Consider the following 114648-nt stretch of genomic DNA (forward strand, 5'->3'; position numbering starts at 1 on the left):
CCCAGCCCGGCACGTGCAGCACCACCACTGCCAGCGCCAACGCCAACCCACCCACCGCGGCGACCGCCACGGCCGGGCCGAGCGACGCCGGCAGGCCCCGGTCACCCTGCTCGGCGTAGTGCAGGGCGGCCGCCACCGCGATCGGGCCGACGGCCAGGTTCGGCGCGGACGTCCGCAGGCTCAGCCCTGCGGCCAGGGCGAGCAACCCCAGCCCGACCGCGTCGATCAGCAGCGTGCGCAGGTTGCCGTCGCGCACCGCGGCCGGATCCTCCCGCCAGAGCAGCCAGCTCACGGCGGCCAGCCCGGCCAGCAGCAGCAGCTCCCACCCCAGGTGTACGCCGATCCGGTCCCGGCCGGGCTCACCGTGGGCGGGATCGTCGAAGACGTTGTCCAGGACGGCGGCCGGCACCCCCGACGAGGGTTCGGCCGACCGGTCCCGGCCCGCTTCTTCGTACCCCATGACGCCGCCTCCCCAGTGGCCGACCGTCCCCAGTCCGGCGCACGGACGGACCCTGGGCGGCCCTTGCTCCCCGATCGCAGGCACCGTACCCGCGACCGCAGCCGGGCGTAACCCCCTGCTCAGCGCTGGCCGGGGCGGCTCTCCCGCGGGTCCTGCTCGCGCTCGTCGTCAGGGCGTTCCGGCACCCGGCAGGAGCGCTCCAACCAGAGCGCGGCACCAACAAGTGCCAGCGAGGCGAGCAGGCCTCCGCCGGCGGCCGGTCGATCGTCCAGGGCGGCGCGGGTGGTCTCCACGAAGAGCCAGCCGGTGAGCCCCGCGTAGAAGCCCGCGAAGATCGCGGCGGCCAGTGCCGACGCCTTGGCCAGCACCACGAAACGGGCGACCAACAGCGGATTGACCGGCTCCCGACCCGGCTTGCGCTCGATCCGGCCCCGGGTGTTGATCGCGGCGTACGCCTCCAGCACCGCGAGCCCGGCCAGCGTCACCACCGGCAGCCAGGGCAGCCGGGGAATGCCGCTGTAGTAGAGGGTGCTGATCAGCAGCCAGGCCACCGCCGCCGCAGCCAGGCCTGCCACGACCAGGGTCGAGATCCGGGTGGGGCCCATCCGCGACCCGTCCGGGCCCGACCCGCGGGGTGGGGGCTTCGCCTGCGTCATGCCGGCCGGTTCCGCTCGGTCATGCCGTCGACTCTAACGCCAACTCCGGCCGGGGACGCAGTTCCAACGCCTCGTCAGCGGCGGGGCCGGTGGTCAGCAGGTCGGTCAGCCAGCCGTGACCGGGCAGCCGACCGTACGGCTGGATGTCGATCCACGGACGCAGCACGAAGGCGCGCAGGTGCGCCCGGGGGTGCGGCAGGGTCAGCTCCTCCTCGTCGCTGAGCACCGGCTCGTCGTCGTCGCCCCAGACCGCGATCACGTCCACGTCGAGGGTGCGCGGCCCGAACCGCCGCTGCGGGTCACGGACCCGGCCGGCCGCGCGCTCCGCGTCGCGGGCCCGCTCCAGCCAGTCGCGCGCTGTCGCGCTCTCGTCCTGCACGAGCACCACCGCGTTGAGGTACGCGGGCTGATCGGTGTCACCCCACGGTGGAGTCTCGTACACCCCGGAGAGCACGAGCACCGCGTCGCCGAGGGTGGCGACGGCCGTGCGCAGGTGCTCCAGGCGGTCGCCCAGGTTGCTGCCGAGCGAGAGAACCGCCCGGGTCACCGGGTACGCGCCCGGGTCATGGTGACGGCCACGTCGGCGAAGGTGTGCGGCACCGGAGCCTCCGGCTTGTGCACGGTGATCGTCGCGGCGTCGACCCGAACGTCTGCCAGGCAGACCGCGAGGAGCCGGTCCGCCAGGGTCTCGATCAGGTTGACTGGCTCACCGGTCACCACCGCGACCAGGCGCTCGGCCAACTCGCCGTAGTGCACTGTGGCGGTGACGTCGTCACTGGCGGCGGCCGGGCCGAGGTCCAGCTCCAGGACGGCGTCGACCACGAAGTCCTGCCCCTGTTCGCGTTCGAAGTCGTACACCCCGTGCCGACCATGCGCCCGCAGGCCGGTCAGCTGGATCCGGTCCGTCGTCATCGCCGTACCCCCTGCTCGTGATCGTCTTGCGTCCGCATCCTGTCGTGCGGCGGCACGACCAGGCGGGGGCTGCCGGTCGCCGCCCAGACGGCGAGCGCGTCGGCGGTGGCCCGCACGTCGTGCACGCGTACGCCCCAGGCGCCCGCGGCGACCGCCAGCACACTGGTGGCCACGGTGGCCGCCTCCCGCTGGGCGGTCGGTCGCGGCGTACCGTCCGCGGCGGCGAGCAACCCACCGAGGTACGACTTACGGCTCGCGCCGAAGAGCAGCGGGTAGCCGAGATCCAGCAACTCCGGCAGGCGGGCGCTGAGCTCCCAGTTGTGCGCGGCCGTCTTGGCGAAGCCGAGCCCGGGGTCGACGATGAGGCGGTCGGCGGCAACCCCGGCGGCCAGCGCCGCGTCGATCCGTTGGGCCAACTCGGCCCGGACCTCGGCCACCACGTCCGTGTAGGTGGCCAACTCGCGCATGGCACGGGAGTGCCCACGCCAGTGCATCAGCACCCAGGGGCAGTGCGCGTCGCGGACCACCCGGGCCATGTCCGGGTCGGCCAGGCCACCGGAGACGTCGTTGACCACTGCCGCGCCGGCGGCCAGGGCGGCCTCCGCGACCCGCGCGCGGCTGGTGTCGACGCTGACCGCCACACCGGCGGCGGTCAGCTCGCGAATGACCGGCAACACCCGCTCGGCCTCGGTCGCGGCGTCGATCCGCTCGGCACCCGGACGGGTCGACTCGCCGCCGATGTCGACCAGCTGCGCACCGGCGTCCCGTAGACGGACGCCGTGTCCGACGGCGGCGTCCAGGTCGGCGTACCGTCCGCCGTCGGAGAAGGAGTCCGGTGTGACGTTGAGGACGCCCATCACCACCGGGCCCGAAGCCCGCACCAGATCGGTCACGACTAGACGGTACCGGTCGCGGTGGCGGTGCCCAGCGACCCGGGTAGGCCCCGCACCACTGCCCCTGACGTGCCGATTGGAACAGGTGTACGATCGGTCATCTGGGCAGTATCGGGCAGCCCCTTCGCGGCTTGTCGCAATCCGGGGCGGCCCGTACGCTTTGGAATTGGCCAGCATCGAGATGGCGAAGCTTGGAGGGAGGGCCGAAGCGGGGGAAAACCGCCCAAACCTCGCCACCCTCCGTGGTGAGTAACGAACACAGGGTCAAGAACGCCATGCCCTGTGGAGCACTTTTCCCGCCAGGCTTGCCTATTGCACCGCCGCGGCACCGCCGGCCGCGCTATGGGGAGGTTCCAGTGATCGCCTTCGAGCTCATGGAGACGGCGTCGTCCGGCGTCGCCCACGCGCTCTCCACCCTGGCGTCGGCTCCACTCGCGGAGCCGGCACCGAAGGGGATCGACACGAACAGTGTCGTCACCTTCTTCGCCAGCAAGATCGCGCCGATCCTGCTCGCCGTCCTGGGTGTCATCTTCATCGGCCGCGCCAGCCGAGGCGAGATCTCCAAGGTGCTGACCAGCTCCGCGATCGCCATCGTCGGGCTCGCCTTCATCGCGGGCGCGGCAACACTCTTCTTCGTCGGCGATTACCTGATCGACCTGATCTTCGAATAGGCGCGTTCACCAGATGCGGCTACGCACCGACGACGACATCTACCGGGCCCGCCTGGTCTACCTCGGGCCGCCCGGCTACACCCTTCCGGTTCACCTGCCCTACGCCCAGTACGGGCTCTTCATGCTGCTGGTCCCCCTCTACATGTTCATCCACTGGCTGTTCACGTTGACGGTCGAGCTCTTCCCAGCCTGGGAGATCGCGCTCGCCATCGTGACCACGTCGTTCATCTTCCGGCACGTCGACCCCGATCGGCCGGCGCGGGTGGTCATCCGCACCGCGCTGACCGACTGGCGACGCACCCGGGAGCCGGCGGTCGAGCAGCGCGATCCGCGCCTGGTCGGCAGCCGGATCAGGATTCGGGAGGAGCTGGCATGACCGGACGTACGTCGAACGGTCCGTCGCAGGACGCGGGCATGGGTCTGCCGACAGTCGCCGAGGCGATCGCATGAGCCGCTCCTCCACGCCGGGCTCCCCGGCCGGCCGACCGGGCGCACCAGCCGGTCACCGTGCGCACTCAATCGACTACACCGAGGACGAGGATGAGGTTGCCCTCGACCCCGCGCTGGTGACGTCACCCGGCCACGGTGCCGTCGGCGTGTTCCAGGCACCCCGGCCCGTTCCCCGCCGGACGCCACCGGCCGAGCCCACCGCCGTCTCGGCCGGCGAGAACGCCGACATCGACTCCCCCTTCCTGGACCTCTTCGGCGGCGGAGGGCGACCCGCCTCGCCACGAGCGGTCACCGCCGGCCCGAGCACCCGCGAGCAGCCGGCGATCCCGCACCAGCCGCCGCCCACCGCCAGCCCGGCGCCAGCCCGCGCGGTTCCCGAGGTCGAGCCACCGTGGACGCCGGCCGGCAACGGTGGCCGACCCGTCGAGCCACGGCACGGAGGCGGCCACCCGACCAACGAGTCCCGGGTGCCGCACCAGGCCGGCGATCGACGGCCGATGCTGCGTCCGCCGGACGAGTCCGAGTCACCCACCGACGGCGGGTCGCCGTCGGTGACCACCAGCCCGGTCCGCCGACCCGCCAACACCGCGCCGGGCGGCCGCCCCACAGCGACGTCGCCGGCCCGACCGGCGGCTCAAGCGCCACCCCAGCCGACGGCCTCCGCCAGCCGGTCCACTGCTCCGACGGAGCAGCCAGCCATGATCACGGCTGCGGATCGGCCAGCTCTCGAACGTACGGCGCGCCGGGCCACCGACGCGGATCGGCCCAGGAGCACCGGCAAGGAGATGGCCGCACCCCGACAGCGCACGGCGAGCCGTCCGGACCGACCGATCAAGCCGACCCGGGTTCGCGCTCCAAAGATCAAATTCGGGGATCGGGATCCGTCGGTCGAACTGGCCATCACCGAGATCGCCGGCCACCTGACCTTCACACCGAACACCGTCACCGCCTGGTACTGGCTGCCCGAGGTCCGCTGGGCGTTCCGGCCGGACGCCGAGCGTGAGGCGCTGCTGTCGGCGATCTCCGAGCAGTACGCCGGCCTGGCCGGCTTCCGACTGCACCTGCGCCGCACCACCCGGCCGTTCCCCGCCGACGAGTGGGCGCGCACCATCGACACGCACACCTCGGCACCGCTGCCCGACGTCCCCGGCACCACCGGCTGGGCCGATCATCTGGTCGCCGCCCAACGCCACCTGATGGCGGTCAACCACGCCGAGGGCCAGACCTACCTGGGTGTCACCTTCGCCCGGCGTTCCCTCGGCGACTCGCTCACCGAGCGGCTGCTGCGCACCTTCGGCCGGGGCACCGCCGACGGGGAACGCCGCAAGCTGGGCCGCACAGTCGAACAGTTCGACGAGGTGCTCGGGGCGTTCGGCATGCGCGGCCGGCGGGTCACCGCCCAGGAGCTGGAATGGCTGCTCTACCGCTCGGTGGCGCTGTGCATGTCGCCGCCGAGCACCCTCTCCCCCGTCACGGACGGGCGCTGGGAACGCGGCGACCTGCTCGCCATGACCGAACAGGTCGAGCGCTACCGCACCCCGTACGGCTCGACGGTCAAGCTGGTCAACCGGATGACCGGCGAGGAACGGCACGTGGCAGTGCTCGCTGTCGGCCGGATGGAACCGCTGGAGATTCCGGAACGACACGAGCCCTGGCTGCACTTCCACGAGCGGCTGCCGTGGCCGATGGAGATCTCCACCCGCGTCGACATCCTCGGCTCCGGCGACTCCTTCCGCAATCTGGAACACCGGCTGCGGATGATCCGCTCGCAACAGCTCGACTACGCCGAGCACGGCATCGACGCGCCCCCGGAGCTGGAGCGACTGGCCAAGCGCGCCCTGGTGATCGGCGACGAGATGACCACCGGCCTGCCGGTCGACTCGGCCCGTGCGCACGGCTGGCACCGGATCGCTGTCGGCGGCCGGACCAGGGAGGAATGCCTGGAGCGGGCCCGCCGGCTCATCCAGCTCTACTCCCGCGAGCTACGGATCTCACTGCAGCACCCGAAGAACCAGGACTGGCTGGCCCGCGAGTTCATCCCCGGCGAGCCGATCGCCAACACCGGCTACGTGCGTCGCATGCCGGTACCGCTGCTCGCCGCCGCGCTCCCCCAGGCCGCATCCAACGTGGGCGACCGGCGGGGCGACCTGATCGGCCGAACCGCCGGCACCTGCCGCCGCCCGGTCTTCCTCGACCTGCACTTCCCCATGGAGGTCCGGGAACGCTCCGGGCTCGCGGTCTTCGTCGCCGAACCGGGCGGTGGCAAGTCCACCCTGCTCGGCGCCCTGGGCTACCTGGCCGCCCGCCGAGGTGTCCAGGTGACCCTGCTCGACCCGTCCGGCCCGCTGGCCCGCCTCTGCGCGATGCCCGAGCTGCGGCCGTACTCCCGGGTGTTGAACCTGACCGGCTCGGAGCACGGCACCCTGGCGCCCTACTCGCTCATCCCGACGCCGCTGCGCTCCGAGTTCGGCACCGGGGCCGCCGGCGACCGGGAGTTCGAGATCGCGGTCTCCAACGCCCGGGCCGAGCGGCGAATGCTGGTCCAGGACATCTGCATGATGCTCGTCCCGCCGCAGGTGGCCAGGGAAGCGTCGACAGCCACCCTCTTCCGGCACGCCGTCCGCCAGGTCCCCGCCGAGGAGACCTCCACCCTGGACGACGTGGTGAGCTGCCTCGGGCGGCTCGACGACGACGCCGGCAAGGAACTGGCCAACCTCCTGCTGGACACCGCCGAGATGCCACTGGCCATGCTCTTCTTCGGCCGACCGCCGGAAGGGCTGCTCGGTGCCGACGCGGCACTCACCGTGATCACCATGGCCGGGCTACGGCTGCCCGACCTCAAGATCGAACGCGAGTACTGGTCAGCCGAGGAAGCACTGGCCCTGCCGATGCTGCACACCGCGCACCGGCTCGCCGTCCGGCGCTGCTACGGCGGCTCAATGTCGTCCCGCAAGCTCGTCGGCCTCGACGAGGCGCACTTCATGGAGGGCTGGCGGTCCGGACGCTCCTTCCTGGTCCGACTCGCCCGCGACTCCCGCAAATGGAACCTCGCCGCGCTGGTCGCCTCCCAGAACCCCCGCGACATCCTCGGCCTCGACGTGCAGAACCTCGTCTCCACAGTCTTCGTCGGCCGCATCGCCGAGGACGCCGAGATCGCCTCCGAAGCGCTACGGCTGCTGCGGGTGCCGGTGAACGACGGGTACGAGGCCACCCTCGCCTCGCTCTCCGCCGCCGACACCAACTCGGCCTCCCGCCTCGGCTTCCGGGAGTTCGTGATGCGTGACGTCGACGGCCGGGTGCAGAAGGTCCGAGTCGACGTCTCGTACGTCGAAGGGCTGCTGGACCACCTCGACACGACGCCCGCCGCGATCGCCGCAGCGGCCGGAGTCCTGCCGAGCATCCCCCTGCCGGATCTGGAGGCGTGACATGGCTAGGGCCTGGGCAAGGACCGTGTCGTTCCTGCTCGCCCTTGGCGTACTGGCCGGGGCCACCCTCAGCTGGCCGCTGATCGGTGCGGAGGCCGCAGCCGCCGCACCGGCTACTGCCCAGGCCCGCGCCGACCTCTGCACGACCGCCGAATGGCAAGCCGACTTCCGCGCCTGCGTGGCAAAGCTGAAGCAGGTCAGCAAGGCAGAGATCGATTGCCTCAAGCCACCTGTGCCTTCCGCCCCGGATTCGGGCTTGGCTGGATGGTTCGCCTCCCGACCGGACTCGTCCAAGCTGCCCGGGCCAAAGGGCATCTACAGCGACTACGGCTACGGCGGTTACAGCTTCAACACCTACAACGTGGAGGGTGGATGTGCATCCACCGTCCTTCATCCGGACTACAAGTTCACCACCACCGTCGCCAACGGTGAGCTCATGATCGCCACGGCGGTCGTGGGTGCCTCTAACGCCCTGCGGGAGCGGGCCTGGGATCCCCGCTCGATGTGGAATTGGGCCGACCCGCTGGTGGAGAAAGCCACCAAAGGCGTATACGAGAAGGTATTCAGCGTCTTCGGAATCGTCACGCTCTGCGTGGTGGGTCTCTACCTGCTCTGGCGCTCCCGCCAGTCGGACATGAGCAATGCGATGACGACGGCAGGGTGGGCGCTACTGGTGATGGTGGCGGTCACCGCGCTGGCGGCCTGGCCCGTCAAGTCGGCGAACATCGCCGACGGCACCCTGATCACTTCGCTCGGCGTCGTACACGACGCCATAGGCCCGGCGTCAAAGGACACCCCGCCGGATCAGTGCGACGATCCAGACCCCAAAGCATGTAAGGACAACCGGCCACCGGCCGTACGGGCCAGCGACACTGCCACCGAGGCAATGCTCTATCGCAACTGGCTGCGCGGAGTGCTCGGCTCGGCGGATAGCGAGACCGCCCGAAAGTATGGCCCTGCCTTGTACGACGCCAAGGCGTTCTCCTGGGAGGAGGCCGAGAAGCTACGGGCCAACCCGGCCACCCGGGCAGCGACGATCGAGGCCAAGCAGCAGCAGTGGATGACGGTCGCGGAGCAGGTCAAGACCGAGGACCCGGAGGCGTACGAGTTCCTGACGGGCACCCGCGACATGGATCGGATCGGCTCTGGTTTCATCGCCGTACTCGCGGCCGTGCTCTTTGCGATGTTCGACCTGACCGCGTCGGTGCTGGTCCTGCTGGGTTTCCTGATCTTCCGGTGGGCGGTGATCGCGGCACCCATCCTGGGCACCATCGGCCTGCTCCGGCCGGCCAGCGCCGGCCTGCGGCGGTTGGCGAACGCCGTGGTCGCCGCGGTGTTCAACATCGCCATCTTCGGCACCGGGGCAGCCATCTACCTGTTCGCCGTCGACCTGATCATGAGTACCCCTGCCCTGCCGGGTTGGCTACAGGTGGTGCTGGTGTGGCTCTGCGGGGTGGTCGGATGGCTGCTGCTGCGGCCGTACCGTCGGATCACGCAACTCGGCGGCAAGGACAGCAGCGAAGCGGTCAGTTCGGCCGGGTCCTGGCACCGCCGGTTCTTCCGCGACATGCGTACCGCCGCACGACTGGACGTAGCCGAGCCGGGCGGCACCGCCGAGCCGGTGGGCGGACGTCGACGCTCGCCCGACGCAACGCAGACCCGGCTACGACCCGAGGCGCGGCGGGAGGACCCGGCCCCGGTGCCGACAGCCGCGGTCGAGGGCCGACGCGCAGACGCGGTGCGCCCAGACGGTCGCGAGCGGCCCGACGAGGCGCCGGCGGAGGAGGGCAGCGGTCGGAGCCGCCCAACGGCCCCGCAGCCCCGACGCCGACAGCCAGCGACCTGGACCGAGCCGGATGTTCCGGCTGAGAACCCGTCGTTCGTGGTCTACCGCCCGGGCTCCAGCGAGCGTGTAACGGATCGCACCGGACCTCGGGTGCGCTCAGAGGCGAGGTGACGGTGATGCGACGGGCGTTGGAATTCGTCCTCACCCGGGCGCTGCGGTCCCGGCTGGGCGTGGCGCTCGTGATCGGGGTGGTGGTCGTCGCTGTGCTCGGGGCGGCCAGGCTGATCTCCAACCCGGGCGATTCGGCCGATGGGTTGAGCACCCGTCCGGATGGGCCGATCATCACAGTGGACCCGACGGCCGGCGACGACGGTCTGCTCAACAGCGCGGCTCCGCCGTCACCCGTGACGTCGCCCGGTGCCCGCACGCCCGAACAGACCGCCGACCGCTTCGCCAAGGCCTGGCTGGGCCGTCCCGGGATGACCACCGAAGAGTGGCAGGCTGGTCTACGGCCACTCTCCACGCCGGCGCTGAGGGACAAGTTGACCGGCGCCGAGCCAGAGAGCGTGCCTGCCGAGAAGGTCACCGGTCCGCCAACCATGCGAGAGCGGACCGAGACGTTCGTCGAGTTGCTGCTTCCCCTCGATGCCGGCGGTCTCCGGTTGGAGCTGGTCACCTCCGATGATGGTTGGCTGGTCGACGTTCTGGACTGGGAGCGGCCATGAGCGACGTTGGTAGCGCCAAACTCCGCCGTGGTCCCCTCCGGCTCGGTGTGGTCGCCGCAGTGCTCACCGGAATGCTGCTTCTGCTCTGCTGCACCGGCGGCACCGCGGCGTTCTTCCTCACCGGGCTCGGAGGCGACGACGCCGAGAACGGCGACACCATGGCAGGCAGGGAGTGCGGGCCGGTCCGAGCGGTCAACATCGCGGGCAAGCTGCCGCGATTCGCCCAGTACGGCGACACCCAGGTCCGCAATGCCGCGGTCATCATCAAGGTCGGCCAGGACATGGGCGTACCTTCGCGAGGTTGGGTGGTCGCCCTCGCCACCGCGATGCAGGAGTCCGCCCTACGCAACCTGGCCAACAGCGGCGTACCCGAGTCCCTGGCCCTGCCGCACGAGGGAGTAGGCGCGGACCACGACTCACTGGGCCTTTTTCAGCAGCGGCCGGGGTGGGGCACTGTCGCCGAGCGGTTGAACCCCGCCTACGCGGCCCGCAAGTTCTACGAGAAGCTCGTCAAGGTGGGCAGCTGGCAGCAACGACCGCTGACAGTTGTCGCGCAGCGGGTGCAGGTCAGCGCATACCCGGACGCGTACGCCAAGCACGAAGAGGCAGCCAGCCGGATCGTGGACGCGCTGGCCGGCGGCGCGGCCCGCACCGTCGAGATCAACGGCAAGGCGGTGTGCAACGCGGCCGAACGCGGTCAGATCGCCGCCTCCGGCTGGACCGCGCCGATCCCCGGCGGAGTCGGTTCCGGTTTCCGCACCGCCAGCCGACCCAGCCACAACGGAGTCGACATCGGCGCGGCCAAGGGCACCGAGATCCGCGCGGCAGCAACCGGTCGGGTGCTGGTCTCCACCTGCGACGAGGATCGCCGCGGCCGCCAGGACTGCAACGTGGACGGCTTCCCCGGCAAGGGCGGCTGCGGCTGGTTCGTCGACCTGCTGCACGCCGGTGGCTACATCACCCGGTACTGCCACATGGTGGTTCAGCCCTTCGTCAAGAAGGATCAGATCGTGACTGCCGGTCAGGTGATCGGCAAGGTCGGCAGCAGTGGTAACTCCTCCGGCCCGCATCTGCATTTCGAGGTGCACCTGCGCAACGACCGCAGCGCGTCCGGGGCGGTGAACCCGGGCCCGTTCATGCGCGAGCGGGGTGCCCCGCTGCGCGCCGCCGGGTGAGGCCACCACGGCTATGACCGGACCGTTACCTGACCCATTCGCAGACCAGCCGGACTGGGCACCGCAGCCACCGAGACCACTGACCATCGTCCCAGCGACGCAGCGGGTCGAGCTTCGCGGTCGACGGGTGCTGGTCGGGCTGCCCGGGATGGGGTGGCGCGGGGACCTGCGCGCGGACGACCGGGTGGTGCAGAGCGCCCGGACCTACGTGCCGGTGATCCCCGAGCACGAGTGGTACCGAGCCGAAGCCGACCAGGTCGAGGTGTTCGCGCCGTTGGTGCCGGTGGAGCGGGTCTGGGTGGAGACGGTCGGCGGCCGTCCGGGTGTGGACGACGCCCGGGACACGGGCATCCGGTTGGTCTCGCTGGACGGCCCCGCACACCGGACCCCCACACCGGTCTTCGAAGCGGACGCGGTCACCGGTCGGCGGGTGGTGCACGTCGAGGGCGGCCTGGAGCACCGTGACCTTCGGGCGGTCACCGAGACCTACTCGGGCGCCGAAGGGGACATCTGCGTGCGAGTCACACCCGAGGTGGAGTGGTACCGCTGGGCCTGGCGCGGCCAGTCACCCACCACGTTGGAGGTTCCGGTTCACCTTTTATGGATTGAGTGACGTCAGCTAGCCGGCGTACCGCCACAAATTCGCCACCCACCGTTACCCTCGACGACAGAGAACGTCCAGTCTTCGCGGCGGCTGCTTCGGACAACGCCCTCGGCTGACCCGGAAATCGTCAGTGTGGTGCCGACCGATTCGCCCTCATTGGATGGCGTGCGAGTCAGTTGGCCCCAAGTGACTCGCACCGCAACGCCGAACTTCGACTCGCGCTGCTCGATTTCAACTCTGAGATCTTGAACGGCCTCCAACTGCGACCCGCTCTCGCAGGTGAAGAGGTCTGCTCTTGTGTCATTGCGATCGACGAGGAACGCACGCAGATAGTTGTCCACGACCACGTCGGGTGCGCTGCGGTCGGGCGTTGAGGCGCGGTTGTACCAAATCAGAACGGTGGCGACCCCGCCGAGGCAGAGCAGGGCGAGCACGCCAGCGACGACAGTGAGCACCGTCCGCATTCGGCGGCGTGGCGGCTGCGGTGCCGGCGTTGCCGGGGCGGGCGGCAACTCCTCGGACGGTGTCCGCTGGGCCGGTACGCGGGAGACCTGGGAACCGGCGGGGGGCTGCACTGATTCCACCTCCTGAAGTTATCGGCTGGACGCTCCGGAGCCAATGCCTCAGATCCAGCGGATCGTGACGGACCCCTCCCCACCGGTGAGATCCACGACAACACCGGCGCAGCACCGAGGCACCTCCCGGAGGAGGACCGCCGGCTGGGATACCGTCTCTGCTTGGGGAGGGGTTGCCAACCTCGGGTAGAGGGGGTGGACGCGGTGGCCGGTCCGAAGGCTCGCACGAACCGCGCCGCAGCCCTGCACCGTCGGGCGGCGGCCGTCGCGACCGCGGCTGCCGGGATCCTGGACGAGACGCGGCCGGCTCCGGCCGATCAGCGCCGCCAGTACGAGGTGGCCGATCGGTTACGGACGGCTGCGGCCCTGCTGGCACCGGGCTGGTCGGGCGCGGCAGTGGATTCGCTCACCGTGGACTCGCCGGCAGGTGATGGTCCGCCGCCGTTCGTCCGGGTCGGTACTGCGGCGCCGTTGGACGACGCTCGTTTCCCCGCGTTGGTGCCGCTGGTCGGCGTCGGTCACCTCAGCGTGGACGCTGACGCGCGGGAGCCACGGGTGGCGGGGTTGCTCCGGGCCGTACTTCTGCGGTTGTTGGGTGCGGCACCGGCGGGTGCCCTGCTGATTCGCGCGGTGGACGCCACCGGGGCGGTGCTGACGCCGTTCGGGGCACTGGCGGATGCTGGCCTGTTGCCGCCACCGGCGGTGGACGTGGCGGGTCTGCGCGCGGTGCTAACCGAGGCGGAGCAGTGGGTGACGCCGGGGGCGAGTGGGCGACGCCGTCACGACCGGACGTTGTTGCTCGTGGTGGCCGCGCTTCCGGAGTCGACGGGCCCGAGCGATCTGGCGCGCATCGAGACGTTGGCCGAGCAGGGGCCGACCGCAGGGCTGCACCTGGTGGTGGCGGGTTGGCCGCCGGCGGGCCCGTACTCGGCCCGGGCACCGCTGCCGCACACCACTTCGCTGGCGTTGCGGAATGCGTACGCGTTGCTCGGCGATCCGCCGGGGGCGTCGTTCGCCGGGCCGGGCGCCGATCCGCCGGGCGGTTTGAACTCGCCGGTCTTCGTCGAGTCGGACCCGCCGGCCGAGCTGGTCGACGCTGTCTGTCGGCGGCTCGCCGAGCAGGTGGAGGCGGGTTCCCGGTTGGCGTTGGGTGCTCTGCTGCCGCCGACGGGCGAGCGACTGTGGGAGTCGGATTCGGCCGACGGGCTGACCACTACCGTCGGCGATGCCGGGGGCCGGTCGGTGCCGCTGGGCTTCACCGAGTTGACCCCGCACTGGCTGGTGAGTGGCCGGTCCGCAGCGGGCCGGGCGGCGTTCCTGACCACCGCGCTGCTCGGCCTGGCCGCCCGTTACGGGCCGGACGACCTGGCCTTCTACCTGGTGGATCTCGGCGACGGCGAGTCCTTCGTGGAGTTCTTGCAGACCGAGCGGGACCGATCGTGGGTTCCGCAGGTGCGCGCGGCCGCGATGGCCGCCGACCGGGAGTACGTCCGGGATCTGCTGGACGAGTTGGCGGCCGAGGTCCAGCGCCGCACGGAGGCGGGCGCTCGGGCCGGGGGGCAACGGTTTGCCGAGCTGCGTCAGCACCAGCCGCTGCCCCGGATCGTCTGTGTGGTGGACAATGTGCCGCTGCTCTTCGCCGAGCGGGACCGGCTGGCCGCCGAGGTGGCCGCCCAGTTGGACGGGCTGGCCCGGGCGGGTCGGGCGCACGGCGTGCACCTGGTCCTGGCGGGCGCGGGCGAGTTGGGGCTGAGTGCGCGCGCGGATGCTGGCCATCGGGATTCGGTGCTCGGGCAGTTTCCGGTACGGGTGGCGCTTCCGGGTGGCAGCCCGGTGTTGGAGCCGACGAACGATTCGGCAGCCGGTCTGCCGGTGGGCAGCGCGGTGGTGAACACGGCCGGCGGGCTGGGCGGCCCGCGGGGTGCGATCCGGGGTCATGAACGGTTGATCCGTCACCCGGATCCGCTGGATCATCCGGAGGTCGTGGAGGCGCTGCGGCACGAGTTGTGGGCGGCCCGTCCGGCCGGGTCGGTGCCGCCGGTGGTCTTCGCGGGTTACGCCCGGCCGCTGCTGGGAAACGATCCGCGTCACCGGGCGGCCCTGGCGGGGCAGGCTCACGGACCGGCGGCTCTGCTGGGCCGGGCGGTGGACGTGGCCCGTTCGACTGTCGCCGTGCCGCTGGGGCCGGCGGCCGGGCGCAACCTCGCGGTGCTGGGCTCGGGTACCGCGGCGGGCGGGTTGTTGGCGACGGCGGCGCGGAGCACGTCGGCTCACCACGCGCCGGGTGGTGCCCGCTTCCTGGTGGCGGCACCGGACCCGGGCGCGCGGGCCCTGGCGGAGGCGTTGACGGCGGATCTGGCGGCTCGGCATCCTGCCGAGTTGGTGGATCTGCCGACACTGCTCGCGGACACCGCCGACGACCTGCCGACGTACCTGGTGGTCTTCGGGTTGGACCGGCCGGGTCCGCGGGAGCTGCCGGTGGAGCGGCTGCGGTCGCTTCTGCGGGACGGACCGCCGGCGGGGCGGCACCTGCTGGGCTGGTGGCGTGCGGTGCCGCCGTTCGCCGCGTTGTTCGAGCCGGCGGGCGAGGTCGACAAGTTGGCGGCGGTGGCCGTGCTGGACGTGCCGGTCGCGCAGCTCACAGCGGTCTTCGGTAGGACGGTCGAGTGGCAGGTGCGCCCCGACCGGGCGGTGCTCTGGGACGGGCCGGACGAGCGGGGCACCGTCCTGGTGCCGTTCGCCGACGAGGCCGGCTGATCGGGTGGCGCGCGTGGAGGGTGTCGAGGTGGATCCGATCGCGACGGTGACCGGGCCGGGGCGGCAGCGGGCAGCTGCGGCGACCGGGGATTCCACGCCGCGGGTGGTCGAGCCCAGCACGGCCTGGACGGAGTATCTTGCGGCCGCCCGCCAACTGGACGGGGTACGCCGGGGCGCGGCTGCCGCAGCCGGTGAGCAGGCCCGGTCGGCGGAGGCCGCCCGGGAGGAGTTGACGGTGGTCCGTACCGGGCTGGCGAGTCAGCAGGAACGACTGCGCGAGTTGGGCGTACCGGCGATCTCCCTGGTGCCGTCGCCGCCGGAGCTGACCGAGGCGTCCCGGTCGATGGCGGGTGGACCGGCGGCCGTGTTGGCGGCGCTGCGGACCGCGCGGGGTTGGGCTGAGGCGGCGGACGCGGCGCTGGCCGCGCGCCGCCGATTCCGGCCGGGGTCCTGGCCCGCGCGGGCGCGCAACCTCCTCGTGTACGGGCCGTTCGCGCTGCTGGTGCCGCTGATTCAGGTCGTGGTTCTGGCGGCGACGGGGGTCGGACCGGCCACCGTGGCGGCGTTGATCTGTGGGCTGCCGATGCCGGCGGTCGCGTTCGTCGCCGGTTGGATCGGCGTTGGCCGGTTGTTCCGGGTCAGCCCCGCCGAGCGGCTGGACCGTACTGTGCGTTTCGGCGCGTTGGTGTGCCTGGTGCCGGCGGTGCTGGCCACGGCGGGCCTGCTGTTGGCGCTGCTCGCTGGCTGACAGGCCGGGCCGGAAAGCCGCCCGGCCGGAACAACGTGGGGTGGGTGGGGAAACGCAACGGCCGGCCGTCCCGGATGGGTGTCGGCCGGCCGTGGTGTGTCGGGGTGTCAGCGGGGGATGATCAGCGCCATCGCCTCGGCCCGCGACTTGGAGTCGGACTGCAGGATGCCGCGTACGGCCGACGTGATGGTCTTGGCACCGGATTTCTGGATGCCGCGCATCGCCATGCACATGTGTTCGCATTCGAGCACGACGACGACGCCGCGTGGTGCGAGTTTGCTCATCAGCAGGTCGGCGACCTGTGACGTGAGCCGTTCCTGCACCTGCGGACGACGGGCGAAGACCTCGACGAGTCGGGCCAACTTGGACAGGCCGGTGATCCGCCCATCGGGGCCGGGGATGTAGCCAATGTGCGCGCTGCCCCTGAAGGGCAGCAGGTGGTGCTCACAGAGGCTCATCACGTCGATGTCCCGGACGATGACCAGCTCTTCGTGGTTGGCCTCGAAGGTGGTGCTGAGCACCTGGGCCGGGTCGACCCGCAGGCCGGCGAAGAGTTCGGCGTACGCACGGGCGACCCGGGCCGGGGTCTGCTGGAGTCCGTCGCGGTCCGGGTCCTCGCCGACCGCGATCAGGATCTCCCGGACGGCCTTCTCGATCCGGCCGAGGTCGACAGCGTCCTCGACGGGGCGTCCGGTCAGTTTGCCGCTGATCAGCCGCGCGGCCACGTAGTCCAGCTCGTCGTCGCCGTCGGGTCCTTGCTCAGTGCGTGCCGTCCGAGTTGTTGGACGGCGCCACGCCGCCGACCGACGCCTGCGCGCCGTCGGCCTGGGCCTGCGCCTTGAGCTTGTCCTTCTCCGCAGGGGTGAGCACGGGCGGCTCGGTGGAGGGCTGACGCTTGCCGAAGCCGTTGTACGGCGCCAGCGGCGGGCGCTTGACCACTCGGGAGCAGATCCGCGCCATGTCGGCAGTGGAGAGGGTTTCCTTCTCCATCAGCTCCAGCACGATGTTGTCGAGGACGTCCCGGTATTCCACCAGGATCTCCCAGGCCTCGTCGTGCGCCAGCTCGACCAGTGCCCGCATCTCGCCGTCGATCTCGGCGGCCACCGAGTCCGAGTAGTCCCGCTCGTGGCCCATGTTGCGGCCGAGGAACGGCTCGTCCCCGCTGGTGCCGTACTTGATCGCGCCGAGCTTGGAGCTCATGCCGTACTGGGTGATCATCGCGCGGGCCAGTTGGGTGGCCTTCTCGATGTCGTTGCCGGCACCGGTGGTCGGCTCGTGGAAGACCAGTTCCTCAGCGGCGCGACCGCCCAGCGCGTACGCCAGGGTGTCGATCATTTCGGCGCGGGTCTGGGTGTACTTGTCTTCGGTGGGGAGCACCAGGGTGTGGCCCAGCGAGCGACCACGGGACAGGATCGTCACCTTGTGCACCGGCGCGGCGTGCGGCAGCGCCCAGGCGACCAGAGCGTGACCACCCTCGTGGTACGCGGTGATCTTCTTTTCGTTGTCGCTCATCACCCGGGTGCGTCGCTGCGGACCGGCGACCACCCGGTCGATCGACTCTTCCAGCGAGTCGTTGGAGATCGCCCGCTGCTCCTTGCGAGCGGTGAGCAGGGCCGACTCGTTGATCACGTTGGCCAGGTCGGCGCCGCTGAAGCCCGGCGTACGACGAGCAACCGCGTCGAGGTCGACGTCCGGCGTGAACGGCTTGCCCTTGGCGTGCACCCGCAGGATGGCCTTGCGACCCTCCATGTCGGGGGCGTCCACCGGGATCTGCCGGTCGAACCGGCCCGGACGCAGCAGCGCCGGGTCGAGGATGTCCGGCCGGTTGGTGGCCGCGATCAGGATGACCCCGCCCTTGGTGTCGAAGCCGTCCATCTCGACGAGCAGCTGGTTGAGCGTCTGCTCCCGCTCGTCGTGGCCGCCGCCCATGCCGGCGCCACGGTGCCGGCCGACGGCGTCGATCTCGTCGACGAAGACGATCGCCGGGGCGTTCGTCTTGGCCTGCTCGAACAGGTCACGGACCCGGCTGGCGCCGACGCCGACGAACATCTCCACGAAGTCGGAGCCGGAGATGGAGTAGAAGGGCACCCCGGCCTCGCCGGCGACCGCGCGGGCCAGCAGCGTCTTGCCGGTGCCGGGCGGGCCGAACAGCAGCACGCCCTTCGGGATCTTGGCGCCCAGGGCCTGGTACTTGGCCGGGTTCTGCAGGAAGTCCTTGATCTCGTACAGCTCTTCGACAGCCTCCTCGGCACCCGCGACGTCCGCGAAGGTCGTCTTCGGAGTGTCCTTGGTGATCATCTTGGCCTTGGACTTGCCGAAGTTGAGCACCCGGGAGCCGCCGCCCTGCATCTGCGACATGAAGAACAGCAGCAGGAGCACGAGCAGCGCGATCGGCAGCAGGTTGACCAGCAGGCTCACCCAGATGCTGTCCGAGGAGACCTTGGCGTCGGCCGGGCCGGTGACCCGGTTGTTCGCCTTGGCGTCCAGCACCTCGTTCCAGATCTGGTCGCCAGCCTGGTACGGGAACTGGGCCTCGATCTTGTTGGTCTCGGTCTTGCCGAACTTGGTCTTCTGGGCCAGGTCCAGCTGGAGCGTCTGCTCCTTGTCCTGGAAGACCACCTTGTTGATCTTGGCGGTGTGCAGTTGATCGAGCGCAACGGAAGTGTCCACGCGGTGGTAGCTGGGACCACTGGTGAACAGCTGACTGAGCACAACGGCGCCGAGGATGACCAGGATGATCCAGACCACCGGTCGGCGGAAGAAACGCGTACGTTCCATACTGTTGTCGAGCGCCGGAGCGCCCGCATCCTCCTGATCGACGTCCTGACCGTCTGATGGTGTCGCCGCGTTGAGCGGCGGCCGGAGCCGCCGTGCGGGCCGGCCTCGACCCCGAGGCGCGAAAACTACCGCGCCGCGGTCATTCGACGGTACACCGTGTACGCGAGGAGTGAGCTTGCGAGCCCCGCAGTCGTGCACCATCAAAAGACCATGTACGCCAACAGCGAACCTGCGAGCCTCCGCACTCTGCGCGCCTTCGACATCGACGACACGCCCCGTGGGCAGGCCCACCAGCCCCGCAGCCAACGTACGGCGAGTCCGGGTGGAAGCCGGCGTGGCGGGGAGTCCGGCTCGGCCACCCGAGCGCCCGGTCACGCGATCGAGAGGGTCGAGCGCGGAGGAACCTCCGGGCCACCGTGCTACACGGTAACCGCATCAGCTGAGAGCGCGCTGAACGTCGGCTTGATGGATGCCGATACAAGTACAGCTCATGTCGACCGGCGGGCCGTCGCGACGGGTCGGGCCCGGCGTCAGGAGCGGGCGTAGACCTCGGGCTTGAGCACCCCGACGTACGGCAGTTCCCGGTAGCGCTCGGCGAAGTCGAGGCCGTACCCGACCACGAACTCGGTGGGGATGTCGAAGCCTACGTACTTCACCGGAACCGGCACCTTCACCGCGTCCGGCTTGCGGAACAGGGCGACCACCTCGACGCTCGCCGCCGAGCGCGACTCGAGGTAGCGCAGCAGCCAGGAGAGCGTGAGCCCGGAGTCGACGATGTCCTCGACGACGACCACGTGCCGACCGGCGATGTCCCGGTCCAGATCCTTGAGGATGCGGACCACCCCGGAGGAGGTGGTGCCCTGGCCGTAGGACGAGATGGCCATGAAGTCGAGCTCCGCCGGCGGGCCGTTGCGGCCCAGCGCCCGGGCGAAGTCCGCCATGAACATCACCGCGCCCTTGAGTACGCACACCAGCAGCAGCCCGTCGCCCACGTGGGCGTAGTCGGCGGAGACCTGCTTGGCCAGCTCCGCCGTCTTCTCGCGGATCTGCGCCTCGGAGATGATCACGTGGTCGATGTCGGCGTCGTACCAGGAGCCGTCAGCCATGACTCCTAGCCTGCCGTACGTCGGATGGCCTCCGTCGGCGGGGCCGCACCTTTTGGCGCGGTCCCGCCGAGGATTTTCTGCGCAAACGACGCTAATCACATCAGTTGGTGCGTGACCGCCAGCGGCGGCCATCGTCGCTCGGCTTCCAGTCGGCCGAATCGTGGCTGTCGACTGTGAGGCCGGCCGCCGAGGCGGCAGCGAGGAGGACGAGGAACAGGAGGATGAACAGGAACTCCATGGCGGCGCTCGCTTTCGCATGATTGCTATCGGTTTCGCCGCCGGTGCGCACCGGACTGAGACCAGTCTGCGACCTCACGAAGCGACCGGACAGTGGCAGGAATGCCATTGGTCATCGATTTACTGCCACCTGCCGGGTTACCCTCGTCACATGCTGCGGTCCGTTGCCGTCCTCGCCCTCGACCAGGTCGCTCCCTTCGAGCTCGGCGTGCTCGCCGAGGTGTTCGGCACCGACCGGACAGCGGACGGTTTCCCCGCCTACCGCTTCCAGGTGTGCAGCCCGGACGGCGCTCCCGTGCGTACCTCGTCCGGCTTCCACCTCACCCCGCACGCCGACCTCGGCCCGGTCGACGAGGCCGACCTGGTGGCCATCCCCGCGCACAGCCAGGGCACCACGGTCCCCGGCCCGGTGCTCGACGCGCTCCGCCGGGCCGACGCCCGCGGAGCGCACCTGTTCAGCGTCTGCTCCGGCGCCTTCCTGCTCGGCGAGGCCGGGCTGCTCGACGACCGCGAGTGCACCACCCACTGGCGGTACGTGGACGAGCTGCAACGCCGGCACCCGCGCGCCCGGGTGCTGTGCAACTCGCTCTACGTCCAGGACGGTCGGTTGCTCACCAGCGCCGGCACGGCGGCCGGCATCGACGCGTGCCTGCACCTGATCCGCCAGGAGCACGGCTCGGCCACCGCGACCCGGCTGGCCCGGCGGATGGTGGTCCCGCCGCATCGCGACGGCGGTCAGTCCCAGTACATCGAGGCGCCCATCCCGAAGGCGCCCGAGGCACCCACCCTCGAACCGGTGCTGGAGTGGCTGATGGGTCACCTGGACCGGACGATCACAGTGGAGGAGTTGGCCGCCCGCGCCGGGATGGCGCCTCGCACGTTCGCCCGCCGGTTCCGCGCCGAGACCGGCACCACCCCGCACGACTGGCTCACCAACCAGCGGGTGCTGCTCGCCCGGCGGTTGCTGGAGGAAACCCCGTTGAGCGTGGAGGCGGTCGCCGACCAGTCCGGCTTCGGCGATGCGGCAGCGTTGCGTCACCACTTCAGTCGCCGGGTTGGTGCCACCCCGCACAGCTACCGGACCACCTTCCGGGACCGGGCGCACAGCGGCTGAGACCGGCCGGCCGAGCAGCACGGACACGGCCTTTGCTCTGCTTCACTCCAGGAAACACCCGACGGCCCGCGGTGTTGCGCGGGTTGAAGCAGAGCAAAGGAGGCCGGGCAGGTCAGGCGGGGCGCACGGATGCCAGCCGCCCGTCACGGCGGAGCACCCGGACACCGCCGGGCAGGTCGGCCGGGCCCTGACCGTGCCAATCGGTCACCAGGGCGTCCAGAGCGGCGACGTGCCGGTGCGACAGGGCACCGGGCAGCGCGCCCAACTCGCGAGCCCAGGAGTGCAGCACCCGGCCGCGTACGGCGGGTACCAGGCCGAGCAGCGCCGGTACTGACAGCCCTCCGTCGGGGCACCGGGCCGCCGCCAGCGCCGTCCCCGCCAACTCGTCGAGCGCGGCGTTGTCGGCGGCCACCAACCGGGCGGTACGCGCCAGGTTGTCCACCACGCCCGGCCCGAGCGCCCGCACCAGCGCCGGCAGCAGGTCGCTTCGCACCCTCGACCGGGCGTACGACGGGTCGCTGTTGTGCGGGTCCTGCCACGGGTTCAGGCCGAGGACGGCGCAGGCGGCGCGCGTCTGCTCCCGACCGATCTCCAGCAGCGGACGCAGCAGCGGCACACCGCCCAGGTCGCGCCGGGCGGGCATCCCGGCCAGCCCTCGTGGGCCGGCGCCCCGGGCGAGCGCGAGCAGCACCGTCTCCGCCTGGTCGTCGCGGGTGTGCCCGGTGAGCACCGCGACGGCGTTCTGCTGCCGGGCCGCCTCGGTCAGCGCCTGGTAGCGGGCCTCGCGGGCGGCCGCCTCCGGCCCGCCCGGGCGCCCGGCCACTTCCACCCGGACCACCGTCGCCGACGCGAACCCGACCCCTCGCCCCCAGGTGGCCACCGCTTCGGCGCGCTCCGCGGAGCCGTCCTGCAAGCCGTGGTCGACGGTGACGAGCGTCGTGGCGCGGCCCAGCCGCGGCGCCACGAAGACGGTGGCCGCCGCGAGCGCGAGCGAGTCGGCGCCACCGGAGCAGGCGACCAGCACCGGGCCGCCGGACGGCAGACCGGTCAGGGCGCGGCGGACCGCCACCCGCATCGCGGCCACCGGCGGAGCGAGCGCGGCCACCGGCGGGTGGTCAGCCAGCGGCCGGGATGGTGCCGGCCGGGCCGTGCACCCGGGCGACCCAGGCGTCCGGGTCACCCAACTCCGACAGTCGAGGCAGGGTCAGCGGTGAGTTGAAGATCGAGTTGAACCCGTCCATGCCGACGCGTTCCACCACCCCGTGCACGAACTTGCGCCCCTCGGCGTACTGGCGCATCTTGACGTCCACGCCGAGCAGCCGGCGGATCGCCTTCTCCAGCGGGTTGCCCGCCTCCCGGCGTCGGTTGAACGACGCCCGGATCCGCTCCACGCTCGGGATCACCTGCGGGCCGACGCCGTCCATCACGAACTCGGCGTGCCCCTCCAGCAGGGTCATCAACGCGGTGAGCCGGTCCAGTACGGCCCGCTGCGCCGGGGTCTGCACGATGTCCAGCACGCTGGTGCGGCTCTCTGGATCACGGACCGCGTCGGACAACGTGGCCACCCCGCGCCGCAACCGCTCGACCAGGTGCTCACTTCCGCTGGACGAGGCGTCGACGAACGCCTGCACCTCGCTGAGGAAATAGGCACGCATCCACGGCACGGCCGTGAACTGGGTGCGGTGGGTGACCTCGTGCAGACACACCCAGAGCCGGAAGTCCCGAGGGTCGGCGCCGAGCTTGCGCTCCACCTCGACGATGTTCGGTGCGACCAGCAGCAACTGGCCCGGGTCAGCCGAGAAGACCTCGTACTGGCCGAGCACCCGGCCGGAGAGGTAGGCCAGCACCGTCCCGGCCTGCACCCCGGTGAGCCGGGACCCGATCGCCTCGGTCAACGCGCCCGGTTGCTTGTCGCCGGAGAGCCGACTCACCAGCGGAGTGATCACCTCGCGGAGACCGGCGATGTTGGTAGCGGCCCAGTCGCGGCGATCGACCACCCGGACCGGCGGATGCGACACCTGCGCCCGCAACCCCGTGTAGTCGGCCACGTGCCCGGCCGCCTCGTCGGTCAGCCGGCGCAGGTCGCCGACCACGTCGGTGGCTTCCGCGTACGACACGCGGGGGCCAGACTTGCTCAACGCCCCCGCGGTGGCGGCGGCCAGATCCCAGTCCACGAACTGCGCCATGAACCCACCGTACCCGCGCCGCGACACCCCGGCCCGGGCTCGCGCCCTCGATCGACGCCGATGGCGACAGCGTCACTCCCGAACCGGCGACGGTCAGCCGCAGCCGCAACCGGCCAGCGCTGCGGCGATCCGGTCCAGGGCCGGCTGGGCGGTGTCCCGGTCCCCCGGCACCTTGTCGGTGAGCACCGCGAAGGTCAACAGCCGACCATCGGCGGTGGTGACCAGGCCCGCGACGGAGTGCACCCCGGTCAGGGTGCCGGTCTTGGCCCGGACGCTGCCCGCGCCCGCGGCGGTGCCCGCAGCGGTGCGGTAGCGCTCGTTCAGGGTGCCGGACCAACCGCCCACCGGCAGACCACCGAAGACGCCGGCCAGCTCCGGGTGGTCCGGACTGGCGGCCAAGCGGATCAGATCGGTCAGCAGCGACGGGCTGATCCGGTTGAGCCGGGACAGGCCGCTGCCGTCGGAGACGCTGATCTCGTCGGCCGGCAGGCCCAGCTCCGCCACCTCGGCGTCCATGGCGGCGGCGCCACCGTCGAACGAGGCGGGCTGACCGCGGGCCAACGCGACCTGCCGGGCGAGCGCCTCGGCCACCAGGTTGTCGCTCTCGCTGATCATGACGTCGACCAGACGGATCATCGGCGGGGACTGCACCACGCCCAGTTCGGTACCGGGTACCGGGCTGGCACCGGCCGCCGCCTGAGGCGGGGCCGCGCCCCGCTTCACCGAGTCGGTCGGCACCCCGAGCAACCGGGCGAACGCCTTGCCTGCGGCGAGGTCCGGCTCGGCGAACCGCGGGGCGGACCCGTGCTCGACGCCCGGGTCGGTACGCGCGCCGTCGGTCATCAACGCGGTCACCGCGCCGCCCGAACCGCCGGTGGGGATGTCGTCGTCCCAGCCAGGGCCGTAGACCGGGCCGGAGTAGACCGAACCGTCGACGGTGACGCTGGTCGGGGCCGTGCCGCCGAGCGCGGTACGCACCTGGGCGGCCAGGTCGTCGAGGCGCGCCGCGCCCGGGTAGTAACCCTTCTTGTTGATCGCGAGGGTCGGGTCGCCGCCCCCGACGATCACCACCTCGCCGGCCTTCGCGCCGGCCACGGCACGGGTGGGAATCCGGTAGCCGGGCCCGCGGGCCGCCAGCACTGTCACGGCGGTCGCCAGCTTCGTCACCGAGGCGGGCACTGTGCCGTCGTCCGCCCCCTTGGCGAACAACGTCTGACCGGTGATCACGTCGGCGACCGAGACGTTCACCCGGTCGCCCAGGGCGGCGACGCCGACCAGTGGATCGAGCACGGCACGAACCCCGTCCGGGGTGGGCAGCGGGGCGTTGGAATCCGGGCCGCCCAGCACGTCCGACGGGGCAGGTTCCGGAGTCACGCCGACCGCGTTCGGCCCGGACCCGGCGTCGTCGCCCAACCATCCGGCGACCGGGCCGGGACGGGTGATCACGACTCCGACGCCGGCGAGCACCAGCAGGAGCACGGCGGCCAGCACCACCGGCAGCCGCCTCCGGCGGCGCGGCGCGGCGGGTGCGGGCGCGGCGTCGGCGGGTGCCGGCAACGCGGAGATCGGCGGGCCCACCGGGGGGACCCCGCCCGGTGTGGGGGCGGTCGGCCCGGGACCGAACGACGGGCTGACCGGCGCAGGGCTGACCGGGACCGTGGCACTGCCGCGTGGCGGGCCGCTCACCGGTTGCTCACCGCCGGCCACCGGGAAGTGACCCGCGTTCGGAGCGGGCGACGCCGGGCCGACCGGTGGGCGCCAGGGCAGCGGCGGGGGCCGCTCGGGCACCGTCTCCGGTGCCGGGGTCGGTGCTTCGGGAGCCCGTGGAAGGTGCGCCTCCGGCACCGGGACCCGCCCCTTGGCACTGCCGGAGCCCGATCGTCCGGTACCGTGCGCGGAGCCCCCGTCCGGGCGGTAGTGTGAATCTTCCCTCCCCACGACCCCCTCCTCCCCCAGCGAAAATCGGCTTGGGTGACACTACTTCGGTCCGAAGACTATGCGGCGGCCGGAGTCGGCGGGTGGGCATTCACCTGTCCGGAGGGGCCGCCAGTGGTTCCGTTAGCCAGCGTGGGCAGACGAGGGAGCGTGCAGATGGATTTCGACGTGACGGTTGAGATCCCCAAAGGTCACCGGAACAAGTACGAGGTGGACCACAAGACCGGCCGGATCCGGTTGGACCGCACCCTCTTCACCTCCACCCAGTACCCGGCCGACTACGGGTTCATCGAGGGCACTCTGGGCGAGGACGGCGACCCGCTGGACGCCCTCGTGCTGGTCCCCGAGCCGACCTTCCCGGGCTGTCTGATCCGCTGCCGCACCATCGGCATGTTCCGGATGACCGACGAGAAGGGCGGGGACGACAAGGTCCTCTGCGTGCCCTACGAGGACCCCCGCCAGGAGCACCTGCGCGACATCCACCACCTGGGCGAGTTCGACCGCCTGGAGATCCAGCACTTCTTCGAGGTCTACAAGGACCTGGAGCCCGGCAAGTCGGTGGAGGGCGCGACCTGGGTCGGCCGCACCGAGGCCGAGGCCGAGATCCACGCCTCCTACAAGCGGGCCCGCGACGCCGAGGCGCGCGGCGAATCCGCCCACTGACGACTGCTGACGCACCGGGCCCGAGGGTCGCTCATCCGAGCAACCCTCGGGCCCGTTCGTAGAGGTCGAGCACCGCGCAGGCGATCGGCACCACGGCGACCACCAGGGCCGTGTCGGTGAGGTCCGCAACCCTCCCGAGGTACGGCGAGACCGGCCGGCGGGCGTACCCGGTGCCGCTGGCGACCGCCACCAGGGCCAGCGCCGCCCCGCCCAGAACCAGCACCAACCGCCCGGTCTCGTCGGCCCGGCCGACCAGCACGGCACCCAGCGCCGCGTAGCCGGCCAGCCCGGCGAGCACCGTCGGCACCCGGTGTCGCAGCGCCACGAACAGCCGCGATCGCAGCAGCAGCACGGCCGAGGTGACCGCCACCAGCACCCGACCGGCGGTGCCACCGGCGATCACGAGTACGCCCGCTGTGGCCACCACCAGCAGCGCGTGGCCGATCAGCATCCCGGTGAGCGTCTCCTCGGTGCGGATCACCGCAGCGTGCACCCGGCCCTGGTCCGGCAGGTCCCGCACCCGCGCCGGCTCCTCCGCGGAGGTGGCGGCCGGCAGGGTGATCGGCGGCAGGGGCAGCTTGCCCAGTCGGATGGCCAACAGCGGGATCACGCCGACGGCGAAGACCAGTGCGCTGAGCAGAACCGCCGCCGTACCGGCCGTGGTCATCAGCAGTCCACCGAGCGCGGCCGCCGCGCCGATCAGGCCGACAGTGACACCGGCCACGAAGACCCGCAGTCGACTGGCCACCCCGAGGAGACCGATCAACGCCGCCAGCAGCAGCGCTACCGAGCCGGCCAGCAGTTCGGGAGCGCCCACCCAGCGGGCCGGGCCGATCGGCCCGACCGGGTCGCCGGAGCCGACGGCCAGGGCACCGGCCGTGAACGCGTAGGGCAGCGCGTAGCCGCCGAGCGTCGCCCCGGCGGCGCCGTCGCCGTTGGCGCGGGAGGCGACAGTGCCGGCCACCGTGAGCACCAGTGCCACAGTGACGGCCGCCAGCCAACCGGCTCGGTGCGTCGGGCCGCCGGCGAGCAGTGCGAGCAGGCCGACCGCGAGCGGGACGGAGGCACCGGCCAGACCGGCTGCCCGGGTGGCGGTGGGCGACCAGGCGCCGCCGCGGCGGCGAGCACCGTCGGCGATCGCCTCGATGACGTCGTCGTACTCCAACTCGGGCCAGTGCGCGCGGGCCGGCACGAGGTGCAGCACCTCACCGTCGCGGACTCCCTGCGGCAGCAGCGCCTGTGCGGTCACCAGCAACGCCCCGTCGGTGCGGCGGAGCACCCAACCGCCGTGCTGCTCGCCGTCGTCGGCGAGCCCGACACCGGCGTGCCGGAGCACGTCGGGCAGCAGCTCGGCCAGGGGTACCTGCTCCGGCAGGGCGACGTCCACCCGTCGTTGCGGCGCGCTGATGGTGACGCGTGCCAGCCCGGTAGTCATCGACTGGTCTCCATATCGAGGGGGATCGGAGGCTGCGCGGACGAGTGGACTTTACCTACCATGAGCCAGGCTCGGGTTACCCAGCGCTGTCAGGAGGCCGAGTGTCCACAGTCGTCATCAAGCGGCCACCGCGTCGACCAGCGCCGGAGATTCCCGCCGGTGAGCTGTCGGTCGACGCACCGCCGGAGATCCCCGTGGTGACCGGCGGGCGGTGGCAGCAGATGCTCATGCTGCTGCCCATGCTCGGCGGCACTGTCGCGATGGCGATGATGTTCGGCCGGGGCGGCGGGGCCTACTCGTACGTGGTGGGCGGCATGTTCGGGCTCTCCTCGTTGGCGATGCTCGTGACGTCCTGGGGCAGCGCCTCCGGCACCCCGAAGAAGTCCGAGATGATGGCCGCCCGCAGGGAGTACCTACGCCACCTGGCCACGCTGCGGCGGCGGGTCCGGCGGACCGCGGGCCAGCAACGGGCCGGGCTCTACTACCGGCACCCGGATCCGGGCCGGCTCTGGTCGACGGTGGACAGCCACCGGGTCTGGGAGCGGCGCCCCGCCGACCCCGATTTCGCTGTGGTGCGGGTCGCCGTCGGGCCGCAGACACTGGCCACCCCACTGGTCCCACCGGTCACCCGGCCGCTGGAGGAACTCGAGCCGATGACCGCCGGCGCGCTACGCCGCTTCCTGGACGCGTACTCCGTGGTGCCGGACCTGCCGGTGGCGCTGTCGCTGCGCAGCTTCGCCCGGGTGCACGTACGATCCGCCGGCCGCGGCCGGGCGACCACCCCGACCACCGGCGGGCCACCGACCGGCGACCCGGCGGCGCAGGCGCTGGTCCGGGCCGTGCTGACCCAGCTGGCGGTCTTCCACGCCCCCGACGAGCTGCTCGTCGCGGTCTGCGCCGGGCCGGAGCGCCGCGCCTGCTGGGAGTGGGTGAAGTGGCTCCCGCACGCTCACCATCCCGGCCGCACCGACGCGCTCGGCCCGGTACGCCTGGTCACCAGCTCGGCCGCCGAGTTGGAGTCGCTGCTGGCCGACGTGCTGGCCACCCGGTCCCGGTTCAGCCCTGCCGGCCCGGCCACCGACGGCCCGCACGTGGTGGTGGTCCTCGACGGCGGCGACCTGACCGGTGCCAGTGACCTGACCGGCGACGGCGGCATCGACGCGGTCACAGTGCTGGACCTGGACACCCCGCCGCCCCGACTGCTGGACCGGTACGCGCTGCTGCTGGAGCTGCACGGCCGGCGGCTGCACTCGCTGTCGTCCGACGGGCACGCCGAGGTGGGCACCGCCGACCAGGTGGAGCTGGCCGACGCCGAGGCGGTCGCCCGACGGTTGGCGCCGCTGCGGCTCGCCGGCGCGGCCAGAGGGCCGGACGCCCCGTTCCAGGCCGACCTGGGCCTCCCCGAGCTGCTCGGTCTCGGTGACCCGGAGAGCTTCACCGCGGAACAGGGCTGGTTGCCGCGTTCGGCACGGGACCGGTTGCGGGTGCCGATCGGGGTGGGCACGGACGGCGGCGCCATCGAGCTGGACCTCAAGGAGTCCGCCCAGGACGGCATGGGCCCGCACGGCCTGCTCATCGGGGCGACCGGCTCCGGCAAGTCCGAGCTGCTCCGCACGCTGGTACTGGGGCTCGCCGCCACGCACAGCTCCGAGCAGCTCAACTTCGTGCTCGTCGACTTCAAGGGTGGCGCCACCTTCACCTCGTTCGACAGGCTGCCGCACACCGCAGCCGTGATCACCAATCTGGCCGACGCGTTGCCCCTGGTCGATCGCATGGTGGACGCGATCAACGGTGAGTTGGTCCGCCGCCAGGAGTTGCTGCGGCGGGCCGGAAACTTCGCCAGCGTGCGCGACTACGAGCGGGCCAGGGCGGCCGGCAGCCCTCTCGCCCCGCTGCCGTCGTTGCTGCTGATCTGCGACGAATTCTCGGAGCTGCTCTCCGCCAAGCCCGACTTCATCGACCTGTTCGTGCAGATCGGCCGGCTGGGCAGGTCTCTCGGCGTGCACCTGCTGCTCGCCAGCCAGCGCCTGGAGGAGGGCCGGCTCCGCGGGTTGGACACCCACCTCTCGTACCGGATCGGGTTGCGCACCTTCTCGGCGCTGGAGTCCCGGACGGTGCTCGGCGTGGCGGACGCGCACGAGCTGCCCCGCTCACCGGGCCACGGCTACCTGCGTGCCGGCACCGACCCGCTGGCCCGGTTCAAGGCCGCGTACGTCTCCGGGGCCGTCCGCCGTCGGGCCGCGCCGGGCGGCGTCAACGCCGAGGGGGGCGCGCGGCTGCTGACCTTCACCACCCACGTCGTACCGGTGCCCGAGCCGGCAACCCCGGTGGTGCCCGTCGTGGCGGAGGAGGGCACCACGACGCTGCTCGACCTGCTGGTGGACCGGCTCGTCGGGCAGGGCCCGCCGGCGCACCAGGTCTGGCTCCCGCCGCTCGGCCAGCCGCCGGCCCTGGACGAGTTGCTCGGTCCGGTCGAGGTGCACCCGAAACGCGGGCTGACAGTTGGCAACCCTGAGCTGCACGGGGCACTCGGCGTGCCGATGGCGGTGGTGGACAGACCACTGGAGCAGCGCCGGGACCTGCTCTGGCTGGCACTGGACGGCGCTGCCGGGCACGTCGCTGTGGTCGGTGCGCCGCAGAGCGGCAAGTCCACAGCCCTGCGCACGCTGATCTGCGCGCTGGCGCTCACCCACACACCGGCCGAGGTGCAGGTCTACTGCCTCGACTTCGGCGGCGGCGGGTTGGCCGCGCTGCGCGACCTTCCGCACGTCGGCGGGGTGACCGGCCGCGCCGACCCGACCGCCGTACGACGCACGGTCGGCGAGATGACCACCCTGCTGGTCGACCGGGAACGCCGCTTCGCCGAGTTGGGCGTGGAGTCGATGGCCGCCTACCGGCAGCGCCGGGCGGCAGCGGGGACGGTGGGCCAGCCGGGCACCGACCCGTACGGCGACGTGTTCCTGGTGATCGACGGGTGGACCACCATCCGCGGCGAGTACGACGACCTGGAGCCACTCGTCACCGATCTGGCCACCCGGGGCCTGTCGTACGGGCTGCACGTGGTCGCCACCGGGCTGCGCTGGCTGGATTTCCGCCCCGCGATCCGGGACCTGTTCGGCTCCCGGCTGGAGTTGCGCCTCGGTGACCCGGCCGACTCGTTGGTGGCCCGGCGCGCGGCAGCCAACGTGCCGGAGCGCTCCGGCCGAGGCGTGACCGCGGAGGGCCTGCACTTCCTCACCGCGCTGCCCCAGCTCGGGACCGCCGGTGGAGACACAGCCGACCTGGTCAAGCGGGCCGCCGATGGGTGGGCGGGTGCCCCGGCGCCCCGGGTGCGGCTGCTCCCGCCGGTGCTGACGTACGCCGATCTGGACCTCACCTCGACGACCGGGCTGCGGCTGCCGATCGGGATCGCGGAGGCGGACCTGCGACCGGTGTTGCTCGACTTCGCCACCGAGCCGCACTTCGTGGTCTTCGGGGACTCGGAGTGCGGCAAGTCGTCGTTCCTGCGCGCGCTGGCCACGTCGATCATCACCCGGTTCACTCCCGAGCAGGCCCGGGTGATCCTCGTCGACTACCGGCGCAGCCTGCTCGGTGCCATCGAGACGCCGCACCTGATCGGGTACGGCACCGCGGCGGCACACACCGCTGACCTGGTCGAGTCGGCCGCCGGTTACCTGGAGCGGCGGGCTCCCGGGCCGGAGGTCACCCCGCAGCAGCTGCGGGACCGGTCCTGGTGGTCCGGGCCGGAGCTGTTCGTGCTGGTGGACGACTACGACCTGGTGGCGGCCGGGCCGGCGAACCCGTTGCGCGCGTTGGAGGAGCACCTGCCGCACGCCCGGGACATCGGGCTGCACCTGGTGCTGGCCCGCCGTTCCGGTGGGGCGAGCCGGGCCCAGTACGAGCCGATCGTGCAGCGCCTGCGGGAGCTGTCCACGGCCGGCCTGGTGATGGCGGGCAGCCCCGAGGAGGGCGCACTCGTCGGGCCGGTGCGACCCGGACCGCTGCCGCCGGGGCGTGGTCGGTTGGTCACCCGGCGGGAGGGCGTACGCCTTGTTCAGCTGGCACAACTGCCACCGCAATGACCTGACTCGCCGGTTCTTCCCGTGACGGGTGGGGATACCGGTAATCTCCGATCGTCATGGTTCCGTCGGGATGAATGGCTGGGTATGTGACTGGGGTGCGGTACAGCGGTCCGTCAGCGGCCCGACGAGCGACCGGCCGGGCGCTGCTCGGCGTGGCAGCGGCGCTTGCTGTCGTGGCGCCGACCGCGGCAGCCGTGCCGGTCGCCGCGCCCACCAACGGTGGACAGCTTGCCGGCGCGCCGATGGCGTTCGCCCCCGGTGACGCCGTCGCCCGCACCGACCAGGTCCGCGACGAGCAGTGGCAGCTCGACGAGTTGCAGGCCGAGACGGCGTGGCGCAGCTCGACCGGCCGGGGAGTGACGGTGGCGGTGGTCGACTCCGGAGTGGACGGCAACCACCCCGACCTTGTTGGCCAGGTGCTGCCCGGCAAGGACCTGGTCGGCCCCGGTGGTGCGCCGGGCCCGGACCCGGTGGGTCACGGCACCACTGTCGCCGGCCTGATCGCAGGGCGCAACGACGACAAGCGGGGCGTGGTCGGCCTCGCACCGGACGCCCGGATCCTGCCGGTCCGCGTGCTGGACGAGGAGAATCGGTACGACGACGCGCTGATCGTCGCCCAGGGGGTCCGCTGGGCGGTCGACAACGGCGCCCGTGTGATCAACCTGTCGCTGGGCGGTAGCGGTGACAGCCCGGCCCTGGCCGCCGCCCTGGACTACGCATTCGTCCGGGACGTGGTCGTGATCGCCTGCACCGGCAACCTGGCCACCTCCACCAGCACCAAGGTCTGGTACCCGGCTCGGGAGCCTGGTGTGATCGCGGTGTCCGGTCTCGAACGCAGCAGCGACAACCTGTGGTCCGGCTCGATCACCGGCCGGGCGACGGTGCTCACCGCTCCCGCCAGCGGCCTGGTCGGCGCCAAGCCTCCCGGCGGGTACTGGCGGGTGCAGGGCACCAGCTTCGCCGCGCCACTGGTGGCGGCGACCGCCGCGCTGGTCCGGTCCCGCTATCCGCAGATGCCCGCGGGTGAGGTGGTCAACCGGTTGTTGGCCACCGCCCGGGACCTGGGCCCGACCGGGCGGGACGACCGCTTCGGGTACGGGGTCGTCGACCCGGTGGCCGCGTTGACCGCTCAGGTGCCGTCGGTGACCGCCAACCCGCTGGACGACCAGACGTCGCCGGGCGTCACCGGTTTCGGTCCGGCGCCCGGCTCGGTCGACGACGATCCGGTGGCCGGCGCCGGTAGCGATCCACTCGGTCTCGCCGCATCCGGTCAGCACAGCCGCTGGACGGCTCGGGCGGCGGGCGGTCAGGACACCTCCGCGCCGGAGCAGCTGTGGACCATTGTCGTGCTCCTCGTCGCTCTGGTCGGCGGCGCGGCCCTGATGGTGCGCCGGCTGCGTCAGCGGACCCGTTGATCGTGACCGGCCGGCAGGCCTGACCGGCCGCCCGGCCGGGTAGAACGGACCCATGAGTACGCACCGGCCGCCCACCCTCGCCCCCACCGGCCAGCCGTCCTGGCGGCGCCGCCGATTCGACCCGGACCATGCGCTGGGTCTGCGGCTCACTCTCGCCGCGACGGCGGCGTTCCTGGTGCTGGTGCCGTTCGCGCTGCTCACACTGCTGGTGCTCGGTGCCTGGGCGCCGCTGCACCGGCTGGACGCGGCGGTCACCGACGCGCTGCACAGCTACGCCCAGGATCACCCGGCGTGGGTCATGCTGATGCGGGTCTGGACCGAGGTGTTCGCACCGATGCCACTGCGCGCCGTCGCCCTGCTCCTGGTGGTCCTGCTGCTGCGCCGGGGAGCCCGCCGGCTGGCCCTCTGGGCGGCCACCACAATGGTCGTCGGCGGGTTGATCGGTCCGCTGCTCAAGTTGCTGGTCGGCCGGGACCGGCCGGAGTTGCTGGACCCGGTGGCTCGGGCCGCCGGTTATTCGTTCCCCTCCGGGCACGCGCTGAACGCCACCCTGGCCGCCGGGGTGCTGCTGCTGGTGCTGCTGCCGTACGCCGGGCGGGGTTTGGCGCGGGCCGCGCTCTGGGTGGCGGCGGTCCTGCTCACAGTGGTGACCGGGCTGAGCAGGGTGACGTTGGGCGTGCACTTCACCAGTGACGTGGTGGGTGGATGGCTGCTCGGTGTGGCGGTGGTCGCGGCTACCACCGCCGCGTTCACCAGTTGGCGGGCACACACAGGTCTCCGGCCGGTCCGACCGACCCGCGACGGCATCGCTCCCGAGGTCGAGCGGCATCCGGGGGCAGCCTGAGGAGTGACGACGCGGCCGGCCGGGTACTGGCCGACTCATGTCCGAGACCGTGGTCCAGATCCTCCGGCGGGTGCTGCTGCCGGTGTCCCTCCTGCTCGGGCTCATGGTGCTGCTCGGGGTGCTGGTCACTCGGGTGTTCGCCCGGACCTGGCCGTTCACCGTGGAGGACGCGGTGAACCGGGAGTTGGCCGCCGACCGCACCGGCGACTGGAACAACGTTTCGCTGGTGTTCAGCACGCTGGCCAGCACCCAGATGATCGTCGCGGTCACGGTGCTGGTGGCGCTGGCGCTGCGGCTCTGGCTGAAGCGCTGGCGCGAGCCGCTGTTCCTGTGCGCGGCGGTGACCGCCCAGGCACTGGTATTCCTGCTGACCACGCTGGCAATCGACAGGCGGCGGCCGGCTGTGGAGCACATGGACGTCTCGCCACCGACGTCGAGCTTTCCGTCCGGGCACACCTCGGCGGCGGTGGCGCTCTACGTCGGCATCGCCGTGCTGCTGGCGCTGCGGGCACGGAGCACCGGCGCGAAGGTCGCCTGGTGGACGCTGCTGCTGATGGTGCCGCTGGGCGTGGCGGTGACCCGGATGTACCGGGGAATGCACCACCCGAGCGACGTGGTGGCGTCCTTCCTCAACGGCGGCACGTGCGTCGCGATCATGGCCCGTGCCGTGCTGGACCGGGGGCTGCGGTGGGGACGGGCGAAGCTACCGACCGTCGGGCGTCGCCCCCTGCCGGCTCAGGGCTGAGCTGGCCGCGCAGCGACGCTCAGGTGCACTCACCGGTGGCGACCTGCCGGTTGCGTTCGGCACCGGCCAACGCCACCGGGCGGGCCTCGGCCGCCGTCACGGCGAAGCCGGTGTTCGGGTCGTCGGACGCCGCCGCGAAGATCACGCCGAGCACCAGGCCGTTGGCGGAGAGCAGGGGACCGCCCGAGTTGCCGCTGCGAACCAGCGCCCGGATCGTGTAGATCTCCCGGGTCACCTCACTGGACGAGTAGATGTCCGGTCCCTTGATCCGGTCGACGTCCCGGACCCGCGCCGACTGCGCGTTGTACGGGCCGTCGAGCGGGAAGCCGAGCACTATGGCGTCGGAGCCGCTGCCCGCGTTGCCGGCGGCGAACCGCAGGGACGGCCCGGGCAGCCCGGGCACGAGCAGCACCGCCAGATCCCGGTTCGGGTCGTAGACCACCACCTTGCCGTCGTACCGCTCGCCGCCCAGCTCCACGGCGACCGAGCGGGTGCCGGCCACCACGTGCGCGTTGGTCATCACCCGGTCGTCCGCGTACACGAAGCCGGAGCCCTCGATCCGGCGTGAGCAGCTGGGCGCGGAGCCGAGCACCTTCACCACCGACTGCTGACCGCTGACCACCACCTGCGAGCCGGCCAGAGCCGGGTCCGGCGGATCGACCTGCCGGGCCCGGGTGGGCGCGAGGTCACCGAAGACGTCCGGGAACCCGTCGGTGTCGACGGTGTCCTCCAGCGCCGTGGACAGCTGCTGGGCCTGCTCCGGCAGAACCTGGTTGACCACCGTGATCAACGCGCTGTTGCGGACCGAGGCGGCGAGCCAGGGCACCGAGGACGAGCCGAGCGGCACGGCGACCAGCCAGGCGAGCAGGAGCACCGCGAACAGCGAGACGAGCGCCCCACCGACGTCGTCGGCCCGTTTGCCGACGTCGCTGGTGATCGTCTTACGCAGGTGCGAGCCGAGCCAACCGGCGAGTGCCTGCCCGACAACTGCCAGCCCGAAGATGGCCACCAGCGAGATCAGCACACGGGTGCCGGCGTCGACGAACTGTCTGGCGAACAGCGGCCCGAGCTGGAGACCCAGCAGCAGACCCAGGAAGAAGCCGGACAACGACGTGACGCCGATGACGAAACCCTGGCGGTATCCGCTGATCGCGAACACGAGCATGAGCAGCAGCAGGACGAGATCCACGACGGACACGGGTCAAGCGTACGGGCAGTGTGCCCACCGGATGACCATCGCTTGCGGATGGTGACCGTGCGGTCAGCGCAGGGCGTTCTCGTCAGCCTGGTCGGTGCCGGCGGACGGGGCCGGTGTGGCACCGGTCGGCGGAAGCTCCACCACCCGGCCGCGCGACCACGGACGGGCCCAGCCGCCCATCTCGAGCAGGGTGGCGAGCACCCCGGCGGTGAAGCCCCAGACGAGCATCCCGCGTGCCGAGAACGCCGGCCCGATCCAGCCGCTCGGGTGCCGGACCAACAGTCGGTTGGCCGGATCGACCAGCTCGCTGACCGGCAGGCGGGCGACGTGAGCCACCTCGGCCGGTTCCCGTGGGTGCACCGGGTGCGGATCGTGCCACCAGGCCAGCACGGGCGTGACCACGAAGTCGCTGACCGGGATCCACAGTTTCGGCAGCTCGGCCAGCACTGTCACGCTGGCCGGGTCGAGGCCCACCTCCTCGTTCGCCTCACGCAGGGCGGTGGCGCGGACGTCGGCGTCCTCCGGGTCGGCCGCACCACCGGGAAAGGCGGGCTGGCCGGCGTGGTTGCGCAGGGTGGCGGCGCGTTGCAGGACCAGCACGTCGGGGCCCGCGCCGGGCTGCTCGCCGAGCAGCACCAGCACGGCGCTCTCCCGACCGCCCTCGGCGGGCGTGACCAGCCTGGTGAAGTCCTCGGCGCGGGCGGTGCCCAGCCGGGTCAGCAACGGCTCGATCCACTCGGGGGGCCGACGGGTCACGCCGGCACCGCCAGGCCCAGGTGCTGGCCGACCAGCTTGGCGAGCTTCGCGTCGTCGAGAGCGCCGCTGGCGTCGATGTGCCGGACCTGACCGTCGGCGTCGACGAAGAGGGTCAGCGGAATCGCGTTGCGCTTCAGCTCGCGCTGGAGCGCCTCGCCCTGGTCCACAAGGATCGGGAACCGGACGCCGAAGTCCTCACCGATGGACTGGGCGCCGCCCCGGCTGTCCCGACTGTTGACTCCGACCACCTGGAGCTGACCGGCGGCCCGCTCGCTGAGGCGCTGGAAGGCGGGCAGCTCCTTGCGGCACGGCGGGCACCAGGAAGCCCACACGTTGATCACCGCCGGCCCGGCCACCTCCCGCAGCACGACCGGGGCACCGCCGGTGAAGCAGGAGAGCGTCAGCTCCGGCAGCGCCGACCCGCCCGCCGCGCGGGCCGTCGGGCCGGGCGTTCCGGGGGCCGTCGGGCCTGAGCCGGGCGACGCCGGGATCGCCGTTGCCGGGGTCGCCGTCCCGGAGCCCTGTGCCGCGGCAGTGGGTGCCGTGCTCAGCGCGGCGCAGTCCCGGAACGGGGACGGACGCTCGGCGGCGGCCGGGCGGGGGGCTGGCTCGTCGTCGGCGGTGCCACTGGTGCAACCGGTGACCGCCAGCAGCAGCGGCAGGACGGCGAGGGCGAGGCGTCGGCGGTTCACGGCACCTCCGCCGCGATCGCCTGCGCCGGGACCAGCTCCGGATCGACCCCGGCAGCCACCGCGAGGTCGCGCGCCCGAGGGCCCTTGAGCAGCTTGGCGGCGGCCGCCGGCTCGGTCGGCCCGGTGCCGTACGAAGGGCAGAGCTTCGCGAGCGTGCAGGCACCGCAGGCCGGCTTGCGGGCGTGGCAGACCCGTCGCCCGTGGAAGATGATCCGGTGCGAGAGCATGGTCCAGTCGCGCTTGTCGTACAGGGCGCCGATCGCGTGCTCGATCTTGACCGGGTCGGTCTCGGTGGTCAGCCGCCACCGGTGGACCAGCCGCTGGAAGTGCGTGTCGACAGTGATGCCCGGGACGTCGAAGGCGTTGCCCAGGATCACGTTGGCGGTCTTGCGGCCGATGCCGGGGAGCGTCACCAGGTCGACGAGCCGACCCGGGACCGTGCCGTCGTACCGGTCGAGGAGGGCCTGACCGAGCTTGAGCAGTGAGTCGGTCTTGTTGCGGTAGAAGCCGGTGGGCCGGATCAGCTCCTCCATCTCGCCCCGGTCTGCGGCGGCGTACGCGGCAGCGCTCGGGTAGCGGGCGAAGAGTTTCGGGGTGACCTCGTTGACCTTCTTGTCAGTGCACTGTGCGGACAGGATCGTGGCGACGGCCAGCTCCAGGGCATTGGAGTGGTCCAGCTCACAATGCGCGTCGGGATGCGTCTCGGCCAGCACCCGGCCGATCTTGCGGGCACGGCGTTTGCGCCCGAGATCGGTCTCGCTGGCACCGGGAGGGCTACTGGTCACGACGGTCAGCCTACGTCGCACCCCGGACGCTTCTCCTCGGGTCAGCCGGCGGTCGGCGCCGAGATCTTCCCCTGCCCATCGAGGCGAGCGCCGCCCTTCGGGAAGTCGGCGCGACTCAACTCGGTGACCAGGCCCAGGCCCCGATCATCCGGGTCCATCGTCGGCTTGCCCGCCGAGTTCATGTACGTGGAGGTGAACGAGCCGCCGGCCCAACTGCCGTCCGGCTTGAGCGACACCTTCAGCACCCCGCCCCAGCCGAGGCGACCGTCGTTGCTCAGCGAGTTGCCGCCGCCGGCGAAGTTGCCCAGGCTGTACGCGATCAGGCGCCCCTGGTAGAACTCCATCCCGCGCAACACGTGCGGGCCGTGCCCGACGATCAGGTCGGCGCCAGCGTCGATCATGGCGTGCGAGAACTTCACCGGGTCGCCCCGGTTTTCGCCCAGGAACATCTCGGTGCCCGGCTTCACCCGGGTCTTGTCGACGCCCTCGCCACCCATGTGCACCTGCACCACGACCAGGTCGGCCATGGTGGCGGCCTTGGCGACCACCGCCTTCGCCTTGTCGATGTTGACGAGGCTGTTGGACCAGACGTACGACGAGAACCCGGCGACGGCGACCTTGACGCCCTTGACGTCGACCACTGTGATTTCGTTCGGTGCGCCGGTGTGCTCCAGGTCGTACTTCTTCAGCGCCTTCTGGGTGTTCTCGTAGCCCTTGGGCCCGTAGTCGTAGCCGTGGTTGTTGGCCTGGTTGAGCACGTCGAAGCCGGCGTCGCGCAGGTGGGCGGCGTACTCCGGCGGGGCGCGGAACTGGAAGCAGCGGGTGGAGTTCGCCCCGCACTTGCCGGTGCCGGTGTCGACAGTCAGCGGCTCCTCCAGGTTGCCCATCACCAGGTCGGCCTTGAGGGCCGCGGTGACCGAGTTGAAGAAGCCCTTGCCGCCGTCGGCGGGCAGCCGAGCGGGCGCGTTGCCCATGATGATGTCGCCGGTGGCGGAGAGCGAGATCGCGCCACCCTGACCGGACGATGCGGACCCGGTGGCCTTCGGGCCGGCAGTGGAGACCGGCGCGCCGGTGCCACCACCTCCCGCGCCGGGCTGCCAGACGGGTGCCTCACCACCGGGGTCGGCACAGCCGGCCACGAGGAGGGCGGCCAGCAGCGCGGCGAGGCCGAGGGCGACGCGGCGGCGCGGGCGGGACGCGAGGGGGGCGGGAGCATACATCGCCCGCGACCCTACCGGTCGTTAAACACGCCAACGACAGCCGATCGGGTGGACTTTGCGCCAGTGAGCTGGTCGGACCACGGCACGACCGGCCGGGAACCACCGGCGAGCACCGCCGCGTGCACCGCTCGGGCGAGCGGGGCGCCCCAGGTGGAGCGCGGTCCGCCGTACGCGGCCTCCGGCCCGTCCACCGGGCAGAGCACTGTGACAGCGTCGGTGGGCGTGCCGGTCCCCGGAACCCCCAGCTCGGTGATCGCCTGGGTCTTCGCCTCGGTAGCGGTGGCCACCGCGTTGACCAGCGCCGAGTCGGCGAGCCGGGCCGGCACGTACACCACGATGTTGACAGTGCCGACGCGTTGGGTGAGCGCGGCCGGCGTCGGCGCGGCCGCGGGCACCGGCGTGCCGAGCCCGACCGTCGCCCAGGCCCGCACCCCGGCGTCGGTTCGCGCCACCACCTCGGTCACATCAACGCCGGTCAGCAGACCGATCCCGGGCCCGTCGAGGGCCAGCTCGGCGGCGAGCGAGGCCAGGTGCGCCGCCGGGTCCTCCCGGTCGTACGACATCGGTACAGTCGCGTTCAACACCCACCGCCGGACCCCGATGCCACCGCCCAGCGGAGCGCTGCTGACCGCCCGCAGGGGCACGTCCGCGCGCCAGACGAGCAGCGGGACGTGCCGCCCGTCCTCGGGGCGGCTGGTCAGAGTCGGCTCGTTCAGCACGTCGGGCAGGTTACGCCCTGCGATCACGATTCCAGGGGCGACCTCTGATTCATGCTCACGTGCGCCTAGACTTGGCGGCGCGCGAGGGGATCAGCGGACGGCGGCCCCGGCCGACGGACGGCACGCGCAACCGGAGGTGCGCAATGGACGAGGTACTGGCCCGCAGCGGGATCTTCCAGGGTGTTGACCCGGAAGCTGCCGAGGCGCTTGCCAAGGAGATGGAGACGATCGAGGTCCGCAAGGGCGAGATCGTCTTCAATGAGGGCGAGCCCGGTGACAGCCTCTACATCCTGCTGTCCGGGAAGATCAAGGTTGGTCGCCGCGCAGCGGACGGCCGGCAGAACCTCATCGCGGTGATGGGGCCGTCGGACATGGTCGGTGAGCTGTCGCTCTTCGACCCGGGTCCGCGTACGGCGACCGCCACCGCGGTGACCGACACCCGGCTGGTGCGGCTGCGTAAGCAGGCGCTGCGGCCGTGGCTCAACAACCGCCCGGAGATCGCCGAGCAGTTGCTCCGGGTGCTCGCCCGGCGGCTGCGCCGGACCAACGACTCGCTCGCCGACCTGATCTTCACGGACGTGCCGGGCCGGGTCGCCAAGAACCTGCTCCAGATGGCGGGCCGCTTCGGCACCCGCGACGGCGGCGTTCTGCGGGTGACCCATGACCTCACCCAGGAGGAGATCGCCCAGCTCGTCGGCGCCTCCCGGGAGACGGTCAACAAGGCGCTGGCCGACTTCGCCTCGCGCGGCTGGCTGCGGTTGGACGGCAAGAGCATCATCATCCTGGACCCGGAGCGCCTGGCCCGTCGCGCCCGCGTCTGAGCAGCACCAAACGTCCCCGCCCACCGTCACCGACGGTGGGCGGGGACGTTTCTGCCGTCTGCCCGACGCAGAATCGCTGGTGTGGAGGCGGTGCCCCTGGTGAGGCTGGGGCCCATGATGAACCGAGTTGCGGTGCTCTCCGACATCCATGGTGTCCTGCCGGCGCTGGAGGCCGTACTGGCCGAGCCTGACGTCGCCGCCGCCGATCTGATCGTGCTCACCGGCGACATCGCCGCCGGCCCGCAGCCGGTCGAGGTGCTGGACGTGCTCGCCGAGCTGGGCGACCGGGTGTGCTGGGTCGGCGGCAATTGCGAACGCGAGCTGGTCGAGGCCCGGGCCGGCCGCCCGGCGTCGATCGAGGTGTCGAACTGGGCCGCCGGCCAGTTGCGCGACGACCAGGTGGCCCGGCTTGCCGCGCTGCCGGCGACTGTGACGCTGGAGATCGACGGCCTCGGGCCGACGCTGTTCTGCCACGCCACGCCCCGTGACGACGAGGAGGTCGTGCTCGTCGACTCCCGGATGGCGCGCTGGGCCGAGGTGTTCGACGGTCTCCCCGCCGAGGTTTCCACTGTGGTCTGCGGCCACACGCACATGCCGTTCACCCGGCTGGTCGACCGGCGTCTGGTGGTCAACCCGGGCAGCATCGGCATGCCGTACGGGGGCGCGGGCGCGTGGTGGGCGCTGCTCGGGCCGGGCGTCCAACTGCGCCGCACCGCCTTCGACGTGGACGCGGCCTGCGCCCGGGTGGCTGCCGAGTCGACCTTCCCCGACGCCGCCGCCTGGGCCGACGAGTACCTGCGCTCCCGGCACAGCGACGCCGACGCGCTGACCGCCTTCGGCCCCCGCGACGGCCGCTGAGCCGGCCGGCGGACGGCAGGCGGCCGCTAGGCGGCGGGCGGCGGGCGGCGGCAGGCGGCGGCAGGCGGCCTCAGGCGGCGGCAGGCGGCAGGCGGGATACCGGTCAGGGACCCTTTGGAGCTGAATCGTTTGCGGCATCAGCAGTAGGTGATCGGCAGGCCGAACCGCGAACGCGGTCGACGGGCGCGGGCGCGGGCGACGGGCGCGGTCGCGGGCGACGGGCGCGGTCGCGGGCGACGGGCGACGGGCGCGGGCGACGGGCGACGGGCGATTCGTTTGTGACATCAGCTCCATAGCGAGACGAGCAACCCAGGCCCTCCTCCCGCGCCGCACCACCGCGAGCCCAGCCGGGCGTCGCGGGCTCGGAAAAAGTCAGTCTTGACTGTTTGTTTCGTAGGCAGCAGGCTGTCTCAGTGCCCACCGCATCGACGCGTGTCCCGCAGCAGGAACGCAGCCGCGCCACCCAGGCCCGGCTGCTGGAGGCGACAGTCGACTGCCTGATCGAGCACGGTTGGTCCGGCACCACCACCACAGTCGTCGCGGCGCGGGCCGGCGTTTCGCGTGGGGCACAGCTGCACCACTACCCGACGAAGGCGGCGCTGGTGACGGCCGCGGTGGCCCATCTGGCCGAGCGCCGGGCCGACGAGTTGCGCACCGAGGCCGAGGCGCTGCCGGCTGGTCCGCAGCGGTTGGACCGGGTCGTCGACCTGCTCGCCGTGGCGTTCACCGGGCCGCTGTTCGTGGCCGCGCTCGAGCTCTGGGTCGCCGCCCGCACCGATCGGGAACTGCGGGACGCCCTGGTGCCGTTGGAGGCGACGGTCGGGCGGGAGATGCACCGGCTCACAGTCGCCCTGCTCGGTGTCGACGAACGTCGACCCGGTGTCCGCGAAGCGGTGCAGGCGACGCTCGATCTGCTCCGTGGGCTCGGGGTGGCCAACCTGCTCAGCGACGACTCCGCCCGTCGGGCCGCCCTGTTGACCACCTGGAAGCGCCAGCTCGCCACCCTGCTCACGCCCTGACCGCCGGCCGCACCGGCCACCACCGACCGGAGGCATCATGGTCGACCTCAGCGATCTGCTCACGGACCTGGCCGACGAGTCCGCCCAGCTGGACGCCCTGGTAGCGCCACTACCCGTTGCCGACTGGGCGAGGCCGACCCCGGCCCCGGGCTGGAGCATCGGGCATCAGATCGCCCACCTCGCCTGGACCGACCACGTCGCGCTGTTGGCCGCGACCGATCCCGAGGCGTTCTACGCGACGGTCACCGCAGCGCCGGACGTGACCCGCCTCGTCGACGTCGGCGCCGAGGAGTTCCTCGCCCCGCCGGCCGAGCTGCTCGCCCGCTGGCGGGCCGGGCGAACCGCGCTCGTCGACGCGCTGGCCGCCGTTCCGGCCGGCGGCAAACTGCCCTGGTACGGCACCCGAATGTCAGCCACCTCGATGGCCACCGCCCGGATCATGGAGACCTGGGCGCACGGCGCGGACGTGGCCGATGCCCTCGACGTGGTCCGCCCCGACAGCCACCGAATCCGGCACGTGGCGCACCTGGGCGTGCGTACCCTCGGGCACGGTTTCGCCGCGCACGGCCGGGAGGCACCGACGGCGCCGGTCCGGGTCGAGCTGGTCGGGCCCGGCGGGGAGGCCTGGAGTTGGGGTCCGGCGGACGCCGCCGACCGGGTCACCGGCCCGGCTCGGGACTTCTGCCTGCTGGTCACCCAGCGCCGAAACCGCGCGGACCTCGCTCTGGTCGCCACCGGGTCGGTCGCCGACGAATGGCTCGACGTGGCGCAGGCCTTCGCCGGGCCGCCGGGCGACGGCCGGCGGCCGGACGGCGGGATCGGGGCAGAGGCGTGATCCGCATCGGCAACGCCTCCGGCTTCTACGGCGACCGGTTCACCGCCTGGCGGGAGATGCTCGACGGCGGTGAGCTGGACGTGCTGACCGGCGACTACCTCGCTGAGTTGACCATGCTGATCCTGGCCCGGGACCGTATGCGCGACCCCGACCTGGGCTACGCGAAGACGTTCCTGCGGCAACTGGAGACCTGCCTCGGCACCGCCCTCGACCGAGGGGTGCGGATCGTGACCAACGCCGGCGGGCTGAACCCGGCCGGCTTGGCCGCCGCCATTGAGAAGCTCGCCCACCGGCTCGGCCTGCCGACCCGGGTCGGGTACGTCGCGGGTGACACGATCCAGCGACCGGACGCGTTGAGCGCGAACGCCTACCTCGGCGCGTTCGGGATCGCCGCCTGTCTCGACGCAGGCGCGGATGTGGTGGTCACCGGCCGGGTCACCGACGCGTCGCTGGTGGTCGGCCCGGCCATCGCCCGGTACGGGTGGGGCCGCGACGACCTCGACGAGCTGGCCGGGGCCACCGTCGCGGGGCACCTCGTCGAGTGCGGCGCGCAGGTCACCGGCGGCAACTTCAGCTTCTTCACCGAGCTGCCCGACGGCGGCCACCGGCCCGGGTTCCCGATCGCCGAGGTGTACCCCGACGGCTCATCGGTGCTCACCAAGCATCCGGGCACCGGCGGCGCGGTCACAGTGGAGACGGTCACCGCCCAACTGCTCTACGAGATCGGCGGGCCCGCGTACCTCGGGCCGGACGTGGTCACCCGACTGGACACTGTGACGCTTCACGCCGAGGGGGCGGACCGGGTCCGGGTTTCCGGCGTGCGGGGCACGCCGCCACCTCCCACGCTGAAGGTGGGCGTCAACAACCTCGGCGGCTTCCGCAACTCGATGACGTTCGTCCTGTGCGGTCTGCACATCGAGGCGAAGGCGGCAGTGGTCCGGGGGCAGATCGAGGAGGCGGTGGGCACTGACGGGCTGGAGTTCACCCTTGCCCGGACCGACCATCCGGACGCCGTCGACACCGAGGCGGCCAGTGCCCTGCTGCACGTACACCTGCGGGACGGCGACAAGGCGCGGGCCGGGCGGGCCTTCTCGGCCGCCGCTGTGGAGTTGGCCCTGGCCTCGTACCCGGGCTGCACCCTGACCACAGTGCCGGGCGACGCGACACCGTACGGCGTCTTCACCGCCGACGCGGTGCCGCAGGACGCGGTGGCGCACGTCGCGGTGCTACCGGGTGGCGAGCGGGTGCCGATCGCCCCGCCGATCCGCACCGCCAGCACCTCGCAGGACGAGTCGACAGCGGGTGGCGACGCGGTTGTCGACGGCCCGACCCGGCGCGGGGCGCTCGGCGATGTGGTCGGCGCACGTTCCGGGGACAAGGGCGGCGACGCCAACCTCGGTGTCTGGGCGCGTTCCGACGCCGGGTACGCGTGGCTGCGGACCTGGTTGACAGTCGAACGGCTGGCCGAGCTGGTGCCGGAGACCGCGCCGCTGTCGGTGCGGCGCTACGAGTTGTCGAACGTGCGCGCTGTCAACTTCGTGATCGAGGGCCTGCTCGGCGCCGGGGTGGCCGCGTCCACCCGGTTCGACCCGCAGGCCAAGGCACTCGGCGAGCTGCTGCGCGCCCGGGTCGTCGACCTGCCTGCTGACCTACCGACCGGGGCGTCCCGATGAGCATCGTGGACTCCCCGGAGCGCCGGCAATTGCGCGAGCTGACCCGGGCGTTCGTGACCCGGGAGGTGTTGCCGCACCTTGACGACTGGGAGCGGGCCGGCGAGGTGCCCCGGACGCTGCACGCGACCGCCGCGAAGCTCGGCCTGCTCGGCATCGGCTTCCCGGAGTCGGTGGGTGGCAGCGGCGGTGACCTACTCGACTCGATCATCGTGACCGAGGAGCTGATCCGCTCGGGTGGCTCGTCCGGGCTGGTGGCGGCCCTGTTCACGCACGGGATCGCGTTGCCGCACATGGTCGCGGCGGCCGGTGCCCGTACCGGTGGCTCGCTGGGCGGGCGGCTCGGTGGCGTTTCGTCTCCGGGCGACGACAGCCTGATCGAGCGGTACGTGCGGCCCACGCTGTCCGGCACGATGATCGGCGCGCTGGCCATCACCGAGCCGGACGGCGGCTCGGACGTTGCCGGCATCCGCACCACCGCCCGCCGCGACGGCGACCACTACGTGGTGAACGGGTCGAAGACGTACATCACCAGCGGGCACCGGGCCGACTTCGTGACAACGGCGGTGTGTACCGACTTCCCCGGCAGCGGTGAACTCACATTGCTGGTCATCGACAAGGGGTCGCCCGGGTTCACTGTGGGACGCCGGTTGGAGAAGCTGGGCTGGCACTGCTCGGACACCGCCGAGCTGTCCTTCGCTGACGTGCGGGTGCCGGTGGCCAACCGGATCGGCGCGGAGAACACCGGCTTCCTGGCGATCATGCAGCACTTCGCGGCGGAACGGCTGTCGCTGGCGACCCAGGCGTACGCGACAGCGCAGCGCTGCGTCGAGTTGGCGGTGCGCTGGTGCCGGGACCGGGAGACCTTCGGGCGTCCGCTGGCCAGCCGGCAGCTGATCCGGCACCGGTTGGCCGAGATGCACACCCGCGCGGAGGCGGCCCGGTCGTACGTGCACGAGGTGGCCAACCGGGTGGCTGCCGGCGAGCCGGTGGTGACAGAGGTGGCGATGGCGAAGAACGTGGCAGTCGCCGCCTGCGACCACGTCGTCGACCAGGCGTTGCAGCTGCACGGCGGATTCGGCTACCTGCGCGACGCCGAGGTGGAGCGGCACTACCGCGACGCGCGGATCCTCGGCATCGGCGGCGGCACCACCGAGATCATGAACGAGATCATCGCGAAGGGCATGGGCCTGTGAGCGCGAGGAGTGAGCCGGGCCTGCGAGCCCCGCAGTCGCGAACGAAGGAGGCACAGTGACCACACTGGGCAGCGCTGTCGACCCGTCCGCGGCCTCGTACCTGTCGAACCGGGTCGCGTTGCTGGAGCGGTTGACCGAGCTGGACGCTGCGCTGGACCAGGCGCGCGCGGGTGGTGGCGACAAGTACGTGACCCGGCACCACGCGCGCGGCAAGCTGCTCCCCCGGGAGCGGATCGAGCTGCTGGTCGACGCCGACAGTCCCTTCCTGGAGTTGTCGCCGGTCGCCGCGTACGGCTCGGACTTCCCGGTCGGTGCCAGCGTGGTCACCGGCATCGGGGTGGTCGAGGGCGTGGAGTGCCTGATCGTCGCCAACGACCCGACGGTACGCGGCGGCGCCGTCAACCCGTGGTCGCTGGCGAAGACCCGGCGGGCCGGCGAGATCGCCCTGGCCAACCGGCTGCCCATGGTCAATCTGGTGGAGTCCGCCGGGGCGGACCTGCCCACCCAGGCGGAGATCTTCATCCCCGGCGGTCGGGTGTTCCGTGACCTCACCCGGCTCTCGGCGGCTGGCATCCCCACTGTCAGCGTGGTCTTCGGCAACGCCACTGCCGGTGGCGCGTACGTGCCGGGAATGTCCGACCACGTGATCATGATTCGGGACCGGTCACAGGTGTACCTGGCCGGTCCGCCGCTGGTGAAGATGGCGACCGGCGAGGTCACCGACGACGAGTCGCTGGGTGGCGCGGCGATGCATGCCGGCACGTCCGGGCTCGCCGACTACCTGGCCGCCGACGAACGGGACGGCATCCGCCTGGCCCGGCAGTGCGTCCGTCGACTGAACTGGCGCAAGCAGGGCCCGTCGCCGCGGACGGCGGTGCCGCAGCCACCGAAGTACGACCCGGAGGAGCTGCTCGGCATCACCAGCGCCGACCTGAAGGTGCCGTTCGACCCTCGGGAGGTGCTGGCCCGGATCCTGGACGGCAGCGACTTCGACGAGTTCAAGCCGGCGTACGGGGACGCGCTGGTCACCGGTTGGGGCGAGTTGCACGGGTACCCGGTGGGCGTCCTGGCGAACGCCCGAGGGGTGTTGTTCAGCGCGGAGGCGCAGAAGGCGGCCCAGTTCATCCAGCTCGCGAACGCCTCGGACACCCCATTGATCTTCTTGCAGAACACCACCGGCTACATGGTGGGCACCGAGTACGAGCAGCGCGGCATCATCAAGCACGGCGCCCTGATGATCAATGCGGTGTCGAACTCGACGGTGCCGCACCTGACTGTGAACCTGGGGGCCTCCTACGGCGCCGGCAACTACGGCATGTGCGGCCGGGCGTACGAGCCGAGGTTCCTGTTCACCTGGCCGAACGCGAAGTCGGCGGTGATGGGCCCGGCGCAGCTCGCGGGGGTGCTGTCGATAGTGGCCCGACAGGCGGCTGCCGCGCGGGGACGCGACTACGACGAGGACTCCGACGCGGCGATGCGAATGATGGTCGAGCAGCAGATCGAGTCGCAGTCCGGCGCGCTCTTCCTCTCCGGCCGGCTCTACGACGACGGGGTGATCGACCCGCGGGACACCCGGACCGTCCTCGGGCTCTGCCTCTCGGCGATCCACAACGGACCGGTGAAGGGCGCCGACGGTTTCGGCGTCTTCCGGATGTAAGCCGTGAGCGCGAGGAACGCAGCGAGGCGGAGTCCCGCAGTCGCGAACGAAAGGCAGGCTCAGGGGACCATGATCAACAGACTGCTCGTGGCCAACCGGGGCGAAATCGCCCGCCGGGTCTTCGCCACCTGCCGCGCGATGGGCGTGGAGACGGTTGCCGTGTACTCGGACGCGGACGCCGACGCGCCGTTCGTGGTCGAGGCCGACCTGGCCGTACGCCTGCCGGGGAGTTCGCCGGCCGAGACGTACCTGCGGGCGGAGCTGATCCTGGACGCGGCCCGGCGCAGCGGTGCGGACGCCGTCCACCCCGGCTACGGGTTCCTCGCCGAGAACGCGGAGTTCGCTGCGGCGGTGACCAACGCAGGGCTGACCTGGGTCGGGCCGCCGGCCGCTGTGATCGCCGCGATGGGCGACAAGCTGGCGGCGAAGGCGCTGCTCGCCGAGGCGGGCGTGCCGATGCTGCCGAGTTGGACCGACCCCGACGAGGTCACCGACTTCCCGGTGCTGGTCAAGGCGTCCGCCGGCGGTGGTGGCCGGGGCATGCGGATCGTGCGGGACGCTGACGAGCTGGCCGAGGCCGTCGCCAGCGCCAGCCGGGAGGCGGCTGCCGCGTTCGGCGACGGCACTGTCTTCATCGAGCGGTACGTCGAGCGTGGCCGGCACGTCGAGGTGCAGATCCTCGGCGACTCGCACGGCACGGTGGCCGCCCTCGGGGTGCGCGAGTGCTCGATCCAGCGCCGACACCAGAAGATCATCGAGGAGGCCCCCGGGGTGCTCCCGGGGGAGCTGCGCCCGGCGCTCAACGAGGCGGCGGTCTCCGCCGGGCGTGCCGTCGACTACGTGGGCGCTGGCACCGTGGAGTTCCTGCTGGCCCCGACCGGTGAGTTCTTCTTCCTGGAGATGAACACCCGGCTGCAGGTGGAGCACCCGGTCACCGAGCTGACCGTCCCCGTCGGTCTCGACCTGGTCCGGTGGCAACTGCTGGTCGCCGAGGGCGTACCACTGCTGGAGCACCTGCACGAGCCGGGCGCACGCGGCTACGCGATCGAGGTGCGGTTGTGCGCCGAGGACCCGGCGCAGGGCTGGCTGCCCGCGACCGGCGTGCTGAGCCGGTTCGCGATTCCGGGGGTCGACCGGGAGTTCGGTGGCCTCCAACGCGCTGGCCTGCGGCTGGACTCCGGCGTCGAGACGGGATCCGAGGTGAGCGTGCACTACGACTCCATGCTCGCCAAGCTGATCGCCTGGGCGCCGACCCGGGGCGAGGCGGCCCGGGCCCTGGCAGGCGCGCTGACCCGAGCCGAGCTGCACGGGGTGGCCACCAATCGCGACCTCCTGGTCCGGGTGCTGCGCAGCCCGGAGTTCGCGGCTGCGGAGATCGACACCGGATTCCTGGACCGGCACCCGGAGGTCTTCGCGCCACTGCTGCCCGCCGACCAGCTTCCGCTGACCGCCCTGGCCGCCGCGCTGGCGGGTGCGGCCCAGCGCCGGACGACCGCGCCGGTGCTGGGTGGGCTCCCCTCCGGCTGGCGCAACGTGCCCGCCGTCGCGCAGGTCAGCCGCTTTACCGGGCCGAACGGCGACGAGATCGAGGTCCGCTACCGCCTGGACCGGACCGGTGGACTCGCCGACTGGTCAGCGGCGCTGCCCGGCGACCCGGCGGCGTCGGAGGCGAAGCCGCCGGCAGTGGCGCTGGTGGAGGCCACCCCGGAGCGGGTGGTGCTCGACGTCGACGGGCTTCGGCGCGCGTACCGCGTACACCGGGTGGGGTCGGCTGTCTTCGTGGACGGCCCGGACGGCGCGGCGAGCCTGGCCGAGTTGCCGCGTCTCCCGCTGCCCACCGCGGCGGTGGCGGCCGGGTCGCTGCTCGCGCCGCTGCCCGGCATGGTGACCCGGGTGCACGTCCAGGTCGGCCAGTGGGTCGCGGCCGGCGATCCGCTGCTCACGTTGGAAGCGATGAAGCTGGAACATCCCGTGCTCGCCCCGATCGACGGCATCGTCGCCGAACTGCCGGTGCCGACCGGCGGTCAGGTGCAGACGGGCGCCGTGTTGGCAGTTGTCGACGAAAAGGACCCCCGATGACCTTCGACCTCACCCCCGAGCAGGACCAGCTGCGCGACGCCGTGCGGGCGTTGGGCCGCCGCTACGGTCACTCCTACTTCGTCGAGAAGGCGAGGGCCGGCGAACACACCACCGAACTCTGGGCGGAGGCCGGACGGCTCGGCTACCTGGGGGTCAACATCCCCACCGAGTACGGCGGCGGGGGCGGCGGCATCACCGAGCTGGCCATCGTCTGCGAGGAGTTGGCGGCGGCGGGTTGCCCGTTGCTGCTGCTGGTGGTCTCCCCCGCCATCGCGGCGACAGTGCTGAGTCGGCACGGCACCGAGGACCAGCGCAAGCGGCACCTGCCGGGCCTCGCCGACGGCTCCCAGAAGATCGTTTTCGCGATCACCGAGCCGGAGGCCGGTTCCAACTTCCACCGACTCGGCACTGTGGCTCGCCGCGACGGCGACGGCTGGCTGCTCAACGGCCGCAAGTGCTACATCTCCGGAGTCGACGAGGCCGGTCACGTGCTGGTGGTGGCCCGTGTCGCCGTCGATGACGGCCCAGCCGGTTCAGCGGATGCGTCTCCGCAGAAGCTCAAGCCGGCGTTGTTCCTGGTGCCGACCGATGCGGCCGGGTTGACCCGCTCCAAGCTGGACATGGAGATCGTGTCCCCGGAGAACCAGTTCCTGCTCTACCTGGACGACGTGCGGGTGCCCGCCGACGCGCTGCTCGGTGAGTCGCTGGACGCCGGGCTGCCGGCGCTCTTCGCCGGGCTCAACCCGGAGCGGATCACTGTGGCCGCGATGGGCGCCGGCACCGGCCGGTACGCCATCGAGCGGGCCAGTGAGTACACCGCCACCCGCAAGGTCTGGGGTGGTCGGAGCATCGGTTCGCACCAGGGGGTGTCGCATCCGCTGGCACACGCGGCGGTGCAGGTGGAACTGGCCCGCCTGATGATCCAGAAGGCGGCCACCCTGTACGACGCTGGTCGCGACCTGGAGGCCGGGGTGGCCGGCAACATGGCCAAGTACGCGGCCGGGGAGGCCGCCGCGCTCGCCGTGGACACCGCGGTGCAGGTGCTCGGCGGGGCCGGCATGACCACCGAGTACGGGGTGGCGACCCTGCTCGGCGCGGTCCGGGCCGGCCGGATCGCACCGGTCAGCCGCGAGATGATCCTCAACTTCGTGGCCCAACACGTCCTCGGCCAGGACAAGTCGTACTGACGCCGCCCGGCCTGCTGGCCTGCCGCAAGATCGACTCGGTCTTCTTGAATCCGCGGGGTCCAAGGACCAACAACCCCCCGACTTCCTGAAAACCGAGTCGATCTCTGCCGAGGCTATGCGGCCTCACGCTCCTCGACCGGCCGGCCGCTCCTGGTGGTGCAGGATCGCCACGGCCACCGCGAAGAACAGCGTGGGCACCAGTGCCAGCACCAGCCACTGCGTCGGGGTGAGCGCGGCGAGGACACCGTCGTGGGTGGAACGCTCCCGGAACGTCCCCGTGGAGCCGAACCCCACCCGGGTGAGCAGCAGCGTGACGCCCACCGGAACCACCAGTGCGAGCAGGCGCCGCCGCAGCACCGCCGGCGTCGACAGGATGGCAAGGGCGAAGAGCAGGTATCCCGCCGTCAGCAGGATCGCCTCGATCCGGCCGACACCGGCGGTGAAGATCCACGTGCCATAGATGGGGGCCGTCGCGTTATCAGCACCCGTCACCAAGGCGACACTCGGAGCAGCAACGCTGACCAGCGTCGCTGCCACCAGTGTGCCAAGCTGCCAGCGCGCGAGGGCCGCCCCGGCGGAACGGGGAGCGCGGACCACGAGCGCCAGCGGGACCATCGCAGCGAGCACGGCGGGCCACAGATGGAACACAGTCGAATATTGTCCGTAGTCCGCAGCGACCCGAACCACCTCGAACGTCGCTCCGCAAACGGCGACCGCGGCTGCCGCCCGGGCCCAGCCGACCACGGCCAACACCGCCACGATGAGCCACAGCACCGCCACCGGGCCACCCGGCCAGAGGACGACCGGCTCCCCGATCCCGCCGGGGTAGCTCTGCGCGAGCATGGCAAGGTGCAGCACCGGTACGCGGGCAGCGCGCACGAACAACATCAGCGCGGCGATCAGTGCGAGCGCCTGCGCCGCCTCCCGCCACGCGTCGGCCGAGAATCGCGCACCCGCCTGGCGGGCATGCGCCCGGAACGCCCCGCCGAGCAGTGCGAGCACGTCTCGCGCGGCGGGCCTGCGTTGGCCCGGGGCCGCGTCGTCCAGCAACACGCCGACCATCTCGTCCTCGTACTGCCGGCGGTAGGCGCGGGGATAGCAGGCCAGCAGCCACCGGTAACCGTGTTCCAGCGTCATGCCGCACCGCCGTCGACGATGAGACCGGCACGGCGCAGTCGCACGCTCGCCGCGTCGGCGTTGCTGCGCAGACGCGCGGATTCCTCGGCGAGCCGTTGCGCCCCGGAGGCGGTGAGTCGGTAGTACCGGCGCAATCTGGACTGCACCTGCTCCTCGCGATCGATGTCGACGAGGCCCTCGGTTCGTAGCCGGTCGAGGGCTGCGTAGAGGGTGCCGGCGCGCAGGTCGACACGCCCGTCGGAGATTCGACGGACCTCGTCGAGGAGCGCGTACCCGTGCCGTGGGGCCTCGACGAGCGCGGTGAGGATCAGATAGGTGGACTCGTGCATGGAAGCCTTCGCCATCGCCACAGCATATACCGCGCGACTGTATATACGGGAACCGTTCCCCTGCGGCGTCAGGCTGGAGTACGGCAGGCAGCGTCGATGCGGTGGACCGGACGGACCCGGCGACCCATCCCCTCCAACAGGGAATCCTCGACGTGGAAGTCGTGAATGCGCAGTTGGTGGCGGGGCAACTCCTCCTCGCTGGGGCAGAGCACCTGGGCGCGGACCAGGTCGACCGGGACGTACCGGACGCCGCCCCGTTCCTGAAGGATCACCATGTTGACGTCGTCGGTGGTGACCACGTGCCCGCGTACGTCCTCGGTGGGCCCGCTCTCCGGGCCCACTGTGGTGACGGTCAGCGGCAACACCGGTGTGGTGATCACCGGCACCGCGGCCCAGATCAGGGTGGCGAGCACCGCCACCTCGGTCACCGACGCCAGCGGCCGGATCACCAGGCCCGGCAGCGGCCCCGCGATGAACAGGGCCAGCAGTGGGGGCACCACGATGAGCGCCAGCACCAGCCACTCGTCGCCCTGCCGCATCGCGTCGCGCATCGTGGGCAGCATCAGCCAGCCGTACCCGGCGAGCAGCGCGCCGATAAGCAGCAGCCGAGGCACGACCCGCTCGTGCAGTCGCGCCGGCCGCAGTTGGAACGCCGCCACGAACGCCGGCAACAGCAACGGCAGGTAGAGCAACGGCCAGGTGATCAGGGCGAGCAGGAAGCTGGCCAGCACCACCCAGGCCGGGGTGATGTCGGCCCAGCGGGCGAAGAGCGGGCGGCGACGGGTGCCCGGTGGAAGTCGATCCGCGCTGACGGCCAGTACCGCGCCGAGCGCGAAGACGGCGACCAGCCCGGTGGAGAGCAGCCGGGCGGCGGTGGTCAGGAAGCCGGCTAGCAGGTTGACCGGCCCCACGTTGGCCACCAGCAGCAGCGTGGTCTGGAGTTCCCCGCCGGCCTCCACGCCGAGGCGGAGCACCGAGAAGATCGCCGGCACGCCCACCACTGCCGTCCAGAACGACTGGCTGGCGCGGGCGCGCCGCTCCGCCGGATCCCAGCGGACCCGCCCCGGCTCGACCTCGGCGACGACCGGTTCGGCCGGTTCGGCGACCGGCACTGCGGCCGGCCAGGCAACCTCACCTCCCGCGCCGGCCGCCGTGCCGTCGACTGTCGGCGAGTCGGCGGCGGGCACTGACGTGCGCGGCGGCGGGACCGGCCCGTCGCCGCTGGTGGCGGTCGGTGCCGCGCTCACTTCGCGGGCGCCTTGTCGTCGAAGTCGACAAGCTTCGGCACCTCCAGCGGCTGCGGCTGGCGCTTCTCGGCCTTCAGCCAGGGGCCCAGGGTCCGGTTGTACGCGGTCTGCCAGGGGCTGGCATCTCCGTCGCGCCCCTGCACATAGCTCTTCTGCAGGAAGAACGCGACCAGGTCGCGCAGCGCGGGATCACCGATCGGCACGCCGATGCCCAGCAACTCGCTGGTGCCGAACGGCATGTCCACGATCTCGAACTCCTTGGGGAAGCTGGCCAGGAAACCGGCAAGGATCGACTCGTCGGAGCTGACCGCGTCGTACCGCCCCTTCCGGATGCCATCGACGCAGTCGCCGACGTTCTTGACGACGAACGTCTTGACCTGGTGTTTCTCCAACTCAGCCTCGGTGGTGGATCCGCCGCTGGTGCAGACCTTGTACGCCGGGTCGCGCAGATCCTCAATGGTGCGGATCTTGTCCTTGAGTCGCACCGGCACCATCACCTCCTGCGTGGTGACGAAGTACGGCCCGGCGAAGCTCACCAACTGCTTCCGGTCTTCGGTCATGGAGAAGCTGGACACCACCAGGTCGACGGTGCCGCCTTGCAGCGACGGGATGCGGTCCTCGGTGGCGACGGACACGAACTCCAGCCGCTGTTCCCCCTCGTAGCCGAGGGAGGCCGCAATGTACCTGGCGATCTCGACGTCGAACCCGACGTGCTGACCGTTTCGCAACTCACCCATCAGCGGCTCGTTCGTGGCGACACCGATCCGCAGCTTCGACTGACCGTAGATGTGTGTCTCACGCATCTTCTCCTGCACGGAGGACAGGGCCGGTTCCTGCCTGCTGTCGCAACCGGCCGCGGCGGCGAGCACGAGAGTCAGAGCGACGGCCAGCGTCGACGCGACCGAGCGGAGCCGGGACTGCGAACTGCCTGGGTTCATGGGCGACCTCGCTACCGGAAGGGCCTGCGGAACACCGAGAGTAGCCGTTCTTGTCCAATCCGTGTGCGTGCGGTGGGGCCTGTCGAATGCGGGGCTCGGATCGACGTCGATCGGCGCGGCGGTCGGCTCTGCGGTTGACAGCCGGCCTAGTCACGACATGCTGGACGGGTGAGCCGATTGTCCAGACCCGATGCGCGCACGGTGGCGGTGCTCGCGGCGCTGGGAGCCCTTGCGCCGCTGGTCATGCTGGTCGTGTGGCGCCGACAGGACCTCCTCGGCGTGGTCCTCGCGCTGCTCTGCGTGCTAATGACGATGGTCGCCGGGGTCGCGGTCTCCGCCGCCCGTCAGGTCGACGATCCGGAGCCGGCGGACCGGTCGGCAGTCATCGGGCCGCCCGAACTGATGCCGTACGGGATCGACGCGGACACCCTCGACGCCCTGGACCCCCGGGACGCGTTGCGTGCGGTGCGTGACCGCCGCCGCGGGTCGAACGGGCTCAGCGGCCGGTGAGCGTGGGCGCGGAGAGCGCGTCCGCACCGCGCCCCGCCAGACACCGGTAGGTCCGGTCGATGCTGCCGTCGACCGGCGGTAGCACCTCCAGGTGCCAGCCGGTCGCCTCGGCGATGCCGGTGGTCAACCGGAACGTCCTGGCGCTGCACACCTGTCGCACCGGCTCAGCGGCGGCCACCTCGTCGTAGTCGGCGCCGACCAGCGACACCGGCAGGATGCCCTCGGCGTACGTCTCCCAGGTGTGTCGGCCGGCGCAGGACAGCCGAGCCGCTTCGGCGCGGCTGCCGCGGATCCGCATCGGGCCGAAGCACTCCAGCTCGGGCAGGCACCGGGCACCCTCGGGCAGGGCGGTGGGCGCACCGGTGCCGGTCGCGCAGCCGGGCAACGGCCCGGTCGCCGGTGCGGCGATCTGGGTGGCCGACGGGTACGGGGTGGGTGGTGGCGCCCGGTCGGCGACCCAGGCCCCGGCGGTCGCGGAGGCAGCGAGCGCGAGCACCCCGGCGCCACCGAAGAGCCAGCGCCGCCACCGACGACCGGCCGGGAGGGTTCGCTGAGTGTCCTCGATGGGCGCTCGGGGCACCGGCTGGCTGGCCGCGTACGGGCCGGAGAGGGTCGCGGCACCGCTGACCGGAGCGCCGCTGACAGGTGCCGTCGGCGAGCCGAGTGGCAGATTGGTGAGCAGGTCGTGCAATTCCAGGGCGGAGGGACGCTCTCCCGGATCGTTTGCCATGCCGACGCGCAGCACGTCGATGAGCTCGTCCGGCACCCCGGGCAGGGCGGGGAGCGGCTGGTTGAACATCTCCAGCACTGTGACCAGGCTCGGGTTGCGCTCGGACTGCCAGCGCGGTGGCCGGCCGTGCATCACCGCGTAGAGGGTGGCGCAGAGCGCGTACACGTCGACGGCCGGTGACGGTGGGCTGTGGCTGAACATCTCCGGCGGCGCGTACGCCGGGGTGAGCACCTCCAGGGTGACCGAGGCGTCCCGGTGCTCGGCGAGGACGGCGAGCCCGAAGTCGGCGAGCACCGCCGAGTTGAAGTGCGAGTGGAGGATGTTTGCCGGTTTCACGTCCCGGTGCAGCACCCCGGCGGCGTGTGAGTGGGCCAGCGCGTCGGCGATCTTGATGCCGAGGTCGCGGGCCTCCACCGGGCCCAGCGGCGAGGTGCGCATCCGTTCGGCGTACGAGCCGTCGCACAGCTCCATGATCAGGTAGGGGTGCTGATCGACTGTGACCCCCACGTCGAAGAGGTCCACCACGTGCGGGTGGGACGACATCCGGCCGGCCGCCCGCGCCTCGCGCAGGAAGCGGGCCTGATCGCGCTCGCTGTCCAGCGTCCGGTTCTCCACTTTGACGGCGACCTCGCGACCCACGGAGATCTGGGTGGCCTGGTAGACGGTCGCGTACCCGCCCCGGGCAAAGACCCGCAAATCAGTCAAGCCGGGCACGATCGGCACTGGCAGGCCGCCGGTCGGGGTGTCGGTCACCGCTCGAAAATACCCAACCCGACCGATGGCTCAGCGCACCGCGTCCGCCGGAGCCGCACCGGCGGGACCGGTACCCTCCTCGGCGACCGCAGTCGTCCCGGCACCCTCGGACGATCCGACCCCGCCGGCCGGGATGCCCCGCCGGGCGTCCAGACGCAGACCGATGGCGGTGGCCACGGCGCCCAGCCCTTCCCACGCCGCCACACCGAAGAACCGGTCGGGAGCGATGTCGGCCAGCACCGCGATGGTGAACACGGTGAACGTGACCAGCCGGAAGACCACTGTGAACCGGTAGAACACCCGCCACTCGGTCACAGTGGCGAGCAGGTAGTAGACGCCCATGTTGAACGCCGCCATCGAGGACGCCAGCAGGAACGTCCCGGTGTGATCACCGACGGCCCGCGTCGCCGGCACCTCGAAGCCGAGCATGCGCAGCTGCGCCTCCGGCCAGAGCAGCCCGACCGCGCCCATCACCAGCGCCAACACGCCGAAGACCGCGATGGTCCAGCCCGCGATGGATCGCGGCAGCTTCATGAAGGGCCTCCCCAGGCACGGCGACGGTCACCACTGTGGACCCGTACGCGGTGGTGACACGCTAGCCGCTCCCCCCGACCAACCACATCCCCAGAACCGGCAAAACCTGCACCCGGCCCACCCCTGCTCCCAAAGCTCTTGATCATGAAGTTATTGCCCTGCACGTCGGCGTGTCGAGGCAATAACTTCATGATCAACGGCGACGAAGGGGGTCAGACCAGGGCGGTCAGGCGGGCGTGGAGGGCGTCGGCTGCGGCGCGTTCGCTGCGTTGCTCGGTGGCGTACGCCAGACGGACCGCCTCCTGCGCGCAGGACAGCGCCTCCGCCGGACGACCGCAGGCGGCCAACGCCTCGGCCAGCACACTCGCCGCGATCACCTGACTACGCACGTCCTCGGCCGGTGCGGTGACCGCTCGACGGGCCCAGTCCAACGCCTGCTCCCGCTGACCGTGGGCGAGCAGCGCCGCAGCGTACTGGGCCATCGTCTGGCGGCGGGAGAAGAGCAGCGAGGGTGCGTTCGCGGCGGCAGTGGCCACCGGGGCGAGCAGCCCGACCGCTGTCGCCGAGTCGCCGACGGCGAGACGGGCCGTCGCCAACAACACCCGGGGCGCCACCTGCGCCGGGGCCTGCGGGTTGTGCGGCTCCACAGCGGTCAGCACCGAGCGGGCCACCCGCTCGGCCGTCTCGCAGTCGCCCATGTCCAACGCGACGAAGCCACGCAGTGTGCCGGCCATCCCGGTGAGCAGCGGATGCGAGGTGCGCTCCGCGTACGCCAGGGCGTCGGTGAGCAGGTCCGCCGCGTGCTCCGGCTCGCCCAGGCCGCGCGCAACCACCGCCCGGACCACCAGGGCGAACCCGCGCCCCCAGTCGTCGGAGGCGGCGGCGAACTCCCGGTACGCCCGCCGGGCCTCCCGGTCCGCCTCGGCCAGGTCACCCAGCTCGGCCGTGGCGAACGCCGCCACAGCGCGCAACGTGCCCACCGCCCACGCCTCACCGACCCGCTCGCCGAACGGCAGGAACACCTGCGCCATCCGACACGCCTCGCGCAGTCGGCCGGCGAGCAGCCGGGCGAACGCCGTCGTGCCGCGCAGCCAGGCCCGCCCGTACGGGTCCTTCAGCTCGGCGAAGAGCCGGGCGGCCCGGCCGAGCACCGCGTCGGTGCCGGCGAAGTCACCCCGGGTGGTGGTCACCCAGGCCAGGTTCTGCAGGGACCACGCCTGCCCGCGTCGATCCTGCGCGCCGAGGCTGACCTGGTACGCGGCCGCCAACCGGCTGCTCGCCTGACTCAGCCGCCCCGCCACGAAATCGGCCATGCCGAGTCGGCGCATCGCCGTGGCGCGCTGTGTGGGCAGCCGACCCTCGGTGGCCACTTGCAACGCCTCCTGCCAGGCGGTCACCGCCCGGCCCTGGTCACCGAGGGTCTCCTGGGCCTGCCCAGCCAGCAGCAGAGCACTGACCCGGGTGGCCTCGTCCCCCGCGTTCGCGGCGATCTTCTCGGCGTACGCCAAAGCGTCGCCGACCCGGCCGACCTGGAGCAACGCCCGAGCGTGCACCACCCGATCGGCTGCCGGCACCCCGTCGCGGGCCAGTTCGGTGGCGCGCTCGGCGTACTCGACGGCCATTGCCGGCTCACCGGCGGACAGCGACCGGCGGGCGGCCCGACCGAGCGCGGCGATGCCGAGCGGAACCACAGCCCGGGCCGGCGCGTCCGGGCGCAGCTTCACCGCGTCGGCGAGCGTGGCGGCCCGCTCGACGTGCGTCGCCACGAAGTCGTCCCGGGCCTCGTCGGTGAACCCGCCCACAGTGCTGACAGTGGTCTCGTCCACCGGCGCCGCCCAGCGGGCCAGCGCGGCGTGCCGCTCGGCCAACTCGGCCTTGCTCACCCCGGCGTACGCGGCCTCCCGCATGAGCGGTGTCGCGAACGCGTAGCCGGCACGCGAGCGGTGCAGCATCCGGCGTTGCAGCAACTCCTCGACCGCCCGGTCGAGCTCGACGGCGACCACTGCCGACGGCCGCCCGTCGCGGCCACCGCGCTGCTCCCGCATCGCCTCCAGGGCGCCGGTCGGCACCGTGTCACCGGTGACCGCCGCGTCGCGCAGCACCGAACGGGCGTCCGGCGGCAGCGCGTCGATCCGGGCCGCGAGCACGGCGGCGAGGTCCCGGGAGAGCAGCCGGCTGCCCAGCGAACCCGGCACCAGACGCCAGCCCGCCGACCCCCCGCTCTGCTCCCGCTCGCCGGAGCCGGGCCGCTCCGCCGCGGCACCCCGCGCTGACGCGGCACCGCGCACCGACTCGGTGGTGAGCGCGCCCCGCTCGATCAGCAGGGTGACCAGCTCAGCCAGGTAGAACGGATTGCCCTGCGCGGTGGCGAGCAACCGGTCGGCGTCGGCCTGTGGCAGCTTGCCGCCGCCGAGGTAACTGGTGAGCAGCCGGGCCGCGTCGGCACCGCGCAGCGGCGGCAGCGAGTGCACCTCGGCGTCCGCGACCCGGGTCAGCGCACCGGCGGTACGCACCAACTCGGGGCGGCCGAGCAGCAGCACCAGCACCGGACCGGTGAGCCTGGACAGGGTCAACCCAAGGGCACTGATCGTCTCGGCGGTGGCATCGTGCAGGTCGTCCACAACGATCACCAGCGGTGCCTCCGAGGCCAGCCCGCTGAGCAGGTCGGCGACGGCGTTCGGCACCACCTCGGCATCGGCGGCCGGAGTGCCCGACCCGCCCCACTCGCCGCTGTCGGTGCCGCCGTGCGCCGGGAGTTCGGCGTAGCCGAGCAGGGCGAGCAGCTGCTCGGTTGCGATCGGCGCGGTCTCCGCAGCGGAGCGGGCGAGCCGCTGCCCGAGCCGGCGCAGCCGCTCCTCGACGGCCGGGCGGGTCAGCGCGGTGGACGCGTCGCTGGGAAGACCGACGGCGGCCCGCACCAGATCGGCCAGTGGGGCGAGCCGTCGCCGCTCCCCGAACGCGGCACAGCGCACCGAGAGCACCCGGGCTCCGGTGTGCGCCGCGTACCGGCCGGCACCGACGTCGTAACCGGCGGCGAGGCGTTCCACCTCGGCGGCGAACCGGGACTTGCCGATACCCGCCTCGGCGGTCATCAGCAGCACCCGTGGGTCACCCTGGTCGATCACCTCGGCGAGCCGGCCGGCGACCCGGCCGATCTCCGTCTCCCGACCGACGTACGGCGCCTCGTCGCCGAGCCCCGAGCGGGTGCCCGGCGCGTCCAGCAGACCCAGCAGCTCGTACGCCTCGACCGGCTCACGCTTGCCCTTGAGCCGCAGCGGGCGCAGCGCCCGCCAGGAAGCGACGTGCCTGGTGGCCGCTGCGGTGCGTCCACCGGCATAGACGGCCCCGACCGCTGCGGCGTCGGCGAGCCGGGCTGCGGTGTTCACCGTGTCGCCGATGACCGTGTACTCGATGGCGGCCTGGATGCCCGCGATGACGTCGCCGGTGTTCAGCCCGACCCGCAGCCCGAGCGGCGCGCCGCCACCCCGCTCGTCGTCGAGCACCCGGCGGACGGCCCGTTGCATGGACAACGCGGCCCGGACGGCGCGTTCGGCGTCGTCCTCGTGCGCAACGGGGGCACCGAAGACGGCCATGATGCCGTCCCCCGTCAGCTTGTCGACGTGCCCGCCGAACGTCTTCACCGCACCGGCGAGGGCGGCGAGCACCCGGTCGGTGACAGCGCCGACGCGTTCCGGGTCGAGATCCTCCGACCAGGAGGTGAACTCGGAGAGGTCACCGAAGAGCACTGTGACCACCCGACGCTCGGCCGCCGGCAACGTTGCGGCGGCCGGCAGCGCGGCACCGCAGTTGTGGCAGAACCGCGCGCCGGGAACGGCAACGGTTCCACACACGGGGCAGGTCACATGTGCTCCAACCCACTGACCCCGGGCGCGGATTCCCCGGTGTCGACGCCCAGATACTCCAACTGGGCCCGGACCGACCATTCGGCCGCCCACCAGAGTGAGCGGTCCACGTCCGCGTAGACGGTCGCCACCACGTCGGCGGGGGTGTGGGCGCCGGCGACCACCGCCGCCCGGACCTGGTCGAGCCGGGCCCGGCGGTGGGCGAGGTAGAAGTCGGCGGCGGCGGCGCAGTCGGCCAGTGCCGGGCCGTGTCCAGGCAGCGCCGGGATCCCCCGGTACGCGGACAGCAGCTCGAGGCTGCTCAGGTAGTCGCCGAGGTGGCCGTCGGGGTGGGCGACCACCGTGGTGCCCCGGCCGAGGATGGTGTCACCGGTGAGCACCACCCGCTCGTCGCCGTGCTCGACCAGGAAGCAGACCGAGTCGGCGGTGTGTCCTGGCGTCTGCAACAGACTGATGTGCAGACCGAAGCCGCCGAAGTGCTCGCCCGGTTCGGTCAGCGGCTCGCCACCGATGGTGTGCGCCGGGTCGACGGCCAGGACGTGCACGCCGCCGAGCAGCTCACTCAGCCGGGCCGCGCCCTCGGTGTGGTCGGGGTGGCCGTGGGTGATCAGGATCAGCCCGATCGGGCCGTGCTCGGCGATCCCGGTCAGGTGCCCCTCGTCCGCCGGCCCAGGGTCGACCACGACGGCGTACTCGGCTGCCGGGGCGCGCAGCACCCAGGTGTTGGTGCCGTCGAGGGTCATCGGCCCCGGGTTCGGCGCACGCAGCAGTGAAACCCAGCGGGGCAACTTGTCGGCAAGCGCCGCCACCGCCCCCGTCACGTGCCCGCTCATGGCTGCGATCGTACGACCCCGCCCGCCACACCCCACGATCTTGCACTTGCGGCCCCTGATTCATCCCCGTTCAGGGCTTTCGTCCGAGCGGAAAGTGCAAGATCGCGGGGCGATGGGGACGCGTCAGGCGACCTCGACGATCAGCTCGATCTCCACCGGGGCGTCCAGGGGCAGCTCGGCCACACCCACGGCGCTGCGCGCGTGCCGGCCGGCCTCCCCGAAGACGGTGCCGAAGAGGTCGGAAGCACCGTTGACCACGGCGGGCTGACCGGTGAAGCCGGGCGCGGAGGCCACGAAACCGGTCACCTTGACCACCTTGATCACGTTCTCCAGGCCGACCAGCGAGTCGACAGCGGCCAGCGCGTTGAGCGCACACCGCTGGGCCAGATCCTTCGCCTGCTCGGCGGAGATGCCCGCGCCGACCTTGCCGGTCGCGAGCAGCTTGCCCTCGGCCATCGGCAACTGACCGGAAACGTAGACGTGCTGCCCGGACTGCACGGCCGGGACGTAACTGGCCACCGGCGGCACGACCTCGGGCAGTTCGAGACCCAGCTCGGCGAGCTTCGCGTGCGGACCGTTGCTCACGCCTTGGGCCGCTTCAGGTAGGCGACCAGCTGGTCCGGGTTCGGGCCGGGGACCACGGCGACGAGCTCCCACCCGTCCTCGCCCCAGTTGTCGAGGATCTGCTTGGTCGCGTGGACCAGCAGCGGGACCGTGGAGTATTCCCACTTCTGCATCGCTGAAGGGCTCCCTCTCGGTGCGGAATTGTTCGAGGGACAGCCTACGGTCCGCTGGCCGGACGAGGTACGGGACGCTGCTCCGGCGCGGCCGGCAGCTCCCCGCAGCGCCCTTCGTGCTCGTACCCCTGGGGGCAGCGGGACCGGTCGGGCAGCAGCAGGTCACAGAAGACCCGGTGCCGGTTGTTCTGATCGTCGGCGTTGGAGACTGTTGTCTCCCCGGCGTCCAACTCGGGCAGGAAGCCCAGCGACACCGCGACCCGGCCGGCCAGCACGGTCGCCGCCGCCAGATTGGGCACCCGGATCGGCAGGTGGATGACGAAGCCCGGCTCGTCGTCCTCGCGGGCCCGCTCGGCGGGCTGGCTCGGCACCCGGGCCGTCTCCGCCTGCTCCGGCTGCCGGCGGTACGACCGTTCGTTGATCGGCTGGCTGGTGAACTGCCCGCCGGCCTCGACCACTGACCCGCTCCGGCGGGGCCGGTCGTTCGTCGGGAACTGGGTGCGAGGGATGTTGTCCGCGTCGCGCATGCACTGCCTCCGGTCGTACCTCTCGGACCATGCTTCCGGCCCGGACCCATTCGTCCGTTCCGGCCCCCGCACCGGGACGAAGGTAGGTCTGTGGCTGCGGTCCCGCCAACAGGACGCGCACAAGAGGCACCAACAGTCACATATGCGACACACCGCAGGTCGGGGGGCCGACACCGAAACCGACGCGGGTACCGCTCACCGGATCGCTGGACCGCTCGACAGGCAGGGGCGACACCGATCCGGTCATCGACCGCTACCCTTCCGGTCGGACGGTCGCGCAGCGCCCGGCCGCCCGCTCGATCACGCTCGGCGCCAGGGGTGGCGGCGGGCGCCGCACCCCTGGGGGAACGACATGACCCACCCGCCCAGCGGCGACCAGGCCGGCACACCCGCTCACCCGCCGACCCACCCGGATCCCGCCGGTCAGCCCGCGCCGACCATCCCCAGCCAGCCGACCCCCGCTCCGCCGTCCGGGCAGCTCGCCCTCCCCGCCTCCCCCACCCAGCCGGCACTCTCCGCCGCCCCCACCTCACCGGCCTTCCCCGGCCAGTCCGGCGGCCCCGGGCAGCCCAGCGGCCCCGGCCAGCCGGAAGGGCCTGGCGGCCCCGGCTCGTCCGCCGCACCGACGCAGCCGGGCACCCCGAACCCCTCGTCGATCCCCCCGCCCCCACCGGCCTACCCGCCCTACCCGGGCACGGCCGCGCCGAAGAAGAAGCGCGGTCTGCTGATCGCGGCGATCGCCCTGGTCGTGATCATGGTGCTCTGCGTGGGCGGCGGGGTGGTGGCCTTCCTGACCCTGCGCAATGCCGAGACCGGCGAGGGCGCCAAGGAGCCGGCGGTCGCCGTCGACGAGTTCCTCACCGCGGTCTACAAGGATCGCGACGCGACAAAGGCTGCCGATCGCGTCTGCGCCGCTTCCCGGGACGAGGACAAGATCGCCGCGAAGGTGGCCGAGGTGGAGAAGTACGCCTCCACCTACCAGAACCCGCGCTTCCGGTGGACCACCCCGAAGGTGGACAACCAGACCGGGGAACGGGCCACCGTCTCCACCCGGCTCACCATGACCACCGCGGACGAGAAGGTGGCCGACCAGGAGTTGCGCTTCACTGTGGTGCAGAAGACGGGTTGGTGGGTCTGCGAGGTCGCCTGACCGCCAAGCCTGGATAGGCTCGACTGGTGCGTGCAGCTGAGCGTCCGATCGACCCGGCCGGTACCGGATGGCCCGCCCGCCTCCACGTGGTGACCGGCAAGGGCGGCACCGGTAAGACCAGCGTGGCGGCGGCGCTGGCCCTGGCGCTCGCCGCCGGCGGCCGGCGCACCCTGCTGGTCGAGGTCGAGGGGCGGCAGGGCATCGCCCAGCTGTTCGGCATCGAGCCGCTGCCCTACGAGGAGCGGCACCTGGCCGACGCGCCGGACGGCGGTGAGGTGCGCGCGCTCGCTGTGGACGCCGAGGAGGCGCTGCTCGAGTACCTGGACATGTTCTACAAGCTGGGCGCGGCGGGCCGGGCACTGCGCAAGCTCGGCGCCATCGACTTCGCCACCACCATCGCGCCCGGCCTGCGCGACGTCCTCCTCACCGGCAAGGTGAAGGAGGCCACCACCCGCACCACCGGGCAGCGGCGCGCATACGACGCGGTGGTGCTGGACGCCCCGCCGACCGGGCGGATCGGCCGGTTCCTCAACGTAACGGCGGAGACCGCCCGGCTGGCCAAGGTGGGCCCGATCAAGACCCAGAGCGAGGGGGTCGCCGCGTTGCTGCGGTCCCCGATGACGGCGGTGCACGTGGTGACGTTGCTGGAGGAGATGCCGATCCAGGAGACGGTCGACGCGATCGCCGACCTGACCGCCCTCGGCTTCGGTGTCGGGAAGGTGCTCGTCAACGGAGTCCGACCTCCGCTGCCCGCCGGAGCGGCGGTCACCGCCGCCGAGTTGAAGCGCGGACTGGTCGCGGCCGGGCTGTCGGCCGATCGGGACATGGTGGCCGGGTTGCACGATGAGGCGCGTGACCAGCTCATCCGACGCGAACTGGAAGATTCGCTCCGCGCCGACCTGGTGGAGTTGGGGCTGCCGATGATCGAGCTGCCGTTGCTGCCCGACGGGGTGGATCGGGCGGGGCTCGCGACGCTGGCCCAGGCCCTCGTCCGCGCCGAATGACTCACACCTGAGCTCAGCACGGGCGCACGGACCCACCGGCCCGATACGCTCGATTGGTGCCTTCCGAAGACGCGGCGCCGCAGCTGGACGTCGACCAGATCCTCGCCGACCCAGGCGTGCGGATCGTCGTGTGCTGCGGTGCCGGCGGAGTGGGAAAGACGACCACCGCCGCAGCGCTGGCGCTGCGGGCCGCCGAGCACCACGGCCGGCGCACTGTGGTGCTCACCATCGACCCGGCCCGCCGGCTGGCCCAGTCGCTGGGCCTGACCGAGCTGGACAACACCCCGCGCCAGGTCAAGGGGATCGACGTCGAGAGCAGCGGCGGCGAGCTGCACGCCATGATGCTGGACATGAAGCGCACCTTCGACGACGTGGTGTTGCAGCACACCGACCCGACGAAGGCCGCGGAGATCTTCGCGAACCCGTTCTACCAGGCGATGAGCTCGACCTTCGCCGGCACGCAGGAATACATGGCAATGGAGAAGCTGGGCCAGTTGCATGCCCGGGGCGAGTGGGACCTGATCGTGGTGGACACCCCACCGTCCCGCTCGGCACTGGACTTCCTGGACGCGCCGGCTCGGCTCTCCCGTTTCCTCGACGGCCGGATGCTGCGACTGCTGCTGGCCCCGGCGCGCAGCGGCGGGCGGAGCATGTTCAGCCTGGTCACGGCCTCGTTCGGGATGTTCTCGAAGGTGGTGCAGAAGGTGCTCGGCGCGCAGCTGCTCACCGACCTGTCCGGCTTCGTGGCGGCACTGGATTCGATGTTCGGTGGTTTCCGGCAGCGCGCCGAGCAGACGTACCGCATCCTGCAGGCGCGGGAGACGGCCTTCCTCCTGGTAGCGACGCCGGAGCCGGACGCGGTCCGGGAGGCCGCCTACTTCGCGGGCCGGCTGCGGGACGAGCGGATGCCGCTGGCCGGCCTGGTGCTCAACCGGGTGCACCGTCCGGCGGTCCCTGAGCTGGACGCCGAGCAGAGCCGGGTCGCCGCAGAGCGGCTGACCCAGCTGGGTGGGCATGAGGCCACCGCCGACGTGCTGCGGGCGCACGCGGCGTTGGCTCGTCAGGCGGTACGCGAGCAGCAGGTCGCCGCGCGCTTCACCGAGGCGTTCCCTGCCGTGCCGGCGGTTTCGGTCACTGCGCAGCCCGCCGACGTGCACGACGTCGACGGGCTGCGGACGATCGGCGCGGCGATCAGCCGGCCGTGACCGGCGTCAGTTGGCCGCGCTGACGAGAATCTTGTCCTTGCCGGCCTTGTCCTTGCTGTTCTTCTTCATCGCGGCCTCGAACATCTTGCGCCAGCTCGTCACCTGAGGATGACGACGCAGTAGCGCCCGCCGTTCGCGTTCGGTCATGCCGCCCCACACACCGAACTCGATCCGGTTGTCCAGCGCGTCGGCCAGGCACTCGTACCGAACTGGGCAGCTCCGGCAGATCCGCTTCGCCACGTTCTGTTCGGCACCCTGTACGAACAACGCGTCCGGGTCCCCGTTCTGACATGCCGCCAGTGACGGCCAGTCAGTGATCATGCCCATGTGTACACGTCCCCCCTTGCAGTACCTACCGACCTCGTCTATGCACGTCAGCCGGCAATTCCCCCCGATCGCCCGGCCTGCCTTCCCCAAGGCGGCGCGGACGACATGTGGCGCTGTCGCCGCCCCCATCATGCTCTGTAGTCGACTGATTACGCAACGTTGTCGACGAAATCCATCATTCCGGACACTCCCGGCTTCCCGGGCCTTCGACCGCCGGTTACCCCGCCGAGGTCAGCGATAACGCTGCGCCGCCTCACTGAATCGGAGGAGACTCACGCCAGGTCACACGCAACCAAGCACCGGGGGTCGTGCGTTTAGCACAACGAGGGCAGCGCGCGCAGGAAATGGGGAAAGAACGCCCCAGCGCCCCTCGTTCCCTACTCGCGTACCCTGCTGAGGTGACCTGGATGCGGAAACGTGACCACAATGTGCTGACCAACGCCGCATCGCTAGCCGTGTGTGGCCTGCTGGCCGGCGTGGTGGTCGCTGCGGCGGCCTTCCCTGCGGTAGCGATGTCCGGCCTGGCCGCGAAGGCCGGCGCCGAGACATTCGGTGCCCTGCCCACGGAGCTGACGGTGGCCCGCGCGCCACAGATCAGCTACCTGCTGGCCTCGGACGGCAAGACACCGCTCGCGACGATGTACGACGAGAACCGACGGGACGTGAAGCTCCCCGACATCTCGGTGCCCATGCAGAAGGCCATCATCGCGGCCGAAGACCATGACTTCTACAAACACAACGGCGTCGACATCAACGGTGTCGCCCGCGCGTTCGTCAACAACCAGAGCGAAGGCTCCGGCCGGCAGGGCGCCTCGACGCTGACGATGCAGTACGTCCGGCTGGCCATCGCCTACTCGGCCACCCACCCGGCAGACGTCGTCGCGGCCACCGAGGACACCAGCGCGCGCAAGTTGCGCGAGATGCGGTTGGCCCTCCAGGTCGACAAGGAGTTCTCCAAGGACGAGATCCTCACCCGCTACCTCAACCTCGCCTCGTTCGGCAACGGCGCGTACGGCATCTACGCCGCCAGCCAGGTCTACTTCGGTAAGCCGCCGAGCAAGCTGAAGATCGAGGAAGCGGCGTTGCTGGCCGGCATGGTCAAGGCGCCGACGACGAACGACCCGACCACCGAGGCCGGTTACCCGCTGGCGCTGGATCGGCGCAACTACGTCATCCAGAACATGGTCGACATCAAGGCCATCACCCAGCAGGAGGCGGACGTCGCCAAGGCGACCAAGCTGGTGGTGAAGGACAAGCGCACCCCCAACGGCTGCGTCGCCGCCAACGTCAACGAGTGGGGCTTCTTCTGCGACTACTTCTACCGCTGGTGGATGGATCAGGAGACGTTCGGCTCGACCACGTACGACCGGGAGCGCCGGCTGAAGAGCGGCGGCTACACCGTCGTGACCTCGATCGACGTCCAGGCACAGCGCGGCGCGGACAAGGCGGTCCGTAAGGCCAAGAGCGTGAACAGCAAGGAAGCGGCCATGGTCGCGGTCGTCGAGCCGGGCACCGGTCGGGTGCGGGCGCTCGCGGTCAACAGGCAGTTCAAGCTCGACGACCCGAAGAACCCTAAGAACAAGATCTCCAGCGATCCGGCGAAGAGCAGGAAGGGCATCCGGGGCAACTACCCGGCGACGGTCAACCCGCTGCTCACCGGCGGCAACGGCATCACCGGCTACCAGGCCGGCTCGACCTTCAAGATCTTCAGCATCGTCGCCGCCCTGGAGAAGGGCATCCCGCTCAGCTACACCTTCAACGCCCCGCAGCAGTTCAAGTCGGAATACATCATCGACAGCAGCAGCCCGGCGGCCTGCAAGGGCACCCACTTCTACTGCCCGACCAACTCCGGCCTCAAGGCCGGCGGCGTGCAGAACATGTGGAGCGCCTTCGCCCAGTCGGTCAACACCTACTTCGTCCCACTGCAGCAGCAGGTCGGCGCGGAGAACGTGGTCGACGCCGCCCGGCGGGCCGGCATCCAGTTCCGGGCGAGCAACGACGCCAAGTTCGCCGCGACCAAGAACGATGCCCACCAGTGGGGCGCCTTCACCCTGGGTGTCTCCTCCACCACCCCGCTCGACCTGGCCAACGCGTACGCGACCCTGGCAGCCGACGGCAAGTACTGCGAGCCGATCCCGGTGCAGGAAATCCGGGACCCGGAGGGCAACAAGCTGGACATCGCCAACCCGCGCTGCGAGAAGCGGTTCAGCACCGAGGTGGCCCGGGCCGCCGTGGACGCCGCCCGTTGCCCGGTCGGCGACAACTCCAGCACCAGCAAGTGCGGTAGCAGCCGTACGGCCGCCGTCGTGAAGGGCATCGTCGACGCGCCGGTGGCCGGTAAGTCCGGCACCACCGACTCGGAGAAGACGGCCGCCCTGGTCGCCATGACCAAGCAGTACTCGGTGGCCGGCATCATGGCCGACCCGGACTGGCCGCAGACGAACGTCAAGATGAAGCACAAGGAGAAGGACGGCATCAACCCGCCGGTGTACGAGACCCTGCGGGATGCCATGAAGGGCAAACCGCGGATCCAGTTCGAGGCGCCGGGCCAGAAGATCTCCGAGGGTGACCAGCGCAGCATCCCCGACGTGAAGTGCGTTTCGGTGGATCAGGCGAAGTCCCGGCTCAAGGGCGCCGGCTTCGAGCCGGTCGTCTCCAGCGCGAAGGTCCCGTCCTCCTGCAAGGCGGGTGACGCGGCCGGCACCAGCCCGGACGGCCGCACGATCAAGGGTGGCGTGGTCACCATCCAGGTCAGCAGCGGCGGCGGCACGCCGGGCAACACCGGCGGCACTCCGGGTAACCAACCCGGTAACCAACCCGGCGGGCGACCCGGCAACGGCCGTCCGAACGGCTGAGCCGACCGGTAGGACACAACGGGCGGGCACCCTCCTCGGGTGCCCGCCCGTTCCGTCTGTCCGGACCAGCGAGCGCTGCGACAACCGTCCCGGCGTGCCGCTGACCCTCCTGGGTCAGAGACCGAGCTGTCGGCGTACCTCGGCAGCCACCCGGCCACCCTCGGCCTGGCCCGCCACCGCGGCCTGGGCCGCCTTCATCGCCGGGCCCATCTGGGCCTTGCCGGTGAAGCCGCCGGCGGCGAGTGCCCCCGACACCAGCTCGGCCAGCTCGGCGTCCGAGAGCTGCTTGGGCAGGTAGCGGTCCAACACCTCACCCTCGGCGCTCTCCTTCGCGGCCTGCTCGGCGCGCCCGGCGTCGGCGAACGCGGTGGCCGCCTCCCGACGCTTCTTGGCTTCCTTGGTCAGCACCGCGAGCACCTCGTCATCGGTGAGCTCGCGCTTGGCCTTGCCGGCGACCTCGGCGGTGCCGACGGCGGCCAGGGCCATCCGCAGCGTGGAGGTGGTCAGCTCGTCGCGCGCCTTGAGCGCGGAACGCATGTCGGCAGTGAGGCGGTCCTTCAGCGTGCTCATGGACGGTCAAACTACCCTGAACGCCATGCGAAAGCGCACACTATTCCGGCTCGCCGCCGGAACCGCCACGATCGGCGCGGCCACCCTCGCGTACGCGTCGCTCATCGAGCGCAACATGTTCACCCTCCGGCGGTACGACGTGCCGGTGCTTCCGGCCGACGCGGAGCCGCTGCGCGTGCTGCACCTGTCGGACCTGCACATGATGCCCGACCAGGCGCGCAAGCAGCGCTGGGTGGCATCGCTGGCCGCCCTCGACCCCGACCTGGTGGTGGTCACCGGCGACAACATGGCGCACCCAGGCGCGGTGCCCGGGGTGCTGCGGGCCCTGCAACCACTGCTGGGCTACCCCGGCGCGTTCGTGTTCGGCTCCAACGACTACACCGGGCCGGTGCTGAAGAACCCCTTCACCTACTTCCTGCCCGACCGGGAGTACACCGAGGGCGTCGACCTGCCCTACGAAGAGTTGCGTCAGGTCTTCACCGGCGCCGGCTGGGCGGACCTCAACAACGCCCGGACCATGCTGAAGGCCGGCGGTCGGCAGCTCGACCTGGTCGGCGTCGACGACCCGCACATCGACCGCGACGACTACCCCTCCGTTGCCGGCGCGGTGTCGTCCTCGGCAGACCTCTCCATCGCGCTGACGCACTCACCCGAGCCACGGGTGCTCGACCAGATGGCGGCGGACGGCTTCGGGCTGCTGCTGGCCGGGCACACCCACGGCGGGCAGGTCTGCGTACCCGGCTTCGGGGCGCTGGTGACCAACTGCGGCCTGCCCCGCTCGATGGCGCGCGGCCTGCACCGGTGGCCGGGCTCGGACTCCTGGCTGCACGTCTCCGCCGGCCTCGGCACCCACCCGACCGCCCCGATCCGTTTCGCCTGCCCCCCGGAGGCCAGCATCCTGACCCTCATCCCCCGCTGACCGCAGCGCCCCGCTGCTTGCCCGGCCGCCCGGCCCCCCGGCCGCTTGAGATTCGCGCACCATCAGGGATGTTGCTGCCTCGGCGCGTCGTGAGGCAGCAACATCCCGGAAGTTGTGCGGATCTTGGCCTCTCCGGCACTGTCGGGGCGGCGGGGGTACCGAGTTTGACCATCGGGGCGGGTGGGCTACTATTTGTCGGCACGCCTCGGGGTGTGGCGCAGCTTGGTAGCGCGCTTCGTTCGGGACGAAGAGGTCGTCGGTTCGAATCCGGCCACCCCGACCAGAGGTAAGAGGGCACATCCGATTCGTGGATGTGCCCTCTCGCATATCCACGGTCCGCAGCGGCGCCATGTCCCTCACAGTTCCAACGGCGACCACAGGACGTCGAGCGGGCCTGGGGACCTGGCACCGCCTCGATGCCCCTAGGCCAGTTTCGACAGATGGAACGAGAAGTGACCGCGTCCGAGGTGACCGTTGGCGCGGTGACGTCTTTCGGACACGCACCGACAGCCTTCACCTGCTGGTATAGGTGTTTCTACCGATCCCCCGAGGGTCTGCCGCCCCTAACGTCAGTGGCACACCACACTGTCCGAGGGAGACCACCGATGACCATCGCACCCGATCTCATCGCCGTGAAGGCACGCCAGCAGGTGACGTGGGCCAGCGGTGACTACGGCGCGGTCGCCGCGCTCATCCATCCGATCTCCGAGCTTCTGGTGAGCGCCGCCGACCTCTCCGCTGGCGCCCGCGTACTCGACGTGGCGACCGGGTCCGGCAACGCCGCCATCGCCGCCGCCCGCTGCGGCTGCGTCGTGACCGGGGTCGACTACGTACCCGAACTGTTGGAACGCGGCCAGGCCCGCGCCGCCGCGGAACGACTTCCGGTCACGTTCGTGGCCGGCGACGCGGAGCGCCTGGCGTACGCCGACGGGTCCTTCGACGCGGTCCTCTCCGTCGTCGGGGTGATGTTCGCGCCGGACCAGGAGCGGGCGGCGTCCGAGCTGGTCCGGGTATGCCGGCCTGGCGGCACTGTGGCGCTGGCGTCGTGGACACCTCAGGGCTTCATCGGCGACCTGTTCCGCACTGTGGGGCGGCATGTGCCACCACCGGCGGGGCTGCGCCCGCCGGTGGAGTGGGGCGACGAGGGCCGGGTCCGCGAACTGCTCGGCCCGGCAGTGGGTGAACTTCGGGCGGTACGCCGGGTGTTCGTCTTCCGCTTCGGCACACCGGAGGAGTTCGCCGACTTCTTCCGGGTCAACTATGGGCCGACGTTGAAGGCGTTCGAGGCGCTGCCCGAGGAGCGACGCCCGGACCTGCACGCCGATCTGGTGGAGCTGGCCCGCACCCACAACCGCGCCACCGACGCCACGGTCCGCATTCCGGCGGAGTACCTGGAGGTCGTGGCGCGGCGGACACCCGACCCGGCCTGATGCACGTCCGCGCCACGTCGTGTCGAGGTGGCGCGGGCCGATCAGTCCTGCCGCTCGGTGCGCTCGATCTCAGTCCTGCCGCTCGGTGCGCTCGATCTCAGTCCTGCCGCTCGGTGCGCTCGATCTCAGTCCTGCCGCTCGGTGCGCTCGATCTCCGCGAACGCGGCGGCCAGGTAGTCGTCCAGCGGCACACTGGTCGCCGCCAACAGGTCGGCCACCAGCAGCGGGGCGTGTCGGGCCAGCGCCGACGCGTCCGGCGGTGACTCGTCGCCGTCGGGGTCGTACACGCCCAACGCGCCGGCCAGCAGGACGAGCACCACGTGCGGGTCGACATCCGTTCGCCACCGCGTCGACTCCTGCACGCAGCGGGTCAACACCTGGCGGATGTCGTCGCCGGTCAACCCGTCCGGATGGCTCTCCTCCAACAGCAACCGGACCACCGCGCCGAGCACCAGGCCGGAACGCTCGTCAGCGGCGAGACCGCCGACCGCCTCGTCGTACGCCTGACCGTCGCGTGCCTGGGCGGCGGCGACGGCCGTCGTTGCGGTCACCGCGATGGCGCGGGCGGTAGCGGGCAGATGTCGCCAGGTGCCGGTCATCGCGCCAGCATCGCAGACCCGGCGGACACCGACCGACAGCCATCACAGCCAGTGGATCAACGTGGGATTGGTCACCAGTTGATCCCGGTGACCGCGAGGCGTGGCCAAAACGGTTCGCGCGGCGTCAGACCCACCGCACAGAATGCCGGCATGCTGCGTCGTGCCCTGCCCCGCCGTTCGGAAGCTCGCCGACTCCTCCTCGGCACCCTGCTGTCGGCGGTCGGGCGGGGTCTGACCCTGCCGTTCCTGTTCATCTACCTGACCGACGTACGCGGGCTCACCGACACCCGCGCCGGGCTCGTCATCGGTTGGTACGGCGTGGTCACCCTGGCCCTGTCGCCGCTGGGCGGGACGCTGATCGACCGGATCGGCGCCCGCCGGGTGGTGGTGCCCTGTCTCGTGATCGAGGCGATCGGCACCGGCTCGTTGGCGCTGGTCCACTCGACCGGCTCAGCCCTGCTGGTGATGACGGTGATCGCCATCGGCAGCTCCGCGATCTGGTCCGGGCAGAACACCATCCTCGCGTCGCTGACCGACGACGACGAGCGGCAACGCGTCTTCGGGTTGAACTTCGCCCTGCTCAACCTCGGCATCGGCATCGGTGGCATGACCTCCGGCGCGATCGTCGACACCGCCCGGCCCGGCACCTTCCAGGCGATCTACCTGCTGGACGCGGTGACCTACCTGATGCCCGCGCTGATCCTGCTCACCCTGCCCGGGGTGGGCCACCGACTCGGCAAACGTCGAGGCGTCGACGAACCGTCAGCCGGTGGCTACCTGACCGTGCTCCGCGACCGCCCGTTCCGGCGGCTGGTGATCTTCGGGCTGATCCTCACCACCTGCGGCTACGCGCAGGTGGAGGTGGGCTTCGCCGCGTACGCGGTGCGGGTGGCCGAGGTGAACCCGCGGGTAGTGGCCTGGGCACTCGCGGCCAACACCGTGATGATCGTGCTCGCGCAACTGCTGGTCATCCGGCGGATCGAGGGGCGCAGCCGCACCCGGGCGTTGGCAGTGGTGGGAGCCGTGTTCGCCGCCGCCTGGCTGGTCCTCGGCGTGGCCGGCCTGGTCAGTGCCGAGAACGCCGTGCTGGCCGCCCTGTGCGTGGTGCTCTGCTCGGCGATCTTCGGTTTCGGCGAGACGATGCTGTCCCCGGTGATGCCCGCACTCACCAACGCGCTGGCCACCGACGAGCTGCGCGGCCGGTACAACGCCATGAGTTCAATGATCTTCGGAATCAGCGGTGTGATCGGCCCAGTGACCGCCGGCCCACTCATCGGCGCCGCCAACGGCATGGTCTGGGTGGCGACGGTTGTCGGCGGCTGCCTGGTGGCTTCGCTGGTCGCGCTCTCCCTGCGTCGGCTGCTCACCACGGAGCAGGACGGCCTCGCGACGACCACCCCGACATCCCCCACCCCCACGCCCGCCCCCGCCTGACCTCGAACACCCCTCCCTACCCCGCGCCCTCGCCGCGCGCACCCCACGCCGCCCGCCGCACCCCGCCCGCCGCACCCCGCACCCCGCACCCCGCACCCCGCACCCCGCACCCCGCACCCCGCACCCCGCACCCCGCACCAAGATCACGCTCGATCCTGGATGTAGTGGCATCCCCGCGCACCGATGCCACTACATCCATGTTCGAGCGCGATCTTGCCCGGTGGGGCGTGCACGAGCGGAGCGGCAGGCGTCAGGCGCAGGCGCAGGCATGGACAAGCGCAGGCACGGACAAGCGCAGGCACGGACAAGCGCAGGCACGGACAAGCGCAGGCACGGACAAGCGCAGGCACTGACAAGCGCAGGCACGGACAAGCGCAGGCAAGCGCAAGCGCAAGCGCAGGCGCGGGCAGGCGGCGTCCGGGACGGGTCGGGCCCCGGAGCTGGTGCTCCGGGGCCCGATGTCGCTGGGGTCGGCCGTCAGGCGGCGGGGACCTCGGCGGTGGTGCGGATCCGGTCCAGCGTCGGTGCGGAGACCGGCGACTGGGCGGTCAGGTAGTCGACGAAGGCGTCCAGGTCGATCTGGCCGGTGACCAGGTTCGTGCCGCCGGTGAGGGCGCTGAAACCGTCGCCTCCGCCGGCGAGGAAGTTGTTCACCGTCACCCGGTAGGTGGTGGCGGTGTCGACGGCGGTGCCGCCGAGGGTGAGGCTGCCGCGGACCACGCGGGTGCCGGCGCACGGGTCGGCGACCGTACCGGTGGTGCCGTTCGGGTCGACCACGTAGCCCACGGTGGCCGACGGGTACAGGGTCCGGCCGGTGACGAACTGCTGTTCCAGTACGCAGTAGAGCTGCGCGCCGGTGAGGTCCAGTGTCACCAGGTTGTTGGCGAACGGCTGAACGGTGAACGCCTCTTCGTAGGTGACCGGGCCGGCGTTGAGGTCGGCCCGGACCCCGCCGGGGTTCATGAAGGCGGCGACTGCGTTCTGTTCGTCGTCGGTGGCCGCGAGTTGCGCATCGGCGATCACGTTGCCCAGTGGCGATTCGCCCAGACTCGTACCGAAGAGGGTTTCCTGGGTCTTGGTGATGGCCTCGGTGGTCTCACCGACCTGGCGGTCGGCGACCGGGCCGAGCACCGTCTTGTACCGGTCGATCAGTGCGGTCTGCCGCGGGTCCTTGGCGACGTCCCGGGTGACCACCACGTTGTTGGCGGCGGCGGAGATCACGTCGCCGCTCCGGCGATCGATCTTGAGGTCGATGTCGGTGACCAGGCGACCGAACGAGCTGGCACTGGTGACCAGCTTGCCGTTGATGTCGCAGTTGTACGCCTGGTGGGTGTGCCCGCTGACCACCACGTCGATCGACGGATCCATCCGGTTGGTGATGTCCACGATGGGGCCGGTCATGCCGACGCAGTCGTTGATCCCGCCGGTCGCGGCCTGGGTGCCGCCCTCGTGCAGCAGGACGACGATCGCCTGTACGCCCTTGCGGCGCAGCTCGCGCGCGTACCGGTTGGCGGTGTCCGCCTCGTCGGCGAAGCTGAGGCCGGCGACGCCCTGCTGGCTGACGATCTGCGGGGTGCCTTCCAGGGTCATGCCGATGAAGCCGACCTTGACGCCCTGCACCTTGTGGATCGCGTACGGCGCCATCAGCGGCTTGCCGGTGGCGGTCTTGAAGGCGTTCGCGGACAGGTACTGGAAGCCTGCCCCCCGGTACGGGGTGCCGTCGATGCAGCCGTCCACCGGGTGGCAGCCGCCGTTCTGGATTCGCAGCAGCTCGGCGGCGCCTTCGTCGAACTCGTGGTTGCCGACGCTGGCGTAGTCCAGCCCGGCCATGCTCAGCGCCTCGATGGTCGGCTCGTCGTGGAACGCGGCGGAGAGCAGCGGGGACGCACCGATCAGGTCGCCGGCGGCGACGGTGATGGTGTTCTTCTTCTTGGCTGCGGCGCGCAGCTCGGCAAGGTGGGTGGCCAGGAACTCGACGCCACCCGCGGTCTGCCCGGCGATGGTGCCGCTGGACCCGCTCGGCGGTTCGAGGTTGCCGTGGAAGTCGTTGAGGGCGAGCAGGGTGACGTCGACCGGCTTCGGCCGCGCGTCGGCTTGCTCAGGGCTGGTGGCGACCGCGCCGAAAGCGGCCACCGCGAGCGCGGTCAGGCCGACAGCGGCCCGACGCATCCCGGGTATGAACATGGATCTCCTTGTGAGAATCGGCGTGTACGGTGCCCGGCCTCTGGGTCGACCGGGGCCGCCGACGGACGCCGTCGAAAGGGTCGCGGATGACGGTGGTTGAGCATGGCCCCCGCCCCGACAGCCTCTCATCCGGACGCCCGCCGGTCGACCCGGGCAGCGCATCGGAGCAGCGCGTACGCCGAGGCCGCTATCGATCATCGTTTAACGCGGTCTGCCGGACAACGTCGGACCCGGGGTCTAGAAAGGACGGGACCACCTACGAGGTATGGGGACGGCATCGTGAGCGGAACGACACCAGTGGCGGAGCAGGTTCGATCGGTCGACGGCACACCCATCGCGTTCGAGCGGTCCGGTGCCGGGCCGGCGGTCGTCCTCGTCGGCGGCGCGTTCAGCGATCGCAATGCGACACGCGACCTGGGTGCGGCACTGGCGCCGGATTTCACCGCCTTCAGCTATGACCGTCGTGGTCGGGGCTACAGCGGCGACACCCCACCGTACGAGGTCGGCCGCGAGATCGACGACCTGGCCGCCCTGATCGCGGCGGCGGGTGGTTCCGCCGCCGTCTACGGCATCTCCTCCGGTGCCGTCCTGGCCGCCCTCGCCGCCGCACAGGGCCTGCCGGTGACCACGTTGGTCATGTTCGAGCCACCGTTCCAGGTCGGCCCACACGTGGGTGTCCGCAAGGACATCACCCCGCAGCTCATCGAGCTGATCGCCGCCGATGACCGGGACGGAGCTGTGGAGATCTTCCTCAGCGCCTCGGTGGGGCTGCCGGCCGAGCAGATCGCCGGGATGCGGTCGCAACCGATGTGGGGTGGGCTCACGGCGGTCGCGCACACGCTGGTGTACGACGCGATCGTCACCGCCGGAGGGCGACTCCCGGCCGAGCGGCTGGCGGCCATCACCGCGCCGACCCTCGCGGTGGACAGCACCGGCAGTCCACAGTGGTTGCGGGATGCGAGTCGGGCGGCGGCCGAGGCCGTGCCGGGCGGCCGGTCCGTGAGCCTCGACGGCGGTTACCACGACGTGCCAGCGACGACGCTGGCCCCCGCGCTGCGCGAGTTCCTGCTCGGTTGACCGCACCAGCGGCCGCCGAGGCGCGAGCCGGTGGGAGACCGTCGGCTCAGCCGTCAGCCAGCGCCTTGTCGACCAGGGCTGCGACGGCGTCCGGCGGCCAGGTGCCCGCCACGCCGGGCCGGGCGGCCAGGTAGGTGGCGATCCGCTCGGCGGGCCAGCCGTGCGACTCGCGCAGCCCTCGGGCGATCATGCCGAGATAGATCGGCGCGGGAGGCCGGCACGGCACGGCTGACGCCCCCTCGGGGGCGGTGAAGGTGAGCATCGGTACACCGTCGCGGCTGCCTGGGCAGATCAGCGTCTCGTACCGCCCCGGGCCGAGCGTGGCCCGTCCGTCGGCTACGGCGGCGTCGATGGCCGCGCCGGTCGCCGGGATCAGCTCGGTAGTGTCGCCCGGCGGGCGGTACATCTCCTGGGCCGCGATGTCGGTGAACTGCTCCAGGGTGACCAGGTAGGCGCGGGCCGCGGCCTCGCCCGGCAGGTGCGGGTCGTAGAAGGCCATGCCGCCGGTCCAGGCGCCGGACTCGCCGGCGAAGTAGATGCCGCCGGGCAGCGACACGGGTGCCGATCGGCTGGGTGGACGCCGGTCGCGGCAGCCCGGGTACGTCCGCTTTCCGCCGGGTGGGCAGCCGCCACCGATGTACCAGCCCAGCCGGGCGGCGTGCATGTTCGAACCGTACGAGACGTACCAGGCCAGCACGACGACCCCTCAGAAGCCACCGGTCTGCCCGGCGGAGTGGCTCACCTGCACGGTGTGGGTCACGCAGCCACCGGCTTCGACCGAGTGCAGCAGGAAGGCGGTGGGTTCGTTGACCCAACCGATCTGCTCGTCGGCGCTCATGGTGAGCGTGCTCTGCTTCCACGTGCTGGGCGCCACGGTGAGGACAGTGCCCGCGTACGCCGTGGTGACCGGGCGGTGGAGGTGGCCGGCGCCGACCCGCACCACGTGCCGGTGCCGGCCGATCACCTCGGCGAGAGCGTCGCCGTCGGCAAGCCGGATGGAGTCGGCAACGGGGATGCCGACAGCGACCGGCGGGTGGTGCAGGAAGATCACGGCGGGTACCTCGGGCCGCCCGGCCAGCACCCCGTCGAGCCAGCCGAGCTGTTCCTCGCCGAGTCGGCCGCCGTCGCTGCCGGGGACGAGCGAGTCGAGCACCACGACGGACGCCGCCTCGTGGTCGACGTGGTAGTAGGCGGAGAAGCCGCCGCCGAGCAACGGCGTGCCGCCGAACGTGTCGAGCAGGGCCTCCCGGTCGTCATGGTTGCCGGTGGTCAGGTGCACCGGCAGCGGGAAGCGGCCGATCACCTCGCGCAGCGCCACGTACTCGTCGGGCTGGCCGTGGTCGGCCAGGTCGCCGCTGATCACCACGCAGTCCGGTCGGGGTCGCAATGCCAGCACCCGGCCGAGCGCTCGGTGCAACCCGGCGGCCGGTTCGGCGGCGAGCAGGCCGGTGGTCAGGTGCGGATCACTGAGCTGGGCGATGAGCATGGGCTCGCCTCCTCGGCGCCGGGATGCTCCACGCTATCGCCGGTCGCGGCGTCCCGGGGGGAAGGTCAGGCGTCCACAGGCTGCGTCCACAGCCTGTGGATAGCACGTGTGTACGAAGCCCAGGCGGTCCCAGCCACCGTGAGTACGCTTGATCGAGCGGTTCGGCGTCGGCCGGGCCCCTCCCCTACCTGGAACGACGTGCGAGTGGATCATCAGCGAGTCATCCGTGACGTCACCGTCCGCCTGCCGATGGCGTCGAGCACGCCGGAGGCGTGTCGATGGACGGTCACCGCGCTGTCCCGCCACACCCCGGCGACCATCTCCGTGCTGCTCGCGGTCCACGATCGCCTGCGCTGCGTCGCGGCGACCGGGGCGTGGCAGGTCTTCGCCACCGTGCCGACGGGGACCGGCATCGTGGGTCGGGTGTACGCGACCGGCACTCCCGCCGTCGTCCCGGACGTCACCGTCGACCCGGACTACCTGCCGGTCCGCCCGGATGTGACAGCCGAGTTGTGCGTACCGGTGCTGGACCCCACGGGCCGGGCGATCGGCGTACTCGATTTGCAGTGGAGTGAGCCGACCGACCTGGAGCCGTGGCGGGAGACCGCGCAGCGGCTCGCCGACGGGCTCGGCGCTCGGATCGCCGCCCTGGGTGGCCCACCGGCGGAGAGCCGCAGTGAGAAGCTGCTCCGGCATGCGGCAGCGCTCTCCTCCGCACCGACCGAGGGAGAGGTGATGGGGGCGGCAGCCCGTGCCGCCCGGGAGGTCTCCACCCTCTCCACCGCACTGCTGCTGATCGGCGGTCAGCTCGGCCCGTCCCCGGCGACGCCGAGCGACCTGGAGACCCGGATCCGCGCCGAGCTGGCGGCGGCGGGTCCGGCCGCCCTGGACCGGATGGTCGAGCGGGCGCACCGGTACGGCGCCGGGTACACGCTGGGCGAGGCCGGGCATCCCCCGACCGAGGACTACCGCCCGCTGACCCGGGCGGGGGTACGGACGCTGGTCGCCGTGCCGGTCGGGCCGACGGACGCCGGTGGGGTGCTGCTGGTCGCCGACGAGCGCGCCCTGCGCCCGGACCCGACAACTGTCAGCCTGATGGAGTTGCTCGCCGGGCAGTCCTGGACGAGCGTGGACCGGCTGCGCACGCTGGCCCGGCTGCGGGAGCAGGCCAGTTCCGACCCGCTGACCGGGTTGCGGCACACCGGCCCGTTCGGGCAGCGGATCGCTGCGGCCACCCCCGGGCGTACGGCCCTGCTGGCGATCGACGTGGACGGCTTCAAGACCGTCAACGACACGTACGGTCACCAGGCCGGCGACCGGGTGCTGGTCGGGTTGGCCCGGGCGCTGGAGGGGGCGCTTCGGCACGGCGACGAGTTGTACCGGATCGGCGGCGACGAGTTCGTCGCGGTGATCGAGGTGAGCCGCCCGGAAGAGGCGGTCCGGATCGCCGAACGGCTCACCGAGGCGGCCCGACGCATCGGCCGCACGATCAGCGTGGGCGTCGCACTTCCCCGCCCCGGCGAAACACCCGACCGCACCCTGAAAAGAGCCGACCAGGCCCTCTACGCGGTCAAACGCCAAGGCCGAGACGGCGTCCTACTCTCCGCCGCGTAAACCGCCCCCACATCCCCGCCGATCTTGCACTTTCGGTTGCCGTTTTGTCGCTCTCGCCCCTTGTGCCGGCACAGAAACTGCAAGATCGCGGGGGCACGGGGGCACGGGGGCACGGGGGCACGGGGGCACGGAGGCACGGAGGCACGGAGGCGCGGACGGGCGCGGGGTTGTGGGAGTGCGCGGGGTTAGGGGGTGCGGAGTTCTTTGGCGAGGAGTTCGGCGATCTGGGCGGTGTTGAGGGCCGCGCCCTTGCGAAGGTTGTCGCCGGTGACGAAGAAGTCGAGGGCGCGGGGGTCGTCCAGGGCGCGACGGATCCGGCCGACCCAGGACGGGTCGGTGCCGACGGCGTCGATCGGCATGGGGAACTCCCCGGCCGCGGGGTCGTCGACCACGATCACCCCGGGGGCGTTGCGCAGCGCCTCGCGGGCGCCCTCGGCGTCGACCTCGGTGGCGAAGTTCGCGTGTACAGCGACCGAGTGGGCGGTGACCACCGGCACCCGGACGCAGGTGGCGGAGACCTTGAGGTCGGGGAGGCCGAGGATCTTCCGCGACTCGTTGCGGATCTTCATTTCTTCCGATGACCAGCCGCTGTCGGCCGGGGAGCCAGCCCAGGGGACCACGTTGAGCGCCATGGGTGCCGGGAACGGGCCCAGGTCGTCGCCGACCGCCTGGCGTACGTCGCCGGTGCGCGAGCCGAGCGCCCGATCGCCGGCGACCTTGGTGAGCTGGTCGTGCAGGATGTCGACGCCGGACTGACCGGCTCCGGAGACCGCCTGGTAGGAGGCGAGCACCAGCTCTCGTAGGCCGTACTCGCGGTGCAGCGGCGCGACGGCGACGATCATCGCGAGGGTGGTGCAGTTGGCGTTGGCGATGATGCCCCGGGGTCGGTTGCGGACCTGCTCGGGGTTGATCTCGGGAACGACCAGCGGGACGTCGCGGTCCATCCGGAACGCGCCGGAGTTGTCGACAGCTATCGCGCCCCGGGCGACGGCGATCGGCGCCCACTCGGCGGAGACCTCGTCGGGCACGTCGAACATTGCCACCTGGACCCCGTCGAACGCTTCGGGGGTCAGCGCCTGGACGACGAGTTCCTCGCCCCGGCAGCGGACCCGGCGCCCGACGGAGCGCTCGGAGGCGAGCAGCCGGATCTCACCCCAGACGTTGCGTCGCCCGGTGAGCAGCTCGCACATCACGGTGCCGACGGCACCTGTCGCTCCGACCACGGCGAGGGTGGGCAGCGCCGTCATTGGCGCTACCTACCCGTCCCCGCGTAGACCACGGCTTCGGTGTCGCCGCTCAGCTCGAACGCGTCGTGGATGGCGCGGACGGCGGCGTCGAGGTCGGTGTCCCGGCAGACCACTGAGACCCGGATCTCGGAGGTGGAGATCATCTCGATGTTGACCCCGGCCGCGCCGAGCGCGGCGAAGAAGCCGGCCGCCACACCGGGGTGCGAGCGCATGCCCGCGCCGATCAGCGAGACCTTGCCGACGTGGTCGTCGTAGAGCAGGCCCTTGAACTTGACCGGCTCCTGGATCTTGCTGAGCGCCGCCATCGCGGTGGGCCCGTCGGCCTTGGGCAGGGTGAACGAGATGTCCGTCCGGCCGGTGCCCTCGGTGGAGACGTTCTGCACGATCATGTCGAGGTTGATCTCGGCGCTGGCGACGGTGTCGAAGATCCGCGCGGCGGCACCCGGCTCGTCGGGCACCCCGACGATCGTGATCTTGGCCTCGCTGCGGTCGTGCGCGACCCCGGTGATCAGTGCCTGCTCCACGGAAAGGTCCTCCATCGATCCGGTGACCATCGTGCCGGTGTTGGTCGAGTATGACGAACGGACGTGGATCGGCAACCCCGCCCGGCGGGCGTACTCCACGCTACGCAGGTGCAGCACCTTCGCGCCGCAGGCGGCCAGCTCCAACATCTCCTCGTAGGTGATCTGCTGGATGTGCCGGGCGTTGGGCACGATCCGCGGGTCGGCGGTGAAGATGCCGTCCACGTCGGTGTAGATCTCGCAGACGTCGGCGTGCAGGGCGGCGGCGAGCGCCACGGCGGTGGTGTCCGAACCGCCACGGCCGAGCGTGGTGACGTCCTTGGTGTCCTGCGAGACGCCCTGGAAGCCGGCCACGATGACCACCGAGCCCTCGTCGAGCGCGCCCTTGAGCCGCCCGGGGGTGACGTCGATGATCCGGGCGCGGCCGTGCACCGAGGTGGTGATCACGCCGGCCTGCGAACCGGTGAACGAGCGGGCTTCGTACCCCAGGTTGTGGATGGCCATGGCCAGCAGGGCCATGGAGATCCGCTCCCCGGCGGTGAGCAGCATGTCCAGCTCGCGGCCCGGCGGCAGCGGGCTCACCTGGTTGGCCAGGTCGAGCAGCTCGTCGGTGGTGTCGCCCATAGCGGAGACCACCACCACCACATCGTCGCCGGCCTTGCGGGCGGCGACGATGCGCTCGGCCACCCGCTTGATCCGCTCGGCGTTGGCGACGGAGGACCCGCCGTACTTCTGCACCACGAGCGCCACGACGGTGCACTCCCTCCCAGCGACCCTGAGCGTGCCGACGCCGCCGGAACCGGGGCCGGCGGCGCGTGTCAGACCCCATGAGGGTATCCGGCGGATAACGAAGCCGGGTCAGGTGATCCCACCATCCGGCCCGGCCGGGACCGGCCGGGCCGGTCTCACCAGGTCGGACGGGTACGCCGGGAAGCCCCACCCGACACGCCGGAACGAGCTCGGTACGCACCGGCACCCGCCAACCGTCCGCACCCACCAGAATGGGCCGGTGCCCGTCCTCATCCGCTCGGCCGGCCGCGTGATCGGGCCGCTCGTCCTCGCCCTGCCAGCCCTCCTGGTCGCCTGCACCAGTGAGCAGCCTCCGACACCGCCGCCCGCCGATCCGGCGCCGGTCGAGGTGGACGCCGCACGGGATGAGCTGGCCGCGCTGGCCGCGGCGGCTCAGGACCGTCACCTGGTGGCCCAGTACGTCTACAGCCAGGCGGGTCAACCGGACCGCACCATCGTGTTCACCAGTGCGAACGACGGGAGCTGGCGGGTGGACGTGCCGGGGGGCGCCCTGGGTGGCACCGCCGACGTGTCGATGGCCAGCACGGCGGACGGGCTGTTCCAGTGCGCCCTGCCGTCGGCCGGTCATACCGAGTCGGCGAGTTGCGTACGCCTGGGTGATCGCGACGATGCGATCCCACGCCGGTCGGATCCCCGGGTCCAGCACCTGCTCACCGGTTGGCTGGACGTCCTCACCGACCGACGCGCGCCGTTGGCTGTCGCCCCGGCCAACGCGCCCGAGGGCCTCACCGGCGCCTGCTACTCGGTGGATTCCACCTCGGCGTCGCTCAACGCCCCGCTGGACGTGGGCATCTACTGCTACGACCAGGACGGCACGCCGACGGGCGTTCGGACCGGGGCCGGGACGTTGAGGCTGGCCGCCGCGCCCGGCCCGGCACCGGCCACGGTGCAGCTGGCCGGCCCGGTGGTGATCGACCGGGAGCCGCTCGACACCGCGGCGCCGCCCACCCCGGACCCGTCGGAGAGCCCGGGCGCGGGAACGCCCTGATCTTCGTCCCGTTACGGGTGCTCTTGCCCACATTCAGCCACCCCGTCCTGAGGGGCGAATCACCCATACAGGACGATCCGGTGTATGGCCGACCTCACCCCGCTGCTCGCCTACCGCTGGAGTCCACGAGCCTTCGACCCGAGCGCCGAGCTGACCCCGGAGGAGTCCGCCTCGCTGCTTGAGGCCGCGCGCTGGGCCCCGTCGGCGGAGAACGGACAGCCCTGGCGGTTCGCCCTCGGCCACCGCGACGACGAGACCTGGAAACGGATCCTGATCAGCCTCCCGGTCGACGACCAGATCTGGATCCGGCACGCCGCGACCCTGGTGGTCGGTGCCCACACCGGCCTCGACGCCGAGCGGGCCGCGTACGACCTGGGGCAGGCGATCGCCCACCTGACAGTGCAGGCCACGGCACTCGGCCTGCACGTGCACCAGCTCACCCGGTTCGACCGGGCCGGCCTCTCCACCGAACTCGACCTGCCCGGCGGCGTCCGCCCGTTGGTGGTCGCCGCCGTCGGCCGACTCGGGGACCCGTTCGCCCTCCCGGCCGACCTGCACGCCCGCGAAACCAGCCTGCGGCACCGCCGCCCGGTCGCCGAGCTGCTGCTGCGCTGATCGAGAGCCGGGGTCACCCGCCCCGGCTGGCCCGGAGCAGGACCGCTGCGGCATCGGTGTTGCGATAGCGCACGTGCCGACCCTCGCGGGACCGGGACACCAGGCCGGCGCCGTGCAGCGCGGCCAGGTGCTGGGAGACGTTTCCGGCGGACATGCCGGTGAGTCGGGCGAGGTCGGTGGTGGTCAGCGCCGTCTCAAGCAGGTGCAGCAGCGCGGTCCGGCCCGGCCCGATCACCCGTGCCAGGGGGTCGCCGGGCGGCGACGCGCTCGTCTCCCAGAGCGTCCCGACGGCACGAACCGGGTACGCCCCGGCCGGCAGCGAATCCTCCAGCAGGTTCCACAGCACGTGCTGCTCGGTGAACACTGTCGGGTTCAGCGCCAGCCCACGACCGCGGAGGTCGAAGTCCCGCCCGAACGTGTCGTCGCTGATCACCCGGTCGCCGTGCCAGCGCAGGCTCGGGTGGAGCTGCTCGAAGAACCGACCGGCGCCACTCTCGGCGAGTTGAGCGGCCCGGTACGCCACGTCGGCGTCGAGCAACGCCCGCATCCGCTGCCAGTCCGGGGCGATCGCCTCGTCGTACCAGACCCGCACCGCGTCGACGACCTGCGGCAGCAGCCCGCCGGGGTCGGCGAGCAGCGCCCGCCCGAACGGGCTCAGCGGTTTTTGCCAGGTGGTCGACAGCAGGTCCGCGACCACCACGGCCGGCGGCGTCGCGGCGATCTGGTCGAGCTGCTCGGCCATCTCCACGTTCGGTCGGGCCGCCGGGGTGAGGAAGTCGGGCAGCCAGCGACCCGGCACCGCCAACCCCACCAGAGGTCGGACCCGTTCGGCCACCTCCGGACGACGCAACGTCACCCGGGCCCTGTCGATCCACTGCAGGTGCACCGCGTAGCGGACCGGGTTGGCCAGCGCCCACATGCTCATGACCGTCTCGTTGACCGGTGACACGGCGAGCCGTACTCCCGCCACGTCGGCCAGGCTGAACCGCAACTCGGACACACGCCCCCCTGGAGCAGGATTCGGCCCAGCCTAAAAGACTCGACCGCAACGATGGGGGCCCGCTTCACTCCCCGGACATGGGGACCAGAGAAACAATCCGCACCGTCGTTCGAGACGTCGTACCGCCGGCCGGGCTGACCCGCGCCCTGGCCGTGCAGGCAATGGTCTACGCCGTAGGCAGCGGCCTGTTCCACGCCGGCAGCGCCGTCTTCTTCACCCGGGCGCTCGGGCTCAGCGCCGCACAGGTCGGGTTGGGGCTGTCCATCGCGGCGGGGGTGTCGCTGCTGGGCACGGTGCCGCTGGGTGGGCTCACCGACCGGTACGGGCCGCAGCGGGTCTGGGTGGTGGGGCTGGTGCTCAACGCGGCGCTGTTCGCGACCTACCCGTTCGTGGGCGGCTTCGCGGGGTTCCTCGCCGTGGTGGTGGCGCTGGCCGCCGTGGACGCCGCTGTCGGCGTGGCCCGGCAGGTCTACTCGATCAACGCGCTCCCGCCGGCCGAACGGGTCACGGCGATGGCGTACCAGCGCTCGTCGCTGAACGTCGGCTTCGGGCTCGGCGCGGTGATCAGCGGCCTGGTGCTGACGGTGGACACCATCACGGCGTACCGGGGGATGGTGTGGTTCATCTCGACCGTCTTCCTCGTGACGGCCCTCTTCGTGCGGCGACTGCCCCGGCTGCCGCAGGTGGCCCGACCCGCGGAGCCGACGAGTCGGCTCGCCGTGCTCCGGGATCGGCCGTTCATGGCGGTGTCAGTGCTGTCCGGGCTGCTCACCGCGCACCAGACGCTCTACCTGACGGTCATGCCGCTGTGGATCCTGACGCACACCGACGCCCCGAAGACTGTGATTGCGGCTCTGGTGCTGCTCAACACGGTCCTGATCGTGCTGCTCCAGGTGCGTGTCAGCCGGGGCGCTGACACCGCGGCGGGCGCGGCCCGGGCCTCCCGTCGGGGTGGACTGCTGATCGCCCTGTTCTGCCTGGCCCTGCCAATTTCCGGCGTCACTCGGGGCGCGCTCACCGTCGTGGTGCTGGTGGCCGCCGCGTTGCTGCTGATCCTGGCCGAGTTGATCGAGTCGGCTGGCACCTGGGGGCTCACCGCCACACTGCCGCCGGCCGACCAGCGCGGCGCGTACGTGGGTGGGCTCGAACTCGGCGTGCAGGTGCAGTACCTGATCGCGCCGGCCGGACTGACAGCGCTCGGGGTGACCACCGGCGGGTGGGGTTGGTTACCGACGGCAGCGATCTTCGTGCTGGTCGCGCTGGCGATCGTGCCCGCGGTGGCCTGGGTCGGACGCACGCCGCGGTTGGGTGCCGAGGCCGCAGCGCCGGCCATGACCCCGGTCCCATAGTCCGGACCTGTCTTTCCACCCCCCGTTCCATCACGTAGGGTGACCTGGTCATGTGGCAGGCGCTGCTCCTCCTTAGCCGCCGCGACGAGGCCTGACCGGCCGGCACCTCGTCGCGGAGTCGCATCGCGCCGTCCAGCACATCCGAACTTCTTCTCGGCACCGCCGCGCACCGTCGCCCGGCATCTCGCCGACACCTTCCGATCTGCTGACGCCACATGTTCCAGGGAGCACTCTGAGATGGCTCAACCTGTCACCGACGCCGAAACCGATCCGATCGCCCGGCAACGCCCGAGCCGGATGCCGTACCACCGCTACCAGCCGTACCGGGAGCAGTTCCGGGTCGAACTGCCGGACCGCACCTGGCCCACCCGCACCGTCGAGGCCGCCCCTCGCTGGTGCGCGGTGGATCTCCGCGACGGCAACCAGGCCCTGATCGACCCGATGTCGCCCGAGCGCAAGCGCCGGATGTTCCAGCTGCTGGTCCAGATGGGCTACAAGGAGATCGAGGTCGGCTTCCCCTCGGCCAGCCAGACCGACTTCGACTTCGTCCGGCAGCTCATCGAAGACGACATGATCCCGGACGACGTCACCATCCAGGTGCTCACGCAGTGCCGGGAGCACCTGATCGACAGGACGTTCGAGTCGCTGCGCGGCGCGAAGCGGGCCATCGTGCACTTCTACAACTCGACCTCCACCCTGCAACGGCGGGTGGTCTTCGGCCTGGACCGGGACGGCATCGCCGACATCGCCACCACCGGGGCGCGGCTCTGCCAGAAGTACGCCGAGATCCACACCCCGGACACGGAGATCTTCTACGAGTACTCGCCGGAGTCGTACACGGGCACCGAGCTGGAGTACGCGCTGGAGGTCTGCTCCCGGGTGATCGACGTGATCGACCCGACCCCGGATCGGCCGCTGATCATCAACCTGCCGGCCACCGTCGAGATGGCCACCCCCAACGTGTACGCCGACTCGATCGAGTGGATGCACCGGCACCTGCCGCGCCGCGACAGCGTGGTGCTGAGCCTGCACCCGCACAACGACAGAGGCACCGGCGTCGCCGCCGCCGAGCTGGGTCTGCTCGCTGGCGCGGACCGCATCGAGGGCTGCCTGTTCGGCAACGGTGAGCGCACCGGCAACGTCGACCTGGTGACCCTGGGGCTCAACATCTTCTCCCAGGGCATCGACCCGATGATCGACTTCTCGAACATCGACGAGATCCGGCGAGCCGTCGAGTACTGCAACCAACTGCCGGTGCACGAGCGCCACCCGTACGCGGGCGACCTGGTCTACACCGCCTTCTCCGGTTCCCACCAGGACGCGATCAAGAAGGGCTTCGACGCCCTCGCCGCCGACGCGAAGGCGGCCGGTGTACCAGTGGAGGAGCACACCTGGGCGGTGCCGTACCTGCCGATCGACCCGAAGGACCTGGGCCGCACCTACGAGGCGGTCATCCGGGTCAACTCGCAGTCCGGCAAGGGCGGCGTGGCGTACATCATGAAGAGCGAGCACCAACTGGACCTGCCGCGCCGGCTCCAGATCGAGTTCTCCGGGGTGGTGCAGCAGGTCACCGATCACGATGGCGGCGAGGTCGACCCGGCCGCCATGTGGGAGATCTTCGCGACGCACTACCTGCTCGACCACCAGCCCGACCCGGCGGTCCGGCTGAGCGGCTACACGATCAGCACAGTGGACGGGAAGGTCGAGATCGAGGCTCAGGTCGGTGTGGGCGGCGAGCAGCGGTCCCTCGCCGCGGTCGGCAACGGCCCGATCGACGCGTACGTGAACGCGCTCCAGTCGGTCGGGGTGGGCGTACGGGTGCTCGACTACCACGAGCACGCGCTCTCCTCCGGTGGTGACGCGCAGGCCGCCGCGTACGTGGAGTGTGAGGTGGACGGCAGGACGGTCTGGGGTGTCGGCACCGACGCCAACATCGTCACCGCGTCGATCAAGGCGGTCACCAGCGCCGTCAACCGCGCCCGCCGCTGACCCGGGCGCGACACCCCCGAAGTGGCTTCCTACTTCGGGGGTGTCGCGGCGGGCAGTGAATGGCAGGGCTGGGACGGCGGGGCTTTCCGGGGCGGTCGGTGAACCAGCACGAGGGCCAGCAGCGCTCCGGCCACGAGCAGCCCGGCACACCACTGCATCGCGCCCCGGAACGCGTCGGTCAGCTCGGCCTTCTGCTCGTATCCGCCGCCGGAGAGCCCGACCAGCAGCGGCAGCGCCGCCACCGCGAGCAGGCCGCCGGCGCGGGACGCGGCGTTGTTGAACCCGCTGGCCACCCCGGAGAACCGGTCCTGCACGGCGGCCAGCACCGACGCGGTCAGCGGTGCCACCACCAGGGTCAACCCGATGCCGAAGAGCAGCACCCCGGGCAGCACGTCCCGCCAGTACGATGCGCCCGGTCCGACGCCGCGCAGCAGCAGCAGGCCGACCGCGGCGACCACGGGTCCGATGGCCAGCGGCAGCCGTGGGCCGATCCGGGCGGACAGCGCACCGGCGCGCGCGGAGCCGACCAACAGCAGCAGTGTCATCGGCAGCAGCGCGATGCCGGTGCGGAAGGCCGACCAGCCGACCACGTTCTGCAGGTAGACGGCGAAGAAGAAGGTGAAACCGCCGAGCGCTGCGTACACGACGACTGTGAAGATGTTCAGCACCGAGAAGAGTCGGCTGCTGAACAGCCCGGTGGGCAGCATCGCGGCGTCGCCACGCCGCCGTTCCAGCAGGACGAAGGCCACTGCGGAGAGCACCCCGACCGCTGCCGCGATGAGCACCTCGGCGGAGTCGAACCCGCGGGCCGGCGCGTCGATCAGGGCGTAGGTGACGCCGGCGAGCGCGAGCGCTCCGAGCAGGGCTCCGGCGACGTCGAACCGCCGTCGGGTCCGATCCGGTCCCTCGGTGCGGGAGGCGCTCTCGTCCCGACTCTCCGGCACCCAGCGCAGTGCGGCGAGCAGCACCAGCACGGCGATCGGCAGGTTGAGGAAGAAGATCCAGCGCCAGGAGAGCGCGTCGATCAGCCAGCCTCCGATGAACGGCCCGAGCGCGGTGGACACCCCGGACAGCCCGGCCCAGGCACCGATCGCGCGGCCCCGGTCGTCGGGATGGAAGCTCGCCTGGAGCACCGACAGCGACCCGGGCGTGAGCAGCGCGCCGCCGGCGCCCTGGAGGAACCGGGCCGCGATCAGCATGCCGGTGTCCTGGGCCAGCCCGCAGAGCACTGAGGCGGCGGTGAACCAGACCACGCCGATGAGGAAGATGCGTCGCCGGCCGAAGCGGTCGCCCAGCGCGCCGCCGAGCAGCACGAACGCCGCCAGCATCAGCAGATAGCCGTTGATGGTCCACTGGAGATCGGCCACGTTCGCGCCGAGGTCCTGCCCGAGTTTCGGCAGCGCCACGTTGACGACTGTGCTGTCGAGGAAGACCATGCCAGAGGCGAGTACGGCGGCGAGCAGCGTGCCCCGGCCGGCGGTGGTGCCCATCCGGAGGGCAGTCGCCGGTACGGGTGCGCTCATCCCACCAATCTGCCTTGCATCATGTGGGAGACGCCACGAAACGCCGAAACCGTGCCCGGGTACTGTGCGCAATCGCCGGAAGCCCCCAAGCTGGAGAGGTGTCGTCTGTGCGTACCAGATCAGGACCGCGAGCGGCGGTGGCCGCGCTTGCCGCGGCGCTGGCGCTCGGCGTGGCCGGTTGCGTCCCGCAGGATGAACCGACCACACCGCCGTCGAGCGACGGCGGCGGCGGCAACGCCGCTGAGCAGTTGAGTCAGCTCACCGTCGCTACCGCCGGCTCGATGAAGGGCTACAGCCGGGAGCGTTTCCCGCACTGGCGGGACACCGGCAAGAACTGCGATGTCCGGGACAGCATCCTCCAGCGCGACGGCAAGGACGTGAAGCTCTCCGGCTGCAACGTGGTCGGTGGGCGCTGGGAGAGCGTGTACGACGGTCGCAGCTTCTCGGATCCCTCCGACGTGGACATCGACCACATGGTGCCGTTGGCCAACGCGTGGCGCTCGGGTGCCGACGAGTGGGACAACGCGAAGCGCGGTGATTTCGCCAACGACACCACCCGTCCGCAGCTTTTCGCTGTTTCCGCCTCGTCGAACCGGGCAAAGGGTGACCAGGACCCGTCGCAGTGGAAGCCGGCAAACCGGTCCTACTGGTGCAAATACGCTCAGGACTGGGTGACTGTCAAGCACTACTGGCGGCTGACCGTGACCACCGCCGAGAAGGCCGCCCTGACCGACATGTTGGAGGGCTGTTGAGTGGGGAGCTGTTCGTGACCGCCGCCGAGGAGAGCGGCCCGTCCGCCGCCGGGATGACCGCCGACGGCACCGCCGAGACCCCCGCCGCCGTGCCCGGTGCCGGCATGGTCGCGGATTCCGGCGGCGCGGCCGGCCCGCAGAACCGCAGCACCGACATCGTGCCCGGCCCCGGCGGCGTGATGACCGACGAGGTCGGCGTCGTCACCGGTGATCTGACGCTGCGCACCGAATACGCGGACGGCAAAGTCACACTGCGGGTGCAGTACAAGGACGCTGACGAGTGGTACACGGTGACCGGCACCTCGGTCACACTGGCCGACCCGGCTGGGCTGGACGCGGTGCACGGCGTCGCGGTGGGGCTGCTGAACCGCCCCGAGGGCTGACGGCCGCCGGCACCGCGTCCAGTCTCAGACGTACGAACCGGGCTCGGTGGGTGCGGAGACCACGCCTGGCGTGTCCCCCTCGCCCTCGGGCCGGACGATCTGCGCGCTGACCCCGTGCGGGCGCAGTTCGCCGCTGGCGATCTGCTCGGCGAAGTGGCAGGCCACCCGGCTGGCACCGATGTTCCGCAGCACCGGTCGCTCGTCGGCGCAGCGGGTGGGCTGCGCCCACGGGCAGCGGGTGTGGAAGCGGCAGCCGGACGGCGGGTTCGCCGGCGACGGCAGGTCACCGGCGAGCAGGATCCGCTCCCGGCGGTCCTCCACGTCCGGGTCCGGCACCGGTACCGCCGACATCAACGCCCGGGTGTACGGGTGCAGCGGCTCGGTGTAGAGCCTGTCGCTGGGCGCCTCCTCGACAAGCGCGCCCAGGTACATCACGCCGACAGTGTCGGAGATGTGCCGGACCACAGCGAGGTCGTGCGCGATCACCAGGTAGGTCAGCCCCAGGCTGTCCTGGAGTTCGTCCAGCAGGTTGACCACCTGGGCCTGGATCGACACGTCGAGCGCCGAGACCGGCTCGTCGGCGACGATCAGCTCCGGCCCGAGCACCAGCGCGCGGGCGATACCGATGCGCTGCCGCTGCCCGCCGGAGAACTCGTGCGGGTAGCGGGACAGCGCCCAGCGCGGCAGCCCCACCGCGTCCAGGGTCTCGCCGATGATCCGCCGACGGTCGGTGCGGTCGGCGCCGATGCCGTGCGTCTGCAGGCCCTCGGTCAGGATCGACTCGACGTTCTGCCGGGGGTCCAGGCTGGACATGGGATCCTGGAAGATCATCTGCATCCGGCGACGCATGCTGCGCAGCTTGCCCGAGGGCAGCGTGGTCAGCTCGACGCCGTCGAAGCTGACCTCACCGGCGGTCGGCGGGGTGAGCTGGAGCAGCGCCCGACCCAACGTGGACTTGCCGCAGCCGGACTCACCCACCAGGCCGTACGTCTTGCCGCGCGCGATGCTCAGGTCGACCCCGTCGACGGCCTTCACCTGGCCGACCACCCGGTCGAAGAGCACCCCCCGTTTGATCGGGAAGTGCACCTTCAGGTCGCGCACCTCGACGAGGATGTCGTTCTCGGTTCGCTCGCTCACGCTGATTCCTCCTCGCGCGGGGCGGGCACCATGCCCGGCAGCGGCTCCGGGTTGACGCACCGGTAGCTCCGTCCGTCGTGCGCGTGCACCAGCTCCGGCGGCTCACCCACGCACTCGTCGGTCCGTCGGGCACAGCGCGGGGCGAAGGCGCAACCGTCCGGCCAGGGCAGCAGGTCGCGGACCGAACCGGGAATCGGGTTGAGCTTCTCGCCCCGCCCGGCGTCCAGGCGCGGCACCGAACCGAGCAGACCCACCGTGTACGGGTGACGCGGCTGGCGGAACAGCGGACGGCGGCGGGCCGTCTCCACCACCCGGCCGCCGTAGAGCACGTTGACGGTGTCGCACATGCCGGCCACCACGCCCAGGTCGTGCGTGATCATCAGCAGTGCGGTGCCGGAGTCCCGGACCAGATCCTTGAGCAGTTCCAGGATCTGCGCCTGGATGGTGACGTCCAACGCGGTGGTCGGCTCGTCGGCGATCAGCAGCCGAGGCTGGCAGGCCACCGCCATCGCGATGAGCGCACGCTGGCGCATCCCACCGGAGAGTTGGTGCGGGTACTCCTTGAGCCGCCGCTTCGGGTCGGGGATGCCGACCCGGTCCAGCAGCGCCGCAGCTTCCTTCGCCGCGGTCTCGCCCTTCATCCCCCGGTGTCGGGTGAGCACCTCGGTCACCTGCAACCCGATCGGGATCACCGGGTTCAGCGAGGAGAGCGGGTCCTGGAAGATCATCGCGATGTCCCGACCCCGGATGTCCCGCCGCGACCGGTCGTCGAGCTGGAGCAGGTCGGTGCCGTCGAAGACGGCCTTGCCGCCAACCGAAAGGCCGGGCTGCTTGGGCAGCAGGCCCATGATCGCGAGCGAGGTGACGCTCTTGCCGCAGCCGGACTCGCCGACCAGGCCGACCACCTCACCGGCGTCGACCGAGAAGGACACCCCGTCGACAGCGTGCACGGCCCGCTGACCGCGGCGGGCGAACGTGACGGAGAGATCTTCAACTTCGAGCAGTGCCATGCCGTACCGGCCTTTCGTTCGCGACTGCGGGGCTCGCAAGCTCACTCCTCGCGCTCACGGCACTACTTCCGCAGCTTCGGGTCGAGGGCCTCGCGCATCGCCTCACCCAGCAGGGTGAAGCCGAGCGCGGTGATGATGATCGCGACGGCCGGGTAGATCGCCAGCGACGGCCGGATGCCGAGGTACTGCTGCGCGTCGGCGAGCATGACCCCCCACTCCGGTACGGCGGTGTCCGGGTTGCCGAGGCCGAGGAAGGAGAGCGCCGCGGCCTCGATGATCGCGGTGGCCAGTGTCAGCGTGGCCTGCACGATCACCGGGGCGAGCGAGTTCGGCACCACGTGGGTCAACGCGATCTTCGACTTCTTCACGCCGAGCGACGTCGCCGCCAGCACGTAGTCGCTGTTGGCCTGGGAGATCATCGAGCCGCGCAGCAGCCGGGCGAAGACCGGCACCGAGACCACGCCGACCGCGATCATCACAGTGGTCAGGCTGGCCCCGAGCAGGGCGGCGATGCTCACCGCCAGCAGCAGGCTCGGCATCGCCAGCAGCATGTCGATGAACCGCATCAGGGTGGTGTCGATCCACCGCCCCCACCGGCCACCGAGACCGGCCGCCGCGCCGGAGACGCCACCGATCAGCGCGCCGATCGCCAGACCGATCAGGGTGGAGACCACGCCGACCAGCAGGGTCTGGCGGGCACCAACGATCATCCGGCTGAACTCGTCGCGGCCCTGGTGGTCGTAACCGAACCAGTGATCACCGGTCGGGCCGGGAATGACACCCGGCTTGATCAGCCCCTCCCGGATGCCGATCGTGTCCGTCGCCGCGTACGGCACGAGGAACGGGCCGACCACCGCTACCAGCACGAAGAGCGCCAGGATGATCGCGCCGACGATCGCGGCGGGGTTGCCGCGCAGCCGGCGGAACGCCTCCTGCCAGAGGCTGACTCCCCGCTCGTCGTCGCGGGCGGCCAGTTCGGAGAGCCGGTCGATCTTTTCACGCTTCTTGCCTGGGCTGAGTGTCATCGCACCCTCACCCTCGGGTCGATGAAGCTGTAGGAGAGATCGACCAGGAGGTTCACCAGCACGTACACCACCGCGATGATCAGGATGAAGCCCATCAGCACCGGATAGTCGCGTTGGCCGATGGCCTCGGCGACGAACGCTCCGATGCCGCTGAAGGCGAAGACGGTCTCGGTCAGCACCGCGCCGGAGAGCAGGCCGCCCGCGAGCAGACCGATCGAGGTGGCGACCGGCAGCATGGCATTGCGCAGGACGTGCCGGCGACGAACCGTCTGCTCGGTCAGGCCCTTCGCCTCGGCGGTCCGTACGAAGTCCTCGTTCAGCACCTCCAGCACGCTCGCCCGGGTGATCCGGACGATGATCGCCAGCGGGATGCTGGCCAACGCGATGCTGGGCAACACCAGATGCCAGAGGGCGTCGGCGGCGGCGTCCCACTCACGGGTCATCAACCCGTCCAGGACGAAGAAGTTGGTGACCCGGGTCGCCCCGAGAGTCGGGTCCTGCCGGCCGCTGGACGGGAACCAGTGCAGGTTCTCCGAGAAGATCGCTTTGAGCACGTAGCCCAGGAAGAAGACCGGGATGCAGATGCCGATCAGCGAGCCGCCCACCGACGCGTGGTCAAGGAAACGGCCGCGACGACGGGCGGCCAGGTAACCCAGCGGGATACCGACGCCGATCGCGATGATCATCGCGGTGATGGTCAGCTCGACGGTCCCGGGGAAGCGCTCGATGAACTCAGTGGTGACCGCCCGCTTGGTGGAGGTCGAGGTGCCCAGGTCGAGCTTGATCATCCGCCGTACGAAGCGGCCGTACTGCACCAGGATGGGCTCGTCGAGCCCCATGTTGCGGCGGATGGCGGCCCGCATCTCGGGGGTGCCGCGCTCGCCGAGGATGGCGGTCTCGGGGCCGCCGGGGAGACGGCGGAGCCAGATGAAGAGCAGGAGGGAGAGCCCGAACAGCGTGGGTATCAGCTGAAGCAGGCGCCTGACGATGAACCGGAACACGGCGGCCTCGAAGGGGTGCGGAGGGTTGCGGGCGGGCGCTGTGCGACAGCGCCCGCCCGCGTTCCTTGCTGCGTCAGATCAGGACTTACTTGAACTCGGCGGTCGCGTACCGCTCGTCGGTGAGCGGGCTCGCCTTGACGCCGGTCACGTCCTTGCCGAACACGATCGCCGGCGGCGAGTGCGAGATCGGCACACCGGGCAGGAAGTCCATCACGGACTTGTTCAGGGCCTTGTACTTCTCGGTCCGGGCCGCGATGTCGGCGGTGCCGTCCGCGTCCTTGAACTGGTCGAACAGGGCCTTGTTGTTGAAGCCCCACTCGTCCTTCGGCCGGTCGAAGAAGGTGCCGATGAAGTTGTAGGCGTCACCGTAGTCACCGGTCCAGCCCAGGAAGTGGATGTCGTGCTTGCTACCCGAGGTGGTGGCGTTCAGGTAGTCCGGGCTCCACTTCAGCGGGATCGCCTCGACGGTGATGCCAACGGCCTTCAGGTCCGCCGAGAGCAACTCGAAGATGTCCTTCGGGTTCGGCATGTACGGCCGGGTGACCTCGGTCGGGTAGTGGAACCTCAGCGTCAGGTTCGACGCGCCGGCCTCGGCCAGCAGCGCCTTCGCCTTGGCCGGGTCGTAGGTGTACTTCGTGACGTCACCGTTCCAGCCCTCGACGGTGTCCGGCATGAAGTTGTCGGCGACCTTGGCACCCGGCGGCAGCTTGGAGGTGACCAGCTGCTGACGGTTCAGGGCGTACGCGATGGCCTGCCGGACGCGGACGTCGGCGAGCTTCGGGTTGCCCTTCTGGTTGATCGCCAGGTAGAGCACGTTGAACGCCGGGCGCGTGAGCATGTTGAAGCCCTCGCTCTTCAGCGGCTCGACGTCGGCCGGGCCAACCAGGTCGTAGCCCTGGATGTCGCCGGAGCGCAGCGCCTGCTTGCGGGCGTTCTCGTCCGAGATCGTCTTGAAGATGACGGTCTTCAGCTTGGCCTTGGTGCCCCAGTAGTCCTGGTTGCGCTCCAGGGTCAGCGTCTTGTTCGCGACGTCCCAGGTCTTGAACTTGAACGGGCCGGTGCCGGTCGGGTGCTCCGTCGCGTACGCCGGGTACTTGATGTCCTCGGCGGTGCCCGCGACGTTGCTCGCGTCGAACTCCTGCAGCGCCTTCGGGCTGTGGATGCCGAACGAGGGCAGCATCAGCGCGGCCGGGACCTTGCTGGAGACCCGGGTGAAGGACAGGTCCACAGTGGTGGCGTCCTTGGCGGTGCAGGACTTGAAGAGGCTCGGCGGGAGATCCGCGTTCTCGTTCTTGGCGAAGCCGCCCATGACGTCCTGCCAGTACGCGGTCACGTCCGGGCTCTGCATGAGGCCCTTGGCGTTGTACCAGCGGTTGAAGTTGACGCAGACGGCCTCGGCGTTGAAGTCGGTGCCGTCGTGGAACTTCACGCCCGAGCGGAGCTTGAAGGTCCAGGTGGTGCCGGCGGCGTCCGGGGTCCAGGACTCGGCCAGGCCGGGGGTGACCTTCGTGCCACCCTCCTCCGGACGGACCAGGGTCTCGAAGACCTGACGCGCCACGCGCAGCGACTCACCGTCGCTGGCGAAGCTCGGGTCGAGCACCTTCGGGTCTCCGGCGACGCCGAAGACGAGGGTGTCCTTCTTGCTACCGCCTGATTTGTCGTCGCGGTTGCTCTCGGCGCAGCCTGCTACCGCGAGGGCCGCGACCGCGATGGCCGCGATCGCGACCTTCGGCCTGGGTGCACGCATGTGTGCTTCACCTCGTCCTTGGGGGTACGGACAACGTGGTGACAGGGGTCACCGATGGCGGTGACCATAGCTCCCGATGCGTCCACCCGGAAACCGCTGAGTGGACGGTTGGTATCGGATCGTGCCTCAACCGCCGTTTGACATTCGATTCGTAGGTAAACAGCGGCAAAAACCGATCAATCAGTGCCCGCGATGCCAAACTGTTACGTCGAACAGCCCCGATGAGGGCACAGGTGTCAGATCATTTCCGGGCAGAGACGCAGCGGTGGCCGGCACCCACACGGGGTGCCGGCCACCGGCAGTACGTCAGGGAATCAGACCGCGCGACGCCCCTCGAACGCCCGACCGAGGGTGATCTCGTCGGCGTACTCCAGATCGCCGCCGACCGGCAGCCCACTGGCCAGCCGGGTCACCGAGATGCCCATCGGCTTCACCATCAACGCCAGGTAGGTGGCGGTCGCCTCGCCCTCGGTGTTCGGGTCCGTGGCCAGGATCAGCTCCCGCACCCCGCCGCCACCGAGCCGGATCATCAGCTCCCGGATGCGCAGATTGTCCGGGCCGATCCCCTCCAGCGGATTGATCGCGCCACCCAGCACGTGGTAGCGACCGCGGAACTCACCAGTCCGCTCGATGGCCACCACGTCCTTGGGCTCCTCCACCACGCACAGCACCTCGTCGGTGCGACGCTGGTCGCGGCAGATCCGGCACTGCTCGGACTCGGCCACGTTGTAGCAGGTCGTGCAGAACCGCACCAGCTCCTTGACCTTGCGCAGCGCGCCGGCCAGCCGGTTGACGTCGGCCGGATCCGCCGAGAGGACGTGGAACGCGATCCGCTGAGCGCTCTTCGGACCCACGCCCGGCAGCCGACCCAACTCGTCGATCAGATCCTGGATGGCACCTTCGTACATCTGCCGGCTCAGAAACCGGGCAGGCCGAGGCCGCCCATGCCGCCGGCGACCGGACCCATCTTGCGCTCGGTCAGCTCCCGGGCCGCCTCGGCGGCGTTGTGCACGGCCGCGACGACCAGATCCTCAAGCGTCTCCACGTCGTCCGGGTCGACGGCCTTCGGGTCGATCTTGATGGCCTTGAGCTCACCGGAGCCGGAGACGGTCGCGGTGACCAACCCGCCGCCGGCGGTGCCGGTCAGCTCGGCCTCGGCCAGCTCGGCCTGGGCGGCGGCGATCTGCTGCTGCATCTTCTGCGCCTGCTTCAGCATCTGCTGCATGTTCGGCTGTCCACCTGGGCGCACGGGATGGCTCCTTCTCGCACTCGTCTGCTCGACCGCCGCTCAGCCTATCCGCTGGGACCGACCTCGCCCCGCCCGGTGCGTCCGCCCACGCCGAGCCTTCGGGTACGGCTACCCCTACCCCGAATCGGCCATCTGCTGGTAGTGCACCCACAGCCGTCGCACTGGTCTGCTCATGGCATGAACCTCAACCGCACCGGCCGGGTCGGCGCACTGTGCTGGCTCGCGGCCGCGCCCATCTTCCTCGTCGCCAGCCTGATCACCGGGCTGCGGTGGCGCGAACCGGCCTACAGCTGGGCCACTCACAACATCAGCGATCTCGGCAACGCCCACTGCGGCATCTGGGACACCACCCGCCCCCGCTACGTCTGCTCACCGTGGCACCCGCTGATGAACACCGCGACACTGGCCACCGCCGTTCTGCTCGCCGGCGGACTCCTGCTGACCTGGCGGGTTCTCGGTCACGGCCCGGTGGTGCGGACGGCCCAGACACTCCTGCTGCTGGCCACCGGCGGATACGCCCTCGCGGCCCTCTACCCGGCCGACATCGACGAGAACCTGCACGTCCTCGGCGCAGTCCTGATCATGGGCATGGGCAACGTCGGTTTGCTCCTCGCCGGCTTCGCACCACGCAGCACGACGCTCGGCCGATGGCGACGACTCACCGTCACCGCCGGGCTCGTCGCGCTGGCCGGAACGACACTGTTCGCCGCCCAACAGGGCCTGGGGATCGGGGTGGGCGGCATGGAACGGGTAGCCGTCCTACCATTCCCCCTCTGGGCCTGCGCCCTGGGCGTCCTGCTGGCCGAAACCCCTCCCCTACGCGATCTTGCACTTCCTGCCTCGACATAAGGGGGCATTCCACGCAAGACGACGACCGAAACTGCAAGATCGCCGGGGCCGGGGCCGGGCGCTAGCGGGCGTCTACTTCGTTGATCTTCTCTGCGCCGAAGGTTTCCCGGAGCAGCCGTACCGCCTGCTCCTCGCTGGACTCCCGCGCGGTCTTCTCGTCGATGATCTCGTCTAGCGGCTCGTCGCCCGGGTCGAACCCCTCAAAGGCCGGGGCCGGTGCCGCGCCGCCGGGTCGACCGGCCCGCGCAGGGCCGTCGAAGTCCGGGTCGTAGGGCGGCTCGCCCGCCCACTCGGCGTCCGCGACGGGCCGGGCTGCCGCTCCGGTACGCGCACCGCGCCCCGCCGCCGCCGCGCGAGCCGCGGCGATGGCGCTGCTCACCGGTGCACCACCGGCTGCCGCCGGCTGCCGGGCCGCCGGTGTCGGGTTACCCCGCCCGCCCGGCTTACCGCCACCGGCCACTGAACCCGGACTGCCCGAACCGCCTGGCCCGGTGCCGTTGGTGCCGCTGCCTGTGGTGCCACTGCCGGCGTTCCCGTTCCCGGCGTTCCCGTTCCCGGCGGTCCCGTTCCCGGCGTTCCCGTTCCCGGTGCTGCCGTTCCCGGTGCTGCCGTTCCCGGTGCTGCCGTTCGCGCCGCTCGACGCCGGTGCTGAGTGGGGGCCCGAATCGTTTCCGGCCGACGCGCCGCCAGGTCGGGCGGCCTCCGGCCAGTCCTCGTCATCAGTAGCCTCGGCGGCGAGGGCCCTGCCGCCGGGGCGGGCCGCCTCCGGCCAGTCGTCGTCGGATGCCGGGGCGGACGGCACTGTGCCCTGCCCACCAGCACCGTGACCAGTCGAACCCCCACCGACTCCCCCACGCGCAGCCGAGCCGGCAGCGGCGGTCGGGTTCGCCGCGGTCGGCGAGGCGGTCATCGGACCGGCGGCGGTCGGGGCGTTGGGCCCCACAGTCCCCCGCCCGGCGGCGCTCGCACTCGGCGCGGTGTTCGAGCCAGACGCGGGGTTCGAGCCAGGCGCGGGGTTCGAGCCAGGCGCGGGGTTCGAGCTTGGCGGGGCTGGCGGCGCACTCGTCGGGCCGGCGGCAGTCGGGGTCGCTGCGGACGGCGTGGCTGGTGGGGCGGCGGGTCGAGGCGGTGCGGTCTGCTGCGTGCGCGGTGAGCTGGGCAGCGACACGCCACCGCGCTCGCCGGCCACCTCGCACCGGATCTGCCAGCGCCCGCCCAACTCCTCGTAGAGCGCGTCGGTGAGCACCGCCGCGTGATCGGCCATCATCTTGGCCAGCACTGTGGACTTCACAGTCAGTACCAGCATGTCGCCGTCGAGTTCGCGGACGACCGCGTCGCGCATCAGGGCGGCGATCCGCTTGTTGGTCCGGTTGACCTTGCCGACCACGTCGGGCCAGACGCGGCGGACCGCTACCGCGTCCAGCGCGGCGGCTGGCGCGCCCGGTCGGGGCGGCGCGGGCGTGGCCGGGTCGGGAAGCACCGCCGACGGTGGCACCACGCGACGCGGGGTCGACCCGGCGGGCGAGACGGGTACGGCCTGGTCAGCGGTTGTCGACCCGGTCGACGCGCCGGGGGAGGCCGGGATCGGCGAGTCGGCCGCCGAGACGTACGAGGCCGGCGCACCGGAGGTCGGAGCGGGCGGGGTCGGTGCCTCGGTGACCGGAGCAGCCGGGGCGGGAGCGCTCTGGGCCGGTGACGCCGCTGGGCCGACCTCCCACGGCGGTGCGGAGGTAGGGGCGTTCGCGGGTGCCGGGGTGGCGGCAGCCGGGACCGGGGTGGCTGGCTGTGGGCGTACCCCCGGGTGGTTGGTTGGCGCGGAGCCGGCGGCGGCCGACGGCGCTTCGGTGCCGCCCACTGTGAGCCGGCGTTCCATCCGCTCCAGGCGTTGGAGCAGGCCGCCGGTGGAGTCGTCCGCGCCGGGCAGCAGCATCCGGGCGCAGATCAGCTCCAGCAGCAGACGGGGCGCTGTGGTGCCGCGCATCTCGACCAGGCCGTTGTGCACGATGTCGGCGCAGCGAGACAGCGTGGCCGAGCCGAGCTGTGAAGCCTGGGCTGCCATCCGCTCGATCTGGTCGGCCGGGCCGTCGATCAGGCCCTTCGCGGCGGCGTCCGGCACCTGCTGGATGACGATCAGGTCGCGCAGCCGTTCCAGCAGGTCGGAGGCGAACCGGCGCATGTCGTGCCCGGCCTCGGCGACCCTGTCGACTGTGGCGTACGCGGCTGCGCCGTCACCGGCGGCCAACGCGTCGCACATCTCGTCGATCAGCGCCGAGTCGGTGACCCCGAGCAGCGCGACGGCCCGGGCGTAGCTGACCCCCTCGGCGCCTGCGCCGGCGATGAGCTGGTCGAGCACCGAGAGGCTGTCCCGCATGCTGCCGCCACCGGCGCGGACCACCAGCGGAAAGACCGCCGGCTCGACTGCGACGCCCTCGGCCTGGGTGAGCTGCTCCAGGTACGGGCGGACCACCTTCGGCGGAAACAGCCGGAACGGGTAGTGGTGGGTCCGCGACCGGATCGTGCCGAGGACCTTCTCCGGCTCGGTGGTGGCGAAGATGAACTTGACGTACTCCGGGGGCTCCTCGACCAGCTTGAGCAGGGCGTTGAAGCCCTGGGTCGAGACCATGTGCGCCTCGTCGATGATGTAGATCTTGAAGCGGCTGCTGGCCGGCGCGAAGAAGGCGCGCTCGCGCAGCTCGCGGGCGTCGTCGACACCGCCGTGGCTGGCCGCGTCGATCTCGATCACGTCGATCGAGCCGGCGCCGTCGGCCGCCAGCGAGCGGCAGGAGTCACACTTGCCGCACGGCTCGGGAGTGGGGCCCTGCTCACAGTTGAGCGAGCGGGCCATGATCCGGGCGCTGGTGGTCTTGCCGCAGCCACGGGGGCCGGAGAAGAGGTAGGCGTGGTTGAGTCGTCCGCTGCGCAGCGCCTGCGACAGCGGTTCGGTCACGTGCTCCTGGCCGATGACCTCAGCGAAGGTACGCGGCCGGTACTTGCGGTAGAGCGCCAGCGTCACTCGTCCCGCCTCCTCTCGACCGAGCCATTCTGCGCCGGTCGGGCGCGGGTGACCACCCACCACCCCGGGCGCCGCGGATGCCGTGCTTGATCCACCGGGCCGCCAGGGCTTGATCGACTCGGCTTCCTGGAAACCGCTGTGTCCGCATGGCCGGGACACCGCGACATCACGGATGCCGAGTGGATCAACCGGCCCACAGACAAAAAGGCCTCCCGTGCACCCGGCAGAGCTCGCTTATCCTTGCTGCCTTCCGGCCCTGGGGAGGTTCACGAGATACCGCCGCACGGGAGGTGACACCCAGCCTACCCGACCGCCCGTCGATCTTCAGGGGGTGGTGGGGTGGCCCGGCCGACACGGGCCTGTATCCTGGCTCGCGGAGGATTCGCCTAGAGGCCTAGGGCGCACGCTTGGAAAGCGTGTTGGGTTTACACCCTCACGAGTTCGAATCTCGTATCCTCCGCTCGCCTGAGCAGCACGAACGACAGGGCCGGCCCCACGGGGACCGGCCCTGAGTCGTCTGTGCTTGGCAGCCGTTGCATCCGGCGCCGCCCAGCGTGCACCACCGCAGGTTGGCGACCTCCAGGTTGGCGTCCCGTTCGCGGATCTCGTGACCTCGGGGTTCAAGGTTTGTCGAAGGTCTGGACAAGCCGGCATCGCAATGATCAAGCCAATCGGCACCGACCGAAGGGCCGGAGCGAGCGATGCAGAGGAGTGCGACGGACATGACACGAGCCCTTGCCAGGCGGGTACTACTGCCGCTGACGGTGGCGCTGACCGCGATCCTGGCCACCACGAACCCGGCGGCTGCCGCTGGCAACGACGACTACACGGTCTACACCGGCCAGTCGGGCGGCGCAGTCGACTTCATCGACTACGGCCCCGGCGCGGCCGGCGGCGGTAACAACGACGACTATCTGGTCATCCGCGACATCGCCGCCGATGGCCACGGGGTGCAGGTCTGGGCGTGGCTGCACGGGAAGTACCTCGGCACGAAGTACAACGGCAACGGCGCGTGGACTTCGGTCATCTACGACCCGTACACGATCTTCCCGAACAACGTCGCGAAGAACGAGGTCATCGGGCTCAAGATCTGCCTGGTCGACGGGATGGACAACCTGATCCAGCCGAGCTGTTCGAGTCTTGAATGGCCCAGCATCGACGGCTGACCGGACGAACAGGGCCGCGGGTCGACGCCCTTCGGAGGTCCGTGGGTACTCCGAATGGCGCCGGCTCTCCCACCGGTCAGCGACACCGCGTTCAGGCGGCCGTCAGCCGCCGACCCACCGCAGGCCGACAGAGACCTGCATGCCGGTCTGAATCGTCTGGGCGGCGGCGTCAGCCCACCACCTGGACGTGCTCCGCGCCCTGCGCTGAGAACCACGCCTCCAGTTCAGCGCCGCCGAGGGACCGGGTCGCTTCCTCATCGACGAGGACCGGGCCGACGACGGCGCCCTTCGCGCCCTCGAACTGGCAGCCGAACATCCTCGTGCCGGTCAGCACCGTCGGCATGCTCGTGCCGCCGAGCGTGCACCAGCGCAGGCTGGCCAGCTCAAGGTTGGCGTCGCGCAGATCGGTCTTGTAGAGCGTGGCGGAGTTGAGAATGGCGTGGCGGAGATCCGCCCCTTTGAGAACGGCATCGTCGAGCTGCGCCGTGAACAGCCGAGCCGAACAGAAGACCGCCCTACCGGCCGAGCAACCCGCCATTTCCGCCTTGGCCAGGTCGGCGCGGGAGAAATCCGCGCCTGCACGTCGGCGTTGGTCAGGTTGGCGTCGCCGAGGTTGGCCTCCTCGAATCGGACACCGGCCAGGTGGGAATTGGCGAGATAAGCGCCGGCCAGATCGAGCCGGCTGAGGTCCGCCCCGCGAAAATCAAGAAGATCCCCGGAGAGGTACGCCGTGGCCGAAGCGTCGGCGAACCACTCCTGGAGCGCTTTCCGCGCGTCCGGGCTGTCCGGCCAGCGGATCACTTCGTCACCGGCCCGCTTGTACCTGCTCATTATCGACACCACCTTGCCGTCCGACTCCGACCTCGGCCTCGATGCGGAACTTGGCGTGAGCTGGCGAGGTCAGGCGCGGGCGCGGGCCCAGGAGAGGAAGCGGTCGGTCAGCCGGGCCGGGTCGACGTCGGTGAGGTGTTCGCCGGCCTCAGCCTGGAGCGTCGCCAGGTAGACGGTCAACGCGAGCCGGTCGTGCCGGTATTCGCCGAGCAGCCGCAGCTTCGCCGCCGAGCAGGGCCAGGCGATGCCGCACGCGGCACAGCGCCAGGTCGGTCGGGTCGGCAGGTGGTTCCGGTAGCGGCGGCGGGGCATCGGCGGATCTCCTTCGCGCTGGACGGGGGCCGCCCCGCCTCCCCGTCGGGGCGACCCCGGACTGACGCAGACCGCCGGGCTCCTGCGCCTCCACCGGCCACGCCGTCTTCTGTGGACCACCCTTGGGGGAGTTACGAGACAGATACACCGCGTAGCGATATGGTTCCCAGATATTCAGGACATCCAATGGAGGAGCCGTGAACGACGCGCTTCGGGTGGCACTCAGCGACACCGGGCACACCACCGAATCCCTCGCCGAGACCGTCGGCGTCGACCCGAAGACCGTGGGGCGCTGGTTGACCGAGGACCGCATCCCGCATCCACGCCACCGGCTGGCGGCAGCGGAGGCTCTACACAAGGACGTGTCGGACATCTGGCCGGACACTTCAAGACGTCGTGATCCCATTTGGTTTCGTCCCTGGCAGGAGATCGAGCGCGAGGCGGTGTCGCTTCGGTCGTACGAATCGACAGTTCTGCCGGGGTTGCTCCAGACCGAGGCGTACGCCCGCGCGGTGCTGGGCGACGCGGGCCTGATCCCCCGGGGTGAGATCGAGCGCCACCTCGCGGTCCGGCTCGGCCGGCAGGGCATCCTCAAGCGGGACGACCCGCCGCAGTTCACGGCGGTCGTCGATGAGGCGGTCATCCGCCGTCCGGTGGGCGGCCGGTCGACGATGCGGGAGCAACTGCTGGCCGTGGCGGCGGCGTGCGTCGAGCCGCACATCCGGGTGCACGTGGTGCCCAGCACTGTCGGCGCCTATGCCGGCCTCAACGGACCTTTCGTGATCGCGCACAGCCACGACCACCGGGTCGCCGGCTACCTCGACAACCAACTCCAGGGACAAGTGGCTAGCGACCCAGAGGACATCGCGGCCATGATGGCGGCATGGGAGAACGTGCGCGGCGAGGCGTTGTCCCACTGGCAGTCGGTCGAACTCATCCAGGAAGTGGCGGAGTCATGGAGCTGAACGGCGCCCAGTGGCGCAAGAGCAGCCGCAGCAGCGGCAACGGCGGCAACTGCGTCGAGGTCGCCGACAACCTGCCCGGCGTCATCGGCGTACGGGATTCAAAGGACCCGACCGGCCCGGCGCTCGCCTTCGCGCCCACGGCCTGGCGCGCGTTCGTCAGCCAGCTCACCCGACGCACCTGACCTGCGCCCTGTCACACGCCCAATACGGCAGGGTCAGGAGCCGTCACGGAGATCACCCAGACGCTCTGCCCGGAACGTGATCTCGTCGAACGTCACGCTGCACCCCTCACCGGTCGGGGACTGGCCCGCGAAGCCGATCCGGTCGCGAGACGTGTCGGGGTCGAGGAGGAAGACGCGGATCAGCTGCCAGGTCTCACCGTCGACCGAGGCGTGGTACGCGTAGACCCCGTCGACCCGGGAGACCCGCAGCCACACCGACCGGTCGGGTACGACGAAGGCGTTCGCGTCGTCGGCGACACCTCGGCAGATGACCGACACGATCATCGGGTCTCCTGCCGGGGAGAACTCGAAGCACAGCTTGGCCCAGCGCCGCTCGTCGAGCCACAGCAGGAGCACACCGGCATCGAAGGTGGCGGCGAAGCCCACTGTGACCCGGGCGCTGAACTGGAAGTCCCCCGTCGGCAGGTCCCCGAGCAGCGTCGCAGCGTTGAGCGTCGACTCGGCGCTGACAGTGGTGGTCTTGGCCGCTTCGGCGGAGCCGGTGCTGGGGTCGATGAAGATGTCAGTGCGCTGCTGCGCCTCGACCGCCACGGTGCCGGCCGCCTCGTCGACCCGCCACAGTTCGGCGGACGAGGGCACGAGCGGGAACGGCACACCGGAGACGCTCAGTTGATTGGCCATGGCCAGGACCGTACAACCGTCGCCCTGCTCGCCGATGCCCACTCATCGAGCGGGGCCCGGCACGTCCACCCTCCGGCCGGTACCGTCCCAGGAACCGACGACGGGGAACCCGTCGTACACATGTTCTATCCACAGGCTGTGGACGGCGGAGGGATCGATGGCTTACCAGCTCAGCGCGGTGGTCGCGGACGTTGAGCTGCTCCGCGAGCAGACCGCCGGGCTGGATCACGCCGTCCTCGGCGAGCTGCGCCAGGACTTCGCGTTGCTCCCGGTCACCCCACAGTTGGTGATCGAGCTGACCGGGTCGTTGCCGGATTTCGCCACCGACGACCGCAGCGCCGCGCACCCGTTCGGCCTGGTGTTGTCGACGGCGCTGGTCGAGGTGCTGACCCGGTGGTCACAGTCGGGGCCGGTGGCCTATGTGGAGGCGGAGTTCGGTGGTGGCGTCGGCTACCAGTCGGCAGTGGTGTGGTTGGGCGGGGTGCTGTCCTGGGGCCCGCGCTTCGACGACGAGTTGAGCGCGCCGCGCGAGCAGTGGCCGATCAACTGTGCGCTGAGTCAGCTCGGCGTGGAGCCCGGCACCTGGATCGACAGGTTCGCCGAACTGGGGTTGCACCTGGAGCGGAGCACCGAGGGTTGGCTGGCGCACGGCCGACGTCGACTCAGCGCCGACTACTGGGACGAACTTGTCGAACAGTGGGAGAACCAGTAATCCGGCGATCGGCAGCAACCTGAACGCTCCCGTTCCGTTGGGGACTGGGGGATTCCATGAAATTGCGACAATTTGCTTTTATCGCCACGCTTTTGACGGCTGCCTCGATCGCGGGCAGCGGCGTACCGCCAACCGGGTCGATTCCGAACGGCCGACCCGCCGGCAACGTGGAGATCATCGACCTGAACGGCCTGCGCAACATCGAGTTCGGAGCCACCGAGGACGAGTTGACCCGACGCGGCATCCTGCGTACCAGCCTGGACGCCTGCGGGCCGATGCTCGCCGGCCACGACACTGTCAGCCCGGTCTTCATGGAGGACAAACTCGTGCTGCTCTGGGTCGGCGACCCGATGCGGACACCGGAGGGCATAACGGCGGGCTCGCCCGTCGACGAGGTCTGGGACCGCTACCCGGAGGTCAGCCGGCTGCGCGCTCCACAGGGGACACACCGGCTCGACGGGTTGCTCGCCCGCAGCGGCGACCGCGCGTACCTGTTCCTGCACGACGGGCGCACTGTCCGAAAAACCATCGCCGGGTACGCGGACTGGGCCCGCCGCCTCTTCGCCGAGGGTGCGGGCCCGTGCTGAGCGGCGCGGACTCTCGCTAGCCTGAAGGCTGCCGACGGCGACCGCTCGACCACAGGCGGCGGTGCTCGAACGACGACAGCTCAGGCCGGGTCGGTGGCCCGCTCGGGCGGGCGCGCCCCGGACGCGGCGGCGAAACCGGCGAGCGCGATCTCCGCGGCCTGCCGCAGGTCTTCCCTGCTGACTCCGGCGGCGGCATGCACCGCCTGCCCCTCGGTGACGATCATGACAAAGCGGGCGAGCGCGACCGGATCGGCCTGCGCGGGTAGGTCGCCTTCGGCGACGGCGCGGGCGAGCCGGTCGGCGAGGGCAACCTCACCGCCCAGGCGGCTGCTGGCGAGGAATCCGGCGATGGGCGCGTTCTCGGTGGAGCAGCTGGTGCCGCCCTGGATCGACAGGCAACCGGCAGGTCGGTCGGTCCGGGTCACGGCGACCACGTTCTCGCGCAGCAGAGTGGCGACCACCTCGTACGCGGTCGGCTGGGCGAAGGCGTCCCGCGCGTACCCCATGTCCTTTTCGGCGTAGCGGGCCACGGCCTTGCGGAACAGCTCCTCCTTACCGCCGAAGGCGGCGTAGAGGCTGGGCTTGTTGATCCCCATCGCCTCGGTGAGGTCGCTCACCGAAGCGCCTTCGTACCCCTGACGCCAGAACACCTCCACCGCGCGCTCCAGCGCCTCGTCGGCGTCGAAGCCCCGCGGTCGACCTCGCTGCGGCACAGCCCACCACCCCTTCTCCGCCCATCCTACCGGCAATGAAAACCGATCGGTACAGAAATTTGCGGACGCGGTCGGCGGTTGCTACGGTCGGATACGTACCGCTCGGTACAGAATTCGCTGGATCGGCCGCACCACCACACCCCAACGGAGGAGATCCATCGTGGGACAGCTCGACGGCAAGACCGCCCTCGTCACCGGGGGCACCACGGGCATCGGCCTGGCCGCCGCCCGCCGCTTCGCCGCCGAAGGCGCGTACGTCTTCGTCACCGGCCGCCGCAAGGGCCCGGTGGACGAGGCAGTGGCCAGCATCGGCGCGAACGTCACAGGCATCGCCAGCGATGTCAGCAAGCTCGACGACCTGGACCGGGTGATGCGGGCGATCGAGGAACGGGGCGCGGGGCTGGACGTGGTGTTCGCCAACGCCGGCGGTGGTGAGTTCCGCTCACTCGACTCGATCACGGTCGAGCACGTCACCAACACCTTCGACACCAACATCTACGGCACCATCTTCACAGTGCAGAAGGCCCTGCCCCTGCTCAACGAGGGCGCGTCGATAGTGCTCACCGGCTCGACGGCCGCCAGCAACGGCACCCCGGCGTTCAGCGTCTACGCCGCGTCCAAGGCGGCCATCCGCTCGTTCGGCCGCACCTGGGCCGCCGAGCTGATCGGCCGGAAGATCCGGGTCAACACCCTGGTCCCCGGCTCGACCGAAACCCCCGGGCTCGCCGGCCTCGCGCCAAGCCCCGCGGAGGCCCCCGGGTTGCTCCAGGCCATCGCCTCGGGCGTGCCCATGCAGCGCATGGCACACCCGGACGAGATCGCCAACGCCGCGCTCTTCCTCGCCTCCGACCAGAGCAGCTTCATGACCGGCGGCGAACTGTTCGTCGACGGCGGCGAGCAGCAGCTCTGAACGCGAAAACGCCCGGTCGATCCTCACGGATCGACCGGGCGTTTCTGCATTTCAGAGCGGTGGCGGAGGGATTTGAACCCTCGGAGGGCGTTAACCCTCACACGCTTTCGAGGCGTGCTCCTTAGGCCGCTCGGACACGCCACCGCCGACGAGGGTACAGGACCGCCGGTTCCGACGCCGAACCGGTATCGCCCGGGCCGGCCTGGCAGGATCTTTGCCATGAGTACGCACATCGGCGCGAAGCCGGGCGAGATCGCCGAGCGGGTCCTGATGCCGGGTGACCCCCTGCGGGCCAAGTGGATCGCGGAGACCTACCTCGAGGGCGCCACCTGCTACTCGACGGTTCGGGGCATGCTGGGCTTCACCGGCCGCTGGAACGGCGTCGAGGTTTCCGTCCAGGGCTCCGGCATGGGCATGCCGTCGGCCTCCATCTACGCCCACGAGTTGATCAACGAGTACGGCGTGAAGACGCTGATCCGGGTCGGCTCCTGTGGCGCCCTCAGCACCGACCTGCAACTGCGGGACGTGGTGGCGGCGATCGGGTCGTCCACCGACTCGAACATGAACCGGATGCGCTTCGACGGGCTGATCGACTACGCCCCGGTGGCCGACTTCGGGCTGCTGCGTACGTCGGTCGAAGTGGCCGAGCGGCGCGGCATCACCATGCACGTGGGGCCGATCCTGGCGGCGGACGCCTTCTACACCGACCGGCCGGACCTGTACGACACCCTCGCCGACTACGGCGTGCTGGCGGTGGAGATGGAGTCGGCGGCGCTCTACACGATCGCCGCCCGGTTCAAGGCCCGCGCGCTGACCGTGTTGACCGTCAGCGACCACATCAAGACCGGCGAGAAGACCACCTCCGAGGAGCGCGAGCAGACCTTCAGCCAGATGGTCGAGATCGCCCTCGACACGATCATCGCCTGACCCGTCCGACCGGCCGGGCAACACCGCGGAGAGCGTGATGACTGGGAGACATCTTGATGTCTCACAGTCATCACGCTCTTTCGCGTCCGACGCCCGACCGTAGAAGGCCACCGCCGCCACCGCGGGCCACCGCCGCCACCGAAGGCCACTGCGGGCCGCAGGAAGTCAGACGGCGGCCAACGCCTCGGTCGGCGACAGGCGGGCGGCCCGCACCGCCGGATAGAGGCCGGCGAAGCCGCCGATGACGAGTGTCGCGCCCACCCCGCCGAGCATCGCCCAGGCTGGCACCACCGTCGGCCAGTCCTGCGACAGCGCGTACCCCGCCGTGACCAGGATGCCCAGCAGCACCCCACCGATCCCGCCGAGCGCGGAGAGCAGCAGCGACTCGGTGAGGAACTGGGCCCGTACCTGACCGCGGGTCGCGCCCAGTGACCGGCGCAGGCCGATCTCGGCTCGTCGTTCCAGCACCGAGATCACCATGGTGTTCGCCACGCCGACCCCACCGACCAGCAGGGCGACCGCGCCCAGGCCCAGCAACAGGCCGGTGAACGCGTCGTCGGTCGCCTCGGCGGCGGCCAGCGCGTCCGAGGGCCGGGACACCTCTACCTCGTTCGGCGCCTCCGGGTTGGTGGTCGCGCCGAGCACTGATCGGACCGCCTCGACCTGCGACTCCTGCGCCCGGGTGTAGACGGTGGTCGGATGACCGTCGAAGCCCAGGTATTCGGCCGCCGCCGCCCAGCCGACCAACGCCGACGTGTCCAACTCCGGGGCGAGCGGTGCGGCAGCGAGGGTGCCGACCACCGTGAACGGACGCCCACCCACCCACACCTGCACCTGCGGGTCCGCCGAGGTTATCCCGAGCCGCTGCGCGGCGGTGGCGCCGAGCACGACCGCCGGGTAGCGGGCGGTCGCCTCGTTGAGCCAGGTGCCGGTGGTCACCTCGGCTCCCACGGTGCCGAGCAGGTCCAGCCGGGCCGCCCGGGTGGCGATGCCACCGGTCTCCGCCGCCGGGATCCGGTCCGAGCGGTACACCTTGGCGTCGGGCACCTGCCCGGTCGCGGACACCTCCGTCACCGGGCCGATCCGCCCGATCATCGCGATCGACTCCTCGGGCAGTTGCGCGTCCGCGCCGAACAGTGTGGCCCCCGGCTCGACAGTGAGCAGGTTGGTGCCGAGCGCGTCGAGCGCCCGGTCCAGCTCGGCCCGGGACGACGAGGAGATGCCGACCACCGCGATCATCGCGGCGATGCCGATCGCGATGCCCAACGCGGAGAGAAACGCCCGCAGCGGACGGGTCCGCAGCCCCACCCCACCGACGCGCACGACGTCCGCCGGCCGCAGTCGGGCCGGGGTCAGCGTCGCCATCAGCCGACCCCGCCCGACGCGAGGGCCGAGTCGTGCCGCACCGCGCCGTCGCGCATCCGCACCTGCCGGGGCAGGCTTCCCGCGATCTCCCGATCATGGGTGATCACCACGACTGTGGTGCCGGCCCGGTGCAGATCGTGCAGCAACTCCAACACCCCGGCACCGGAGTGGGAGTCCAGGTTGCCCGTCGGCTCGTCGGCGAGCAGCACCGCCGGCTCGCCGACCACAGCGCGGGCCACCGCCACCCGCTGCCGTTCCCCGCCGGACAGCTCGTGCGGCCGGTGCCCCAACCGGTGGCCCAGGCCGACCCGGACCAACGCGGCCTCCGCACGGTCCCGCCGCCGCCGCAGCGGTACGCCGGAGTAGAGCAACCCGTCGGCCACGTTGTCCACGACCGGGACGCCGGGAGCCAGGTGGAACTGCTGGAAGACGAAGCCGATCCGGGTGGCCCGCAGCGCTGACAACTCCCGGTCGGTCAGCTTCGCCGCGTCGTACCCGTCGATGAGCACGCTGCCCGACGACGGCCGGTCCAGGGTGCCGATCAGGTGCAGCATCGTCGACTTGCCCGATCCGGATGGGCCGACGATCGCTACCAACTCGCCGTGACCGATCCGCAGCGACACGTCGTCCAACGCGACGACGCCGCCGGCGTACCGCTTGCTGACCCGGTCGAGCACTATCACCTCGCCGCTCACGTCGGCACCACCACGGTCGTGCCCTCGGTGAGGCCCGTACCGGTGACCTCCACCCGGCCGTCGGCGAACAACCCGGTGGTCACCGCGAGGACCCGGCTCGCGTCGCCATCGGCGACCTGGACGCCGTAGCCGCCCTCGGCCAGCGCCAACAGGGCCGCCACCGGCACTGTGAGCACGTCGCGGCGCTCCGACACGGTGAACGTGACGTCCGCGCTGGCCTTGTCGAAGCCGGTGAGGGCCTTCGGGTCGGTCACCGCGACTGTCACCTCGATCTTCGTCTCGGCGTCGCCGGCCTGCCCGTTGGCACCGGTCGCGCCGGCCTGGACGACGGTCTCGACAGTGCTGACAGTGCCCGCCACCGACCGTCCGTCCGGCAACCGCACGGTGACCTTCGCGTCGCGCTTGGCCAACCGCTGGTCGTCCACGTCCAACTCGACTGTGACGACCCGGCTGGTGCCGGTGTAGGTCAGCACCGCCTGCCCGGGCTGGGTGAGGTCGCCGACGTCGACCTGGTGGCTCTCCACCCGGACCTCCCGGTCGGCGTACACGACCCGCCCCGGCTCGACCCGACCGTTCTCGGTCAGGCCCAGGTCCTCCTGCCAGTCCCGGACGGCGTCAGCGGTGGCGCCGGTGTACTCGTCGTCGACGGTGAAGCCGGTGTAGCCCAACGCTTCGAGGTTCTTCTCGAACTGCGCGACGTCGGGCCCCTCCACCCCGGGGGCGAGGGTCCGGTACGCGGGCAACCCGCCGTAGAGCAGCACCACCTCCTCGTTGTCGACCAGGTAGAGCGCCCTGCCCCGTCGTACCGTCGACCCGGTGGCTGCCAGCGCGGTGACGGTGCCGCTGAGCTTCGCCGTGGCGGTACGCGTCGCGCCGTACCCCAGCTCACCGTCCGCGGTCTCCGAGTCGGCGAGGGTCTGCCGGGTGACGGTGGCGGTGGCGGTTGGCGCGCCGCCGGCCTGGGCGCGGCCCCCGTCGGCGCTGCCGTCGAAACCCACCGCGGCGATCACGCCCACGGCGGCGACCAGCAGGACGACGCCGCCGGTGACGGCGGCGCGCAGCCGCGAACGTCGGATGGCGCCGGTCACCGGCCACCTCCGAACTGCGGCGCGTGCTGCCGGCACTTCTCCAGCGCGGCCTTCATGGCCGGGTCGCCGATGTTGATCGCGTTGCCGCCCGCCCCGATGCGGACCCGCCCGTCGGCGTCCGGGTCCGGGAAGTCCGGCACCCCGTTCTCCCGCATGCACTTGGCCAGCGTCCGCATCTGCTCGGCCTGCTCGGGGTTGAGCTGCGGTCCCTGCCCGCCGTTGGGCAGCTTGTCCTGGCACTTCTC

General features: G+C 71.4%; 103 protein-coding genes, 3 tRNA genes, 1 other RNA gene and 4 pseudogenes (2 of these 111 running past the window's edge). 50 read left to right on the plus strand and 61 right to left on the minus strand.

Annotation, left to right across the window (positions count from 1 at the left end; translation table 11 throughout):
• The 5 genes from MED01_RS04085 to folP all read right to left on the minus strand — a co-directional run.
• Positions 1–460, minus strand: the 5' portion of a protein-coding gene (locus tag MED01_RS04085) for an ABC transporter permease (RefSeq protein WP_238667217.1). It extends 755 nt beyond the left edge of the window; only the first 460 of its 1215 coding nucleotides appear in the window; the start codon lies at positions 458–460; its stop codon lies beyond the left edge, outside the window.
• A 119-nt stretch (positions 461–579) separates the two neighbouring features.
• Positions 580–1116 carry a DUF3180 domain-containing protein gene (locus MED01_RS04090; protein ID WP_238667218.1) on the minus strand — a complete coding sequence of 179 codons (537 nt, stop codon included), beginning with the start codon at positions 1114–1116 and terminating at the stop codon, positions 580–582.
• Between the two features lie 19 nt (positions 1117–1135).
• A complete protein-coding gene (folK, locus tag MED01_RS04095) occupies positions 1136–1663 on the minus strand; it encodes a 2-amino-4-hydroxy-6-hydroxymethyldihydropteridine diphosphokinase (RefSeq protein ID WP_238667219.1) in 528 nt (175 codons plus the stop codon).
• Positions 1660–2028, minus strand: a complete 369-nt coding sequence (gene folB, locus MED01_RS04100) for a dihydroneopterin aldolase (protein WP_238667220.1) — start codon at positions 2026–2028, stop codon at positions 1660–1662. Before folB ends, folK begins: the two co-directional genes overlap by 4 nt.
• A complete protein-coding gene (gene folP / locus MED01_RS04105) occupies positions 2025–2921 on the minus strand; it encodes a dihydropteroate synthase (protein ID WP_238667221.1) in 897 nt (298 codons plus the stop codon). The genes folB and folP overlap by 4 nt, the downstream gene beginning before the upstream one ends.
• 356 nt (positions 2922–3277) lie before the next feature.
• Between folP and MED01_RS04110 the strand changes: the two genes are divergently transcribed.
• The 7 genes from MED01_RS04110 (at position 3278) to MED01_RS04140 (ending at position 11766) form a co-directional block, all read left to right on the plus strand.
• Entirely contained in the window at positions 3278–3592 is a 315-nt protein-coding gene (locus MED01_RS04110; protein WP_030327982.1) for a hypothetical protein, read from the plus strand.
• 13 nt (positions 3593–3605) lie between these two features.
• Entirely contained in the window at positions 3606–3968 is a 363-nt protein-coding gene (locus tag MED01_RS04115) for a hypothetical protein (RefSeq protein ID WP_053654782.1), read from the plus strand.
• Between the two features lie 70 nt (positions 3969–4038).
• Positions 4039–7467: an ATP-binding protein gene (locus MED01_RS04120; RefSeq protein WP_238667222.1), complete on the plus strand. Its 3429-nt coding sequence runs from the start codon at positions 4039–4041 to the stop codon at positions 7465–7467.
• Between the two features lies 1 nt (position 7468).
• A complete protein-coding gene (locus MED01_RS04125) occupies positions 7469–9424 on the plus strand; it encodes an MFS transporter (protein WP_238667223.1) in 1956 nt (651 codons plus the stop codon).
• Between the two features lie 5 nt (positions 9425–9429).
• A complete protein-coding gene (locus tag MED01_RS04130; protein ID WP_274525241.1) occupies positions 9430–9978 on the plus strand; it encodes a hypothetical protein in 549 nt (182 codons plus the stop codon).
• Positions 9975–11153 (plus strand): M23 family metallopeptidase, encoded by a 1179-nt coding sequence (locus tag MED01_RS04135; protein ID WP_238667225.1) that lies wholly within the window; start codon positions 9975–9977, stop codon positions 11151–11153. Before MED01_RS04130 ends, MED01_RS04135 begins: the two co-directional genes overlap by 4 nt.
• A 13-nt stretch (positions 11154–11166) precedes the next feature.
• Positions 11167–11766 carry a hypothetical protein gene (locus MED01_RS04140; protein ID WP_238667226.1) on the plus strand — a complete coding sequence of 200 codons (600 nt, stop codon included), beginning with the start codon at positions 11167–11169 and terminating at the stop codon, positions 11764–11766.
• A gap of 2 nt (positions 11767–11768) precedes the next feature.
• Here the strand turns inward: MED01_RS04140 and MED01_RS04145 are convergent, their stop codons facing one another.
• Positions 11769–12332, minus strand: coding sequence for a hypothetical protein (locus MED01_RS04145; protein ID WP_238667316.1), 564 nt, complete (start codon positions 12330–12332; stop codon positions 11769–11771).
• Between the two features lie 195 nt (positions 12333–12527).
• Between MED01_RS04145 and MED01_RS04150 the strand changes: the two genes are divergently transcribed.
• Together MED01_RS04150 and MED01_RS04155 are read left to right on the plus strand one after the other, a co-directional pair.
• Positions 12528–15089: an FtsK/SpoIIIE domain-containing protein gene (locus tag MED01_RS04150; protein WP_238667227.1), complete on the plus strand. Its 2562-nt coding sequence runs from the start codon at positions 12528–12530 to the stop codon at positions 15087–15089.
• A 28-nt stretch (positions 15090–15117) separates the two neighbouring features.
• Positions 15118–15837 (plus strand): hypothetical protein, encoded by a 720-nt coding sequence (locus tag MED01_RS04155; protein ID WP_372493577.1) that lies wholly within the window; start codon positions 15118–15120, stop codon positions 15835–15837.
• Positions 15838–15944: 107 nt separating this feature from the next.
• Here the strand turns inward: MED01_RS04155 and folE are convergent, their stop codons facing one another.
• The 4 genes from folE to MED01_RS04175 all read right to left on the minus strand — a co-directional run bounded on the left by folE (position 15945) and on the right by MED01_RS04175 (position 20067).
• Positions 15945–16562, minus strand: a complete 618-nt coding sequence (gene folE, locus MED01_RS04160) for a GTP cyclohydrolase I FolE (RefSeq protein ID WP_112674389.1) — start codon at positions 16560–16562, stop codon at positions 15945–15947.
• Positions 16563–16596: 34 nt separating this feature from the next.
• Entirely contained in the window at positions 16597–18615 is a 2019-nt protein-coding gene (gene ftsH / locus MED01_RS04165; protein WP_238667228.1) for an ATP-dependent zinc metalloprotease FtsH, read from the minus strand.
• A gap of 530 nt (positions 18616–19145) precedes the next feature.
• Positions 19146–19721 (minus strand): hypoxanthine phosphoribosyltransferase, encoded by a 576-nt coding sequence (gene hpt, locus MED01_RS04170; RefSeq protein WP_112582849.1) that lies wholly within the window; start codon positions 19719–19721, stop codon positions 19146–19148.
• A gap of 100 nt (positions 19722–19821) precedes the next feature.
• Positions 19822–20067, minus strand: coding sequence for a hypothetical protein (locus MED01_RS04175; RefSeq protein ID WP_238667229.1), 246 nt, complete (start codon positions 20065–20067; stop codon positions 19822–19824).
• 42 nt (positions 20068–20109) lie between these two features.
• Here MED01_RS04175 and MED01_RS04180 point away from each other — a divergent pair, with 42 nt between their 5' ends.
• On the plus strand, positions 20110–21072 hold the full coding sequence (locus MED01_RS04180) for a GlxA family transcriptional regulator (RefSeq protein WP_238667230.1): 963 nt from the start codon (positions 20110–20112) through the stop codon (positions 21070–21072).
• 112 nt (positions 21073–21184) lie between these two features.
• Here MED01_RS04180 and tilS read toward each other — a convergent pair whose 3' ends face one another.
• From tilS to dacB, 3 genes are all read right to left on the minus strand, one after another.
• Positions 21185–22177, minus strand: coding sequence for a tRNA lysidine(34) synthetase TilS (tilS, locus tag MED01_RS04185; RefSeq protein WP_238667231.1), 993 nt, complete (start codon positions 22175–22177; stop codon positions 21185–21187).
• Between the two features lie 10 nt (positions 22178–22187).
• Positions 22188–23258 carry an Rv3626c family coenzyme F420 biosynthesis-associated protein gene (locus MED01_RS04190; protein WP_091403614.1) on the minus strand — a complete coding sequence of 357 codons (1071 nt, stop codon included), beginning with the start codon at positions 23256–23258 and terminating at the stop codon, positions 22188–22190.
• A gap of 93 nt (positions 23259–23351) precedes the next feature.
• On the minus strand, positions 23352–24836 hold the full coding sequence (dacB, locus tag MED01_RS04195) for a D-alanyl-D-alanine carboxypeptidase/D-alanyl-D-alanine endopeptidase (protein WP_372493578.1): 1485 nt from the start codon (positions 24834–24836) through the stop codon (positions 23352–23354).
• 513 nt (positions 24837–25349) lie between these two features.
• Here dacB and MED01_RS04200 point away from each other — a divergent pair.
• Positions 25350–25856: an inorganic diphosphatase gene (locus MED01_RS04200; RefSeq protein ID WP_196920121.1), complete on the plus strand. Its 507-nt coding sequence runs from the start codon at positions 25350–25352 to the stop codon at positions 25854–25856.
• A gap of 31 nt (positions 25857–25887) precedes the next feature.
• On the opposite strand, the gene eccD is transcribed toward MED01_RS04200, so the two are convergent.
• A complete protein-coding gene (gene eccD, locus MED01_RS04205; RefSeq protein WP_238667233.1) occupies positions 25888–27291 on the minus strand; it encodes a type VII secretion integral membrane protein EccD in 1404 nt (467 codons plus the stop codon).
• Between the two features lie 101 nt (positions 27292–27392).
• Between eccD and eccCa the strand changes: the two genes are divergently transcribed.
• The 4 genes from eccCa (at position 27393) to MED01_RS04225 (ending at position 34377) form a co-directional block, all read left to right on the plus strand.
• Positions 27393–31373 (plus strand): type VII secretion protein EccCa, encoded by a 3981-nt coding sequence (gene eccCa, locus MED01_RS04210; protein ID WP_238667234.1) that lies wholly within the window; start codon positions 27393–27395, stop codon positions 31371–31373.
• Between the two features lie 74 nt (positions 31374–31447).
• Positions 31448–32788: a type VII secretion-associated serine protease mycosin gene (gene mycP / locus MED01_RS04215; protein WP_238667235.1), complete on the plus strand. Its 1341-nt coding sequence runs from the start codon at positions 31448–31450 to the stop codon at positions 32786–32788.
• Positions 32789–32840: 52 nt separating this feature from the next.
• The gene (locus MED01_RS04220) at positions 32841–33632 is read left to right on the plus strand and encodes a phosphatase PAP2 family protein (RefSeq protein ID WP_238667236.1); all 792 of its coding nucleotides are present in this window, start codon (positions 32841–32843) and stop codon (positions 33630–33632) included.
• Between the two features lie 37 nt (positions 33633–33669).
• Complete coding sequence (locus tag MED01_RS04225) at positions 33670–34377, plus strand: phosphatase PAP2 family protein (RefSeq protein WP_238667237.1); 708 nt, start codon at positions 33670–33672, stop codon at positions 34375–34377.
• A 19-nt stretch (positions 34378–34396) separates the two neighbouring features.
• On the opposite strand, the gene MED01_RS04230 is transcribed toward MED01_RS04225, so the two are convergent.
• The 6 genes from MED01_RS04230 to MED01_RS04255 form a co-directional block, all read right to left on the minus strand.
• The gene (locus tag MED01_RS04230) at positions 34397–35575 is read right to left on the minus strand and encodes a MarP family serine protease (RefSeq protein ID WP_091403296.1); all 1179 of its coding nucleotides are present in this window, start codon (positions 35573–35575) and stop codon (positions 34397–34399) included.
• A 63-nt stretch (positions 35576–35638) separates the two neighbouring features.
• The gene (locus MED01_RS04235; RefSeq protein ID WP_238667238.1) at positions 35639–36331 is read right to left on the minus strand and encodes an NUDIX hydrolase; all 693 of its coding nucleotides are present in this window, start codon (positions 36329–36331) and stop codon (positions 35639–35641) included.
• Positions 36328–37023: a TlpA family protein disulfide reductase gene (locus tag MED01_RS04240; protein ID WP_238667239.1), complete on the minus strand. Its 696-nt coding sequence runs from the start codon at positions 37021–37023 to the stop codon at positions 36328–36330. The genes MED01_RS04235 and MED01_RS04240 overlap by 4 nt, the downstream gene beginning before the upstream one ends.
• The gene (gene nth, locus MED01_RS04245; protein ID WP_308193408.1) at positions 37020–37808 is read right to left on the minus strand and encodes an endonuclease III; all 789 of its coding nucleotides are present in this window, start codon (positions 37806–37808) and stop codon (positions 37020–37022) included. The genes MED01_RS04240 and nth overlap by 4 nt, the downstream gene beginning before the upstream one ends.
• Positions 37809–37849: 41 nt before the next feature.
• A complete protein-coding gene (locus MED01_RS04250; RefSeq protein ID WP_238667241.1) occupies positions 37850–39028 on the minus strand; it encodes a CapA family protein in 1179 nt (392 codons plus the stop codon).
• Between the two features lie 11 nt (positions 39029–39039).
• Complete coding sequence (locus tag MED01_RS04255) at positions 39040–39747, minus strand: adenosylcobinamide amidohydrolase (RefSeq protein ID WP_238667242.1); 708 nt, start codon at positions 39745–39747, stop codon at positions 39040–39042.
• A gap of 143 nt (positions 39748–39890) precedes the next feature.
• Here MED01_RS04255 and MED01_RS04260 point away from each other — a divergent pair, with 143 nt between their 5' ends.
• The 9 genes from MED01_RS04260 (at position 39891) to MED01_RS04300 (ending at position 51069) form a co-directional block, all read left to right on the plus strand.
• The gene (locus tag MED01_RS04260; protein WP_007466162.1) at positions 39891–40568 is read left to right on the plus strand and encodes a Crp/Fnr family transcriptional regulator; all 678 of its coding nucleotides are present in this window, start codon (positions 39891–39893) and stop codon (positions 40566–40568) included.
• 114 nt (positions 40569–40682) lie between these two features.
• Positions 40683–41426 carry a metallophosphoesterase family protein gene (locus MED01_RS04265; RefSeq protein ID WP_238667243.1) on the plus strand — a complete coding sequence of 248 codons (744 nt, stop codon included), beginning with the start codon at positions 40683–40685 and terminating at the stop codon, positions 41424–41426.
• Positions 41427–41839: 413 nt separating this feature from the next.
• Entirely contained in the window at positions 41840–42445 is a 606-nt protein-coding gene (locus MED01_RS04270) for a TetR/AcrR family transcriptional regulator (RefSeq protein WP_091403316.1), read from the plus strand.
• 37 nt (positions 42446–42482) lie between these two features.
• Positions 42483–43280: a TIGR03084 family metal-binding protein gene (locus MED01_RS04275; RefSeq protein ID WP_238667244.1), complete on the plus strand. Its 798-nt coding sequence runs from the start codon at positions 42483–42485 to the stop codon at positions 43278–43280.
• A complete protein-coding gene (locus MED01_RS04280; protein WP_372493580.1) occupies positions 43199–44953 on the plus strand; it encodes an acyclic terpene utilization AtuA family protein in 1755 nt (584 codons plus the stop codon). Before MED01_RS04275 ends, MED01_RS04280 begins: the two co-directional genes overlap by 82 nt.
• Complete coding sequence (locus MED01_RS04285) at positions 44950–46146, plus strand: acyl-CoA dehydrogenase family protein (RefSeq protein ID WP_238667245.1); 1197 nt, start codon at positions 44950–44952, stop codon at positions 46144–46146. The genes MED01_RS04280 and MED01_RS04285 overlap by 4 nt, the downstream gene beginning before the upstream one ends.
• Before the next feature lie 55 nt (positions 46147–46201).
• Positions 46202–47803 (plus strand): acyl-CoA carboxylase subunit beta, encoded by a 1602-nt coding sequence (locus MED01_RS04290; protein ID WP_238667246.1) that lies wholly within the window; start codon positions 46202–46204, stop codon positions 47801–47803.
• 69 nt (positions 47804–47872) lie between these two features.
• Positions 47873–49882 carry an ATP-binding protein gene (locus tag MED01_RS04295; protein ID WP_238667247.1) on the plus strand — a complete coding sequence of 670 codons (2010 nt, stop codon included), beginning with the start codon at positions 47873–47875 and terminating at the stop codon, positions 49880–49882.
• Positions 49879–51069, plus strand: a complete 1191-nt coding sequence (locus tag MED01_RS04300) for an acyl-CoA dehydrogenase family protein (protein WP_238667248.1) — start codon at positions 49879–49881, stop codon at positions 51067–51069. Before MED01_RS04295 ends, MED01_RS04300 begins: the two co-directional genes overlap by 4 nt.
• 123 nt (positions 51070–51192) lie before the next feature.
• Here MED01_RS04300 and MED01_RS04305 read toward each other — a convergent pair whose 3' ends face one another.
• Genes MED01_RS04305 through MED01_RS04320 form a run of 4 tightly spaced genes read right to left on the minus strand, consistent with a single transcriptional unit; the run spans position 51193 to position 54720 of the window.
• Complete coding sequence (locus MED01_RS04305) at positions 51193–52206, minus strand: hypothetical protein (protein WP_238667249.1); 1014 nt, start codon at positions 52204–52206, stop codon at positions 51193–51195.
• Positions 52203–52550, minus strand: a complete 348-nt coding sequence (locus tag MED01_RS04310; protein WP_238667250.1) for a PadR family transcriptional regulator — start codon at positions 52548–52550, stop codon at positions 52203–52205. Before MED01_RS04310 ends, MED01_RS04305 begins: the two co-directional genes overlap by 4 nt.
• A 53-nt stretch (positions 52551–52603) precedes the next feature.
• Positions 52604–53782, minus strand: coding sequence for a hypothetical protein (locus tag MED01_RS04315; RefSeq protein WP_238667251.1), 1179 nt, complete (start codon positions 53780–53782; stop codon positions 52604–52606).
• The gene (locus MED01_RS04320) at positions 53779–54720 is read right to left on the minus strand and encodes a transporter substrate-binding domain-containing protein (protein ID WP_238667252.1); all 942 of its coding nucleotides are present in this window, start codon (positions 54718–54720) and stop codon (positions 53779–53781) included. The genes MED01_RS04315 and MED01_RS04320 overlap by 4 nt, the downstream gene beginning before the upstream one ends.
• A gap of 168 nt (positions 54721–54888) precedes the next feature.
• Between MED01_RS04320 and MED01_RS04325 the strand changes: the two genes are divergently transcribed.
• Positions 54889–55230 carry a hypothetical protein gene (locus MED01_RS04325; RefSeq protein WP_238667253.1) on the plus strand — a complete coding sequence of 114 codons (342 nt, stop codon included), beginning with the start codon at positions 54889–54891 and terminating at the stop codon, positions 55228–55230.
• On the opposite strand, the gene MED01_RS04330 is transcribed toward MED01_RS04325, so the two are convergent.
• The 8 genes and pseudogenes from MED01_RS04330 to MED01_RS04360 form a co-directional block, all read right to left on the minus strand.
• On the minus strand, positions 55217–56713 hold the full coding sequence (locus tag MED01_RS04330) for a serine/threonine-protein kinase (RefSeq protein WP_238667254.1): 1497 nt from the start codon (positions 56711–56713) through the stop codon (positions 55217–55219). The two genes, MED01_RS04325 and MED01_RS04330, sit on opposite strands and share 14 nt — an antisense overlap.
• 30 nt (positions 56714–56743) lie before the next feature.
• Complete coding sequence (locus MED01_RS04335) at positions 56744–57247, minus strand: hypothetical protein (protein ID WP_238667255.1); 504 nt, start codon at positions 57245–57247, stop codon at positions 56744–56746.
• Between the two features lie 212 nt (positions 57248–57459).
• A pseudogene (locus MED01_RS36295) lies at positions 57460–59451 on the minus strand (ATP-binding protein); the annotation flags it as partial.
• A 93-nt stretch (positions 59452–59544) separates the two neighbouring features.
• Positions 59545–61110, minus strand: a pseudogene (locus tag MED01_RS36300) (adenylate/guanylate cyclase domain-containing protein); the annotation flags it as partial.
• A complete protein-coding gene (locus MED01_RS04345; RefSeq protein ID WP_238667257.1) occupies positions 61107–61943 on the minus strand; it encodes an MBL fold metallo-hydrolase in 837 nt (278 codons plus the stop codon). The pseudogene MED01_RS36300 and the gene MED01_RS04345, both read right to left, overlap by 4 nt.
• Positions 61944–62066: 123 nt before the next feature.
• Positions 62067–62528, minus strand: a complete 462-nt coding sequence (locus MED01_RS04350) for a RidA family protein (RefSeq protein WP_238667258.1) — start codon at positions 62526–62528, stop codon at positions 62067–62069.
• The gene (gene sp36, locus MED01_RS04355; RefSeq protein ID WP_007466198.1) at positions 62525–62680 is read right to left on the minus strand and encodes a Sp36 family protein; all 156 of its coding nucleotides are present in this window, start codon (positions 62678–62680) and stop codon (positions 62525–62527) included. The genes MED01_RS04350 and sp36 overlap by 4 nt, the downstream gene beginning before the upstream one ends.
• A 44-nt stretch (positions 62681–62724) precedes the next feature.
• Positions 62725–63207, minus strand: coding sequence for a hypothetical protein (locus tag MED01_RS04360; protein WP_238667259.1), 483 nt, complete (start codon positions 63205–63207; stop codon positions 62725–62727).
• Between the two features lie 565 nt (positions 63208–63772).
• Between MED01_RS04360 and MED01_RS04365 the strand changes: the two are divergent.
• The 3 genes and pseudogenes from MED01_RS04365 to bagB form a co-directional block, all read left to right on the plus strand.
• Positions 63773–64357, plus strand: a pseudogene (locus MED01_RS04365) (Rv0361 family membrane protein); the annotation flags it as partial.
• A 26-nt stretch (positions 64358–64383) separates the two neighbouring features.
• Positions 64384–65361, plus strand: coding sequence for an ATPase BagA (gene bagA / locus MED01_RS04370; RefSeq protein ID WP_238667260.1), 978 nt, complete (start codon positions 64384–64386; stop codon positions 65359–65361).
• A 53-nt stretch (positions 65362–65414) separates the two neighbouring features.
• Entirely contained in the window at positions 65415–66566 is a 1152-nt protein-coding gene (gene bagB / locus MED01_RS04375; RefSeq protein WP_091403361.1) for an ArsA family ATPase, read from the plus strand.
• 6 nt (positions 66567–66572) lie between these two features.
• Here the strand turns inward: bagB and MED01_RS04380 are convergent, their stop codons facing one another.
• The gene (locus MED01_RS04380; protein ID WP_030328078.1) at positions 66573–66893 is read right to left on the minus strand and encodes a WhiB family transcriptional regulator; all 321 of its coding nucleotides are present in this window, start codon (positions 66891–66893) and stop codon (positions 66573–66575) included.
• A 407-nt stretch (positions 66894–67300) separates the two neighbouring features.
• Between MED01_RS04380 and MED01_RS04385 the strand changes: the two genes are divergently transcribed.
• Positions 67301–69748, plus strand: a complete 2448-nt coding sequence (locus MED01_RS04385; RefSeq protein ID WP_238667261.1) for a transglycosylase domain-containing protein — start codon at positions 67301–67303, stop codon at positions 69746–69748.
• Positions 69749–69862: 114 nt separating this feature from the next.
• Here the strand turns inward: MED01_RS04385 and MED01_RS04390 are convergent, their stop codons facing one another.
• Positions 69863–70318 (minus strand): GatB/YqeY domain-containing protein, encoded by a 456-nt coding sequence (locus MED01_RS04390; protein WP_238667262.1) that lies wholly within the window; start codon positions 70316–70318, stop codon positions 69863–69865.
• Positions 70319–70343: 25 nt separating this feature from the next.
• Between MED01_RS04390 and MED01_RS04395 the strand changes: the two genes are divergently transcribed.
• From MED01_RS04395 to MED01_RS04405, 3 genes are all read left to right on the plus strand, one after another.
• Positions 70344–71237, plus strand: a complete 894-nt coding sequence (locus MED01_RS04395; RefSeq protein ID WP_238667263.1) for a metallophosphoesterase — start codon at positions 70344–70346, stop codon at positions 71235–71237.
• Between the two features lie 206 nt (positions 71238–71443).
• Positions 71444–71520 (plus strand) — tRNA-Pro (locus tag MED01_RS04400).
• 322 nt (positions 71521–71842) lie between these two features.
• Complete coding sequence (locus tag MED01_RS04405) at positions 71843–72667, plus strand: class I SAM-dependent methyltransferase (protein ID WP_238667264.1); 825 nt, start codon at positions 71843–71845, stop codon at positions 72665–72667.
• A gap of 125 nt (positions 72668–72792) precedes the next feature.
• Here the strand turns inward: MED01_RS04405 and MED01_RS04410 are convergent, their stop codons facing one another.
• The gene (locus MED01_RS04410; protein ID WP_238667265.1) at positions 72793–73266 is read right to left on the minus strand and encodes a hypothetical protein; all 474 of its coding nucleotides are present in this window, start codon (positions 73264–73266) and stop codon (positions 72793–72795) included.
• Positions 73267–73416: 150 nt separating this feature from the next.
• On the opposite strand from MED01_RS04410, the gene MED01_RS04415 reads away from it, so the two are divergent.
• Positions 73417–74700 carry an MFS transporter gene (locus tag MED01_RS04415; protein ID WP_238667266.1) on the plus strand — a complete coding sequence of 428 codons (1284 nt, stop codon included), beginning with the start codon at positions 73417–73419 and terminating at the stop codon, positions 74698–74700.
• A 477-nt stretch (positions 74701–75177) separates the two neighbouring features.
• Here MED01_RS04415 and MED01_RS04420 read toward each other — a convergent pair whose 3' ends face one another.
• Complete coding sequence (locus MED01_RS04420; protein ID WP_238667267.1) at positions 75178–76884, minus strand: bifunctional metallophosphatase/5'-nucleotidase; 1707 nt, start codon at positions 76882–76884, stop codon at positions 75178–75180.
• A gap of 279 nt (positions 76885–77163) precedes the next feature.
• On the opposite strand from MED01_RS04420, the gene MED01_RS04425 reads away from it, so the two are divergent.
• Entirely contained in the window at positions 77164–77961 is a 798-nt protein-coding gene (locus MED01_RS04425; protein WP_238667268.1) for an alpha/beta fold hydrolase, read from the plus strand.
• A 46-nt stretch (positions 77962–78007) separates the two neighbouring features.
• Here the strand turns inward: MED01_RS04425 and MED01_RS04430 are convergent, their stop codons facing one another.
• Together MED01_RS04430 and MED01_RS04435 are read right to left on the minus strand one after the other, a co-directional pair.
• Positions 78008–78625: a histone deacetylase gene (locus MED01_RS04430; RefSeq protein WP_238667269.1), complete on the minus strand. Its 618-nt coding sequence runs from the start codon at positions 78623–78625 to the stop codon at positions 78008–78010.
• 42 nt (positions 78626–78667) lie between these two features.
• On the minus strand, positions 78668–79447 hold the full coding sequence (locus MED01_RS04435) for a phosphodiesterase (RefSeq protein WP_238667270.1): 780 nt from the start codon (positions 79445–79447) through the stop codon (positions 78668–78670).
• 204 nt (positions 79448–79651) lie between these two features.
• Here MED01_RS04435 and MED01_RS04440 point away from each other — a divergent pair, with 204 nt between their 5' ends.
• Positions 79652–81061, plus strand: coding sequence for a sensor domain-containing diguanylate cyclase (locus tag MED01_RS04440; protein WP_238667271.1), 1410 nt, complete (start codon positions 79652–79654; stop codon positions 81059–81061).
• A 185-nt stretch (positions 81062–81246) separates the two neighbouring features.
• On the opposite strand, the gene MED01_RS04445 is transcribed toward MED01_RS04440, so the two are convergent.
• Both MED01_RS04445 and MED01_RS04450 read right to left on the minus strand, forming a co-directional pair.
• Positions 81247–82308: an aspartate-semialdehyde dehydrogenase gene (locus tag MED01_RS04445; protein ID WP_238667272.1), complete on the minus strand. Its 1062-nt coding sequence runs from the start codon at positions 82306–82308 to the stop codon at positions 81247–81249.
• A 5-nt stretch (positions 82309–82313) separates the two neighbouring features.
• Positions 82314–83579 carry an aspartate kinase gene (locus MED01_RS04450; RefSeq protein ID WP_238667273.1) on the minus strand — a complete coding sequence of 422 codons (1266 nt, stop codon included), beginning with the start codon at positions 83577–83579 and terminating at the stop codon, positions 82314–82316.
• Between the two features lie 259 nt (positions 83580–83838).
• Here MED01_RS04450 and MED01_RS04455 point away from each other — a divergent pair, with 259 nt between their 5' ends.
• Positions 83839–84627 carry a hypothetical protein gene (locus MED01_RS04455; RefSeq protein ID WP_238667274.1) on the plus strand — a complete coding sequence of 263 codons (789 nt, stop codon included), beginning with the start codon at positions 83839–83841 and terminating at the stop codon, positions 84625–84627.
• An 84-nt stretch (positions 84628–84711) separates the two neighbouring features.
• Positions 84712–85242 carry a nitroreductase family protein gene (locus tag MED01_RS04460; RefSeq protein WP_238667275.1) on the plus strand — a complete coding sequence of 177 codons (531 nt, stop codon included), beginning with the start codon at positions 84712–84714 and terminating at the stop codon, positions 85240–85242.
• A gap of 13 nt (positions 85243–85255) precedes the next feature.
• On the opposite strand, the gene MED01_RS04465 is transcribed toward MED01_RS04460, so the two are convergent.
• Positions 85256–86242 carry an ArsR/SmtB family transcription factor gene (locus tag MED01_RS04465; RefSeq protein WP_238667276.1) on the minus strand — a complete coding sequence of 329 codons (987 nt, stop codon included), beginning with the start codon at positions 86240–86242 and terminating at the stop codon, positions 85256–85258.
• Positions 86243–86319: 77 nt separating this feature from the next.
• On the opposite strand from MED01_RS04465, the gene MED01_RS04470 reads away from it, so the two are divergent.
• Positions 86320–87591 (plus strand): MFS transporter, encoded by a 1272-nt coding sequence (locus tag MED01_RS04470; RefSeq protein ID WP_238667277.1) that lies wholly within the window; start codon positions 86320–86322, stop codon positions 87589–87591.
• A gap of 237 nt (positions 87592–87828) precedes the next feature.
• A complete protein-coding gene (leuA, locus tag MED01_RS04475; protein ID WP_238667278.1) occupies positions 87829–89580 on the plus strand; it encodes a 2-isopropylmalate synthase in 1752 nt (583 codons plus the stop codon).
• A 29-nt stretch (positions 89581–89609) separates the two neighbouring features.
• Here the strand turns inward: leuA and MED01_RS04480 are convergent, their stop codons facing one another.
• Positions 89610–91103, minus strand: coding sequence for an MFS transporter (locus MED01_RS04480; protein ID WP_238667279.1), 1494 nt, complete (start codon positions 91101–91103; stop codon positions 89610–89612).
• A gap of 107 nt (positions 91104–91210) precedes the next feature.
• Here MED01_RS04480 and MED01_RS04485 point away from each other — a divergent pair, with 107 nt between their 5' ends.
• Together MED01_RS04485 and MED01_RS04490 are read left to right on the plus strand one after the other, a co-directional pair.
• Positions 91211–91855, plus strand: coding sequence for an HNH endonuclease family protein (locus MED01_RS04485; protein ID WP_238667280.1), 645 nt, complete (start codon positions 91211–91213; stop codon positions 91853–91855).
• Positions 91849–92238, plus strand: coding sequence for a hypothetical protein (locus tag MED01_RS04490; RefSeq protein ID WP_238667319.1), 390 nt, complete (start codon positions 91849–91851; stop codon positions 92236–92238). Before MED01_RS04485 ends, MED01_RS04490 begins: the two co-directional genes overlap by 7 nt.
• Before the next feature lie 24 nt (positions 92239–92262).
• Here MED01_RS04490 and MED01_RS04495 read toward each other — a convergent pair whose 3' ends face one another.
• The 7 genes from MED01_RS04495 to MED01_RS04525 all read right to left on the minus strand — a co-directional run bounded on the left by MED01_RS04495 (position 92263) and on the right by MED01_RS04525 (position 99383).
• A complete protein-coding gene (locus MED01_RS04495; protein ID WP_238667281.1) occupies positions 92263–93375 on the minus strand; it encodes an ABC transporter ATP-binding protein in 1113 nt (370 codons plus the stop codon).
• On the minus strand, positions 93372–94385 hold the full coding sequence (locus MED01_RS04500; protein ID WP_238667282.1) for an ABC transporter ATP-binding protein: 1014 nt from the start codon (positions 94383–94385) through the stop codon (positions 93372–93374). Before MED01_RS04500 ends, MED01_RS04495 begins: the two co-directional genes overlap by 4 nt.
• A gap of 62 nt (positions 94386–94447) precedes the next feature.
• The gene (locus MED01_RS04505) at positions 94448–95410 is read right to left on the minus strand and encodes an ABC transporter permease (RefSeq protein WP_196920182.1); all 963 of its coding nucleotides are present in this window, start codon (positions 95408–95410) and stop codon (positions 94448–94450) included.
• Positions 95407–96411, minus strand: a complete 1005-nt coding sequence (locus MED01_RS04510; RefSeq protein WP_124776655.1) for an ABC transporter permease — start codon at positions 96409–96411, stop codon at positions 95407–95409. The genes MED01_RS04505 and MED01_RS04510 overlap by 4 nt, the downstream gene beginning before the upstream one ends.
• 85 nt (positions 96412–96496) lie before the next feature.
• Positions 96497–98158: an ABC transporter substrate-binding protein gene (locus MED01_RS04515; protein ID WP_238667283.1), complete on the minus strand. Its 1662-nt coding sequence runs from the start codon at positions 98156–98158 to the stop codon at positions 96497–96499.
• Between the two features lie 314 nt (positions 98159–98472).
• Complete coding sequence (gene recR / locus MED01_RS04520; protein ID WP_091403417.1) at positions 98473–99066, minus strand: recombination mediator RecR; 594 nt, start codon at positions 99064–99066, stop codon at positions 98473–98475.
• Between the two features lie 8 nt (positions 99067–99074).
• A complete protein-coding gene (locus MED01_RS04525; RefSeq protein ID WP_007466279.1) occupies positions 99075–99383 on the minus strand; it encodes a YbaB/EbfC family nucleoid-associated protein in 309 nt (102 codons plus the stop codon).
• A 201-nt stretch (positions 99384–99584) separates the two neighbouring features.
• Between MED01_RS04525 and MED01_RS04530 the strand changes: the two genes are divergently transcribed.
• Positions 99585–100256: a DUF998 domain-containing protein gene (locus tag MED01_RS04530; protein WP_238667284.1), complete on the plus strand. Its 672-nt coding sequence runs from the start codon at positions 99585–99587 to the stop codon at positions 100254–100256.
• Between the two features lie 61 nt (positions 100257–100317).
• Here the strand turns inward: MED01_RS04530 and MED01_RS04535 are convergent, their stop codons facing one another.
• Both MED01_RS04535 and ffs read right to left on the minus strand, forming a co-directional pair.
• On the minus strand, positions 100318–103269 hold the full coding sequence (locus MED01_RS04535; RefSeq protein ID WP_238667285.1) for a DNA polymerase III subunit gamma and tau: 2952 nt from the start codon (positions 103267–103269) through the stop codon (positions 100318–100320).
• Positions 103270–103472: 203 nt separating this feature from the next.
• Positions 103473–103562: signal recognition particle sRNA small type (gene ffs, locus MED01_RS04540), an RNA gene on the minus strand.
• An 82-nt stretch (positions 103563–103644) separates the two neighbouring features.
• On the opposite strand from ffs, the gene MED01_RS04545 reads away from it, so the two are divergent.
• Both MED01_RS04545 and MED01_RS04550 read left to right on the plus strand, forming a co-directional pair.
• A tRNA-Ser gene (locus tag MED01_RS04545) sits at positions 103645–103729 on the plus strand.
• Between the two features lie 262 nt (positions 103730–103991).
• A complete protein-coding gene (locus MED01_RS04550; protein WP_238667286.1) occupies positions 103992–104435 on the plus strand; it encodes a hypothetical protein in 444 nt (147 codons plus the stop codon).
• Between the two features lie 169 nt (positions 104436–104604).
• Here the strand turns inward: MED01_RS04550 and MED01_RS04555 are convergent, their stop codons facing one another.
• From MED01_RS04555 to MED01_RS04560, 3 genes and pseudogenes are all read right to left on the minus strand, one after another.
• Positions 104605–105063 carry a pentapeptide repeat-containing protein gene (locus MED01_RS04555; protein ID WP_308193412.1) on the minus strand — a complete coding sequence of 153 codons (459 nt, stop codon included), beginning with the start codon at positions 105061–105063 and terminating at the stop codon, positions 104605–104607.
• Positions 105036–105266: pseudogene (locus MED01_RS36305) on the minus strand (pentapeptide repeat-containing protein); the annotation flags it as partial. The pseudogene MED01_RS36305 and the gene MED01_RS04555, both read right to left, overlap by 28 nt.
• A gap of 69 nt (positions 105267–105335) precedes the next feature.
• On the minus strand, positions 105336–105578 hold the full coding sequence (locus MED01_RS04560; RefSeq protein WP_238667288.1) for a flavin reductase: 243 nt from the start codon (positions 105576–105578) through the stop codon (positions 105336–105338).
• 197 nt (positions 105579–105775) lie between these two features.
• Between MED01_RS04560 and MED01_RS04565 the strand changes: the two genes are divergently transcribed.
• Both MED01_RS04565 and MED01_RS04570 read left to right on the plus strand, forming a co-directional pair.
• Complete coding sequence (locus MED01_RS04565; RefSeq protein WP_238667289.1) at positions 105776–106543, plus strand: helix-turn-helix domain-containing protein; 768 nt, start codon at positions 105776–105778, stop codon at positions 106541–106543.
• Entirely contained in the window at positions 106534–106725 is a 192-nt protein-coding gene (locus MED01_RS04570; protein WP_238667290.1) for a DUF397 domain-containing protein, read from the plus strand. Before MED01_RS04565 ends, MED01_RS04570 begins: the two co-directional genes overlap by 10 nt.
• Positions 106726–106758: 33 nt before the next feature.
• On the opposite strand, the gene MED01_RS04575 is transcribed toward MED01_RS04570, so the two are convergent.
• A complete protein-coding gene (locus MED01_RS04575; RefSeq protein ID WP_238667291.1) occupies positions 106759–107406 on the minus strand; it encodes a DUF1349 domain-containing protein in 648 nt (215 codons plus the stop codon).
• A gap of 157 nt (positions 107407–107563) precedes the next feature.
• Between MED01_RS04575 and MED01_RS04580 the strand changes: the two genes are divergently transcribed.
• Both MED01_RS04580 and MED01_RS04585 read left to right on the plus strand, forming a co-directional pair.
• Positions 107564–108118 carry a hypothetical protein gene (locus MED01_RS04580; protein ID WP_238667292.1) on the plus strand — a complete coding sequence of 185 codons (555 nt, stop codon included), beginning with the start codon at positions 107564–107566 and terminating at the stop codon, positions 108116–108118.
• 92 nt (positions 108119–108210) lie between these two features.
• Positions 108211–108705: a hypothetical protein gene (locus tag MED01_RS04585; RefSeq protein WP_238667293.1), complete on the plus strand. Its 495-nt coding sequence runs from the start codon at positions 108211–108213 to the stop codon at positions 108703–108705.
• 80 nt (positions 108706–108785) lie between these two features.
• On the opposite strand, the gene MED01_RS04590 is transcribed toward MED01_RS04585, so the two are convergent.
• Entirely contained in the window at positions 108786–109418 is a 633-nt protein-coding gene (locus MED01_RS04590; RefSeq protein ID WP_238667294.1) for a TetR/AcrR family transcriptional regulator, read from the minus strand.
• Between the two features lie 160 nt (positions 109419–109578).
• Between MED01_RS04590 and MED01_RS04595 the strand changes: the two genes are divergently transcribed.
• Positions 109579–110328: an SDR family oxidoreductase gene (locus MED01_RS04595; RefSeq protein WP_238667295.1), complete on the plus strand. Its 750-nt coding sequence runs from the start codon at positions 109579–109581 to the stop codon at positions 110326–110328.
• 57 nt (positions 110329–110385) lie between these two features.
• On the opposite strand, the gene MED01_RS04600 is transcribed toward MED01_RS04595, so the two are convergent.
• Positions 110386–110472 (minus strand) — tRNA-Ser (locus MED01_RS04600).
• A 75-nt stretch (positions 110473–110547) separates the two neighbouring features.
• Here MED01_RS04600 and deoD point away from each other — a divergent pair.
• Positions 110548–111255 carry a purine-nucleoside phosphorylase gene (gene deoD / locus MED01_RS04605; RefSeq protein WP_074315244.1) on the plus strand — a complete coding sequence of 236 codons (708 nt, stop codon included), beginning with the start codon at positions 110548–110550 and terminating at the stop codon, positions 111253–111255.
• Positions 111256–111420: 165 nt separating this feature from the next.
• Here the strand turns inward: deoD and MED01_RS04610 are convergent, their stop codons facing one another.
• The 4 genes in view from MED01_RS04610 to MED01_RS04625 are tightly spaced (at most 8 nt apart) and all read right to left on the minus strand, a layout consistent with a single transcriptional unit that may run on beyond the window.
• Positions 111421–112620, minus strand: a complete 1200-nt coding sequence (locus tag MED01_RS04610; protein ID WP_238667296.1) for an ABC transporter permease — start codon at positions 112618–112620, stop codon at positions 111421–111423.
• Positions 112620–113303 (minus strand): ABC transporter ATP-binding protein, encoded by a 684-nt coding sequence (locus MED01_RS04615; protein ID WP_238667320.1) that lies wholly within the window; start codon positions 113301–113303, stop codon positions 112620–112622. Before MED01_RS04615 ends, MED01_RS04610 begins: the two co-directional genes overlap by 1 nt.
• Positions 113304–113311: 8 nt before the next feature.
• Entirely contained in the window at positions 113312–114403 is a 1092-nt protein-coding gene (locus MED01_RS04620; RefSeq protein WP_238667297.1) for a peptidoglycan-binding protein, read from the minus strand.
• On the minus strand, positions 114400–114648 hold the end of the coding sequence (locus MED01_RS04625; protein WP_238667298.1) for a hypothetical protein. Its footprint extends 264 nt past the window's final position; only the last 249 of its 513 coding nucleotides appear in the window; the start codon falls outside the window, past its right edge; it ends in the stop codon at positions 114400–114402. The genes MED01_RS04620 and MED01_RS04625 overlap by 4 nt, the downstream gene beginning before the upstream one ends.

This window comes from Micromonospora alfalfae (genome assembly GCF_022230925.1).
Taxonomy (GTDB): Bacteria; Actinomycetota; Actinomycetes; order Mycobacteriales; family Micromonosporaceae; genus Micromonospora; species Micromonospora alfalfae.

Bases quoted from the DNA above. Each gene is read 5' to 3' on its own strand.
- MED01_RS04090 (WP_238667218.1), bottom strand. From the start codon at position 1,116: ATGACGCAGGCGAAGCCCCCACCCCGCGGGTCGGGCCCGGACGGGTCG.
- folB (WP_238667220.1), bottom strand. From the start codon at position 2,028: ATGACGACGGACCGGATCCAGCTGACCGGCCTGCGGGCGCATGGTCGG.
- MED01_RS04115 (WP_053654782.1), top strand. From the start codon at position 3,606: ATGCGGCTACGCACCGACGACGACATCTACCGGGCCCGCCTGGTCTAC.
- MED01_RS04120 (WP_238667222.1), top strand. From the start codon at position 4,039: ATGAGCCGCTCCTCCACGCCGGGCTCCCCGGCCGGCCGACCGGGCGCA.
- MED01_RS04125 (WP_238667223.1), top strand. From the start codon at position 7,469: ATGGCTAGGGCCTGGGCAAGGACCGTGTCGTTCCTGCTCGCCCTTGGC.
- MED01_RS04130 (WP_274525241.1), top strand. From the start codon at position 9,430: ATGCGACGGGCGTTGGAATTCGTCCTCACCCGGGCGCTGCGGTCCCGG.
- MED01_RS04135 (WP_238667225.1), top strand. From the start codon at position 9,975: ATGAGCGACGTTGGTAGCGCCAAACTCCGCCGTGGTCCCCTCCGGCTC.
- MED01_RS04140 (WP_238667226.1), top strand. From the start codon at position 11,167: ATGACCGGACCGTTACCTGACCCATTCGCAGACCAGCCGGACTGGGCA.
- ftsH (WP_238667228.1), bottom strand. From the start codon at position 18,615: ATGGAACGTACGCGTTTCTTCCGCCGACCGGTGGTCTGGATCATCCTG.
- hpt (WP_112582849.1), bottom strand. From the start codon at position 19,721: ATGGCTGACGGCTCCTGGTACGACGCCGACATCGACCACGTGATCATC.
- MED01_RS04175 (WP_238667229.1), bottom strand. From the start codon at position 20,067: ATGGCATTCCTGCCACTGTCCGGTCGCTTCGTGAGGTCGCAGACTGGT.
- MED01_RS04180 (WP_238667230.1), top strand. From the start codon at position 20,110: ATGCTGCGGTCCGTTGCCGTCCTCGCCCTCGACCAGGTCGCTCCCTTC.
- MED01_RS04190 (WP_091403614.1), bottom strand. From the start codon at position 23,258: ATGGCGCAGTTCGTGGACTGGGATCTGGCCGCCGCCACCGCGGGGGCG.
- MED01_RS04200 (WP_196920121.1), top strand. From the start codon at position 25,350: ATGGATTTCGACGTGACGGTTGAGATCCCCAAAGGTCACCGGAACAAG.
- eccD (WP_238667233.1), bottom strand. From the start codon at position 27,291: ATGACTACCGGGCTGGCACGCGTCACCATCAGCGCGCCGCAACGACGG.
- mycP (WP_238667235.1), top strand. From the start codon at position 31,448: ATGGCTGGGTATGTGACTGGGGTGCGGTACAGCGGTCCGTCAGCGGCC.
- MED01_RS04220 (WP_238667236.1), top strand. From the start codon at position 32,841: ATGAGTACGCACCGGCCGCCCACCCTCGCCCCCACCGGCCAGCCGTCC.
- MED01_RS04225 (WP_238667237.1), top strand. From the start codon at position 33,670: ATGTCCGAGACCGTGGTCCAGATCCTCCGGCGGGTGCTGCTGCCGGTG.
- MED01_RS04250 (WP_238667241.1), bottom strand. From the start codon at position 39,028: ATGTATGCTCCCGCCCCCCTCGCGTCCCGCCCGCGCCGCCGCGTCGCC.
- MED01_RS04260 (WP_007466162.1), top strand. From the start codon at position 39,891: ATGGACGAGGTACTGGCCCGCAGCGGGATCTTCCAGGGTGTTGACCCG.
- MED01_RS04265 (WP_238667243.1), top strand. From the start codon at position 40,683: ATGATGAACCGAGTTGCGGTGCTCTCCGACATCCATGGTGTCCTGCCG.
- MED01_RS04275 (WP_238667244.1), top strand. From the start codon at position 42,483: ATGGTCGACCTCAGCGATCTGCTCACGGACCTGGCCGACGAGTCCGCC.
- MED01_RS04280 (WP_372493580.1), top strand. From the start codon at position 43,199: ATGGCTCGACGTGGCGCAGGCCTTCGCCGGGCCGCCGGGCGACGGCCG.
- MED01_RS04285 (WP_238667245.1), top strand. From the start codon at position 44,950: ATGAGCATCGTGGACTCCCCGGAGCGCCGGCAATTGCGCGAGCTGACC.
- MED01_RS04295 (WP_238667247.1), top strand. From the start codon at position 47,873: ATGATCAACAGACTGCTCGTGGCCAACCGGGGCGAAATCGCCCGCCGG.
- MED01_RS04300 (WP_238667248.1), top strand. From the start codon at position 49,879: ATGACCTTCGACCTCACCCCCGAGCAGGACCAGCTGCGCGACGCCGTG.
- MED01_RS04305 (WP_238667249.1), bottom strand. From the start codon at position 52,206: ATGACGCTGGAACACGGTTACCGGTGGCTGCTGGCCTGCTATCCCCGC.
- MED01_RS04310 (WP_238667250.1), bottom strand. From the start codon at position 52,550: ATGGCGAAGGCTTCCATGCACGAGTCCACCTATCTGATCCTCACCGCG.
- MED01_RS04320 (WP_238667252.1), bottom strand. From the start codon at position 54,720: ATGAACCCAGGCAGTTCGCAGTCCCGGCTCCGCTCGGTCGCGTCGACG.
- MED01_RS04335 (WP_238667255.1), bottom strand. From the start codon at position 57,247: ATGAAGCTGCCGCGATCCATCGCGGGCTGGACCATCGCGGTCTTCGGC.
- MED01_RS04345 (WP_238667257.1), bottom strand. From the start codon at position 61,943: ATGAGCGGGCACGTGACGGGGGCGGTGGCGGCGCTTGCCGACAAGTTG.
- sp36 (WP_007466198.1), bottom strand. From the start codon at position 62,680: ATGCAGAAGTGGGAATACTCCACGGTCCCGCTGCTGGTCCACGCGACC.
- MED01_RS04360 (WP_238667259.1), bottom strand. From the start codon at position 63,207: ATGCGCGACGCGGACAACATCCCTCGCACCCAGTTCCCGACGAACGAC.
- MED01_RS04380 (WP_030328078.1), bottom strand. From the start codon at position 66,893: ATGGGCATGATCACTGACTGGCCGTCACTGGCGGCATGTCAGAACGGG.
- MED01_RS04385 (WP_238667261.1), top strand. From the start codon at position 67,301: ATGCGGAAACGTGACCACAATGTGCTGACCAACGCCGCATCGCTAGCC.
- MED01_RS04390 (WP_238667262.1), bottom strand. From the start codon at position 70,318: ATGAGCACGCTGAAGGACCGCCTCACTGCCGACATGCGTTCCGCGCTC.
- MED01_RS04395 (WP_238667263.1), top strand. From the start codon at position 70,344: ATGCGAAAGCGCACACTATTCCGGCTCGCCGCCGGAACCGCCACGATC.
- MED01_RS04405 (WP_238667264.1), top strand. From the start codon at position 71,843: ATGACCATCGCACCCGATCTCATCGCCGTGAAGGCACGCCAGCAGGTG.
- MED01_RS04410 (WP_238667265.1), bottom strand. From the start codon at position 73,266: ATGACCGGCACCTGGCGACATCTGCCCGCTACCGCCCGCGCCATCGCG.
- MED01_RS04415 (WP_238667266.1), top strand. From the start codon at position 73,417: ATGCTGCGTCGTGCCCTGCCCCGCCGTTCGGAAGCTCGCCGACTCCTC.
- MED01_RS04420 (WP_238667267.1), bottom strand. From the start codon at position 76,884: ATGTTCATACCCGGGATGCGTCGGGCCGCTGTCGGCCTGACCGCGCTC.
- MED01_RS04430 (WP_238667269.1), bottom strand. From the start codon at position 78,625: ATGCACGCCGCCCGGCTGGGCTGGTACATCGGTGGCGGCTGCCCACCC.
- MED01_RS04435 (WP_238667270.1), bottom strand. From the start codon at position 79,447: ATGCTCATCGCCCAGCTCAGTGATCCGCACCTGACCACCGGCCTGCTC.
- MED01_RS04445 (WP_238667272.1), bottom strand. From the start codon at position 82,308: ATGACGGCGCTGCCCACCCTCGCCGTGGTCGGAGCGACAGGTGCCGTC.
- MED01_RS04460 (WP_238667275.1), top strand. From the start codon at position 84,712: ATGGCCGACCTCACCCCGCTGCTCGCCTACCGCTGGAGTCCACGAGCC.
- MED01_RS04470 (WP_238667277.1), top strand. From the start codon at position 86,320: ATGGGGACCAGAGAAACAATCCGCACCGTCGTTCGAGACGTCGTACCG.
- leuA (WP_238667278.1), top strand. From the start codon at position 87,829: ATGGCTCAACCTGTCACCGACGCCGAAACCGATCCGATCGCCCGGCAA.
- MED01_RS04480 (WP_238667279.1), bottom strand. From the start codon at position 91,103: ATGAGCGCACCCGTACCGGCGACTGCCCTCCGGATGGGCACCACCGCC.
- MED01_RS04500 (WP_238667282.1), bottom strand. From the start codon at position 94,385: ATGGCACTGCTCGAAGTTGAAGATCTCTCCGTCACGTTCGCCCGCCGC.
- MED01_RS04505 (WP_196920182.1), bottom strand. From the start codon at position 95,410: ATGACACTCAGCCCAGGCAAGAAGCGTGAAAAGATCGACCGGCTCTCC.
- MED01_RS04515 (WP_238667283.1), bottom strand. From the start codon at position 98,158: ATGCGTGCACCCAGGCCGAAGGTCGCGATCGCGGCCATCGCGGTCGCG.
- recR (WP_091403417.1), bottom strand. From the start codon at position 99,066: ATGTACGAAGGTGCCATCCAGGATCTGATCGACGAGTTGGGTCGGCTG.
- MED01_RS04525 (WP_007466279.1), bottom strand. From the start codon at position 99,383: ATGCAGCAGATGCTGAAGCAGGCGCAGAAGATGCAGCAGCAGATCGCC.
- MED01_RS04530 (WP_238667284.1), top strand. From the start codon at position 99,585: ATGAACCTCAACCGCACCGGCCGGGTCGGCGCACTGTGCTGGCTCGCG.
- MED01_RS04550 (WP_238667286.1), top strand. From the start codon at position 103,992: ATGACACGAGCCCTTGCCAGGCGGGTACTACTGCCGCTGACGGTGGCG.
- MED01_RS04560 (WP_238667288.1), bottom strand. From the start codon at position 105,578: ATGCCCCGCCGCCGCTACCGGAACCACCTGCCGACCCGACCGACCTGG.
- MED01_RS04570 (WP_238667290.1), top strand. From the start codon at position 106,534: ATGGAGCTGAACGGCGCCCAGTGGCGCAAGAGCAGCCGCAGCAGCGGC.
- MED01_RS04575 (WP_238667291.1), bottom strand. From the start codon at position 107,406: ATGGCCAATCAACTGAGCGTCTCCGGTGTGCCGTTCCCGCTCGTGCCC.
- MED01_RS04580 (WP_238667292.1), top strand. From the start codon at position 107,564: ATGGCTTACCAGCTCAGCGCGGTGGTCGCGGACGTTGAGCTGCTCCGC.
- deoD (WP_074315244.1), top strand. From the start codon at position 110,548: ATGAGTACGCACATCGGCGCGAAGCCGGGCGAGATCGCCGAGCGGGTC.
- MED01_RS04610 (WP_238667296.1), bottom strand. From the start codon at position 112,620: ATGGCGACGCTGACCCCGGCCCGACTGCGGCCGGCGGACGTCGTGCGC.